General features: G+C 33.9%; 112 protein-coding genes, 1 tRNA gene, 5 pseudogenes and 2 riboswitches. Of the genes and pseudogenes, 74 read left to right on the plus strand and 44 right to left on the minus strand.

Going from position 1 to position 115343, the window contains the following annotated elements; all coding sequences use genetic code 11:
• Positions 1-368 precede the first annotated feature (368 nt).
• The 11 genes from L987_RS12610 (at position 369) to add (ending at position 11508) form a co-directional block, all read left to right on the plus strand.
• The gene (locus L987_RS12610) at positions 369-1097 is read left to right on the plus strand and encodes a phosphoadenylyl-sulfate reductase (protein WP_002484343.1); all 729 of its coding nucleotides are present in this window, start codon (positions 369-371) and stop codon (positions 1095-1097) included.
• Between the two features lie 178 nt (positions 1098-1275).
• Complete coding sequence (locus L987_RS12615; RefSeq protein ID WP_047505159.1) at positions 1276-3105, plus strand: assimilatory sulfite reductase (NADPH) flavoprotein subunit; 1830 nt, start codon at positions 1276-1278, stop codon at positions 3103-3105.
• A gap of 15 nt (positions 3106-3120) precedes the next feature.
• Positions 3121-4830: an NADPH-dependent assimilatory sulfite reductase hemoprotein subunit gene (locus L987_RS12620; RefSeq protein WP_047505162.1), complete on the plus strand. Its 1710-nt coding sequence runs from the start codon at positions 3121-3123 to the stop codon at positions 4828-4830.
• A 22-nt stretch (positions 4831-4852) separates the two neighbouring features.
• Positions 4853-5626: a uroporphyrinogen-III C-methyltransferase gene (cobA, locus tag L987_RS12625; protein WP_011303997.1), complete on the plus strand. Its 774-nt coding sequence runs from the start codon at positions 4853-4855 to the stop codon at positions 5624-5626.
• Positions 5627-5672: 46 nt separating this feature from the next.
• Entirely contained in the window at positions 5673-6413 is a 741-nt protein-coding gene (locus L987_RS12630; protein ID WP_047505165.1) for a sirohydrochlorin chelatase, read from the plus strand.
• Positions 6414-6456: 43 nt separating this feature from the next.
• The gene (locus L987_RS12635) at positions 6457-7050 is read left to right on the plus strand and encodes an NAD(P)-binding protein (RefSeq protein ID WP_231097708.1); all 594 of its coding nucleotides are present in this window, start codon (positions 6457-6459) and stop codon (positions 7048-7050) included.
• 20 nt (positions 7051-7070) lie between these two features.
• Complete coding sequence (locus L987_RS12640) at positions 7071-7982, plus strand: sulfite exporter TauE/SafE family protein (protein ID WP_047505171.1); 912 nt, start codon at positions 7071-7073, stop codon at positions 7980-7982.
• Positions 7983-7997: 15 nt separating this feature from the next.
• Complete coding sequence (gene sat, locus L987_RS12645) at positions 7998-9176, plus strand: sulfate adenylyltransferase (RefSeq protein ID WP_011303993.1); 1179 nt, start codon at positions 7998-8000, stop codon at positions 9174-9176.
• Positions 9177-9194: 18 nt separating this feature from the next.
• Positions 9195-9809 carry an adenylyl-sulfate kinase gene (gene cysC / locus L987_RS12650; protein ID WP_011303992.1) on the plus strand — a complete coding sequence of 205 codons (615 nt, stop codon included), beginning with the start codon at positions 9195-9197 and terminating at the stop codon, positions 9807-9809.
• A 50-nt stretch (positions 9810-9859) separates the two neighbouring features.
• Entirely contained in the window at positions 9860-10108 is a 249-nt protein-coding gene (locus L987_RS12655) for a hypothetical protein (protein ID WP_231097707.1), read from the plus strand.
• A gap of 425 nt (positions 10109-10533) precedes the next feature.
• On the plus strand, positions 10534-11508 hold the full coding sequence (gene add, locus L987_RS12660) for an adenosine deaminase (RefSeq protein ID WP_047505174.1): 975 nt from the start codon (positions 10534-10536) through the stop codon (positions 11506-11508).
• A gap of 3 nt (positions 11509-11511) precedes the next feature.
• Here add and L987_RS12665 read toward each other — a convergent pair whose 3' ends face one another.
• A complete protein-coding gene (locus L987_RS12665; protein ID WP_047505177.1) occupies positions 11512-12117 on the minus strand; it encodes a class I SAM-dependent methyltransferase in 606 nt (201 codons plus the stop codon).
• Between the two features lie 212 nt (positions 12118-12329).
• Between L987_RS12665 and L987_RS12670 the strand changes: the two genes are divergently transcribed.
• The 4 genes and pseudogenes from L987_RS12670 to L987_RS12685 all read left to right on the plus strand — a co-directional run bounded on the left by L987_RS12670 (position 12330) and on the right by L987_RS12685 (position 16222).
• A complete protein-coding gene (locus tag L987_RS12670; protein WP_047505180.1) occupies positions 12330-12950 on the plus strand; it encodes a phosphatase PAP2 family protein in 621 nt (206 codons plus the stop codon).
• Positions 12951-12988: 38 nt separating this feature from the next.
• A pseudogene (locus L987_RS13830) lies at positions 12989-13383 on the plus strand (DUF2294 domain-containing protein).
• Positions 13384-13551: 168 nt separating this feature from the next.
• Positions 13552-14576, plus strand: a pseudogene (locus L987_RS12680) (NAD-dependent formate dehydrogenase).
• A 290-nt stretch (positions 14577-14866) separates the two neighbouring features.
• Complete coding sequence (locus L987_RS12685; protein ID WP_047505182.1) at positions 14867-16222, plus strand: sugar porter family MFS transporter; 1356 nt, start codon at positions 14867-14869, stop codon at positions 16220-16222.
• A 123-nt stretch (positions 16223-16345) separates the two neighbouring features.
• On the opposite strand, the gene L987_RS12690 is transcribed toward L987_RS12685, so the two are convergent.
• Both L987_RS12690 and L987_RS12695 read right to left on the minus strand, forming a co-directional pair.
• Positions 16346-16705 carry a DUF1304 domain-containing protein gene (locus L987_RS12690; protein WP_047505185.1) on the minus strand — a complete coding sequence of 120 codons (360 nt, stop codon included), beginning with the start codon at positions 16703-16705 and terminating at the stop codon, positions 16346-16348.
• Between the two features lie 257 nt (positions 16706-16962).
• Positions 16963-17343 carry a winged helix-turn-helix transcriptional regulator gene (locus L987_RS12695; protein ID WP_002484325.1) on the minus strand — a complete coding sequence of 127 codons (381 nt, stop codon included), beginning with the start codon at positions 17341-17343 and terminating at the stop codon, positions 16963-16965.
• A gap of 120 nt (positions 17344-17463) precedes the next feature.
• On the opposite strand from L987_RS12695, the gene L987_RS12700 reads away from it, so the two are divergent.
• Both L987_RS12700 and L987_RS12705 read left to right on the plus strand, forming a co-directional pair.
• The gene (locus L987_RS12700; protein WP_047505188.1) at positions 17464-18645 is read left to right on the plus strand and encodes an MFS transporter; all 1182 of its coding nucleotides are present in this window, start codon (positions 17464-17466) and stop codon (positions 18643-18645) included.
• 152 nt (positions 18646-18797) lie between these two features.
• Positions 18798-19994: an amidohydrolase gene (locus L987_RS12705; RefSeq protein ID WP_047505191.1), complete on the plus strand. Its 1197-nt coding sequence runs from the start codon at positions 18798-18800 to the stop codon at positions 19992-19994.
• Between the two features lie 121 nt (positions 19995-20115).
• Here the strand turns inward: L987_RS12705 and L987_RS12710 are convergent, their stop codons facing one another.
• On the minus strand, positions 20116-21519 hold the full coding sequence (locus L987_RS12710; protein ID WP_047505194.1) for an MDR family MFS transporter: 1404 nt from the start codon (positions 21517-21519) through the stop codon (positions 20116-20118).
• Between the two features lie 508 nt (positions 21520-22027).
• On the opposite strand from L987_RS12710, the gene mbcS reads away from it, so the two are divergent.
• The gene (mbcS, locus tag L987_RS12715; protein ID WP_011303980.1) at positions 22028-23599 is read left to right on the plus strand and encodes an acyl-CoA synthetase MbcS; all 1572 of its coding nucleotides are present in this window, start codon (positions 22028-22030) and stop codon (positions 23597-23599) included.
• Between the two features lie 68 nt (positions 23600-23667).
• On the opposite strand, the gene L987_RS12720 is transcribed toward mbcS, so the two are convergent.
• Entirely contained in the window at positions 23668-24279 is a 612-nt protein-coding gene (locus tag L987_RS12720; RefSeq protein ID WP_047505197.1) for a YIP1 family protein, read from the minus strand.
• 280 nt (positions 24280-24559) lie between these two features.
• Between L987_RS12720 and L987_RS12725 the strand changes: the two genes are divergently transcribed.
• Positions 24560-25024 (plus strand): DUF805 domain-containing protein, encoded by a 465-nt coding sequence (locus tag L987_RS12725; protein ID WP_011303978.1) that lies wholly within the window; start codon positions 24560-24562, stop codon positions 25022-25024.
• A 180-nt stretch (positions 25025-25204) separates the two neighbouring features.
• Here the strand turns inward: L987_RS12725 and L987_RS12730 are convergent, their stop codons facing one another.
• Positions 25205-26305 (minus strand): helix-turn-helix domain-containing protein, encoded by a 1101-nt coding sequence (locus tag L987_RS12730; RefSeq protein ID WP_052191014.1) that lies wholly within the window; start codon positions 26303-26305, stop codon positions 25205-25207.
• 213 nt (positions 26306-26518) lie between these two features.
• Between L987_RS12730 and L987_RS12735 the strand changes: the two genes are divergently transcribed.
• Positions 26519-26833, plus strand: a complete 315-nt coding sequence (locus L987_RS12735) for an ArsR/SmtB family transcription factor (RefSeq protein WP_011303975.1) — start codon at positions 26519-26521, stop codon at positions 26831-26833.
• Positions 26833-28125, plus strand: coding sequence for an arsenite efflux transporter membrane subunit ArsB (arsB, locus tag L987_RS12740; protein WP_164971848.1), 1293 nt, complete (start codon positions 26833-26835; stop codon positions 28123-28125). The genes L987_RS12735 and arsB overlap by 1 nt, the downstream gene beginning before the upstream one ends.
• 191 nt (positions 28126-28316) lie before the next feature.
• On the opposite strand, the gene L987_RS12745 is transcribed toward arsB, so the two are convergent.
• A complete protein-coding gene (locus tag L987_RS12745) occupies positions 28317-28775 on the minus strand; it encodes a threonine/serine exporter family protein (RefSeq protein ID WP_047505200.1) in 459 nt (152 codons plus the stop codon).
• Between the two features lie 12 nt (positions 28776-28787).
• On the minus strand, positions 28788-29540 hold the full coding sequence (locus L987_RS12750) for a threonine/serine exporter family protein (RefSeq protein WP_047505203.1): 753 nt from the start codon (positions 29538-29540) through the stop codon (positions 28788-28790).
• A gap of 564 nt (positions 29541-30104) precedes the next feature.
• On the opposite strand from L987_RS12750, the gene L987_RS12755 reads away from it, so the two are divergent.
• The 6 genes from L987_RS12755 (at position 30105) to ychF (ending at position 38228) form a co-directional block, all read left to right on the plus strand.
• Entirely contained in the window at positions 30105-31634 is a 1530-nt protein-coding gene (locus tag L987_RS12755; protein ID WP_011303971.1) for an NADH dehydrogenase subunit 5, read from the plus strand.
• A 1-nt stretch (position 31635) separates the two neighbouring features.
• Positions 31636-34290, plus strand: a complete 2655-nt coding sequence (locus L987_RS12760; protein ID WP_047505205.1) for a DUF2309 domain-containing protein — start codon at positions 31636-31638, stop codon at positions 34288-34290.
• 162 nt (positions 34291-34452) lie between these two features.
• The gene (locus L987_RS12765) at positions 34453-34821 is read left to right on the plus strand and encodes a DUF2294 domain-containing protein (protein ID WP_002484313.1); all 369 of its coding nucleotides are present in this window, start codon (positions 34453-34455) and stop codon (positions 34819-34821) included.
• A 1187-nt stretch (positions 34822-36008) separates the two neighbouring features.
• Positions 36009-36887, plus strand: a complete 879-nt coding sequence (locus tag L987_RS12770) for a mechanosensitive ion channel family protein (protein WP_047505210.1) — start codon at positions 36009-36011, stop codon at positions 36885-36887.
• 28 nt (positions 36888-36915) lie between these two features.
• Complete coding sequence (locus L987_RS12775) at positions 36916-37131, plus strand: DUF951 domain-containing protein (protein WP_002484311.1); 216 nt, start codon at positions 36916-36918, stop codon at positions 37129-37131.
• Entirely contained in the window at positions 37131-38228 is a 1098-nt protein-coding gene (gene ychF, locus L987_RS12780) for a redox-regulated ATPase YchF (protein WP_047505213.1), read from the plus strand. The genes L987_RS12775 and ychF overlap by 1 nt, the downstream gene beginning before the upstream one ends.
• A gap of 162 nt (positions 38229-38390) precedes the next feature.
• Here the strand turns inward: ychF and L987_RS12785 are convergent, their stop codons facing one another.
• Entirely contained in the window at positions 38391-39197 is an 807-nt protein-coding gene (locus L987_RS12785; protein ID WP_047505216.1) for a GH25 family lysozyme, read from the minus strand.
• 421 nt (positions 39198-39618) lie between these two features.
• Between L987_RS12785 and rpsF the strand changes: the two genes are divergently transcribed.
• From rpsF to rpsR, 3 genes are read left to right on the plus strand one after another with little or no spacing between them, the layout of a single operon-like run.
• Entirely contained in the window at positions 39619-39924 is a 306-nt protein-coding gene (gene rpsF / locus L987_RS12790) for a 30S ribosomal protein S6 (protein WP_002484308.1), read from the plus strand.
• A gap of 18 nt (positions 39925-39942) precedes the next feature.
• A complete protein-coding gene (ssb, locus tag L987_RS12795; protein ID WP_002484307.1) occupies positions 39943-40455 on the plus strand; it encodes a single-stranded DNA-binding protein in 513 nt (170 codons plus the stop codon).
• Positions 40456-40504: 49 nt separating this feature from the next.
• The gene (gene rpsR / locus L987_RS12800; RefSeq protein WP_002484306.1) at positions 40505-40747 is read left to right on the plus strand and encodes a 30S ribosomal protein S18; all 243 of its coding nucleotides are present in this window, start codon (positions 40505-40507) and stop codon (positions 40745-40747) included.
• Between the two features lie 121 nt (positions 40748-40868).
• Here the strand turns inward: rpsR and L987_RS13990 are convergent, their stop codons facing one another.
• The 3 genes from L987_RS13990 to L987_RS12810 are packed head-to-tail and all read right to left on the minus strand — an operon-like array spanning position 40869 to position 41476.
• A complete protein-coding gene (locus L987_RS13990) occupies positions 40869-41009 on the minus strand; it encodes a hypothetical protein (protein WP_162835602.1) in 141 nt (46 codons plus the stop codon).
• Positions 41006-41245, minus strand: coding sequence for a hypothetical protein (locus tag L987_RS12805; protein WP_047505220.1), 240 nt, complete (start codon positions 41243-41245; stop codon positions 41006-41008). Before L987_RS12805 ends, L987_RS13990 begins: the two co-directional genes overlap by 4 nt.
• A 24-nt stretch (positions 41246-41269) precedes the next feature.
• Positions 41270-41476 (minus strand): hypothetical protein, encoded by a 207-nt coding sequence (locus L987_RS12810; RefSeq protein WP_047505223.1) that lies wholly within the window; start codon positions 41474-41476, stop codon positions 41270-41272.
• Positions 41477-42295: 819 nt separating this feature from the next.
• On the opposite strand from L987_RS12810, the gene L987_RS12815 reads away from it, so the two are divergent.
• Positions 42296-42568, plus strand: coding sequence for a hypothetical protein (locus L987_RS12815; protein WP_047505225.1), 273 nt, complete (start codon positions 42296-42298; stop codon positions 42566-42568).
• A 241-nt stretch (positions 42569-42809) separates the two neighbouring features.
• On the opposite strand, the gene L987_RS12820 is transcribed toward L987_RS12815, so the two are convergent.
• Positions 42810-43124, minus strand: a complete 315-nt coding sequence (locus L987_RS12820) for a DUF1093 domain-containing protein (RefSeq protein WP_225791762.1) — start codon at positions 43122-43124, stop codon at positions 42810-42812.
• Between the two features lie 593 nt (positions 43125-43717).
• Between L987_RS12820 and L987_RS12825 the strand changes: the two genes are divergently transcribed.
• The 5 genes from L987_RS12825 (at position 43718) to L987_RS12845 (ending at position 47043) form a co-directional block, all read left to right on the plus strand.
• Entirely contained in the window at positions 43718-44062 is a 345-nt protein-coding gene (locus tag L987_RS12825; RefSeq protein WP_047505227.1) for a DUF4260 domain-containing protein, read from the plus strand.
• Positions 44063-44103: 41 nt separating this feature from the next.
• Positions 44104-44502, plus strand: a complete 399-nt coding sequence (locus L987_RS12830) for a nuclear transport factor 2 family protein (RefSeq protein WP_172969224.1) — start codon at positions 44104-44106, stop codon at positions 44500-44502.
• A gap of 41 nt (positions 44503-44543) precedes the next feature.
• The gene (locus tag L987_RS12835; RefSeq protein WP_047505232.1) at positions 44544-45158 is read left to right on the plus strand and encodes an FMN-binding negative transcriptional regulator; all 615 of its coding nucleotides are present in this window, start codon (positions 44544-44546) and stop codon (positions 45156-45158) included.
• A 200-nt stretch (positions 45159-45358) separates the two neighbouring features.
• Complete coding sequence (locus tag L987_RS12840; protein WP_037539147.1) at positions 45359-45547, plus strand: hypothetical protein; 189 nt, start codon at positions 45359-45361, stop codon at positions 45545-45547.
• A gap of 197 nt (positions 45548-45744) precedes the next feature.
• On the plus strand, positions 45745-47043 hold the full coding sequence (locus tag L987_RS12845) for a peptidoglycan recognition protein family protein (protein ID WP_047505235.1): 1299 nt from the start codon (positions 45745-45747) through the stop codon (positions 47041-47043).
• 71 nt (positions 47044-47114) lie between these two features.
• Here L987_RS12845 and L987_RS14265 read toward each other — a convergent pair whose 3' ends face one another.
• Both L987_RS14265 and L987_RS12850 read right to left on the minus strand, forming a co-directional pair.
• The gene (locus L987_RS14265) at positions 47115-47258 is read right to left on the minus strand and encodes a hypothetical protein (protein ID WP_155722999.1); all 144 of its coding nucleotides are present in this window, start codon (positions 47256-47258) and stop codon (positions 47115-47117) included.
• Between the two features lie 30 nt (positions 47259-47288).
• Positions 47289-47699 (minus strand): Lrp/AsnC family transcriptional regulator, encoded by a 411-nt coding sequence (locus L987_RS12850; RefSeq protein WP_041079834.1) that lies wholly within the window; start codon positions 47697-47699, stop codon positions 47289-47291.
• Positions 47700-47809: 110 nt separating this feature from the next.
• Here L987_RS12850 and L987_RS12855 point away from each other — a divergent pair, with 110 nt between their 5' ends.
• Positions 47810-48217: an alkylhydroperoxidase gene (locus tag L987_RS12855; RefSeq protein ID WP_047505238.1), complete on the plus strand. Its 408-nt coding sequence runs from the start codon at positions 47810-47812 to the stop codon at positions 48215-48217.
• Between the two features lie 43 nt (positions 48218-48260).
• On the opposite strand, the gene L987_RS12860 is transcribed toward L987_RS12855, so the two are convergent.
• The 3 genes from L987_RS12860 to L987_RS12870 all read right to left on the minus strand — a co-directional run bounded on the left by L987_RS12860 (position 48261) and on the right by L987_RS12870 (position 51192).
• Complete coding sequence (locus L987_RS12860) at positions 48261-49565, minus strand: TrkH family potassium uptake protein (RefSeq protein ID WP_047505241.1); 1305 nt, start codon at positions 49563-49565, stop codon at positions 48261-48263.
• A 139-nt stretch (positions 49566-49704) separates the two neighbouring features.
• Positions 49705-50451, minus strand: coding sequence for a poly-gamma-glutamate hydrolase family protein (locus tag L987_RS12865; protein ID WP_011303947.1), 747 nt, complete (start codon positions 50449-50451; stop codon positions 49705-49707).
• A 366-nt stretch (positions 50452-50817) separates the two neighbouring features.
• Positions 50818-51192: a VOC family protein gene (locus L987_RS12870; RefSeq protein WP_047505244.1), complete on the minus strand. Its 375-nt coding sequence runs from the start codon at positions 51190-51192 to the stop codon at positions 50818-50820.
• Between the two features lie 186 nt (positions 51193-51378).
• Here L987_RS12870 and L987_RS12875 point away from each other — a divergent pair, with 186 nt between their 5' ends.
• The 3 genes from L987_RS12875 (at position 51379) to merA (ending at position 53698) form a co-directional block, all read left to right on the plus strand.
• Positions 51379-51783: an SRPBCC domain-containing protein gene (locus L987_RS12875; RefSeq protein ID WP_047505246.1), complete on the plus strand. Its 405-nt coding sequence runs from the start codon at positions 51379-51381 to the stop codon at positions 51781-51783.
• A 171-nt stretch (positions 51784-51954) separates the two neighbouring features.
• A complete protein-coding gene (gene hypR / locus L987_RS12880) occupies positions 51955-52389 on the plus strand; it encodes a redox-sensitive transcriptional regulator HypR (protein ID WP_047505249.1) in 435 nt (144 codons plus the stop codon).
• Positions 52376-53698, plus strand: a complete 1323-nt coding sequence (gene merA, locus L987_RS12885; RefSeq protein ID WP_047505252.1) for a hypothiocyanous acid reductase MerA — start codon at positions 52376-52378, stop codon at positions 53696-53698. Before hypR ends, merA begins: the two co-directional genes overlap by 14 nt.
• Before the next feature lie 78 nt (positions 53699-53776).
• On the opposite strand, the gene L987_RS12890 is transcribed toward merA, so the two are convergent.
• Positions 53777-53956, minus strand: coding sequence for a hypothetical protein (locus L987_RS12890; protein WP_002484285.1), 180 nt, complete (start codon positions 53954-53956; stop codon positions 53777-53779).
• Positions 53957-54264: 308 nt separating this feature from the next.
• Between L987_RS12890 and L987_RS12895 the strand changes: the two genes are divergently transcribed.
• Positions 54265-54684, plus strand: coding sequence for a GNAT family N-acetyltransferase (locus tag L987_RS12895; RefSeq protein WP_047505255.1), 420 nt, complete (start codon positions 54265-54267; stop codon positions 54682-54684).
• 41 nt (positions 54685-54725) lie between these two features.
• Here the strand turns inward: L987_RS12895 and L987_RS12900 are convergent, their stop codons facing one another.
• On the minus strand, positions 54726-54950 hold the full coding sequence (locus L987_RS12900) for a hypothetical protein (RefSeq protein ID WP_011303942.1): 225 nt from the start codon (positions 54948-54950) through the stop codon (positions 54726-54728).
• Between the two features lie 293 nt (positions 54951-55243).
• Positions 55244-55343, plus strand: a riboswitch (guanidine-I (ykkC/yxkD leader).
• Positions 55344-55395: 52 nt separating this feature from the next.
• On the opposite strand from L987_RS12900, the gene L987_RS12905 reads away from it, so the two are divergent.
• The 4 genes and pseudogenes from L987_RS12905 (at position 55396) to L987_RS12920 (ending at position 58583) form a co-directional block, all read left to right on the plus strand.
• Positions 55396-55722 (plus strand): DMT family transporter, encoded by a 327-nt coding sequence (locus L987_RS12905; RefSeq protein ID WP_047505258.1) that lies wholly within the window; start codon positions 55396-55398, stop codon positions 55720-55722.
• Entirely contained in the window at positions 55722-56036 is a 315-nt protein-coding gene (locus L987_RS12910) for a DMT family transporter (protein ID WP_047505262.1), read from the plus strand. The genes L987_RS12905 and L987_RS12910 overlap by 1 nt, the downstream gene beginning before the upstream one ends.
• A gap of 377 nt (positions 56037-56413) precedes the next feature.
• Positions 56414-57039 (plus strand): annotated as a pseudogene (locus L987_RS12915) (LysE family translocator).
• A gap of 212 nt (positions 57040-57251) precedes the next feature.
• Complete coding sequence (locus tag L987_RS12920) at positions 57252-58583, plus strand: PepSY-associated TM helix domain-containing protein (protein ID WP_047505265.1); 1332 nt, start codon at positions 57252-57254, stop codon at positions 58581-58583.
• 367 nt (positions 58584-58950) lie between these two features.
• Here the strand turns inward: L987_RS12920 and L987_RS12925 are convergent, their stop codons facing one another.
• Positions 58951-59283 (minus strand): DUF4889 domain-containing protein, encoded by a 333-nt coding sequence (locus L987_RS12925; protein ID WP_041079841.1) that lies wholly within the window; start codon positions 59281-59283, stop codon positions 58951-58953.
• Positions 59284-59386: 103 nt separating this feature from the next.
• Positions 59387-59752, minus strand: coding sequence for a DUF4870 domain-containing protein (locus L987_RS12930; RefSeq protein WP_047505269.1), 366 nt, complete (start codon positions 59750-59752; stop codon positions 59387-59389).
• Positions 59753-59891: 139 nt separating this feature from the next.
• Here L987_RS12930 and L987_RS12935 point away from each other — a divergent pair, with 139 nt between their 5' ends.
• Complete coding sequence (locus tag L987_RS12935; RefSeq protein ID WP_047505272.1) at positions 59892-60470, plus strand: histidine phosphatase family protein; 579 nt, start codon at positions 59892-59894, stop codon at positions 60468-60470.
• 43 nt (positions 60471-60513) lie between these two features.
• Here the strand turns inward: L987_RS12935 and L987_RS12940 are convergent, their stop codons facing one another.
• From L987_RS12940 to L987_RS12960, 5 genes are all read right to left on the minus strand, one after another.
• A complete protein-coding gene (locus L987_RS12940) occupies positions 60514-60729 on the minus strand; it encodes a hypothetical protein (protein WP_011303933.1) in 216 nt (71 codons plus the stop codon).
• 310 nt (positions 60730-61039) lie between these two features.
• Positions 61040-61660 carry an NDxxF motif lipoprotein gene (locus tag L987_RS12945; RefSeq protein WP_041079844.1) on the minus strand — a complete coding sequence of 207 codons (621 nt, stop codon included), beginning with the start codon at positions 61658-61660 and terminating at the stop codon, positions 61040-61042.
• A 604-nt stretch (positions 61661-62264) separates the two neighbouring features.
• Positions 62265-63788, minus strand: a complete 1524-nt coding sequence (gene ahpF, locus L987_RS12950; protein ID WP_047505275.1) for an alkyl hydroperoxide reductase subunit F — start codon at positions 63786-63788, stop codon at positions 62265-62267.
• A 16-nt stretch (positions 63789-63804) separates the two neighbouring features.
• Positions 63805-64374, minus strand: coding sequence for an alkyl hydroperoxide reductase subunit C (gene ahpC, locus L987_RS12955; protein WP_047505279.1), 570 nt, complete (start codon positions 64372-64374; stop codon positions 63805-63807).
• A gap of 460 nt (positions 64375-64834) precedes the next feature.
• Entirely contained in the window at positions 64835-65188 is a 354-nt protein-coding gene (locus L987_RS12960) for a helix-turn-helix domain-containing protein (RefSeq protein ID WP_047505283.1), read from the minus strand.
• A 403-nt stretch (positions 65189-65591) separates the two neighbouring features.
• Between L987_RS12960 and nfsA the strand changes: the two genes are divergently transcribed.
• Complete coding sequence (nfsA, locus tag L987_RS12965; protein WP_047505286.1) at positions 65592-66347, plus strand: oxygen-insensitive NADPH nitroreductase; 756 nt, start codon at positions 65592-65594, stop codon at positions 66345-66347.
• Between the two features lie 85 nt (positions 66348-66432).
• Complete coding sequence (locus L987_RS12970; protein WP_047505396.1) at positions 66433-67008, plus strand: hypothetical protein; 576 nt, start codon at positions 66433-66435, stop codon at positions 67006-67008.
• Positions 67009-67183: 175 nt separating this feature from the next.
• On the opposite strand, the gene L987_RS12975 is transcribed toward L987_RS12970, so the two are convergent.
• The 4 genes from L987_RS12975 to L987_RS12990 all read right to left on the minus strand — a co-directional run bounded on the left by L987_RS12975 (position 67184) and on the right by L987_RS12990 (position 71376).
• Positions 67184-68563, minus strand: coding sequence for an L-cystine transporter (locus L987_RS12975; RefSeq protein WP_011303927.1), 1380 nt, complete (start codon positions 68561-68563; stop codon positions 67184-67186).
• A gap of 263 nt (positions 68564-68826) precedes the next feature.
• Positions 68827-69864 carry a hypothetical protein gene (locus L987_RS12980; RefSeq protein ID WP_011303926.1) on the minus strand — a complete coding sequence of 346 codons (1038 nt, stop codon included), beginning with the start codon at positions 69862-69864 and terminating at the stop codon, positions 68827-68829.
• Between the two features lie 121 nt (positions 69865-69985).
• The gene (locus L987_RS12985) at positions 69986-70651 is read right to left on the minus strand and encodes a hypothetical protein (RefSeq protein WP_047505289.1); all 666 of its coding nucleotides are present in this window, start codon (positions 70649-70651) and stop codon (positions 69986-69988) included.
• A 308-nt stretch (positions 70652-70959) separates the two neighbouring features.
• Positions 70960-71376, minus strand: a complete 417-nt coding sequence (locus tag L987_RS12990; RefSeq protein ID WP_011303924.1) for a general stress protein — start codon at positions 71374-71376, stop codon at positions 70960-70962.
• A 226-nt stretch (positions 71377-71602) separates the two neighbouring features.
• Positions 71603-71705, plus strand: a riboswitch (purine riboswitch).
• Positions 71706-71961: 256 nt separating this feature from the next.
• Between L987_RS12990 and xpt the strand changes: the two genes are divergently transcribed.
• From xpt to guaA, 4 genes are read left to right on the plus strand one after another with little or no spacing between them, the layout of a single operon-like run.
• On the plus strand, positions 71962-72543 hold the full coding sequence (xpt, locus tag L987_RS12995) for a xanthine phosphoribosyltransferase (protein WP_002484266.1): 582 nt from the start codon (positions 71962-71964) through the stop codon (positions 72541-72543).
• Complete coding sequence (gene pbuX / locus L987_RS13000; RefSeq protein ID WP_047505293.1) at positions 72540-73808, plus strand: xanthine permease PbuX; 1269 nt, start codon at positions 72540-72542, stop codon at positions 73806-73808. The genes xpt and pbuX overlap by 4 nt, the downstream gene beginning before the upstream one ends.
• Before the next feature lie 37 nt (positions 73809-73845).
• Positions 73846-75312 carry an IMP dehydrogenase gene (gene guaB, locus L987_RS13005; RefSeq protein WP_002484264.1) on the plus strand — a complete coding sequence of 489 codons (1467 nt, stop codon included), beginning with the start codon at positions 73846-73848 and terminating at the stop codon, positions 75310-75312.
• A 22-nt stretch (positions 75313-75334) separates the two neighbouring features.
• Entirely contained in the window at positions 75335-76876 is a 1542-nt protein-coding gene (gene guaA / locus L987_RS13010) for a glutamine-hydrolyzing GMP synthase (RefSeq protein WP_047505399.1), read from the plus strand.
• Positions 76877-76994: 118 nt separating this feature from the next.
• Here the strand turns inward: guaA and L987_RS13015 are convergent, their stop codons facing one another.
• Positions 76995-77216: a hypothetical protein gene (locus tag L987_RS13015; RefSeq protein ID WP_047505296.1), complete on the minus strand. Its 222-nt coding sequence runs from the start codon at positions 77214-77216 to the stop codon at positions 76995-76997.
• A 227-nt stretch (positions 77217-77443) separates the two neighbouring features.
• Between L987_RS13015 and L987_RS13020 the strand changes: the two genes are divergently transcribed.
• Both L987_RS13020 and L987_RS13025 read left to right on the plus strand, forming a co-directional pair.
• The gene (locus L987_RS13020) at positions 77444-78121 is read left to right on the plus strand and encodes a hypothetical protein (RefSeq protein WP_047505299.1); all 678 of its coding nucleotides are present in this window, start codon (positions 77444-77446) and stop codon (positions 78119-78121) included.
• Positions 78122-78256: 135 nt separating this feature from the next.
• On the plus strand, positions 78257-78475 hold the full coding sequence (locus L987_RS13025) for a hypothetical protein (RefSeq protein WP_011303920.1): 219 nt from the start codon (positions 78257-78259) through the stop codon (positions 78473-78475).
• A gap of 82 nt (positions 78476-78557) precedes the next feature.
• Here the strand turns inward: L987_RS13025 and L987_RS13840 are convergent, their stop codons facing one another.
• Both L987_RS13840 and L987_RS13030 read right to left on the minus strand, forming a co-directional pair.
• Positions 78558-78896: a hypothetical protein gene (locus L987_RS13840; RefSeq protein ID WP_011303919.1), complete on the minus strand. Its 339-nt coding sequence runs from the start codon at positions 78894-78896 to the stop codon at positions 78558-78560.
• A 96-nt stretch (positions 78897-78992) separates the two neighbouring features.
• Positions 78993-79367 carry a hypothetical protein gene (locus L987_RS13030; RefSeq protein ID WP_047505302.1) on the minus strand — a complete coding sequence of 125 codons (375 nt, stop codon included), beginning with the start codon at positions 79365-79367 and terminating at the stop codon, positions 78993-78995.
• Positions 79368-79830: 463 nt separating this feature from the next.
• Between L987_RS13030 and L987_RS13035 the strand changes: the two genes are divergently transcribed.
• The 5 genes from L987_RS13035 to cspD all read left to right on the plus strand — a co-directional run bounded on the left by L987_RS13035 (position 79831) and on the right by cspD (position 83588).
• Entirely contained in the window at positions 79831-81105 is a 1275-nt protein-coding gene (locus L987_RS13035) for a dicarboxylate/amino acid:cation symporter (protein WP_047505305.1), read from the plus strand.
• 144 nt (positions 81106-81249) lie between these two features.
• The gene (locus tag L987_RS13040) at positions 81250-81765 is read left to right on the plus strand and encodes a VOC family protein (protein WP_011303916.1); all 516 of its coding nucleotides are present in this window, start codon (positions 81250-81252) and stop codon (positions 81763-81765) included.
• Positions 81766-82294: 529 nt separating this feature from the next.
• Positions 82295-82429, plus strand: coding sequence for a hypothetical protein (locus L987_RS14320; protein WP_011303915.1), 135 nt, complete (start codon positions 82295-82297; stop codon positions 82427-82429).
• A gap of 154 nt (positions 82430-82583) precedes the next feature.
• Positions 82584-83027: a VOC family protein gene (locus tag L987_RS13050; RefSeq protein ID WP_011303914.1), complete on the plus strand. Its 444-nt coding sequence runs from the start codon at positions 82584-82586 to the stop codon at positions 83025-83027.
• A gap of 360 nt (positions 83028-83387) precedes the next feature.
• Entirely contained in the window at positions 83388-83588 is a 201-nt protein-coding gene (gene cspD / locus L987_RS13055; RefSeq protein ID WP_011303913.1) for a cold-shock protein CspD, read from the plus strand.
• Between the two features lie 108 nt (positions 83589-83696).
• Here cspD and L987_RS13060 read toward each other — a convergent pair whose 3' ends face one another.
• Entirely contained in the window at positions 83697-84860 is a 1164-nt protein-coding gene (locus tag L987_RS13060; RefSeq protein ID WP_047505308.1) for an MFS transporter, read from the minus strand.
• Between the two features lie 116 nt (positions 84861-84976).
• Here L987_RS13060 and L987_RS13065 point away from each other — a divergent pair, with 116 nt between their 5' ends.
• Positions 84977-85867, plus strand: coding sequence for a LysR family transcriptional regulator (locus tag L987_RS13065; protein WP_047505311.1), 891 nt, complete (start codon positions 84977-84979; stop codon positions 85865-85867).
• 62 nt (positions 85868-85929) lie between these two features.
• Here L987_RS13065 and L987_RS13070 read toward each other — a convergent pair whose 3' ends face one another.
• Positions 85930-87369 (minus strand): MDR family MFS transporter, encoded by a 1440-nt coding sequence (locus L987_RS13070; protein ID WP_011303909.1) that lies wholly within the window; start codon positions 87367-87369, stop codon positions 85930-85932.
• Positions 87370-87614: 245 nt separating this feature from the next.
• On the opposite strand from L987_RS13070, the gene L987_RS13075 reads away from it, so the two are divergent.
• The gene (locus L987_RS13075; protein ID WP_047505314.1) at positions 87615-88127 is read left to right on the plus strand and encodes a GrpB family protein; all 513 of its coding nucleotides are present in this window, start codon (positions 87615-87617) and stop codon (positions 88125-88127) included.
• A gap of 225 nt (positions 88128-88352) precedes the next feature.
• Complete coding sequence (locus L987_RS13080) at positions 88353-89567, plus strand: CynX/NimT family MFS transporter (RefSeq protein WP_047505317.1); 1215 nt, start codon at positions 88353-88355, stop codon at positions 89565-89567.
• Positions 89568-89632: 65 nt separating this feature from the next.
• On the opposite strand, the gene L987_RS13085 is transcribed toward L987_RS13080, so the two are convergent.
• Positions 89633-90289 carry a poly-gamma-glutamate hydrolase family protein gene (locus L987_RS13085; RefSeq protein WP_156105221.1) on the minus strand — a complete coding sequence of 219 codons (657 nt, stop codon included), beginning with the start codon at positions 90287-90289 and terminating at the stop codon, positions 89633-89635.
• Positions 90290-90412: 123 nt separating this feature from the next.
• Between L987_RS13085 and L987_RS13090 the strand changes: the two are divergent.
• Both L987_RS13090 and L987_RS13095 read left to right on the plus strand, forming a co-directional pair.
• Positions 90413-90739 (plus strand): annotated as a pseudogene (locus tag L987_RS13090) (hypothetical protein); the annotation flags it as partial.
• A 162-nt stretch (positions 90740-90901) separates the two neighbouring features.
• Complete coding sequence (locus L987_RS13095) at positions 90902-91639, plus strand: alpha/beta hydrolase (protein WP_047505325.1); 738 nt, start codon at positions 90902-90904, stop codon at positions 91637-91639.
• 504 nt (positions 91640-92143) lie between these two features.
• Here the strand turns inward: L987_RS13095 and L987_RS13105 are convergent.
• Together L987_RS13105 and brnQ are read right to left on the minus strand one after the other, a co-directional pair.
• Positions 92144-92515: an iron chaperone gene (locus L987_RS13105; protein WP_047505332.1), complete on the minus strand. Its 372-nt coding sequence runs from the start codon at positions 92513-92515 to the stop codon at positions 92144-92146.
• A gap of 193 nt (positions 92516-92708) precedes the next feature.
• On the minus strand, positions 92709-94013 hold the full coding sequence (gene brnQ, locus L987_RS13110) for a branched-chain amino acid transport system II carrier protein (protein ID WP_011303900.1): 1305 nt from the start codon (positions 94011-94013) through the stop codon (positions 92709-92711).
• A gap of 298 nt (positions 94014-94311) precedes the next feature.
• On the opposite strand from brnQ, the gene L987_RS13115 reads away from it, so the two are divergent.
• The 3 genes and pseudogenes from L987_RS13115 to L987_RS13125 all read left to right on the plus strand — a co-directional run bounded on the left by L987_RS13115 (position 94312) and on the right by L987_RS13125 (position 98531).
• On the plus strand, positions 94312-95643 hold the full coding sequence (locus L987_RS13115) for a sodium-dependent transporter (RefSeq protein WP_173020189.1): 1332 nt from the start codon (positions 94312-94314) through the stop codon (positions 95641-95643).
• Between the two features lie 337 nt (positions 95644-95980).
• Positions 95981-97642: pseudogene (gene lip, locus L987_RS13120) on the plus strand (YSIRK-targeted triacylglycerol lipase).
• Positions 97643-97979: 337 nt separating this feature from the next.
• On the plus strand, positions 97980-98531 hold the full coding sequence (locus L987_RS13125) for a GNAT family N-acetyltransferase (RefSeq protein ID WP_047505337.1): 552 nt from the start codon (positions 97980-97982) through the stop codon (positions 98529-98531).
• A 555-nt stretch (positions 98532-99086) separates the two neighbouring features.
• On the opposite strand, the gene ilvD is transcribed toward L987_RS13125, so the two are convergent.
• Positions 99087-100781 carry a dihydroxy-acid dehydratase gene (gene ilvD, locus L987_RS13130; protein ID WP_011303894.1) on the minus strand — a complete coding sequence of 565 codons (1695 nt, stop codon included), beginning with the start codon at positions 100779-100781 and terminating at the stop codon, positions 99087-99089.
• Positions 100782-101091: 310 nt separating this feature from the next.
• Between ilvD and L987_RS13135 the strand changes: the two genes are divergently transcribed.
• Together L987_RS13135 and L987_RS13140 are read left to right on the plus strand one after the other, a co-directional pair.
• Positions 101092-101871 carry an arylamine N-acetyltransferase family protein gene (locus L987_RS13135; protein WP_047505340.1) on the plus strand — a complete coding sequence of 260 codons (780 nt, stop codon included), beginning with the start codon at positions 101092-101094 and terminating at the stop codon, positions 101869-101871.
• 163 nt (positions 101872-102034) lie between these two features.
• On the plus strand, positions 102035-103018 hold the full coding sequence (locus L987_RS13140; protein WP_011303892.1) for a LysM peptidoglycan-binding domain-containing protein: 984 nt from the start codon (positions 102035-102037) through the stop codon (positions 103016-103018).
• A gap of 93 nt (positions 103019-103111) precedes the next feature.
• Here L987_RS13140 and L987_RS13145 read toward each other — a convergent pair whose 3' ends face one another.
• Positions 103112-103390 carry a hypothetical protein gene (locus tag L987_RS13145; protein ID WP_002484239.1) on the minus strand — a complete coding sequence of 93 codons (279 nt, stop codon included), beginning with the start codon at positions 103388-103390 and terminating at the stop codon, positions 103112-103114.
• Between the two features lie 201 nt (positions 103391-103591).
• Here L987_RS13145 and L987_RS13150 point away from each other — a divergent pair, with 201 nt between their 5' ends.
• Both L987_RS13150 and L987_RS13155 read left to right on the plus strand, forming a co-directional pair.
• Complete coding sequence (locus L987_RS13150; protein ID WP_047505343.1) at positions 103592-104473, plus strand: GNAT family N-acetyltransferase; 882 nt, start codon at positions 103592-103594, stop codon at positions 104471-104473.
• Positions 104474-104583: 110 nt separating this feature from the next.
• A complete protein-coding gene (locus L987_RS13155; RefSeq protein WP_011303890.1) occupies positions 104584-105828 on the plus strand; it encodes an ammonium transporter in 1245 nt (414 codons plus the stop codon).
• 184 nt (positions 105829-106012) lie between these two features.
• On the opposite strand, the gene L987_RS13160 is transcribed toward L987_RS13155, so the two are convergent.
• From L987_RS13160 to gltC, 3 genes are all read right to left on the minus strand, one after another.
• Entirely contained in the window at positions 106013-106783 is a 771-nt protein-coding gene (locus L987_RS13160) for a YibE/F family protein (protein WP_002484235.1), read from the minus strand.
• On the minus strand, positions 106780-107895 hold the full coding sequence (locus L987_RS13165) for a YibE/F family protein (RefSeq protein ID WP_047505346.1): 1116 nt from the start codon (positions 107893-107895) through the stop codon (positions 106780-106782). The genes L987_RS13160 and L987_RS13165 overlap by 4 nt, the downstream gene beginning before the upstream one ends.
• A gap of 78 nt (positions 107896-107973) precedes the next feature.
• Positions 107974-108861, minus strand: a complete 888-nt coding sequence (gltC, locus tag L987_RS13170) for a glutamate biosynthesis transcriptional regulator GltC (RefSeq protein ID WP_011303888.1) — start codon at positions 108859-108861, stop codon at positions 107974-107976.
• A gap of 137 nt (positions 108862-108998) precedes the next feature.
• Here gltC and gltB point away from each other — a divergent pair, with 137 nt between their 5' ends.
• The 3 genes from gltB to L987_RS13185 all read left to right on the plus strand — a co-directional run bounded on the left by gltB (position 108999) and on the right by L987_RS13185 (position 115134).
• Positions 108999-113501 (plus strand): glutamate synthase large subunit, encoded by a 4503-nt coding sequence (gene gltB, locus L987_RS13175; RefSeq protein WP_047505349.1) that lies wholly within the window; start codon positions 108999-109001, stop codon positions 113499-113501.
• A 20-nt stretch (positions 113502-113521) separates the two neighbouring features.
• Positions 113522-114985: a glutamate synthase subunit beta gene (locus tag L987_RS13180; RefSeq protein ID WP_002484230.1), complete on the plus strand. Its 1464-nt coding sequence runs from the start codon at positions 113522-113524 to the stop codon at positions 114983-114985.
• A gap of 56 nt (positions 114986-115041) precedes the next feature.
• A tRNA-Ser gene (locus L987_RS13185) sits at positions 115042-115134 on the plus strand.
• The last annotated feature ends 209 nt before the right edge of the window (positions 115135-115343 follow it).

Genomic DNA, 115343 nt, shown 5'->3' on the forward strand with positions numbered 1-115343 from the left:
TAAATATTTGATGTTATATACCTGCGCTTTTTGTTTCTAGATTAGAATTATTATTAAAATTTAAAAAATTTTTAAAAAAATTTAAAACATGATAACCATAGGCTTTAGGGCGATTTGAAAGTAACTAGATTATTATGACTATTGTGTGAAAATAATTATTATAAAACGTTTTAACTTCGCTTTTTAAAGCGGTTTCAATGGTGTATTTTGTCAAAAAATTAATATAATTATTTTAATAAACACAAACTTGACATAAAAAATTTCAATGAGTAAAGTGTGTAGCATAATTATTTTCAAATAATTCAAAAAACGAAGTATAACTTGAATTTAAGTAAGCGTACATTAGAAGAAAAGGGGTGGACCCGTTAATGTCAGAAACAAAAATTACGTATGATGATTTCAATCCACACGCTTTTGAAACACTGGATATCACTGATGAAACTAAAGGTGCACGTGAAGTGATTAGATGGGCTTACGATGTATATGGTGATTCTATTATTTATTCATGTAGTTTCGGTGCAGAAGGCATGATTTTAATTGATTTAATTTCTAGTGTGAAGAAAGATGCGGAAATTGTATTTTTAGATACGAATCTCCACTTTCAAGAGACATACGATTTGATAGACCGTGTTAAAGCACGTTATCCGGAATTAAACATTAAGCTTAAACAACCGAGTCTTACTTTAGAAGAACAAGCGGATCAAGTTGCGCCAGCTTTATGGAAACAAGATCCAAATCAATGTTGTTATATTCGTAAAATTAAACCGCTTGAAGAAGTGCTATCTGGGGCGACAGCTTGGGTTTCAGGTTTAAGAAGAGAACAATCACCGAGTCGACAGGCAACTAATTTTATTAATAAAGATGAACGATTCAAATCAGTAAAAGTGTGTCCTCTGATTCATTGGACTTGGGATGATGTGTGGGATTATATTAAAGCGCATGATTTACATTATAACGAACTACATGATTTCAATTTTCCAAGTATTGGTTGTATTCCATGTACTGAGGCCGTTTCTGGTAATGGTGATTCAAGAGCAGGTAGATGGACGAATTCTACTAAGACGGAATGTGGTCTACATACGACGAATAAACCATAAATTAAGTAGATTCTTTTTTTTACACTAATAACCTAGTATTCGTATCGGAAATATAATGAATGTTGTAGAAGATATAAAATTCGATTGCTATATCGTTGATATGGCAAGAAATGAAATTGATTAAACCTATTTAGACAATAATTATAATTTATCAAATAAATATCGGGGTGAATGCATTGTGAATTTATCAGTATCAAATAGTCCTTTTGACCAAGAACAAGCAGCACAGTTAAATCAAATTTTTCAGACGTTAACTGCTGAACAGCAAATATGGTTAACCGGTTACCTTACAGCGCAACAAGGGGCTGTAGCACAAACAACTGAGGCGCCACAACAGGTGGCAGAATATGTTTTAAATAATGAATCCGAAAGCCAAACAAACAACGATCGTCACATTACCGTAGTTTATGGTTCAGAAACAGGTAATGCACAAAGTTTAGCTGAAATATTTGCAGATCGACTGGTCGAACATAATTACACTGTTAAGTTAACGGCAATGGATGAAATTAAACAAAAGGAATTTAAAAAAGTGGAGGATTTATTTGTCATTACTGCCACGCACGGTGAAGGTGATCCGCCAGACAATGCACTTACATTTCATGAATTTATACATAGTCGTAAGGCACCAAAATTAGAAAATGTAAGGTTCTCCGTGCTTGCATTAGGAGACGAGTCATACGAGTATTTCTGCCAAACAGGTAAAGACTTCGATGCAAAATTATTAGAATTAGGTGCTGAACGCCTTACGGATAGACAAGATTGTGATTTAGATTTTGATGATTTAGCTGAAAAGTGGATGAATAAGAATATTGAAATTCTAAATCAATCTACAGGTCATGGTTCAACGGTGACTTCTACTGAAACAGTACAATCTGCCAAAGAAAAACGTTACTCAAAATCGAATCCTTACAAAGCTGAAGTGTTAGAGAATATCAATCTGAATGGTCGAGGTTCTAACAAAGAAGTTAGACATGTTGAATTGCTATTAGATAATTACGGTGAATCATTTGAACCTGGAGACTGCGTGGTAGTCTTACCTCAAAATGAACCAGAAATTGTGACACTACTGATTGAGACACTGGGTTGGGATAAAGATATTGAAATTCCAATCAATGATGATGGCGATACATTGCCATTGGAAAAAGCGTTAACTGAACACTTTGAGATTACTAAGCTGACGAAACCATTACTTCAAAAAGCAGCGGAGTTATTTGGCAATACGGAGTTACTTAGTCAAATAGACAATGCAGAATGGATACAACAATATGTTGATGGTCGCGATGTCATAGATTTATTAATAGAATTTCCAACTTCAGAACTGAAGCCAGAAACATTTTATAAATTACTAAGGAAATTGCCAGCAAGAGAATATTCTATCGCTAGTAGTTATGAGGCCACACCAGATGAAGTGAATATAACCGTTGGCGCCGTTCGATATGAAGCGCACGAACGCACGCGTAAAGGTGTGTGCTCTGTCCAACTAGCAGAACGGATTCAACCTGGAGACACATTACCGATTTACCTTAAAAAAAATCCAAACTTTAAGTTTCCATTTGATGAAGAAACGCCAGTCATTATGATAGGGCCAGGCACAGGCGTAGCACCATTTAGAGCTTATATGCAAGAACGTGAAGAGCTTGGGTTATCTGGCAATACGTGGTTGTTTTTCGGAGAACAATATTTTACTACAGACTTTTTATATCAAACAGAATGGCAGGCATGGCTGAAAGATGAAACATTAGCTAAACTGGATCTCGCTTTTTCACGAGATACAGAAGAAAAAATTTATGTTCAGCATCGTATTGCCCAACAAAGTGAGCTATTTTATCAATGGCTACAAGATGGTGCAGCAATATATGTTTGCGGTGATGAAAAACACATGGCAAAAGATGTACATGACACCATTCGTAGTGTTATAGAGCAAGAAGGTGACATGTCAGAAGCAGATGCAGAAGCCTATCTTACTCAAATGAAACAAGAAAAACGTTACCAAAGAGATGTTTACTAAGAAAGGAATGATTACATGGCTGAAACAAAAGTCAATTTTTCAGACAAACTGGATGAAATGGAACGTATCAAAGCACATAGTGATTATCTTCGAGGATCGATTGTTCAAGGTTTGGCAGATAGAGTAACAGGCGCTATCGCAGAAGAAGATACGAAACTTTTAAAATTCCATGGTAGTTACATGCAAGATGATAGAGATATACGTGATGAACGTAGAAGACAAAAGCTAGAACCTGCGTATAGCTTCATGATTAGAGTGCGTGCGCCAGGAGGTGCATCAACAGCAGAGCAATGGATAGCGATGGACGATATTGCTAATACATATGCGAACGGCACAATCAAACTAACTACAAGACAGGCATTTCAATTTCACGGTATTTTAAAACGCAATTTAAAACAAACGATGAAAGATATTAACCAGTCCTTATTAGATACACTTGCGGCTTGTGGTGATGTGAATCGTAACGTTATGTGTAACCCTAATCCATATCAATCGGATGTGCACAGTGAAATTAATCAAATTGCCAGTGATATTAGTAGACATTTATCGCCGAAAACACAAGCCTATCATGAGATTTGGTTAGACGGAGAAAAAGTCTTAGATACTAGCGATGAAGAACCAGAGCCAATTTATGGCAAAACATATCTTCCTCGTAAATTTAAGATTGGTATCGCAGTACCCCCATCTAATGATATAGATGTTTATTCTCAAGATATTGGATTAATCGCTATTTTAGAAAATGAACAACTTGTTGGCTTTAATGTCGCTGTAGGTGGCGGTATGGGTATGAAACATGGTAATACAGCAACCTATCCACAAGTTGGCAGATTGATTGGTTACATTCCTAAGGAAGAAGTCGTCGATGTATGTGAAAAGATTTTAACGGTTCAAAGAGATTATGGTAATCGTGAAGAACGTACGAATGCACGCTTTAAATATACAGTAGATAGACTTGGCGTTGATTGGATTAGAAATGAAATCAACAATCGCTTAGGTTGGCAATTAGAAAACAAGCGTCCTTATCATTTTGAACATAATGGTGATCGCTATGGGTGGACTGAAGGTAGTGGTAAATGGCACTATACACTCTTTGTTCAAAACGGACGTGTAAAAGATACGGAAGATTATAAATTAAAAACGGCATTAAGAACGATTGCAGAAGTTCACACAGGTGATTTTAGGTTAACACCGAATCAAAACCTTGTGATTGCGAATGTAGCTGCACATAAAAAGAATGAAATTGAAAAAATTATCACAGATTTTGGTATTACAGATGGTCAACATTATACAGGTTTAAGACGTAATTCTATGGCTTGTGTTGCTTTCCCAACATGTGGACTGGCGATGGCAGAGTCAGAGAGATATTTACCATCGTTGATTACGAAGATTGAAGATTTACTTGATGAAGCAGGTCTAAAAGAAGAAGAAATTACGATTAGAATGACAGGTTGTCCAAATGGCTGTGCAAGACCAGCGTTAGCAGAAGTTGCATTTATTGGAAAAGGTCCAGGTAAATACAATATGTATTTAGGCGGTGGCTTTATAGGTGATAGATTAAACAAAATCTACAAAGAAAATATCGGTGAAGCAGAAATTTTAGAAAGTTTAAGACCTATTTTATTACAGTATGCAAAAGAAAGAACAGAAGGCGAACATTTTGGTGATTTCGTTGTACGTGCTGGCATCGTTGAAGAAGTAAGAGATGGGCAAACATTCCATAGTTAAAAATTGAGAAAGTGGTGACAGGATGGGGAAAGTATTTTTAGTAGGCGCAGGGCCTGGAGACCCTGATCTAATTACAGTTAAAGGGTTAAAAGCAATTGAACAAGCAGATGTCATCTTGTATGACCGATTGGTGAACAAGGCGTTGTTAAATCATGCATCGCCTTCAGCGAAATTTATGTATTGTGGGAAAGATCCGAATCGTCATTCATTACCACAAGAAGATACGAATAAATTACTCGTCAATCTAGCAAAGAAAGGACAAACCATCACAAGATTAAAGGGTGGAGATCCATTTATCTTTGGTAGAGGTGGAGAAGAAGCAGAGATATTAGCCGAACATCATATACCATTCGAAATCGTTCCTGGCATCACTTCAGGTGTTGCAGCACCAGCATATGCAGGTATTCCAGTAACACATCGTGACTATAGTTCATCTGTTGCATTTGTAACAGGTGTGATTAATAAAAATATAGATAAAGAAAGTTACTGGAAACATCTTGCACTTGGGCCGGAAACGCTATGTATTTATATGGGTGTTAAAAAATTACCTGAAATTAGTGAATTATTGATGAAACATGGTCGTTCATCTGAGACACCTGTCGCTTTAGTTCATCTGGGAACATCTGAATTTCAAAAAACTGTGGTAGGTACATTATCAAATATTGTCGAAGTAGCAAAGGATATTGAAAATCCAGCGATGATTGTTGTCGGAGAAGTAGTCAAACTAAGAGAACGTATTAGTTGGTTTGAAGAAATGCCTGTTGAATCAGCAGTAGCGAAATTAACATATCAATAGAAAGTAAAATAGGTGAGTTTATCGCTATAAATAAGGAGGGGTAACTATGCGAGGTGTCTTATATGTGAGTCATGGTAGTAGGGTTCCAGATGCAGTGAACGAAGCGACAGACTTTATTGATTTAGTCAAAGCGCAGGTCAATGTGCCATTACAGGAAACATGTTTTTTAGAATTAACCAGTCCGAATTTGGCACAAGGATTTCAGCGTCTAGTAGATAAAGGTGCGACAGAGATTTCAGTTGTGCCAGTGTTGTTATTAAGTGCAGGGCATTACTACAAAGATATTCCAGCAGAAATTGAACATAGTCAGCAAAGATACCCTAATGTACATGTGTCCTATGGCAGACCGTTAGGCGTACAACCGAGACTGACTGAGATATTAAAGCAGAGAATTGAAGAATCTGGCGTGACGCCTAATTCGGATGCAAAAGTGCTCATTATCGGTAGAGGCAGCTATAATCCCCAAACACAAATAGACATTTCTACGATCAAGACACAGTTGTATGAACAAACTGAAATTGAAGATATCGAGACTTGCTACTTAGCAGCTTGTAAGCCTGCATTCAAAGATGCACTAAACAGCGCAGTACAAACGGAATGTTCCCAAATATATATTGTGCCTTATTTATGGTTTACAGGTATTTTAGATCAACAAATCATTGATACGGTTACAGAATATCAAAATGATAAAGAGATTATATTGTGTAAACGATTGGGTAAACATCAACATTTACAAGATGCATTGAAAGCACGTGTTGAAGAGACTTTTGAATATGTGACACAGTAATTCATTTTAACAAGGAAGTGATGGTATGCCATTCATACCACTTATGATAGATATTTCTAATAAACGCGTCGTGATTGTGGGCGGTGGACAGGTTGCTGAACGCCGTATTGCCACATTAGTTAACTATACAACCCATATTAAAGTTATTAGTCCTTCACTTACAGTTGCACTATATCACCGCTACGAACAGGGTGAGATGAGTTGGTGTGCTAAAGCATTTGAAGTAAATGATATCGCGGAAGCAGATTTAATCATTGCTGCCACGAATGATAACCGCGTAAATCAACAAATCGCTGCTTCTAAACCGCAACACGCATTACTAAACATGACGTCTAAAGCACATACTGGTGATGTTGTATTTCCAAGCATATTAAGAAGAGGGCGATTAACGCTGAGTATTTCTACGAATGGTGCAAGCCCAACGCTCACTGCACAAATTTTAGAAGAGTTTAAAGCACGTTTCGATCTCAGTTATGAAGCGTATGTGGATTTTTTATATGAATGCAGACAGCATATCAAACGAAGTAATTTAACGACGCAAGAAAAACAAGATTTTTTGAAACATGTGTTAGATCCATCCTATAGAGATAAAAATAAACAAATCAAAATGATAAAGAAACTTGAATCACTAAACTAAAGTCGGAAGGGGCACGACAAATGCATAAATTATTTATCTTTGCACTTGCAGGATTCCTCGCTCAACTCATTGATGGATCACTAGGCATGGGCTTTGGTGCTTCATCATCATCAATATTACTCACATTTGGTATCGCACCAGCAATTGCATCCGCGACAATACATTTTTCAGAAATTGCAACAACGGCTGCTTCTGGTACCTCACATCTGAAATTTGAAAATGTACATAAACCTACCATGATTAAGTTAGCAATACCAGGTGCGATTACATCATTTATTGGCGCAGCGTTTTTAAGTCATATACATAGTGACTTGATTAAACCTTTTATAGCAATATTTCTATTAACAATGGGCATATATATTTTATATCAATTTTTATATAAACGTCATCAAACAGTTGTTAAAGATCCTTCGACGATCGGACGTTATGCCATGATTCCGCAAGGCGCAGTTGCAGGATTTTTAGATGCCATTGGTGGTGGCGGCTGGGGCCCAGTCAACACACCTTTATTATTAGCACAGAAAAAGCTAGAACCGAGATATGCCATAGGTACAGTATCTGCAAGTGAATTTTTTGTCACTATTTCAGCATCCATCAGTTTCATTATCTTCTTGGGATGGAGCCAGATTAACTGGGGGTTAGTGATTGCGCTAAGTATTGGTGGTTTGATTGCTGCACCTTTTGCAGCATGGTTAGTTAAAATTTTGCCGATGAATATATTAGCAGTCTGTGTCGGTGGGATGATTATTTTTACAAATAGCAGTTCACTAATTAGTGTTTTTCAATTAAATGCAACAACTTCCATAGTGATAAAAATTGCAGTCATACTGCTTTGGATAGGCTTAATTATTTTCGCTTTATATCAAAATAAAAAGCTACCCATAGATTTTTCTAAAAAGAAAGTGAATGTTAACGCAAATGAGATAGATTAAAAGGAGTGAATCAATATGGCATTAACAAAAGAGATTATTGAAAATACGATTCAACCACATGGTGGTACATTAATTAATAGAGAAGTTAACGCTGAGCTGAAGGAAACAATGTTGGAAGTATCGCATTCCATGCCAGCCATTACACTGAACCCTTGGAGTTTATCAGATTTAGAACTGATTGGCATTGGTGGTTTTAGTCCCCTTACAGGTTTTATGAATGAAGCGGATTATAATGAAGTCGTTGAAAATCTCCATTTGAAAAACGGTCTAGTGTGGAGTATACCGATTACGTTGCCGGTTACGGAAGATAAAGCAAATGAGCTTGAAATCGGTGAAAGCATTGCGTTATATGGTGAAGATAATCATTTATATGGTGTGCTTGAACTTGAGGAAAAATATACCTATGACAAGGAGAAAGAAGCAGCATTCGTTTATGGTACTACGGATATTGAACATCCAGGTGTATTGAAGGTATATGAAAAAGGCAGTGTCTATCTTGCTGGACCCATTCACCTAGTAGATCGACCGAAACATGATGAATTTGTCGATTATCATTTGGACCCATCTGAGACGAGACAATTGTTTTATGACTTAAATTGGAAAACGGTTGTTGGGTTTCAAACGCGTAATCCTGTACACCGTGCACATGAATATATTCAAAAAGCAGCTTTAGAATCTGTAGATGGTTTATTACTGAATCCTTTAGTAGGTGAAACAAAATCAGATGATATTCCTGCAGCCGTTCGCATGGAAAGTTATGAAGTGATATTAAAAAATTATTACCCGGAAAATAGAACGAGATTAGTTATTTATCCAGCTGCGATGCGTTATGCAGGTCCACGTGAAGCGATATTACATGCCACAGTACGAAAAAATTATGGTTGCACGCATTTTATTGTAGGACGTGATCACGCGGGTGTCGGTGATTATTATGGAACTTACGATGCGCAAACACTCATCGCACAATATGAAGATGAATTGGGCATACAAATTTTGAAATTTGAACATGCTTTTTACTGCAATGTTTGTGAAAATATGGCAACAGCCAAAACATGTCCACACGATGCTTCAGAACATTTACATTTGAGTGGCACGAAAGTTCGTGAAAAATTAAAAAACGGAGAGTCCTTGCCGAAAGCTTTTTCAAGACCAGAGGTAGCGGATGTACTTATCAAAGGATTACAAGAAAAATAAGATCAAAGGAGTTTGAACATGGCCACTTCAAATCATATTACATGGCATGAATCAGCAGTTACGAAAGTAGAAAGACAACAACGTAATCAACATCGCAGTGTTGTCATCTGGTTTACGGGTTTATCAGGTTCTGGTAAATCTACGATATCAGTAGCATTAGAAAAAGCATTATATCAACAACAAGTACATACGTACCGACTAGATGGAGATAATGTCAGACATGGCTTAAATAACAATCTTGGCTTTAGTCCGGAAGATCGAAAAGAGAATATACGTCGTATTGGCGAAGTAAGTAAACTCATGGTCGATGCAGGATTAATTACGATTACAGCGTTTATATCGCCCTATCAAGCTGACCGAGATGAAGTACGAAACTTATTAGACGACAAAGAATTTATCGAAATATACACGTCTTGTAGTATAGAAACGTGTGAATCTAGAGATCCTAAAGGATTGTATCAAAAAGCAAGAAACGGAGAAATTAAAGGATTTACTGGAATCAATGCGCCTTATGAAGAGCCCAATAATCCAGAAATTATTATAGATACAGAGCAAGACAGTATTGAAACAGCTGTTAATCAAATTATTGACTATTTAAAAGTACATGACTATCTTGATGTGAAACCAGTATAGGTTAAGCATTGATGTTTGGGAGAACGTGATAGAGATGTGCGAAATAACTGATGCATACAGAAGGTCAACATGTGAATCGTACGCAAAGGGGCATTGATATGGGCATTTTAAATATAATTGCATATTGTTTGATTATAATTTTTGTACTCGTCGTGGTTTTAGGTGTTTGGCTTGTAAATAAAGGACAAGATAGAAAATATTTTTTGACTGAATTGAAAATTGTTGTCACGCTACTCATTATGAGTTTTGTTGGTTTAGGTATTTCACTAGTCATATTAGGTTACTTAGGTGAAATATGATGTCTATTTTTAATCAATGTTATCAAGCTATGTAGATAATGTTTATTGTATAATAATGGGGAAGTGATACATCAACCCCAGAAAAAGAAGCGCTCAGGTGATTTAATTCAATGGATCTGAGCGCTTCTTCTTTATTTAATTTTTCGTATGGTTGGCTCACTTTCTAAGGATCCAGCTTCAGTCTGAGGTCTTTAGCTTGTCCTGTTCCTTCAAGCGTCTCGCCCAAAATACATTGTATTTATATGACTATACATCATCAGACACTGCTTTTTGGTTATACTTAATTTAAAATGAGTTGATTAAAAATGATGGCTCAACGTTATGTCGACATGTAATTTGAGTCGTAGCAAAGTTAAATGCATCATGATATAGTAAATAGATAAATTTTAAACATAATCAAATGTAGGTAGAGGTAGGTTCTAAGCATGAATAAGTCCATAGAAGAAATTGCCAAGGTTGAATTACATTGTCACCTAGACGGTTCAACAAGTGTAGAATTGATTAGACAACTTGCAGATGAACAAGGTGTTAACTTAGATGAATCAAAATTATTTGTCAGTAGTCAGTGTGATAGTTTAGATGACTATTTACAGTGTTTTGATGAAATATTAAAAGTACTTCAGACAAAAGATAGTTTGAAACGTGCGGTTGTAGATGTTGCCAAGCAAGCATATAACGATAATGTGAAATATATTGAAATTCGTTTCGCACCATTATTTCATATGGATCAAGGGTTAACGATGACAGAGGTGTTGGAAGCAGTAGAGTTAGGTGTTAATGAAGCGGTTAATACATTAGGGATAGGCGTTAATTTGTTAGTATGTGCGATGCGACAACATCATACTGAACAAAACCAAGCACTTTTTGATTTTATTCATCAACATCATCATGAAGCAATTTGTGGCATTGACTTTGCAGGTCCTGAAGTAGGATTTCCTACTGAAGCGATTGAAGATACAATAAAATATGGCTTAGATAAAGGTTTCAATCTTACGTTACACGCTGGAGAGTGCGGTTGTATGCATAATGTGATAGAAGGTATTAAATTAGGCTCGAAACGTATTGGACATGGTGTTGCTATAAATCAAGATAAACAATCATTGCAGTTTGTTAAAGAAAATGACGTACTCTTAGAGATGTGTCCAAAAAGTAATATTCAAACCAAGGCCATTACAGGGTTAGAAGCATTAAATTTACCTTATTTGCTAGAACAAGATATACCTTTTTTAATTAATACAGATAATAGAACCGTTACACAGACATCATTAAATGAAGAATATACTTTACTTATAGAAAATGAAATGATGACATTAGAACAAGTCAAATATATTAATGAAAGAGCAGTAGACTATGCATTTTTAAGTGACGAAGAGAGAAAGCAGTTACACTTAAAAATGTAAAAATTATTTAAAACCCGAAGCAATAAATATACTAGCATGTTGATTCATAAAAAGATGATCACCAGCATAAAATGTATGAGCCTGTGTTTGTGATAACCCTATTTGAGCAAAGGTTTCTAGAATATCAGATTGCTTAAAGCCATTGTAAACTTTTGGATGCTGAACATTTTCATTTTTATCAAAATCAACTAAAATCAGCATGCCTCCTGGATTGAGGTGCGTGTAAAGTTTATCCAATAAAGCTTTATAGTCACCACTATGAAGTAAGACTAAAGATAAGAAAATGACATCATAGGTTGATTGGTTTAATGGATGATCATCAGCCAAAATATCGCCGACAAGTGTTTGAATAGAAGTCTTTTCTAATGCTGATATTTTTTCATCAAAAATATTTACCATTTGAGTTGAGGCATCCATAAGTGTGACTTGTTCAAAGTGATGATCTATATTTAATGTTACGAGTCCAGTGCCACCACCATAATCTAATAACGAATGGTAAGTTGTATGATTGAGCAATTGATTTGTTGCTTGGGCAATGATTTGTGCTAGGTGAATTCTGTCAGGGTGGTCATACTTGTGGGCCATTTGTTCAAACTGGTCTTTATTCAAGGTAAAACTCCTTTAGTATTATAATAGTTATTGTAGATACTTTAAGTCTTTAATTGATTTTAGCATAAGACCATGCAAGGATACAAATCGTTTTATTCAAAATCATATACATTATAAATATTATGATTTTATCATATTAATATTTATAAGCCTAAAGTAGGATTGAGTAAATTGAAAATACTTGGTTTACTTATTATATAGAAGAATGCGTTATGGAAGGAATAGTCAACGTGAATAATTATTTAAAAATGACGGTAGGCAGTCTGTGTCTCATTATGCTAATTATATGCATTGCGTTTAACTTAACGGAAAATATGGATGCTAGCATATATCAATTACTACATCGTACGATGTCTTCAGAGATAATCGTTCAATATTTAACAATGATTTCAACAGTATTTTCACCTATTGCCTGTTTATGTATGGTGTTAATCATATTACTAGGTTTACTGATTTATGATAGATTTAAATGTGTTTGGTATGGATTTTGGTGTTTTAGTGTCTTTGCTATTGGAACATTTTTAAAATATGCTATCCAACGTCCAAGACCGAGTGCGATCATCGACGGTTATAGTTTTCCTAGTATGCATGTTTTAAGTGTATGTATCTTAGTTAGTTTGATTGTATTATTAGCGAAACATAAGGCTGTCATCTTTATAGGCGCGATATTAATCTTATCGATTATGATATCTAGAATTTATTTACAAGCACATTATTTCACAGATACGATAGCTAGTTTATGTGTATTGTATATATTAATACAAACACTATATATTGAATTTGAAACTAAAGGTATTTTTAGTGTGATTTTTAAAAAAAGTAATAACACTTGAATTTTAAATTGCTTGATATATAATAGAAATATAAGTAAATGAAAGCTATAACTCATTACTTTGTGAAGAAGGTGAGTCAAATAGAATCACATAAAAAAGAACAACAATTTTCAAATTTAATTCGTTCTTATCGTAAACAACATGTAGGTAAAGGGCCTGAGAAAGTACAAGTTTCGTTTAAAGGGAAACTGGGCTATTGCCTATATGACGGACGCGTTAAGTAAAGTTGAACAGTTTTATTTAGGCGATAAACAAAATGAAGTCATGCTTCACTATAACCGCACTGAAAAGATAAAACAGTTATACAGCGATATTAAATTAGATGAAATTGGAAACGCTCGTTGGAGCTAAATTTGTTAAATTATTTACAGATATTGATTTAGCCGATGATGAGGTTGTATCAATATTTGTATTCGATAAATCAATTGAATAAATACGGAATGGTGTAAGGTACTCGGTGCTATTTGCTAACTACGTTTTGAATGATTCATTCAAGGAGGTGGTATGTGCAAATCGTATCGAGTATTTTTTTGCTTCGAAGATGCACATAAGTTCAGTAACATTGCACAGTTTTAAAAATAAATTATTAGGAGAGATAAGCATGAAAATCGTAGCATTATTCCCAGAATCCGTAGCAGGCGAAGATAATCAATTATTAAATACTGAAAGAGCAATTGTTTGAAACCATTTTTAGAAGAAAAAGGGCACGAATTCGTTATATTAACAGACAATGAAGCTGATTTAGATAAACATTTAGCAGATATGGATATCGTTATTAGTGCGCCATTTTATTCAGCATATATGACGAAAGAACGTATTGAAAAAGCACCTAATTTAAAATTAGTAATCACTGCTGGGGTAGGTTCAGACCACGTCGATTTACAAGCGGCAAGTGAACACAATATTGGTGTTGTAGAAGTCACTGGTAGTAATACGATCAGTGTTGCAGAACACGCAGTTATGGATTTACTCATCTTATTGAGAAATTACGAAGAAGGTCATAGACAAGCTAAAGATGGCGAATGGAACTTATCAAAAGTTGGTAACCATGTGCATGAATTACAAAATAAAACAATTGGTATCTTTGGTTTCGGTAGAATTGGCCAACTTGTAGCCGAAAGATTGGCACCATTTAATGTAACAATCCAACACTATGACCCAATCAATCAAAAAGATAATGAGCATTCTACTTTTGTTAATTTTGATGAATTAGTATCAACAAGTGATGCGGTTACAATCCATGCGCCTTTAACACCTGAAACAGATAACTTATTTGATTATGATGTGTTAAGCCGTATGAAAGTTGGCAGCTATTTAATAAATACTGCACGTGGTAAAATTGTAAATACAAACGATTTAGTGGAACTCTTAAATGCGAAACATATTCAAGGTTACGCAGGTGATGTTTGGTATCCACAACCAGCACCAGCAGATCACCCATGGAGAACGATGCCTAGAAATGGTATGACAGTACATTATTCAGGTATGACCTTAGAAGCACAAGCGCGTATTGAAGAAGGCGTCAAAGATATCTTAACGCGTTTTTTCAATAACGAACCTTTCCAAAACAAAGATATTATTGTGGACGCTGGTAAAATTTCAAGTAAAAGCTATACAGCAAAATAAAAATAAAAATAAAACAAAACTGCTAAGATAATATCTAGTGAATCCTTAAAGTTGAATTTCAAACTTCAATTTCAAGGGTTTTTTAAATGGTGTGAAAGAAGTTGTAGAGTTTAAGCGTGTTAGAAAAGTTAATTTATATAACTTAGACAGTAAAATTACTTATCAAATAATAATATAACGTAGATTTAAAATATATTTATTTCAAAAAATTTTAAGAGAAATTAATTTAATATTTGAAACGCTTACATAATAGGAATATACTGTAATTAATTTTAAAGGGGATGTTAAATTTGAAAGTAAATAAGAGTTTGATTTTCATATTAGGGGCACTTGGTGGTTTGTTATATGGTTATGATAATGGGGTTATTTCAGGGGCATTGCTTTTTATCAATGATGATATTCCATTGAATAGTTTTACAGAAGGCTTAGTTGTAGCATCCATGCTTGTTGGTGCTATTATTGGTTCAGGTGGGAGTGGACCGCTGTCTGATAGGATTGGTAGAAGACGTTTAGTATTAATTATAGCCATTGTTTATATTGTCGGTTCATTAATATTGGCCGTTGCACAAAATATGCCGATGCTTGTAGTCGGTAGATTGGTTATAGGTTTAGCAGTCGGTGGCTCCATGGCAACTGTTCCGGTTTACTTATCCGAAATGGCACCTACGGCTTATCGTGGCTCGCTAGGGTCATTGAACCAATTAATGATTACAATAGGTATTTTAGCAGCATATTTAGTGAATTATGCTTTTGCAGATATGGAAGGATGGCGTTGGATGCTCGGATTAGCTGTCGTACCATCCGTTATTCTATTAATTGGTATTGCATTTATGCCTGAGAGTCCTAGATGGTTGCTAGAGCATAAAAGTGAAAAAGCTGCGCGTGACGTTATGAAAATTACGTTTAATGACGACAAAGAAATAAATACAGAAATTAAAGAAATGAAAGAAATTGCAGCCATTTCAGAATCAACGTGGTCTATCTTAAAATCACCTTGGTTAAGACCTACGTTAGTGATTGGTTGTGTATTTGCACTGTTCCAACAAATCATCGGCATTAATGCGATTATATTTTATGCGCCAACTATTTTTAGTAAAGCGGGTCTAGGTGAAGCGACATCTATTCTAGGTACTGTGGGTATAGGTACGATTAATGTACTTGTGACGATTGTCGCAGTATTTATTGCAGATAAAATTGATCGTAAAAAGCTACTTATCACAGGAAACATCGGTATGGTCATGTCACTCCTTGTAATGGCTATCCTGATTTGGACGATAGGTATTGAATCTTCGGCCGTTATTATTATCGTATGTTTATCACTATTTATTGTGTTCTTTGGCTTAACATGGGGACCTATTCTTTGGGTTATGTTACCAGAAATGTTCCCAATGCGTGCACGTGGTGCTGCTACTGGTTTAGCAACACTCGTATTGAATTTTGGAACGCTGATTGTGGCACAATTATTCCCAGTATTGAATAGTGCCCTAAGTACAGAATGGGTATTCTTAATATTTGCATTTATCGGCATCTTGGCAATGTATTTTGTAATTAAATACTTACCAGAAACACGAGGTCGTAGTTTAGAAGAGATTGAATATGACTTAAGAGAAAGAACCACGGGTGTGGATCTAGCAAAAATTAAATAAGTATCATGAAACAAGCCCAACAACACGCAATCGTTGCTGGGCTTATTTGTTGGAACATTATTTGTCTATAGATTAGATATGGCTCAAGACAACTAGCTAATAGCTACGGTATAAGAAATAAATTTAAAAAATAAACGAGATAAGTGCTAGTATAGGGAGACCGCCTTGCTTAAGCAGGATGGTTTTTTGACTTGTGATTGCACCATATAATGCTACAAGGATCATATAAATCAATATGCTAATAATAAGCTCTCTGGGGTGGTCAGAAAAAAATAAACCATATAACAATAATATTCCTAAAAGACCATTATAAACACCTTGGTTTTTCATAAGCGTTTTTAATTTGTCTTGTTGAAACACTTGCTGTTCGATTTTGAAAAGTTGACTCGTTTTTTTCGAAGTTGTTAAAAAGGTTTGCAAAACGAGAATGTATAAAAATTCTATAGCAACGAATAAAGTTAATATGAAAGACAAGGTACTCATATGGATAACTCCTTTGTGTATTAAATTGAAAATGCACTGTCTTCATGATTATATAGAAAGCGTTAAATAAAAGAAACACAGAAAAGAATAAAGTTATACTAAATAAAAGCAATGCTCCCGTTTAAAGTAAACATTTAAAAATGACAACTTGAACGGGAGTATTTTTATAGCTTTTAATAACTAAAAATTAGACGGATAATAATGTAATTTAAATAATTAATAAAAGTTTTCGATTTTTACCATAGCTTAATAAATCATTAGCTAGGACGAGGAATATCTACAAAGTCTTGTTGATTTAAAGTAACGGATTCGCCTTGCTTATACATTTTTTCTACATGAAATTCTCCCCAATAGCAAAGTGATGAAAGAATTTTACCCAGTGTTTGACCGTATTCTGAAAGTTCGTATTCAACTTTTGGAGGCACTTGATCGTAAACGATGCGATTAATAATGCCATCTTTTTCTAGTTCTCGTAATTGTTGTGTGAGCATCTTTTGAGTGATTGTTGGTATGGCACGTTTTAATGCAGACGTACGCATGCGGCCATTATTTTGTAAATGGCAGAGCATGACCGGTTTCCATTTGCCTCCAATAACATCTATTGTCGCTTCGACACCAATATTATATGTTTTACTCATTTCATTAGCTCCTTTATAGACACTAAAAAGTACCTATAGTACTTTAAAGTGCGTACTTCCTATTTTTATATGTGTGAATTATAGTAACACAATCAACAAAAAATAAGGAGCGAAAAAATTATGAGAAAAAATAAATTTGCAATCTTAGCATTAGCCATGTCTGCATTTGCTATAGGCATGACTGAATTTATAAGTGTAGGTTTATTACCATTAATCAAAGATTCATTTAATACGACGATTTCACTAGCAGGATTAACGGTTTCACTTTATGCCGTTGGTGTAACGATTGGTGCGCCATTGTTAACGCCAATGACAAATAAAATAAAACGTAAGCATTTGCTGATAGGGATCATGCTGATTTTTATTATCGCTAATACATTAGCAGCATTTTCAACGACATTCAGTATGTTACTTGCTATGCGCGTCCTTTCGGCATTAATGCATGGTGTCTTCATGTCTATCGCTACAGCCATTGCTAGTGATCTAGTGTCACCTGATAAACGTTCAAGTGCCATTGCCATGATGTTTACAGGTTTAACGGTTGCGACAATCACAGGTGTGCCACTTGGAACTTGGATAGGTCAACAATTTGGTTGGGAAGCTTCATTTATAACAATTGTGATTATTGGCTTTTTAAGTTTAGTAATTAATATCATATCTGTACCGAACGATTTAAATGAATACGAACAAGCATCTATGTTAGAACAGTTAACCGTTTTTAAAAATAAATCATTGATGATGGTATATTTAATCACTGCACTTGGTTATGGTGGCACTTTTGTTGTGTACACTTACTTAACAACACTACTGACTGATACTTTACATTATAGTGATGATGCAGTTGTTATATTGTTAGTGATTTATGGTGTGATGGTAGCCATTGGTAATACGCTTGGTGGTAAATTAACGAATAACCGTCCAATGCAAGTGTTAATCGGTATATTTTTAATTCAAGCCATTGTATTGTTAATTGTTGGTGTGACGGTATCACATCAAATTTTAGGTACAATCGCTATTTTAATTATGGGACTGTTTGCTTTTATGAATGTACCAGGTCTGCAGTTAATCGTTGTACTTTTTGCAGAACGTAAAAATAAAGCGACTACGAATTTTGCGTCTAGTTTAAATATTGCATCATTTAATATAGGTATTACTTTGGGTTCTGTCATTGGTGGTTACGTACTTAATCATTTTTCAATTACTATGACGCCTTATTTTGGTTTCGCGATGGTATTGATTGCGAGTGCAATGATGTATATGGTTTATAAAAATGAAAAATCAACAGAATTGAATATAGCGTAATGCTAAGATGCATTGATAATTCATTTTGAAAAATATTCATAAAAAATGTAAAGTTTTTAAAATTTAAATTTATATTTGAATTAATTTACTATTAAATTTAAAATTGTTGTAGAGTGATATGTTTTAAATTTAATTGAGAGAAGTGAATGTTTATGAATGTAAAAGAAAGTTTATTTGAAAAATTAGAAGCAAAAAAAGAGGAAATGGTGCAGCATCGTCGTTATTTACATCAACATCCAGAATTATCTTTTCAAGAAACGGAAACCGCTGCTTATATTCAAGATTTTTACAAAAATAAAGATGTCACAATAACACAACCCGTTGAGGGTAGTAATGCAATTATTGTTGAGATAACAGGCCAATATCCGGGTAAGACAATTGGGTTGCGTGCTGATTTTGATGCGTTACCAATTGAAGAAGAAGCGGACGTCCCATTCAAATCGTTAAACCAAGGCGTGATGCACGCATGTGGACATGACGCACATACTGCCTATTTATTAGGATTAGCGGATGCGCTGATTGACATCAAAGACCAACTTTCAGGCACAATCAAAATCATTCACCAACATGCAGAGGAAATGCCTCCAGGAGGGGCGCAACAAATCATGGCATCTGGTGCACTCAATGATGTGGATGAAATTTATGGTATTCATGTTGTGCCCGTGGCAGGACCAGAAGTGATTGGTTTCAATAAAGGCAATGCATTTGCGGGTAGTTCCACTTTCACACTAACAATCAAAGGATTGGGTGGTCATGCTGCTAGCCCGCACAAGACACATGATGCATTAGTTGCGGGAACAAACTTTGTAAATACGCTTCAAACAATCGTATCAAGACGTATTGATCCATCAGAAATGGGAGTCATAACGGTAGGAGCTTTTGAAGCGCCAGGTGGTGCGAATGTCATTCAAGATAAAGTTACAATTAAAGGGACTGCACGTTATCAAAATGATGATTTAGAACAATTTATGTATGAAGAAATTGAGAAAGTTGCTCAAAGTGTCGCTGTCGGATTTGATATCACATATGATTTGGATTACCAATTTGGATATCCTGTACTTTATAATCATCCAACACAAACCAATCATGTTGTTGATATATTATCTGCAAGTAAAGGTGATTATTTTGAACAGCTTGTAGAAATTCCTGCTGTATCGGGATCAGAGGACTTTGCATATTATTTAAAAGAGATTCCGGGTACCTTCTATATAGTTGGTTGTAAACCAGAACAGGTGACGTCACCATATATGAATCATCATCCGAAATTTGAAGTAAATGAGGATGCATTAATTGTAACAGCCAAATCGCTTGGGGAAATAGCAATTAATAGACTGACAGCTACTGATTGATTTTAATAAATAATCAGTGATTAAGAATTGTGATAAATAAAAAAGCACTTACGAAATGCATGACTGAATGCATCGTAAGTGCTTTTTTAATTATTTAATAACCATTAACCTAACACATAGACTACATTGTTCTGCGTGAAGGTTTGCTATCATCGGATAATTTGGCTGATAATATCAATGCTACAAATGAAATTGCTGCTGCAACCATAAATGTAACGTTAACACCATGGATGATACCTTCAATACCATCACTAGGGTTTGATGAAACAGACATTAATGTAATAAATAATGCTGTACCAATTGCCCCAGCCATTTGTCTAAATGTATTGTTCATTGCAGTACCATGTGCGATAAGGTGATTTGGCAATTGATTGATTGCTAAAGTTGTCATCGGCATCATTACCATAGCGAGCGACACCATACGAACGGCATTCGATGTAGCAAGATAAGTAAACGACGTGTGCGCCGTTAATACTGTAAATGGTAATGTGGATAGAACTAAAATGAGTAGTCCAATACGTGCAAGCCATTTACCTCCGAACTTATCGAATAAATAACCTGTAATTGGGTTCATGATACCCATAATAATAGCGCCAGGCAATAATACGAGACCAGACTCTAAAGCAGAGAACTGTAACATATTCTGCATATATAACGGCAAGATAATGTTAGATGCGATTAATACACCAAAGACAAACATACTTAATGCTGTACCTAAAGTGTAAATATTATAACTAAAGACTCTAAACTCAAGCATAGGTTCTTTTAGTTTCAATTGACGACGAATGAAAACAACTAATGAAACAATGCCAATGATGAGTGGTGCAATGAATTGAACACTGCCCCATCCAGCTTCGCCGACTGAACTAAAGCTGTAAAGGAGTCCACCGAAACCTAATGTAGATAGAATTACAGATGTGATATCCAGTTTTGGATGTGATGTTTCGGTAACGTTTTTCAATAGGAAAATTGAAGCAATAATTATAATTATTGCGATAGGGAACACAACGTAGAAGACACTTCTCCAAGTAAGATGTTCAACTAAAACACCTGATAATGTTGGTCCAATTGCTGGCGCAAATGCGATGACGAGTCCGAAGAGACCCATAGCAGTCCCACGTTTTTCTTTAGGGAAAGTTAGGAATAAGATTGTTTGCATAAGTGGCATCATAATACCAGCACCTGCTGCTTGTAGGACACGACCAATCAGAAGCATTGAAAAATCTACGCCCACTGCACAAAGCAATGTACCTAAAGCAAAAATACTCATTGCAGTTAAGAATAACTGCCTCGATGTATAACGTTCAATTAAAAATGCTGTAATAGGAATCATTATTCCGTTTACTAACATAAATATGGATTGTAACCATTGTACGGTACTTTCAGATACTTGAAGATCTTTCATAATTGGCGGTAAAGCCGTACCAAGTAACGTTTGGTTTAAAATAGTAATAAAGGCCCCTGATAGTAGTACGATAAATAAGGGGATTCTTTTTTCGACATGGAAAGTATCGCTTGCACTCAATTAACTCACTTCTTTCATAAAAATTAAACAGTATTATATTATAGCACTATACAAAATTTAAAACTAAAAGTTGAACTGGAAAAATTAAATTTGTAGTCAAACAGAACGAGACAGGAATGAAATAGTTTTTAAAAAGGCGGTTTAAAAGGTAGTTCTTTAGGTAAGTAATGATTGATATTTGTGTGAATAATGATTAGAAAATGCACAATAACATTTTACAACTGTATGTTAAAAATACTACATGAGATGTGAGGCAAATGTCAAAGTTATCATTCAGAGATTTTAGTTGGCACATCAGGCATGACATTACTTTTAAAATTCAGAATATTTTCAAAATTAGTTGTAGTTGTATTATAATAGGAAAGTATTCATTACTGAGTAGCCGTAATCATATTTTTTTACATGCAAAGATAATAAAATTATGATGACAATGGACTAGAATATTTAAATGAAATATTAGGAGTTTTTAATCAATATAGATATAGAACCGAAGGAGAGTTAATAGACAATGGATAAAAAAGATTTAATCGCCCCTGAGCAATATAATATTGTCAGCGAAATTGAAAAATTTGCGACTGATGCAATGAAGAAAGCAGTGATTTTTGAAGACGCGGGTGGCGAAACAAAAGAAATCACATATAAACAATTAATTAAGCACGCTAATAAAGTCGGAAATATGTTTTTAAAACATGGACTACAAAAAGGTGACAAAGTCTTGGTGATGATGCCGCGTTGCATTGAAACATATGAAATTTATCTCGCAGCATTGAAATTAGGCCTCGTTATTATTCCTAGTTCAGAAATGTTACGTACTAAAGACTTACAATATAGAATTACGCATGGCGAAGTGAAGGCCATCGTCGTAACTTCAGATAGTATAGATGAATTTAAAGCGGTAAAAGAATACGCATCGCTTACGAAATTTATTGTCGGCGGTCAAGAAGCGGATTGGTATGCTGTTGAAGATGAAAAAACAACAGTTTCAGATCAATTAAACACTGTTGAGACGTCTAGAGATGATATCGCCTTACTGTCATATACTTCTGGAACTACAGGTAATCCTAAAGCGGTTGTTCATTCACACGGTTGGGGCTATGCACATATGCAAATGGCGCCGAAACATTGGTTAAGTATTAAAGAAGATGATGTTGTTTGGGCAACTGCTGCACCAGGCTGGCAAAAATGGGTATGGAGTCCTTTCTTATCTATTATGGGTTCAGGTGCAACGGCTTTTGTTTATAACGGCAAGTTTAATGCAGAAAAATATTTAGAATTACTGCAAAATTATCAAATTAATGTACTTTGCTGTACACCAACAGAATATCGCTTGATGGCGAAGTTACCTAATCTGACTGATTATAATTTAGAACATTTGCATAGCGCAGTGTCAGCAGGAGAACCACTTAATAGAGAAGTCGTTGAAAAATTCCAAAATCGTTTCAACCTTACAGTGAGAGATGGTTATGGACAAACAGAAAGTACATTATTAATTGGGTTCTTAAAAGATACAGAAAGTCGTCCTGGTTCTATGGGCAAAGCAATTCCTGGCAGTCATGTTACAGTAATCAATGATGAAGGTGAACTTGCCGAAGTAGGTGAAGTAGGTAATATTGCAGTGCCGTTAGACTTACCTGCACTGTTCAAAGGTTACTATAAAGATCCGGAACGTACAGCGGAACCTAGAAAAGGTGAATATTATATTACAGGTGACTTAGCTAAATTAGATGCAGATGGTTACTTCTGGTTTGAGGGACGTAAAGATGATATTATCATCAGTTCTGGTTATACGATTGGGCCATTCGAAGTGGAAGATTCTCTGACAAAACACGAATATGTGAAAGAATGCGCAGTCGTTGCGAGTCCACATGAAATCAGAGGTAATATCGTCAAAGCATTCGTGATTTTACAAGATGATGTGCCAGCAACGGATGAAACGGTTAAGACATTACAAAATTATGTGAAACAAGATGTAGCACCTTATAAATATCCACGTGCTATCGAATTTGTTGAAGACTTACCTAAGACAAACTCAGGTAAAATTAGACGTATTGAATTAAGAGAAGCAGAACAAAATAAATAATCTATGATACTAAAAAATCCCTTCACTACAATTGTAGTGAGGGGATTTGATGTTTCTATGGTTAAAAATTATTGGAAGGCAGCGCCTAAGAGTGAGAAACCGATAACTACGACAAGATAAACAATAGACCAAATAATGGACGATTTCTTAGAGAAACGACTTGTTGCAAAAAACAAGATTCCTAAAACATAAGCACTGATAAGCGTTTGTAAGTCAAACACGCGAAGTATAGGATTACCCTTATCAAAGATATTTAGGCTGGTAATTGAATAATCTGTGACTGATAGTCCTGCAATCCATTGTATAAGAACAACAATGAGTGCGATGGTACTGGTAATAATCGTATAACTTAAAGTTGCAGAAAAAATAGATTTAGCACTAGCATCTGATTTCATGATTTTAGAGATAATTAAAATGATTACAAAAGTAACACCAATCGTAAGGATAGAGCCAATCACACCACTAACAACACCGATAATTTTTGCGAATTCAAGTGATTGGTCAAGCTGTTGTCCACTTAATCCAGCATCTTCGAAATTTTGTTTGAAGTCCGTAGTTAATGCAACAATCGTAGCTGATAACGCGACGATAACGATTGCAATAATAAGTTTTAAACCCCAAGTGGGTTTTTCACGTAAACTAGAAAAATGTTGCGCTAAAGGTAAATTAGATGATTCCATATGTATAGTGCCTCCTATTTATAGCGTTTTCAAAAGCATAACATGTGTCACAATATTTTAAAATACTATAATAAGTATTTTTGAATAATTAATATATAATAATAAAGATGAAAAAGAAAATATAGGACTATAGTAAAAGTGGCTTGTTATATGTGATTATAATAAATTAATTAATAAAAACATGAGATTAATTATGTTTTTTATTGTGTTATCGTGTTATGGTTTAAGTGAAGCAAGTAGTCAGTTTATTTATTCAAATCATAATTAAGGGAGCAATGGGTTGATACATTATTACAAATTATTTTGGATCAATGCACTTAATATCAAAGGTAGAGCGAGGCGTAAGGAATTTTGGTATCCTTTTTTAATGAATATCCTAATTAATATAATGCTTGAAATCATTTTTTTCTTATTACCAATTCCAGCAATAATAGAAGATACTGTTGGTTGGATTGTGTATATATTAATCCTAGTCGCTATGTTCACTGTTACAGTTAGAAGGTTTCACGATGTTGGTATGACGATGCTAATACCCATTATCATTTTTCTAATTGCGGTTATTAATGATTTTAGTGAATTTATAAATTCAGATATTCCAACACTCGATAATTCTGCATTAACAGTTATTGCTGTTATTTTTGGAGTCGTGTACATTGTGATTTTAATTGTTTCATTAGCAGTTTGTTGTACAAGCGGTCAAAAAGAAACAAATCAATATGGTGTAAACCCTAAAGCAGTTGAATAACATTTTATGATGTCGTTTGTTTCACGTAAGCATTGAAAGTGATACGAAGCATGAAACGTTAGTATCACAAAATTCAATTACTGAAAGAGGTTTTTATGATGTTCAACAACAAGAAAAAGCGTAAATGGGATAAAGAAAGTAAAGAGAGCATATTTTCTATAGACCTTTTTTGTGTATCAATTATCCTTCATCCTTTTTGTTATAAATTCTAAGTAGTTTCTTTTTTATATATCCAAAATTATCTAAAGTAACAAAATTTTCGTTTTCCAAGATTCTTGCACAGATAATATTCAATGTGTTTTCATAATTGGCAGGTAGTCGTCCTTCTAGGGGTAATGTATTTAGCCATTCATCAATGCCTTCAAAAAATTCATCTTTTTGATATACAAAATCAACAACTAAGTAATCAAAGCATTGGCAATATTTTTCCAAATAATTAATAGCTATATCAGTATCTTTTTTTATATAATATAAAGCTAATTTATGATAGCAATTAATACTTAGATGGGGATATAAATAATCTACATTAAATGCTTGATTTAAATGATAAAGTTTTGATTCTAATGATTCTATTGGAACAGTATGTAAATCATAGATAAGCATTAAAGCGAAATCATGCATATAAATCATTAAAGACTGATACATATCTGTTTGAATTACATTTTTAGCTTTTGTTTGGTTTCCATTTTGTACATAAGCTAATGTTAATGTTGCATTTTCACCAATTTTTAAATCAAAATCTGGCGTATTTTCTATAACTGCTGAGTAATCACCTTCAAACATATACATTAAAGTTTGATATCCTTGTGCATGTCTTTTTAAGTAAATAGAGTTTGAATTATCTTCTGTAATTTTGATTATTTCATGCGCTAAGGCGGTAGTTTCTTTTATTTGTGTTTCATTCTCACAATATAAAATATTATTTGCTAAAATGCCTAACAATGAATTAAGAAATTTAAATTCATCACAATAATTAAGATAATAGTCTCTAACAGAAAATAGGTATTCAGAATAACTCGTGTGATTAACCATTTTAGAAAGAGATATAGAGATCTTTTTAATTTCTTCATCTGTCATAGTGATACTATAATTAAGTAAATCATCTACTGAAATATTAAATAATTTTGCTAATTTGGGAAGTATCGTAATATCGGGATAAAGTATTTCGCTTTCCCACTTAGAAATAGTAGTTTTGGTTGTATTAAGATATTCAGACAATGCTTCTTGGGTCATACCAAGTCTTAAGCGTTCTTTTTTTATTGTTTTAGATATTTGAATCATTATTAACACCTCTCGTATTTAATGTTACTAGAAATTTTTAATAAGGTATATTGCTTATATATCAACATAAAGAAACAAAGTTTCTGCATAAGAAACTAATTTTTTATATGATAGTTAAGATAAGCAAATAAGTGATTTTTATAGAGATAATCAACACAATATAGACACCAATCTATATAGATGTTAGTCTATGTATTGTCTAGGAGGTATATAATGTCTTATAAAGTATTGTCATCTATGTTAAAAATCTTGTCAGATCCAAGTAGATTAGAAATATTAGATTTACTTTCTTGTGGTGAACTATGTGCGTGTGATTTATTAGAACACTTTCAATTTTCTCAGCCTACATTAAGTCACCATATGAAATTATTGGTAGCGAATGACTTAGTTACGACACGTAAAGTGGGCAATAAACATATGTACCAACTTAACCACACATTATTAGAATCAATTCAGCAAAATTTAAACGTGATTCACACGTCTAATCAAGAATGTGTATGTAAAAATATGAAATCAGGTGAATGTTAATGATGACTATTTTGGCAATTGTCATTTTTTTATTAACGTTAACGTTTGTTATCTGGCAACCTAAAGGATTAGATATCGGTATTACAGCACTAGTCGGTGCTATCCTTGCATTAATTACAGGGGTTGTTCGTTTTTCAGATGTGTTAGAAGTAACAGGTATTGTATGGAATGCCACATTAACATTTGTGGCGGTTATCCTTATTTCATTAATATTAGATGAAATTGGATTTTTTGAATGGTCAGCGATACATATGGTGAGGGCTTCTAAAGGTAATGGGTTGAAAATGTTTGTGTTTATTATGTTACTTGGTGCAGTGGTTGCAGCATTTTTTGCTAATGATGGCGCAGCATTAATCTTAACGCCAATTGTACTCGCTATGGTGCGAAATCTAGGTTTTAATAAAAAAGTGATATTTCCATTTATTATTGCAAGTGGATTCATCGCAGATACAACGTCATTGCCATTCATTGTAAGTAATTTAGTTAATATTGTTTCGGCAGATTATTTTGATATTGGCTTTGTTGAATACTTAAGTCGAATGATGATTCCTAATCTATTCGCGCTCGTCGCGAGTATTGTAGTGCTTTGGATATATTTCAGAAAATCAATACCTAAAACGTTTCATACAGAAAATCTCCAAACACCTAAAAATGCGATTAAAGATGAAAAATTATTTAAAATATCGTGGATTGTATTAGCAATTTTACTCGTAGGTTATCTTATAAGTGAATTTGTTCAAATACCTGTATCGATTGTCGCAGGTATGGTTGCTTTAATCTTTGTATTGTTGGCTCGCAAATCACATGCTGTACATACGAAGCAAGTTATTAAAGGCGCACCATGGAATATCGTGTTATTTTCTATTGGTATGTATTTAGTAGTATTTGGATTGAAGAATGTGGGTATTACAACCATTTTAGCTGATACTTTATCTAATATTTCAAACTATGGCCTGTTTAGTAGCGTTCTAGGCATGGGCTTTATAGCCGCATTTCTATCATCAGTCATGAATAATTTACCGACCGTACTTATTGATGCTATTGCGATTGGCCAGTCCAATGTAACAGGGATAATTAAAGAAGGTATGATCTACGCCAATGTGATTGGGTCAGATTTAGGTCCTAAAATCACACCAATCGGTTCGTTGGCAACATTGCTTTGGTTGCATGTATTGACTCAAAAAGGGGTCAAAATTTCATGGGGAACGTATTTTAAAACAGGTATTATAATTACGATTCCAGTATTATTTGTAACACTTGTCGGTTTATACCTTACGCTCATATTATTTTAAACTTTATTGCGATCTGCATTGATAGCCAGGTTTAGAATAATCAGGATTTAAAAAGACATATGATAGTCAGAACGAATAGTATAACTTGAATTTTTAACTAAATATAGAAAAATTACAATGCAACATTATCAATTATACCGTCATACGTTTTGCCCCTTGCTATTTCAAATAGCAAGGGGATTTTTCACGTATTATAAACGATTACGTTTTACTTTCCAGTATTTTTTAATATTCAATGTTTTTGATAATTGATCAGACAGCAGTAAGCCTAAGGCGATGGATCCCGCGATAAGGATAGTTCTAATAAACGTATTGTTAGCTTCAGTAAAGTTTAATGTTACCAATTGTTGCATCGCTTTATAGGCTAAACTACCAGGCACTAAAGGGATGATACCGGGAATCATAAAAATGACTACAGGAGATTTAAGGATTCGACTCATGATATGACTCATCACACCTAAAGTTAAACTGCCAAGCAAACTAGAATAGATACTATCAATTTGTAATAGGTCATTTAATATAAAACTAATAAGATATCCTGATGCACCTGCTAATCCAGCAGCAAAGAATAAATTTTTAGGCGCATCATATATTACTGCGAAAAAGTAAGAGGCAGTAAAGCTAAACAAGAATGCATAGATTAAGGTCATGATATACGCCTCCTAAAATAGTAAATAAGCAATAGAAATGCCAGATCCTATAGCGAATGCGATAACGAGCGCTTCTAAAAATTTGGCTGTAAATATTAACATGTGTCTGCTAAATAAGTCTTGAATGGCTGTGGTAATTAAGACACCTGGCACAATCGGCATAATAGAAGCAATCAAGGATGGTCCTATCGTTTGATGAATGTTGAATAGTTGACTACCTAGCAGGACAATGACGCCAATAACGAAAGATGCAACGAATTCTGGTATGAACATGGTCGTAGATTTACTTTGCATACATTCAACGATTAGAAAACCAAGTAACCCAGCAATAAATGTAATCACAATATTTTGAAAATTCCCGCCCTGTAAATATAAAAAACTGAGTGATATCACACCTGCAGCTAAACACTTCTTCCACAATTTAATACTAAGTGTCGCTTGTTCAATATGATTTAGGCGATCGAAGGCCTGGGTAATTGAAATTTGATTACTGGCTAACTGACGTGAAATAGAATTGACTTGAAATATTTTTAACAAGTTTGTGGTATTTTTGTTGATCCTGATAATGCGTGTATCATGATTTTCACTTAGGGAAAAATTGATGAAAATATTAATCACATAACCCTGACTATTATGGTAGCCCATACATTGTGCGATTCGTTTCATTGTATCTTCTATACGAGAAATCTCCGCGCCTGAAGATAATAATATTTTCCCTGCAAGTAAAATCACACGCATAGTGATTTTATCTTGAGCATGCTCCATGTTTACACCTCCAAATGCGTCATAGGTAAAGTTATCATTCGTAATACAAGAATAGTCGATAATAATAATCGGATAAATATATATTGATTATATTAAAAAAAGTTATTTGTTTCTATTATTTTATGTATTTTCCACTTATTATCAGTATGAATGAATATAGCTATTCTTGACAATGACGAATAATGATTATATATTAGTAATATTAAATAAAAATAAATATAGTCGTTGAAGGACGCGCTTTAATTGATATTACGGCTTTAGCAAGATGTTAATAGAAATATTGGCAAATTGAAAAAGTGGACGAATAAGAGTTAAAAGTTCAAATCATACGACATATTGCGTGAAGTAAAACTTTTATTGTTAAATTTAAAAACATGAAATTATATATTAGGTAGCAAAGCAAAACACTTTAGATTTAAAAAAGTGCGTTGTTATGAAGCCGGCAATGGTAATGAATCGTTCAGGGTTTATTATATATTGTCGGCTTTTTTGTGGTGTGCTACGCAACCTATCATGTAATTAAGTAGTCTGCACTACATTATATCTTACAAAGGAGAATCTGAAATGCTTACATCGTTTAATGCATCTATACTGTTAACTATCTTTTTCATCACCATTATTATTGCTGCACTGAGCGGAATTATATTTTTAAATAAACGTATTCCAGTTGCTTATGTGCGCATACATATTTGTATCGTTGCTTTACCACCGTTGCTAGCATTTATCGGACTCCTATTTACTTCAAATCAGGTTGAAGCTGGTTTGTGGTATTTAGATATTTTAGCTTGGTTAATGGCATTTTTTGTTTTATTTATTGGATTAATTATTCAACGCTATTGTATACGATATTTAGCAGGAGATAGAAGCTATCGAAAATATTTCATGTTATTTACATTGACGACAAGTTTTGCGGCAATGGCATGGTTAACTGGTGACATCCGCATAATGGTTATAAGCTGGGGTTGTACTTTAATAGGGCTAACACTTTTAATTAGTTTGACGAGTGCTTGGAGAGTTACTAGAGCCGCAGCAATTGTGACAGGTAAGTTGTTCTTCTTAGGTTGGATAGCTTTAGCAATCGCTGTTGTTTGGATCGGCTTAATAACAGGAGAATGGCATTACACTGCTATATTTACAGAGAGTAATTTAGCGCAGATCAATGCTTGGTCAAAATTTGGAATCAATATATTAATTATATTAGCGGTTATGGTACCAGCTGCACAGTGGCCATTCCAAAGATGGTTGATTGAATCTGTAGCAGCACCTACACCGGTATCAGCAATCATGCACGCGGGAATTGTTAATGCGGGTGGTATTATGCTGACACGTTTTTCACCACTATTTAATGGTGACATCGCAACGATGGTCTTACTTGTGTTTGCAAGTGTATCTGTTTTAATTGGTGCGGGTATCAGTTTAGTGCATGTTGATTATAAACGATTACTTGTTGGATCAACGATTGGTCAAATGGGCTTTATGTTAATTCAGTGTGCATTAGGTGCCTACATTCCTGCAATCATTCACTTAATATTGCACGGTTTGTTTAAAGCGACGTTATTCTTACGTTCTGGTTCAGCGGTGCGTCATTTTAACGTTCCAAGCCGAGTTAATGAACGCATGTCTTATCTATGGATTCTAATTGGTCGAGGTCTTGCAATCGCAATCGGGTTAGGCTTTTGGTTATCAGCGCCAGAACAGGGTTATCGACTAGTAAGTGGTTTGATTTTAGCATGGTCGTTATCAGTATCATGGACACAACTTGTTGCGTTTGGAGAAGGTCGATTTGGTCGCATGATGGGCTTGTTTGTACTCATTGTGGTTGGTGCAGTCTATTATATTGTACATCACTTTTTCAGTGGTGCTTTACATACAATCACATTCCATAGCGCACAACCACCAATGTTTGCAGTAGTGATAGTTGCAGTATTATTGCTATTTGGTAGTTTGATGAGTACTTGGGTAGCACGTAATCGTTCGTCAAAAGCATTCTCGATATTATACATGTGGATTGTACGCTTAGGTGATGCGAAACTTGAATCAGTAGAACGACACCCTAATTATTTGAAATCATATTTATCTAAAGGAGGGCATTAAAATGGGCGTATCAAAGATAGAATCAACGCAAGCGTCGACATATATTGATGATATACATGATAAAGTTACACGTGCGAGTAACGTAATCGTACCATTGTCACCTATTTCAGTGTTCGCTGCTAGAAGTCCGTGGGCAAGGCTAGAACATAAATCATTTGATGAAATTGCCCATTGGCTAAAAGAAACGCGCAAAGTAGATATGTATCCTGCACGAATGACCATTTTGGAAGCCAATCAAAAAGGCGAAATTGATGATGCGTATGTAGAACAATTTTTTCAACAATGGTTAAATGATACAGCATTAAAGATTCCAAGAGAAAATGCAGCGCAATATGGCCGTAACGCATTGAAATTGGAGACGTTGGAAACACCTACGGATATTAAATCGCAGCTAGAAGCGTTAGCTAGTGATTTAAATGAACAGGTCAAATTTGAATCTGAAAATACTGTACCGTTAAAGAGTACCTACATTTTAGATGAAAAAAATGAACGACTGATTGATACGGTGGATTACCATACGATTAAGTGGTGTAAATTATATATTGATGATGCACAATCTGGATGGACAATGCCAAATCGTGACAAGGGATTATTCTATGCTTGGCGTAGATTAGTAGCGTATGATCCTGCGTTAACCAAAGATCAACGCGCACGTTTAAAATCATTACCTAATGAGGCAGAGGATTTAATGCAACAAGCATTAAGCTATTTAAATATCTCAGAGGCAGACGCGCAAACATATTTAGAAAATCACTTACTATCTTTACCTGGTTGGGCTGGCATGATGCTATGGCAAGATGAACATAATCACAAAGTGCATGACTTACTTTTTTCTTATCTTGCTATCCGTATTGCTATGGAATGGGCAATTGTTGAGCCATATTTGCCTGTATCACAGCCTGAAGATTTAAATGATATGAATAAAGAAGAGCTGATTGCATCATGGATCCAGTGGGGCAATTTTTCAATTCAATCTTGGAAAGCTCTATCTATCGAAGCACAACAAGCACATATTCAATTTGCGTATCGATTCAATGAACAATTTTGTAGAAAATTATGGTTAGACGCTTGGGAAGCTACTTATAATCAACAATTGAAAGCAATGATCGGACCGAAATCAAGCGTTGAGGATGAACAACAATCACAAACATTAGTACAAATGGCATTTTGTATTGATGTGCGTTCTGAACCGTTTAGGAAGCACATTGAAGCTAATGGTCCATTTGAAACTATTGGTATAGCTGGATTTTTCGGTTTACCAATCGAAAAAGCGGAACTGGGTAAAAAGTATAGTCATCCATCATTACCTGTAATGAACCAGCCACAGCATAAAATTAAAGAATATACTCATGAGCACGAGCCTAATGCATTCCAACAACGTAAACATGCATTAGAATCAGTGACGTATACATTTAAAAAAATGAAACAAAATGTCTTGCCTAGCTTACTATTACCAGAATTAAGTGGTCCGTGGTTATCGCTACAAATGTTTACACGTAGTTTTATACCGAAAAGTGTTGGCAGTGTTATTCGAAAATTTTATACAAGTTGGTTAAAGAAACCCAATGATACTGCATTGACTTTAAATTATGAACCACAACATCAGCACAATCATCGCCACATACATTTGGAAGATGATTTGCCGGTTGGTTTTACAGATGAAGAAAAAGTGAACTACGCTCTACAAGCACTTAAACTAATGGACTTAACAGACGATTTCGCACCGTTAGTTGTCATGTGTGGACATGGAAGTCAGAGTGCCAATAATCCCTATGCAGCGTCATTAGATTGTGGTGCATGTGGTGGTGCGGCGAGTGGTTTTAATGCAAAAGTATTGGCGCAGTTATGTAATTTGCCAGAAGTGAGACAAGGTTTGTTGCAAGAAGGTGTAGCTATTCCTGAGACGACAATCTTCGCTGCTGCAGAACATCAAACTTCTATTGATACATTGACATGGATTTACGTACCTGAACTTACAGAAGCGGCACGTAATGCATATGAAAATATTGAAGCGGCCATGCCAAAAATTAGTTATCAAGCAAATAAAAAACGCCTCTCTCAATTGCCGAATAATAATTTAACTAATCGCAATCCGAATCATGAAGTGTATCGATTAACGAATGATTGGAGTGAAATTAGACCAGAATGGGGTCTAGCTAAAAATGCAGCGTTTATCATTGGTCAGCGTGAATTAACTAAACAGAGTGATTTAGCAGGAAGAGCATTTTTGCATAATTATAATTGGAAAAACGATGAAAATGGCACTATTTTAGAAAATATTATTGCGGGTCCAGCACTTGTAGCGCAATGGATTAACTTACAATATTACGCATCTACAGTTGCGCCGCACTATTACGGAAGTGGTAGTAAAACAACACAATCAGTGACTGCAGGTATCGGCGTGATGCAAGGTAATGCAAGTGATTTATTGACCGGTTTACCATGGCAATCCGTGATGTCAGCAGATAATAAGATGTATCATTCACCGATTAGATTAGTTGTTGTAATCCAAGCACCACAAGCCTTTATTAGTCGGTTATTAGAAAATGATGAAACATTTAAGCAGAAAGTCATGCATGGTTGGGTTCGTTTAGCAAGTGTTGACGAAGACAATCACTGGCATGAATGGTCAAACGAAGTTAAAAAATTTAGTTAATGCGAACTGAGCATGATGGATCATAGCATTTGTTAACGTATGACAACCAATGTTATTTCCTAGGGAATATGACAGAACTATGGAGAAAGTGATTAAAAAATGGTACTGTTATCTTTGTTAAAATGAATTTCTAATTTTAGTTCTACAGGAGATGCATATTTTATGAAAATGACCAAAGGTCGCTATGAGTCTGAAATCAGCAAAGCAATTACCCAATGGGAAAAAGACTTCCTTGGCCGCGGCTCTCTGTCAGTTAAAACGGATATATTACGTGACATGATTATTGTGAGTTTACATGGCGTATTGACTCAAGCAGAGTACAAAGTGTGTGAAACGAATGAAGGTTTGTTAACTATAAAAAAAACACGTTCTAAACTGGTTGAATCTGGTATTGAAGCGCTTGATGAAATCGTGCTGTCTATAACAGGCGAAAAAGTGAAAAGTTTTCATACAGATTTAAGTTCTAGAACAGGTGAAAGAATTATCATTTTTAAATTGCATAATGATTTAGAAAAACAAATTATTGAATAATGGAAACAAACATGAAACCGAAAATACACATGTCATTTATTGAAATATGAGGATAAATGATGTGTGTTTTTTACATGGAATGCGCATGGCGTCGGGTAATCAGCAAAGGCATTTGTATTATCAGTATTTTCAATTTTAAAGGGCTGCAGAGACAGTATAAGTAATATAAGATAAAAAACACGCACATACCGTTGTAAGGGACAGTATGTGCGCTTGGTTCATTACTCATAAATGTTAGAAAGTGCAATACATTAAAGTAATTACTTATCATATAAATTTGGGTGTTAAAGCATCATAATCTTTAATTAAGATTCTTTTATTAAGATATAACAATCGTGCTCAAATCGTGCTCAAAATCAATTATTAGGTTGTAAACTAAATACAGTTTGAGTTTGTGTTCTTAACATGCGTAAAGGACGCTCATCATGTATGTAGTTTAGGTTTGGTGCACAACAACGACAACGAAAGGATTCATGTAAAGCAGTGCTCAAATTATTTTAAAAGCGACTTGAAAATGAGTTCAATAATGTTTTCAATCATTAAAACCCCTCCTTCATAAATTGTACGTGACAACTTGTGCGTTATTCAATTTGGTCTAGGATTAAAGAAAGAGTTTGTTCTACTAAGTTAGCTAGCATACGACACACCTCCTTTATTTGAATATTATAACAATTTAATATTTTTTTGTAACAAAATTCCTAGATGTATAAAAATAATGCTAGAATATTAATATTATATATTTATTAAAATTCAATTATATTTAATTTGATTATTTCAGTTCATGAGTGCGGGTCATTAAATATAATAAAATTAATGTAGTCCTCAGGATATTTGAATGAATGCGTTTAAATCTTATAGGAGTTATAAATTAATTAAAAAGACTTGAATTATATAGGTTTAATATAGTAATATCACTAATTGGGTGTTAAAGAATCATAATTTTTAATTATGGTTCTTTTTCTTTTGTCTTTTTTTAAGTATAAAAATTAAAAAATGTATCTAGCATTGCTAAAATACTTTGCTAAAGCCTATATTTTTAATAAACTAGAAAAGGTTAAACTTTATATAAGCATAAGCAATGCGTCCACTTGTTCATTTTTGTATACTAAAGCGCAAGTTGGATTTGTTTCATTGCTAAAATGAGTATAATACAGTGATAAAGAGACTTATATTAGGAGGGAATATGGTTGGGTCAAATTAAAAGTATCCTATATTCAATTATAGAACCTTTAACAAAGCCGGAAACGTATCAAGCTTTACTATCTAATCTGATTATGATTATTGTATACGTTGTCGCGGCATGGATTATTTTGCGCTTTGTGAATAAAGCGATTGCGCAGTTCTTTAAATTTCAAAATAAAGGCAAAAGTGGGAATAAAAAGCGTTCGAAAACTTTGATATCATTAGTTCAAAATGTAGTATCCTATGTGGTATGGTTTATAGTACTGACGACCATTTTAAGTAAATTCGGTATAAGCGTAGGTGGCATTATTGCCAGTGCGGGTGTCGTTGGTCTTGCAGTAGGTTTTGGTGCTCAAACTGTTGTTAAAGATATTATTACAGGTTTCTTCATTATTTTCGAAAATCAGTTTGATGTTGGGGATTATGTTAAAATTAGTAATAGTGGTTCTTCCGTGGCAGAAGGCACAGTGAAATCGATTGGTTTAAGATCAATGCGCATTAATACCATTACAGGTGAATTAACAACGCTACCGAATGGGAGTGTTGGGGAAATTACCAATTATTCAGTTATAAATGGTGAGGCAATTGTTGAAATTCCAGTATCTATTTCAGAAGACATTGATCATGTGGAAGAAGTACTGACGACATATTTTGAATCTATTAGATCTAAATATTACTTATTTATCTCGACACCAGAAGTAGTAGGTGTTAATTCGATTACAAATAACGAAATCGTATTGAGTGTGTCTGCAGAGACAATTCCAGGCGAAGGTGCGTCAGGTGGGCGTATTTTAAGAAAAGAAATCTTGAAATTATTTAAACTTAAAGAAATTAAAACACCACAGCCAACGATGGTACAGTACGATGCGAACCAGCAAAAATAATGATTAAGACGGTCGGAGGTGTTACAGAATGACATCCAATTACGGTTTAAATGATATTGTAGAAATGAAAAAACAACACGCATGTGGCACGAATCGTTTTAAAATCATTCGTGTAGGTGCTGACATCCGAATAAAATGTGAAAATTGTCAAAGAAGTATCATGATTCCAAGACAAACTTTTAATAAAAAAATTAAAAAAATACTAGTATCCCAACAAGATACTGATAATAAGGAGAATGAATAATGGCTTTAACAGCAGGTATTGTTGGATTGCCCAACGTAGGTAAATCGACACTTTTCAATGCAATTACAAAAGCAGGTGCTTTAGCAGCAAACTATCCGTTCGCTACGATAGATCCGAACGTAGGGATTGTCGAAGTGCCAGATAGCAGATTAGATGTTTTAACGAAGATGGTACAACCTAAAAAGACAATTCCAACAACATTTGAATTTACGGATATTGCAGGTATTGTTAAAGGCGCTTCAAAAGGTGAAGGGCTAGGTAACAAATTCCTATCTCACATTCGTGAAGTAGATGCGATTTGCCAAGTCGTTCGTGCATTTGACGATGATAATGTAACGCATGTTTCAGGTCGTGTAGATCCAATTGATGACATTGAAGTCATTAACATGGAATTGGTGTTAGCGGATTTAGAATCTGTTGACAAACGTTTACCAAAAGTGGAAAAAATGGCTCGCCAAAAAGATAAAGATGCGGTTAATGAAACACGTATTTTATCAAGAATTAAAGAAGCTTTAGAAGAAGGCAATCCAGTAAGAAGTCTGGAATTCACAGAAGAAGATCAAAAATTCATCGACCAAGCGCAGTTGTTAACATCTAAAAAAATGCTTTATATTGCTAACGTCGGTGAAGATGAAATCGGCGATGACGATAATGAAAAAGTAAAACTGATTCGTGAATATGCAGCAAAAGAAGATTCAGAAGTGATTGTCATTAGCGCAAAAATTGAAGAAGAGATTGCTGTCTTAGAAGATGAAGATCGCGAAATGTTCTTAGAGGACTTAGGCATTGAAGAGCCAGGTTTAGATCGTTTAATCCGTACAACTTATGACTTGCTAGGTTTGGCAACATACTTTACAGCCGGTGTACAAGAAGTGCGCGCTTGGACGTTTATTAAAGGCATGACAGCACCACAATGTGCGGGTATCATTCATACAGACTTTGAGCGAGGTTTTATTCGTGCCGAAGTAACGAGCTATGACGATTACGTGGCATTCGATGGTGAGAATGGCGCTAAAGAAGCAGGAAAACAACGCCTAGAAGGTAAAGAATATATTATGAAAGACGGAGACGTTGTACACTTTAGATTTAATGTATAAGATACAAAGCAACCCCTCATTACAACGAGTAATGAGGGGTTTTTTCTAATCTATATATTAATGTTAGTGACATGCGGTGTGCTTCAATTTGAGATGTTAAAAATAGAAGTACAGCGTTGATAAAGAAAACGCACTTTTAAAATAACATCAAGGTTAAAATTTTTACGAAGTGAACCAAGATGTTTCAACACCAGGTCCTACATAATTTGCATCAACATCTTGATTTAATTCAGGAGATGCATAGCTATCTGTATATTGCCAGAGGACGTGTTCACGTGTAGGTTGACCTGGATTATAATTTGCCAACCAGTAACCATCATATTGACCTACAGAATTAGAAGCATTTTCTACCATGAAATTTTCATAAGAATAAAATAATACTTTTTTATCGCCAGCTAATCCTTTCATTTCATCATACCAAGCGTCTGTGCTTTCTTCAGGCGTACCAGAAGTTACAGTATTTTCTTCAAAATCGTTGATATAGAAACTCGCTTTTGGAGCACGATTGTAAAGTGTCTGCGCCTCGTATCTTGCGTCGTCAGGATTTTCATACATACTATAGGAATATACACCAAAGTCTAAACCGTTTTTATCTAATAAAGCAGAATTGTGCTCTAATGCAGCATCCACTTTTTCTGAGCCATATTGAGCTCTTATAATAATGAAATCATAATTCTCTTTTAAGTCTTTGACTTCTTGTGTCGTTAACTCACCTTGCCATTCAGAAATATCCAACACACGTTCACCAGATTGCGTTGTTCCAGATTCGGCTTGCATGGATTTAGAGCCACTTTCTTGTTTTTGTTGAGAGGCTTTATCTGGATGCTTTTCTAAATATTGTTGATAGCCATAACCCATTGTACCTTTTTGGTTAGAAGGGTTATCGGAGGCGTAAGTTGTATTGATAATGACTGTTGATGCAAAAAATATACTTCCTGCAAGTAAGCCTTTTTTGAATTTTGAAAACATAAGCATCCCCTTTATCTATGTAGATTATTGAAATTTATTTTGAAAAATAGTAAATATGACATCAAAAAATAATATAGATGATATGCTATTAGAATTAAATATACTTTTCAACCTTAACTTAAAATATATTTAAATTTTATTGATATTAATTAGTATTTGAATAATGATTTAATTTGAAAATATAATCGTAGAAGATGTCATGTTTATTTAACTTGAATGCTTTGGTAGATATCATGAATGGCTATATGTCATAATGTTTCATATGAAACAACTATGAAATTTAACGTGCTATAACGTGGTAAACCCATTGTAAAATGTAAAGGCATGTGCTATAATTCTTGATTGTGAGTAATGAAAATTATTCCTTGCTTATCACATTTGATGATGAGCCGCATAGACCACAAGGAGGTGCAATTATACAATGAGAACATATGAAGTTATGTACATCGTTCGTCCGAATATCGAAGAAGATGCTAAAAAAGCAGTCGTTGAACGTTTCAACGGAATTTTAGCTTCTCACGGTTCAGAAGTTTTAGAAGCTAAAGACTGGGGTAAACGCCGTTTAGCTTATGAAATTAACGATTTCAGTGAAGGTTACTACAATATCGTACGTATCCAAACAGCTGATAACGAAGCTACTGACGAATTCCAACGTTTAGCTAAAATTTCTGACGATGTAATCCGTTATATCGTAATTCGTGAAGACGAAGATAAAACTAGAAAATAATAGATGGGGGTCGCTTAAATGATAAATAGAGTTGTTTTAGTCGGTCGTTTAACTAAAGATCCAGAATATAGAACAACACCCTCAGGCGTGAGTGTTGCGACTTTTACTCTAGCAGTAAATCGTACGTTTACAAATGCGCAAGGGGAACGCGAAGCGGATTTCATTAACTGTGTCGTTTTTAGAAAACAAGCAGAGAATGTTAACAACTACTTATTTAAAGGTAGTTTAGCTGGCGTTGACGGTCGCATTCAATCACGTAGCTATGAAAACCAAGAAGGTCGTCGTATATTTGTGACTGAAGTAGTTTGTGATAGTGTTCAATTCCTTGAACCTAAAAATCAAAACCAACGTCATGGTCAAGAAGGAAATAACAATAATTTCCAAAACTTTGGCGGACAACAATCAGGACAAAATACGTCATCTTATCAAAGTAATAACAACAATAATTCATCAAACAATAATCAATCTGATAACCCATTTGCAAATGCAAACGGACCAATTGATATTAGTGATGATGACTTACCATTCTAATTATATAGAACATATAAAAATGAAAATTTCTTAAAAGGAGGCAGTTACCATGGCAGGTGGACCAAGAAGAGGCGGACGTCGTCGTAAAAAAGTTTGTTATTTCACAGCAAACGGAATTACACACATCGACTATAAAGATACAGAATTATTAAAACGTTTTATCTCAGAACGTGGTAAAATTTTACCACGTCGTGTAACAGGTACTTCAGCTAAATATCAACGTATGTTGACATTAGCTATTAAACGTTCTCGTCATATGGCATTATTACCATATGTTAAAGAAGAACAATAATAGATATTGTATCTGAAAACCCCGTAGGCATATACCTACGGGGTTATTTTTTTGGTTTGAGAATTGGGAAAGGTATGAAAAATATGATGCAAAGAATTTAAATGAAAACAATTTTTAACTATTAATCTTCTTCTTTCTCTAACCCAATAATAACCATTATGACTACTGAAATTAGCATGAATGGTACAAAAATAGGAGTTACTAAAAATCCACCAATCATGATTAGATAAAACTCATCAATTTTGTAACTACCAACCTTCATGTGATTTCTCCAATCCAATTATTTTGTCTTTTGTAGTTTATATATGCATTAATTGTAAGTGTTAACATAGAAGTGAAAATGATTAAACTAAATATAGAGAGCGATATAGCGATTGTACTATCTTTAATGAATATATTATAAATCGATAGAACAATGAAGAATAAATGTAATAAAACGGTAATTGGGAATGTAGTTGTCATCAATTTAGAATTCGGCATAGTACTTTTATGTTTCATGATATCTCTCCAATCTAAGTTATATTATTTTTTCTTATAGTCATCTATAGTAACGCCATCATTTTCAATTTTCTTTCTGTTTGCTCTGATTAATAAAGCGGCATTAATTGTAATTGAAATGGCTAGTATAATTGAAACTGGTAAGCTTAAAACATTAAAATGATTTACTATTATTAGAATGATCATTAATACAATATTAAGCGTGTGATGGGCAATTATTGCTTTATTCATTTTAAACCCTCCTTAAATTTTACCCCTTTGTCTTATCTTTACTTTTAGACAATTTACTCAATAGCTTTGATGTTTTTCGTTCGAAAATGCTAACTATGCTCACAATAATATCTATTGTTTTAATAAGTAATCCGATGAGTATATCCAAATTAAAACTCCTTTTTATGTATGTCATTTTAATTTAACTAAAATAACTTATATAAATTGCAGAAATCACCATAAGAATAGCGGATACTGCATGAACTAACAAAAGAACATAGAATGATTTCTTAGTCATTGGTTCGAAATTGTTACGTTTAACTCTTCTGTTATTTTCCCATCGGAATATAAACACCCAAAAAAAGCGTAGATAGGTACAAACATGATACCTAAGACAATAGCGACTGGTAAACTCATAGCAAAGCTTCTTTTTTGTAAGCGTAGCATAAAAACTATTTATTGTGAACGAGATGAAAAGTAATACTTTTTATCTATATAGCAATATCTCAAAGAATATAATTATGTTTTTAAAATCTATTATGTAAATATGATTATATTGTGGATAATATGGTATTTATATAGTAAGGGAGCGTGCTATATGGATATCATTGGAAAAATAATAACCTTTATTATGAGCGTCATATCTAATTTAATCGGTAGCAGATCATTGATTGAGGATATTAAAAAAACTTTTGTAGAAAATTTCAAAAAAGATAAATAGTATAAATATGACCCATTAACTCTAAGTGTTGATGGGTGTTTTTATACACAATACATGTTCAATAGAATTTATGTTAACATATAATTAAGTTGCGAACTATGTTTTTAAGGGGAGATAGTATGACTAAAGATAATGAACAGGAACGATATAAAACATTAGCATCTATTGCCAATACAGCAGGGATAGTAGCTTTAGTCTTAACATTAGGTTCATTAGTACTAGCTATCATATTTGATTGGCAGTTCTTAGACTATATCGTTAAATTTTCTGGCGTACTCATTGTACTGAGCTTGATAATAGATTCAGTACCACATTTCGAAGAAAAAAATATTAAGAAAATCATATATAACATTCTTTTTATCATAGTACTGGTATACATCATTTTTGGATAATTTTTTAATTCAATAATGGATGGGTTAATTTGAATAATAAATTCAAGCAAAGAGGATTTCACATGAGAATTATTAGAAAAATATTTGCGACGATTACATCAATTATATAAAAACCAAGCAGGATTGATAACCTCATTTTATTATTACTGTTGCATTTCTAGTTTTTTTAATGGCTTATGAGGAACTTTATCTTTAGAGATTTCATTGTATGATTTCGCTTCTCCTAAGAATAAAGAGACCTTTAAATAAGCTCTTTTTTTAGTTTTTTCATTCCGTTAAAAGTAACTGTATGACCTACTCCATCTTTATCGAAACCATCGGTCATATAAGTATATGCTCCGACTTGATTTTTACCATTTTTCTTAAGTGGATTACTTACTTGTACATAATAGTCAGTTTCTCTAATCAAAGGATTGAATTGAGCAGCCTCTCGTATATTAGTGTTATTATAATTGCGTTCAGCATAAATTTTCCAAGCAAATAAAGCAAGGAAGATGAATGCAATGATAACAATGACTGTAGTGATCATAATGATGAATTTTTTAGAACGGGTCATAATAGGAACTCCTATGAAATTTATTTTTGATATATTTATTTGGATGCTTAGTAATTATTTTGATAAAAGCTTGATACCTCGAATTAAATTAAAGATAAATAGCATAACGACGATAACTGCAAAAAGTAAACCTAGCGCGATAGAGGTATAGGAAATCGTCATGGGGTTATCAAAGGGTTTCTCATAGACTTCTTTAGAAAATATAAAGTCGATACTACTTAAAAAATAAAAAATTGCCACACCTATATGGTTTAATAGTGCCTTTTTGACATGTGTGGTTACTGGTTTTTGAGTGAATATCCAAACAATTATAGGAAATAAGATTGGCGCAAAAAATACACTAAAATAATTTAATGATGAAAGTACGTTTTGATTGTTATCATGATCTAAGATATTTCACCTCCGATAAAACAAGTAAAACACAAAAAAATAATGTAATAAACAATGCATTACTCAAGTGATAACATTGTAAGTCATATATAAATTTTATGTAAATTTATTAAAGATTATACATAGTTGTATATCTTTAGTTGTTGCCATAAACTATAATTATAAATCGATACGCTTCAGTTTTTATGATTAGGAGATGTTACATGCGCAATTTAATAAAAGTGGAAAATGCCTTTGTTTTAATTCTAGTCATTAGTTTATATTTTATGTTTGATTTTTCTTTTTGGCTCTTTTTAATATTTTTATTAGCGCCAGATTTAACTGCCATTGGCTATGTATTTAATAAACGGATAGGTAGCATGGTCTATAATATGGGATATACGTACGTGTTGCCAACCTTAGTAACAATATTATACTTATGGGTTAAAGAGCCTGTTTTAATGCAAATTGCACTTATTTGGTTCACGCATATAAGTATGGATCGAACGCTTGGTTATGGATTAAAGTACGCTTCAGATTTTAAAATAACGACCATACAAAAACTTTGAAAAATTCCTTTTCAATAATAAAAGATGGAGGCATGAGACATATGTTGGATAAGCAATTATTAAAAACACAAATTGAAAATTTATACCAAGATATCCTGATTAATTTGGATACTGAAAAAATAGATCATTATTTTGCAGCTGAGTATATACAAGAAACAGATCATGATACGTTAAATTTAACGGAATTTAAGTTGCATCTTCAAAAATTAAAAGAAGTGGTAAAGACTTTAACAATAGAGCAATTTAAAGATATGTTGATAGACGAACAACAACAAACTATATTTTTAAGATATGATGTTAGGGTAGAGAAAAAAGATAGTTCGAAAGGCAATATTGAAGTCTATGCGATATTTAAATTTAATGAGTCTGGTAAAGTCACTTCATGTCGTGAGTTGACTAAAGCATATCACCATGATGTACAAGGCTTAGCCAATATATAAATTTTGCATTATTGTATTTACTGATTAAAGGGGTGGGAATGATGTATATTCCTAAATATTATGAAATGAAAGATTATGAGGAAATCAAACGTTTTATCAACGCACATAATTTTGCGACAGTCGTTTCGATTGATGGGGAACAACCTGTTGCCACACATGTGCCAGTGAATATTTATGAGGATGATAAGCAGCTGTATGTTTCTGGACATCTGGCAAAAGGTAATCAGCAATGGCGAACATTGAATAACAATAAGTCAATTTTAGTCATTTACCAAGGACCACATGGCTATGTCTCATCTACATGGTATGAAAATGAAGATGTCCCAACTTGGGATTATCAAAGTGTTCATATTTATGGGGAAGGACAGTTATTAACGCATGAAGCGCTTGAGGCAGATTTAGCAAAACTATTAGATCGATACGAGGCACATCGAGAAGATGGTGCAACTTGGAATAATTTGTCGGATAATACCAAACAACAAATCAAGGGTATTGTTGGTTTCAAAATTAAAGTGAATGACATACAAGCTGCATATAAATTAAGTCAGAATAAATCTGAAAAAGATTACACAACGATTGTGGAACATTTAGCTGAAAGTGATGACGAATCTGAGCAACAACTGGCAGATGTTATAAAAGACCATAGACAATCTTAAGAGAAAGATGATCTAATGCTAAGTGAATTCTAGAATTTCGTTTCTGATTGTTATGAAAGGGGTATTTTAATACAAAGACTACGCGCAGACTAACCTTTATACGATGAAATTCATTATGCTTTTAAGTTAATAAGTTCATGAATGCTTAATTATAAACACTTGCGTTTGAATTTATATTGATCATATTAGGGGTGATGAACATGGCTACGTTTGTATTAATCTTCCACTTGATTTGTTTAGTGCTTGTAATAGTAGCAGGTATTGTGGCATTAAAAGAATTTAGGAAACCGCCTAAAAGTCGTAATCAAAAAAGAATTGATGCATTGCTCGTATTTGTATTAGTCATTGCATTAATCGCAATATTATCTAGTGTGTTCACTGATATATAATGAAGCCACCATCTTTGAAGATGGTGGTTTTTAATTTTCAAAATAAATTTATAGTGAAATCACCAAAAATAATAAGTAGTATAAAATAATAAAAATTTTTGTGAATGTTTGGATAATATTATAAACTAAAAATATAGGTGTTTGAATATACAGTGGCACTTCTAATATGGCTATGGTCAAAACAAAGGAGATATTTTATGAAATATAGGTTGAGTTTGTCAGTAGTATTGGCAACGAGTTTAATTTTAAGTACAACAGTCGCACAAGCGCAAGAAGGCAATCATAAGCAAACAACAGAAAAAAATGAAAAAGAGAATACAAGTAAGCCGATTAATTTTGAAAAAGCTCAAAAGATGAGCCCACAAGCGCTGAAGGACCAATTAACACCAGAAGATTTAAAATTACATAATAAAGTAGCAGAACATAATACTGTTGAAGCACGTACGTTTGCGAATAGAGCATACCAAGACGTCAATACATATATTGCAAATAATAATATAAAGCCAGCCCAAATCGTCCAAGATGCTAGAATGAATAATTTACCTAAATATAATTATAAGTCTGGAAAATTTATAGGCGTAGTTATTCATGAAACGGCCAATCCAAGCAGTACGATTGATGGTGAAGTGAACTACATGTACAACAATTACAATAGTGCGTTCGTGCATGCCTATGCAAGCAGTGATAAAATTATTCAAACTGCGCCGAGTAACTATTTAGCATGGGGTGCTGGTGCAAATGCCAATCCGTATTTTTATCAAATTGAATTAACACGATCTAATACGTTTGATGATTTTGCTAAATCTGTTAATAATCAGGCATACTTAGCTGCAAAAATGTTAAAAGAAAATGGTTTAACACCGTCACTTGCAGATAATAATCAGGGAACAGGCACAATTATTAGTCACAATGCCATCAGCCAATATTGGGGCGGCACAGATCACTCTGATCCAGTTGGTTATTTTAGTCAATGGGGATACAATATGAATCAGTTTTACAGTTTAGTTCAAAAACATTATAAAGCACTCTCTGGTGGGAACAATGGCGCTATTACAGGTGCGACTTATAAAGTGGTTAAAGGCGATACATTGTATAGTATTTCTAAAAGAAGTGGTGTAACGATTGATAATATTAAAAATTGGAATAACTTGAAGAGTAATTCCTTATCAGTTGGTCAGACATTAAAGTTGAAAGCACCAAGTAATAATAGCGACATATCCGGCGATACTCATACAGTTGTCACTGGTGACACGTTATATAATATTTCAAAGAGAAGTGGCGTCAGTGTAGATAATATTAAAAAGTGGAATAATCTTAAATCTGATAGCATTAGTAAAGGTCAAACACTGTATTTAGTTAAAACATATACCGTAAAAAAAGGTGATACATTATACAGTATTGCTAAAAATCAAAAGACTACTGTAGATAAAATTAAAGCAGATAACAAATTGAATTCCAATAGTATTAAAGTCGGTCAAATACTGAAAATGAAATAGATTAATAAAGACACTTCATTTAATTGTTAAATTACAATAGTGAAGTGTCTCTTTTAATTTATATAAAGATCTTAAAGCGTATGTCTAAATAGCATAAATGCAACAGTATGATATTTATCATTTGAAAATAAACCGTATTTTTCATAAAAATATCTTGTTTTATCAGTGTTATCCGTTAAAAGAACGACTTGCATCACATTTTGATATTTATTCAAAGTAGTAATTGAAAGAAGGAACGTTTGATATCAAACCGTTTCTGAAAATATAAAATGTGTTTTTGTATGGCCATATTTTTGCAAAATATCTATAAACGTTTCTACATCTTGCATGGTTTTAAATCTTGCTTTAAATAAAAAGCAGCTATCTCCTGATATACGATAACAAAATGCGACGTGGCTCTGTTCTGCAATAAAGGTTTTGAAATCTTTATATAAATTGTTTTTAATAACGATTTCAATGATGATATCTATATCATAGCCTAAAGCACTGTAATCAATATCAATGGTATAGTTCTTTATAATTCCTGAATCCTTCAATTTATTAATGCGTTCACGAACAGCGGGGATGGAAAGATTTGTAATTTCACTAATATCGCTTAATGATCTGCTACTATCTTCATTTAAACTTTGTAAAATTTTTCTATTTGTTAAGTCCATTTATAAAAACTCCTTAAATAATAAAGCATTTAACTATTTTTACTTAAAAAATAGCATTTCAATATAGTTAATAATGCCATAAAATAATGGATAATCAAGGAGTGATTATAATGGCATTAATTCAATTATCGGAAAATGGTACTACGCCTTTTCAAAAGTTGCTTGGATATAACAAAGATATCATGTTAAGTTGGAGTAATTTAAGTGAATCTCTAGAAACAGATAACCAACTGTCTAGCGATTTAAAAGAAGAAATAAGAAGCATGCTTGCTCAAAATCACGGATGCGCGTATTGTAAAGCAAAAGGGAAACCATCGGGAAAATTTACTGATGAAAAATCTATGATATGTCTTGGTTTTGTTGATGTTTATATGAAACTAGGAACGGAGATTCCTGATTATATTTTACAGACTTTAAACGACCATTTGACTGAAGCAGAAATGAGTGAACTTATTGCTTTTATAACGTTTACAACATGTCAGCAATATTTCGGAGCAATAATGAAATTAGAGGTATAAATTAGAACAAGCACATGTCCAATTGAATTGGATATGTGCTTGTTTATAACTGTACATTGTCTTTTGCATAATGGAATAATTGTTTCTTTTCACTAATAAATAATTGCACAAAAGTGAGGATGCCAATTTTACCAATAAGCATCGTTACAATAATAATGATTTTAGTTACAGTACCATAGTCAGTTGTGAAATTCATGCTTAAACCTACAGTGCCGAACGCTGAAATAACTTCAAATAATACGGTCGTATAGGATGTATGTGGATTTAGCACACTCACAATAAACGATATACTTAATACAAAGATAGTTGCTAAAAGCGTGATGGTAACAGCAATTTTAAGTGTACGTTCAGGTATAGATTTTTTAAATATAGCTGAATGGCTCTCGTTTCTTAATGTACTTTTTATAAATAATAGCGTCAGAACTAAGCTGGTTACTTTGATACCACCAGCAGAACTGATGGGTGCACCACCGATAAACATAAATAACATCATCATCATTGATGTAGGTGTGGAAATTTGTCCGATATCAACGGTATTAAATCCAGCAGTACGTGTTGTGACGGATTGAAAAAATGAAGCTCCAATTTTTTCAATCAAAGATAAATGATTTAATGTGGATGGATATTCTAAAATGAAAAACGAAATGCTACCGACGATGATTAATATGAAAGTTGTACTCAAAACGATTTTGGAATGTAATTTAAGTTTAGTTAATTTTTGTGTTGTTACTAAATCAAGAAATACAAGTGGACCTATGCCACCCATAATAATTAATAAGGGCACGGTTATAGTGATAATAGGGTCGTTAACCGCACTGATTAGGTTATCTTTGAAAAGTGCAAAACCAGCATTATTAAAAGCAGACACAGAAGTGAATATACTTAAAAACACCCCTTGTCCTAAGCCATACTTTGGAATAAAGGATAACGCAATACATAACGCACCTACAAGTTCAGTTACCAAACTATACAAAACAAATTGTAAGATTAAGCGGATTATGCCCCCAGGCGTATCAATGTTCCACATTGCCATGACGAGGTAGCGACTTTTATTACTAATTCGCTTATTGATTAATATAAAGGTTAAAAGTGTCACAGTGACGATCCCTAATCCACCGATTTGTATGAGTGACATGATAATCGTATCGCGCAACCAATTGAATTGGGTAGAGACATCTATAGTAGCTAACCCAGTTACCGTAAATGCACTAGCAGCTATAAAAAAGGCGTCCACAAAATCAATAGGATGTTTACCTGTGATTGGCAAATATAATAGTAACGCGCCAATCAGTGTTGTTGTAATAAAAAGTAATAGGTAAAAGTATAAAGGCTTAGTTAATTGTTTCATGATTCATTTCCTTTACTATTTTAATCAATTGTATTTTATACCTATACTTTAAAAAAGAAAGTAAATTTTTTAGAAAACTTTTTGAATTTAAAAAACCAGAATCGTCATATAGTTTTAACGATTCTGGTTAAGTTGCCTATTAATTTTTATTTGTTTGTTCCTTAATACCTTTTGTTACAGCTTCAGCAAAATCGTATATTGATTGTTTATAATCATTGGGATTTTCACGTGTTTTTCTATCGAGACGCCCATGATCAAAAAAAGATTTACGATACTGAGTTGAGATTTCTAATTGAACGCCCGAGCCCGTATCATTCTTATTGATGATATTTTTACTGGAATCTCCATTAACATAGTTGGGGCTCTTTTCAACATTAAATCCTTCTTTTTCGAGTTCTTTAGTAATTGATTTGGCCATAGCTTTATCTTTACCACCGATATAGACAACTTTCTTCTGTTCTTGTATACCGTGTATCGAAATCGATTCATTTGATTGATTCGTTAATTTAATTAGTTTGGGATCATCAAAACGGGTTGAGGTAATATGCAATTTTTGATTATTCGATTTCATTAAACCTTCAAAACTATATAAATTATAATCACCTTTTTTAGAAATAAGTTTAGCTAATTCTGAAGTGCCAGGCTCAATGCCTCCTCCATGAATCGCTGTAACGAGTATATCTTTGTTATTTGTTGTTTTGGCATTTGTTTGCCAATCACGATGTTCTTTAGTATCTGATTTAAGTTCAGTGAAATTTTTATAATGATCTTGATTTTGTGGTTGATCATTTTTCCAAACATATAAAAAATAAAGTGTAGCCAGAATAATTCCCACAATAATCAACATAATTAAATAATATAAATAAGAATGGAATGCGTTTTTCATAATACTCCCTTGTTAAGCATGAGCCTAAGACAGAAATAGATGTCACAGGCTCTTTTTCATTTAGGTAGTAGATGACTGAATTGAAAATGTAAAGTCTCACTGATTAATTCATTAAGTTAGTGAGACTTATGCATGAGCTTTAGCTCAGGTAAACATTTCAATCCTAGTCATCCTTGCCGGGGTGGGACTACGAAATCTCTATTAGAAAATTTGATTTCTGTCCCACTCCCAGAAATCAAACATTAATCGTGTCATATATTTATTACAATCTTGTTACTTTGGTAATAAAGTGATGAATGATAGACAGTTAGCCCATTATCAATATCAATGACAAATAAAATAGAACGGCTCAAACTATGTTGGAATCTAAACTTCTTTTACTGCAAAATAGTTGTTTTCTTCATCAGCAAAATTAAAAACGCGTCCCATAGATAATGTCATAATATCGCCAACAGTTACTTGGCTATCTTTTAGACGATTAAATAGTTCATCGAATTGTGTAGTAGCAAAAATCAAAGAGGGTGTATCAGTGCTAACGCCCATATCCATTTCATCTACTTTAGCTTTGTCTTGTAGAACAATGGCAGTTTGCGCATCGTCATTGGGTGCCAATTTAACCACACGCATTTGCAATTCTTCAGTATCTTCTACTACTTTGAAATCTAAATTTTTAGTCCAAAAAGTAATTGCTTTATCATGATTATAAACATAAATCATTACCTCATCTAATCTTTGAATCATTATATCGCCTCCATAATTTTGTAGTACTTAACTTTAAGTATATAAAATAAAACAAGTAATACAAAATAATTAACTGTTCAAACTATGTGAAGTCAAATCGTCATAAAATATCATGCTAAGTGCAAATCATGTCAAACATATGTAAAATTCATATTATATTATACAAATAGGAAGGACGTGGTTGGGATGGATATCATAACAAAAATGCAAGTTGATGTACCAAGAGAAACTGTTTTTGAAGCATTTGTAGATCCAGAGAAAATTGGAGGATTCTGGTTCTCTTCTAGTTCTGAAAGATGGGAACAAGGTAAGACCATTACACTCCGTTATGAAGAATATGATGCTGAGTTAAATATCAACATTGAGCGGGTGGAGGATAACCAGTTAATAGCGTTTACTTGGGGTGCACATCCTGTAACCATTCAATTTGAAGAGAGTGAAGCGGGCACTGTTGTAACAACAACTGAAAAAGACTTCGACACGCAATATGTGAAGCAATTATTAGGTCAAAAAGAAGGCTGGGTTTATATGCTCAGTTGTTTGAAAGTCTACTTAGAGCATGGCGTTACCATTAGAGCAGCCATTTTATAGTGAAAGTGATTGAGCGAGAAATAGAAATCTAAATTAATTAGATGCAATCTCGCTCTTTTTTTTATAAAAGTTAAAAAAGAGGGAATACAAAAATATAAGCAAAATACTTTTCAAAGTAAACGCTATGCGTTTTAATGTAATTATAAAAGTTACAATTAAAAGGTGATGTTCATGAATTTAGAGTTTAATATTGCTGTGCATCTTCTGACGTTTTTAGTGAAACATCCGGATGAACGGTATAGCAGTAGTGAATTAGCAGAACGAATTTGTGTTAATCCTGTACAGTTAAGAAGAGTCACAAGAAAATTGAACGATCAACAGTACTTGGATGCAAGCCGTGGTAAATACGGTGGCTATCAAGCGAATGATCAAACAATGAAGGTGAATCTCGCTGAATTATTTGTTGCATTTAGTGAAGAAAGATCGGATGGACGATTGTTTACAGGTGATGAAGGTAGTGACTGTGAAATTTCCAGGGAAATAGGTCATACAATGTCTAATTTTCATAAAAGAGAGCAAGCCTTACTAATTGATTATTATAAAAGTGTAACTATCCATGACGTATTAAATGAAGTATTAAAGGAGGATTCTCATGAAACAGTATGATTTAGTGATTATAGGATTTGGTAAAGGTGGTAAAACACTAGCGAAATTTGCTTCAGCACAAGGTAAAAAAGTAGCTGTCGTTGAAAAATCTCAAGAGATGTATGGTGGTACTTGTATTAATATCGGTTGTATTCCTTCTAAAACACTTGTACATGAAGGCTTAGACCATGGTTCGTTTGACCAAGCATTTTCAAGAAAAACAGATGTTGTCAATGCATTAAATAGCAAGAACTATCATAATTTAGCAGATGAAGACAATATTGATGTATTAGATTACACAGCTAAATTTAAATCGAATCGCGAAGTCAATTTATTAAATGATCAAGGTGATGTGGTAGAAACATTATCTGCAGAGCATGTAGTCATTAATACAGGTGCAAAATCAGTTATTCCACCGATTAATGGTGTAGAAAGTTCAAAAAATTTATATGATTCTACAGGTATTATGAATCTAGATTTCCAACCTAAAAAATTAGTTATTGTTGGTGGTGGCTATATTGCATTAGAATTTGCATCTATATTTGCCAATTTTGGTACACAAGTCACTGTCCTAGAACGTGGCGATGATATCATGCCGAGAGAAGACGAAGATATCGTTAAAGAAGTTAAAAAAGACTTAGCAGATAAACAAGTCGATATCGTCTTAAACGCGAATACAGAAAGATTTGAAGATGTTGAAGCAGGTACACTTGTTCATACGACAGATGGCACATACGAAGCGGATGCTGTACTATTAGCTACTGGTCGTAAACCCAATACAGATTTAAATCTTGAAAATACAGATATTGAATTGGGTGAACATGGTGAAATTAAAGTAAATGAACACCTCCAAACAACTGCAGCAAACGTTTATGCATTAGGCGACGTTAAAGGTGGTATGCAGTTCACATATATTTCATTAGATGACTTTAGAATCGTGAAAGATCAATTATTTGGAAATGGTGAACGTTCTACTGAAAATCGTGGCGCGGTGCCTTATACTGTATTTATCGATCCACCATTAGCACGTGTTGGTTTAACTAGTAAAGAAGCAAAAGCACAGGGATATCATATTATGGAAAATACGGTTCCAGTTAATACAATCCCTAGACATAAAGTAAACAACGACCCAAGAGGCTTATTTAAAGCAGTCGTTGATAAAGACAGCGAAACCATCTTAGGTGTGACGTTATATGGTAAAGAATCTGAAGAAATTATCAATTTAGTGAAATTAGCCATTGATCAAAAATTATCATATAAAGTATTGAATACAAATATTTATACACATCCAACGATGGTAGAGTCATTTAATGATTTATTTAATATGTAAATAAATCTAAATTTCACGTTCGATATAAGTATGCAAAAGCTCGGGTCTCATAATAGACCCGAGCTTTTTTATATGACTTTAACTAACCAAGGCTTTAATAATCTGTCCGATAAGGTAAAAAGCACCAATAATGATACAAACAATGCCGATACTAATATAACTTTGTTTTTTGCTTACGCCTTCCTTTTTAGAAGTCTGCTGATTTATGATGAGTAACACAATACCGACAATGATGAGTATGATTGAACCAATCCACATGATAAGTCGCCTCCTAATAAATATTCAGTATTGATTGCGTTGCGTGACAATGTTATCGCCCCGTTTAATATATATTTACCCGTCAGTCGCTAATAATTAACGTGTACAATGTATATTTCTATTTATACATCATGATCAGCGTTATACGTAATAATGAAATTAGTTAATATGTATTAAAATCAATAGATTGCTATGACATCCATTAATTTTTAAAGATTCATGTTAAAATATATATATTATTTAATAATTCATATATAAAGAACGATGTGGTTTATAAATATTGAAAATTATTTTGGAAGGTGTGCTAAATGGATATAAAATATGAGTATCAATTTGATATGAATGATATAGATGAAATAGTGCGCATTTATCATGGGAACCATTGGAATGGCCATAATCAAGAAGAAGTGATTACACTATTTAATACTGCGACACATGTCGTGATTGCAAAAAGAGAGGGCCAAGTGATTGGTTTCGCCAGAGCGATGTCAGATGGTGTGTTTAATGCCGCGATTTATGATGTTGTAGTAGATACCGCTTATCAATCTAAAGGCGTTGGCAATAAAATTGTTCAAGAAATGGTGAATTATTTGGGGGAACTTTCTTGTATTCATCTTATCGCAACAACTGGGAATGAATCATTTTACGAAGCGATTGGATTTCGAAAATTAAAAACTGGAATGGCTATTTATAATAATGCAAAATTAAAAGATGAGTATACTGTTTAATTCATAACAGATATACTCATCTTTTTGTTGTGTAAAGAAGATTATAAAAGATTGTGACTCACGTCCTCGTAGGCATAATTTTTAAGTAAAGAACAACCAAGTGGGTGTTGTCCATTGTCTACATAGTGATTTATTTCTTCAAGGACATCTAATATTTCATATTCTGGCGTCGTAACATCAAAAGTATATTTAAATAATTGCTTTTTGTCGGAAAGTACAGTAGCGATTAGTTCATCATTGTGCATTTTATAATTTAGTAATTGCATCGTTATCCCTCGCTTATATTATATTTCAATGCATTTGAAGCATTGATTGATGTAAATGAGAATAAATTTCAGCTCATCTTTATCTATATTATAATAATTATAATCTATAACTGATTATACATTAAAATTTATAAAATGTAGAGGGTTTTGACTTAAAAAATCTTAGAAATTTGTAAAATTTCACATGTAAACGCATGCTTAAGCCTTTTCTTAATAATAATTATTTTAAACTGGGTGAAATGAATGAGCATGCTTGTAATCGTTAGTGTAATTTGCTACGATACAATTAATCGAATAAAGCTTTCTAGGGTTCCGCAAGGTGATTACTTTGGTCTGGTCCGAGAGAAAGCCACATATTTTTATGTGACACGGAAGGATAAAAGCCTGGGAGATAGTAATTAACACTATCTCCCAGGCTTTTTTTATTTTAAAGGAGGACATAGGAATGAATTGGATCAAAATTATTATCGCAACATTTTTTGAAGTAGGATGGGTGATTGGTTTAACCCATGCGTCATCTTGGTGGGAATGGCTGTTTACGATGATTGCTATATTTGTAAGCTTTTATTTATTAGTAGATGCTTCAAAGGTTCTGCCTGTAGGCTCAGCGTATGCCGTGTTTGTAGGTCTCGGAACAACATGGGTTACGTTGTTTGATTTCTTGTTTTTTGGCGAACCGTTTAATGTTATGAAAATAATGTTAATTGTCATTTTACTTGCAGGCGTCATTAGCCTGAAATTAGTAACTACAAATAAAGGAGGAGAAGCATAATGGCATGGATCTTATTAGTTTTTGCAGGTGTCTTTGAAATGTTAGGTATAAATTTTTTAAATGCATATGTGCATCATCGTCAAAAACGAGATGCAATGGGACTCATTTTCTTTTTTGCTGTGAGTTTCATGGCATTATCTACCGCAATGATGTACCTTCCGATGAGCACAGCGTACGCAATCTGGACAGGTATTGGTGCAGTAGGTGGCGCAATTCTTGGGATGATCTTTTATAATGAATCTAAGGATATTAAAAGAGTAGTATGTATTTTAGTGATATTGGGAAGTACGATTGGTTTAAAATTAGTGAGTTAAAGTGAAGGACAATTTGGTAAATATTATACGGTCAAAAATGTGATGCGGTATTATTCAATTTTCAAGTTTATATAGGACGTGAAGGATCTCGAAACACAGTATTGCAGTGTAGACAATGTACGTTTATATAAAAAAAGACGACACATCCGTGCCGCCTTAAGAGTAATATGTTCATGAATATAAAAGACTAGTAGTCGGTTTCCAACTACACCTTTAATATATCATATCTAGTAATCAGGCTTCAATAAAAATGTAATATTGTCACATAAGCATTCATTTTTCCTCAAATCATATGAGTTAAAATAAAAACTGTTAATTACGATATTGCGGGGATATTTGGTAACTGATGCCTGAAGTACAAAGGTGGGATGTAGTCTATGGAAGGTTTGGCAGCATTTATTATCATAACATTAATGATTATTATTGTTCCGGGGCCGGATTTCTTTGTCGTAATGAAAAATTCAATTACCTCAGGAAAAGGTAATGGCGCTATGGCAGCCTTAGGTATTGCGTCAGGGCATATAGTGTATTCATTGTTAGCTGTGTTCGGTATTATTTTTATACTGGCTAATATGTATTATGTCTTTGTGACAATTAAGATTTTAGGTGCTATATATCTTATATATTTAGGAATTAGAAGTATCATCAGTGCAAGACAAAGTATGAACTTTTCAACATCTCAGATGAAAGCACAGCGTATTACTTATTTAAGTTCATATAGACAAGGTTTTTTTAGTACGATTTTAAATCCCAAAGCATTACTTTATTATATCAGTATATTGCCGCAATTTTTAAGTACTGGTGAAGCTGTTACATCTAAAATTGCTATATTAACTGCAATTGTGACCACAGTTATTTTGCTCTGGTTTATTTTCTGTGTTTATATTTTCAATATATTAAGATATTGTTTACTAATAGAAAAATAAAAGCAATTTTTGATTATACGGTTGGCGCAATATTGATTGGCTTATCACTTAATCTGCTATTGAGTAAAAGTAGTTAAATACCATGTATGAACGTCTGAGACATTACTTGATGTGTTGGACGTTTTATTTTATCCCATTTTAAATTACAAGTTACCATAGTCATAAATAAACAAAATAATTTAAATTGTAGATAATTGTTTTTAAAACTCTTTTGAAATATTCACAATTTATCTACACAATAATCTTGTTAGTTATTTATAATATTAAAAGAGAGAGGGGAAATAAACTTTTGAAAAATATATTTAATCCATTACAGAGGCTTCATTTCTATGCAGCGTTATTTATTACGCCGCTACTGATTACGTTAACAATTTCGGGCATTGGGTTTCTGTTTTTCCAAGAAGTAGAAAATAATATTTATAAGACAGAATTTTTCGGTGATAGTCCTGTAAAAGAACATCAATCACTTAATCAGGCAGTCGATCAAGTAGAAGATAAATTTGATGGTTTTTACATAAGTAAAGTTAGTATTTTAGAAGAGCCTTATAATAGTAGAATTACATTAGATGATATGGCAGGGAACCAACGTTATGTTTTTCTAGATCAAAATAATCAAATTGTTGCTGATCAAAATGCAAAACATACGTATGCGAACGTTGTACGAAATATACATAGCTCATTATTTACTGAAAATACTTTTATTAATTACTTGGTAGAACTGACAGCGTGTTGGACTATTTTCATGATATTGTCTGGAACGTATATGTTAATTAAGAAAAAATTAATTACAAATAAAAGTAAGCGATTAAGATTCCAAAAATGGCATGCTACACTTGGGATTATCATTGCCATACCGGTGTTTGTGCTTGTATTGACTGGCTTGCCATGGTCTGGATTTATGGGGGCTAAAATTGCGAGTGTTATGGATAATTCTGGAGAGTTGGGACAGTCAGAATTGGCAGTTAATCCACCTAAATCAGATGTGAATGAAATACCTTGGGCAACACGTAAAAATAAGCAACCAGAGTCTGAGAGCGGATCTGCGCATCATGGTAGTGGTGAAATGCCAAGAACAGATATTGAAAAACAAATTTCGATTGATAAAGTTGTTGCAGAAGCACAAAAAGATGGCATTACGAAGCCATTTTCAATTGTTTATCCAACGAGTGAAGAAGCGGCATTTACAGTTTCGAAAGGTAGTAATACAGGTGTGACAGGCTTAGACGTGTCACCTTACGATGAACAGACGTTATATATAGATCAATATAATGGTAAAGATTTAGGTAAGGTGAAATATCAAGAGTACGGCATAATTGGTAAATGGTTTACATGGGGTATTCCTCTGCATGAAGGTCATTTGTTCGGTATTGCCAATAAAGTGATTAACTTGCTTGTATGTATCGCATTACTTGCTGCGGTAGGACTGGGTCTAACGTCTTGGATTAAGAAAATGAAAGCAACGCAAATTAAAATACCAAAAAGAGTTAAAAAGCCAATGTCTATTCCATTGGTTATCATACTGGTTATATTAGGGATATTGATGCCATTATTTGGTTTTTCTCTTATTATCGTTTTCTTAATAGAGCTATTGCTTTATTTTAAGGATAAAAAGAATCGATAGTGCACGAACGGAATTTTACTGCTTTCAGACTGTCGACAAAGTCTCCGACTTTGTTGGCAGTTTTTTTATGCACACTTTCCGCGGCACTGCCTTAGCCTGTAGTCTTTGGCTAGTGCTATTCCCACAGGAGTCGACATAAATCACTGTCAATAAAATATTGACTTGATTGCATAGGTGAGCCTACGAGAACTCTATTAGAAAATTTGATTTCTGCCCCCACTCTCATTCTGTATTAAAAATAAGACTAATAATTAAAATAGATAAACTCCGCGCATATACTTGCGCAGAATTTGTCTACATTCAAAAAGCAGGAAGGTCTCTATGAGCCTCCCTGCTTTTTGTGTAGTAATCACATTAAATGTATAGATTACATTTCCATTTCATGTATTTTCATCATTAAACCATGTGGAATATCGTCGTGTTTTACAACTTCTTGTTTATAGAATGTTTTGCCGTCATCTTTAGAAACTAATTTAACAAAGTCACCTTTTTTAGGTTTGAAATCGTCATTTTTATTGTCTATTTTAACGTTTTTAGTCACGAGACCATCTTTTTCACTGACTACTTTTTCAGCAGTTGTACTATCTGACATATAGCCATAATATGTGCTCTTTTGACTCGATGTAATCATAAAGATGGTGAAGACGACACCAATAATGACTAAAATACTAATGATAGAAATTGTTAATTTTTTATTCATATACTCTGTCTCCTTTTATGTTAAGCATAAAGGATTAAAGTAAATTCGTATATAACCTTTTAAAATGTTGCTAATTTTGTCAAAAAATAAATTGCTATTCAGTTTAGGGATGGAAATAAGCGTGTTCAGAGATCAATACTCTGACACCACGATAAATATTTTTGATCGTATACCAAACGGTTATGACGAATAAAATAATTGCCACTGTAATCATTATCACACTGGTAATGGTAGAACTATTATTGATTAAGACGCCACCAAATCCAATGCTGAGAATTAAAAGTATCGGTCCAATATACGTTATAATATGATAAGCTAACGATTTAGCTGCGTGGTTAGAAGTAGGTCTATCAGCAAAAATCCATATAAAAATAGGTAATATGATTGGTGCAAAAAAGATACTAAAATAACTCAGTGCTGCGAGAACACGTTCTCCTTGTGTACTGTTTTGTATAACTCTGTCATTCATTTGTATCACCTCAGTTAGTATACTAACAAGGTAGTTTCAAAAAATATAGAGTAAAAGCTTAACATGACAGTATTGTTAGTTAATCCAATTGATTATGGTAATCATGCGCATATGCATACGAAAAGAGAGGATGGTTAATATGAAAATATATTTGGTAAGACATGGTGAGTCACAATCAAATTATGATAAGAAACAAGGGAAAAATTATTTCTGTGGACAATTAGATGTACCACTTACTGAGAGAGGCACATGGTCAGCTCAATTATTACAGAGCTATTTTGACAAAAAAGCAATAGATCATATTTATATTTCGGATTTATTACGGACACGTCAAACTTATAATGCGATATTTGATAAATCGATTCCGGTAAGCGTGACCCCTTTGTTAAGAGAGCGTTCGCTTGGTGTTTTTGAAGGTAAAATTGTTGAAGCAGTGGAACAAAATTCATCTTATACACGCTATTTTGAAGATCAAAATTATCTTGAATTTCGTCACAGTTTTACGCAAAAGGCGCCAGAGGGAGAAAGTTATGCGGATGTTATGGAACGTGTTAAACAATTTTTTGAAAATGAAATTGATGATTCACTCGATTCCATTGCTATCGTAGCACATCAAGTTGTTATACGTTGTTGCTTCGTATATTTAGGATATGATTCGGAAGCTACAGTGATTGATAGAAAAATTGAAAACTGTTTACCTTATGAACTAGAAAAATAGCCATTAACATAAAAAGCCTGAACTACGACATCGTCGGTTCAGGTTAATATCTTTTAGCTGCTGTTAAGCTATCATGAAATCCTTGGAATAGCGTGTTGAAATTGTCTAAAAAACTTCCGACAATTACGGCAAGTATGACGTAAGTTACACTAAGTGCGATTGTTTTATAAGAAACAACGCCATATTTTTCTTTCTTCTCAAAGAGATTAAAAGCTATGAAGATAGCAGCCATGGCACCTATTAAAATTGTTAATATCATAAAGGTGTTCCTCCTTAAAATTATTACTTGATTGGCTGAGCTTCGATGCATTTGTTCTTTAACTTATAAATAAGCATAACAAATGTTACTTTGTGAAAAAAAGGGATATCATATTAAAAAACCTTACAATTAAGTAAGGTTTTTTACAGAAATAAGTCATAGACCATGGTTAATATGGATATAAATAGGCTTGAGCCCTTTATAAATTTGAAAAGGTGTCATGTAATCTCTTTGTAACTTAACCGAATATTTTGTAAATACTTAGGTAGCGACAGAGTTGGAAAACATATCTAAACTATAAGTTTGTCACTTATTTGTCGACGGCGTCAGATTTAATACCTTTATCTTTTAAGAATTTTTTGATTTTATCTTGTTGTTTCCCGTTAACATCTCCAGCATATTTTGTTGGTACATCTGCAACATTAAGTTTGTTTTGTGGCTGGTAATCTAATTGCTCAATGTCTTCGTCAGCATTTTTGATTGTGCTATTTAAGGCTGTAAAGTAATTAACGATTCGATCGAGGTTTTCTTCATACCCATCTGGGAATTTGTTGTTTTTTACGAACTTTTTGAAACGCACATCATTTTTAACTGAGTTATGTGATAGTTCGGATAAACGTTTTGCTTGTTTATCGGTAATCTTTGTATCTGTACCTGTTTGCTTATCTAATTGGTATTGGATTAGATACTTATTGTCTATAATATCTGAGTTCACATCTAGATATTTTTTAATTGCTTTATTAGCTTCTGCTTCGCTTAGTGTTTCGCCACTTTTGTCTGAATTAAAGATGTCTTGTTCAGTAATTGTTTTAACATTTTTAGGTGCGTTTTTTCCACTATAACCTTTGTCATCATCGGATTCATCATTTGAACATGCTGCGAGTATCACAGTTAGCACTAAGACCAATGAGAGTAATATACTTTTTTTCATAAATAAAAACTGCTCCTTTAAAAATAATCATACGTATATAACAAACTAATGAATGTATAAACACGTTCTTAAAAATTATAACTTAAGCGTATCATGTAGTGCTATTTATTTGAATGATGTATTAAATAATAAAATGCACAATCTTTTGAACAAAATATAAAAGAAAAGAGATGAACTTAGTAATTTTAAAAATATTCATTAGATTTTCATAATAAAATGTTACTTAGATATGTGCTGTATTTCAATTAATCATCAAATAAGCTATATGATGTGAAAAAGCATATGGGAGATGAATACCTCTAGTTGACACGGTGATTCGTTTTACAATGAGATGTCAGTCATTTCCTTATGTGAAAAAGTCTTAATTTTTGGGCATTCATATATTGTAGTGATTTTGTAATTTGCTGACGCCGTGGGGAAATAGTATGAGTGAGAGACTATAGATTTGAACCAGATTTTAGGCAAACATGGACGGTCTAAATAGTGAGATTTTAAATATAAAGAGGAGCCTAAAACATCTATTTATGTCTCAGACTCCTCTTATTTGAGAATGGGGGGATTTATATCTCAAATTTTTAATTTTCAGTGACGATAATGGGTATTACTAATGTCTGATAATATAATCAAAAGCATTTAATGCTGCATTAGCACCTGCGCCCATTGAAATAATAATTTGTTTATTGCGATCATCAGTGACATCGCCTGCCGCAAATATACCTGGGATACTTGTCGCATTCGTGCGGTCTACTTTAATTTCTTTGGCATCATTTAGTTCTACATAATTGTTTAACCACTCTGTATTAGGTAGTAATCCAATTTGTACAAAGATACCTTCTAAATCTAGCGTATGTTCCTCACCTTGTGCCTTATCCTGATATTTAATACCAGTCACTGCATCGTCTCCAAGTACTTCGGTTGTTTGAGCATTTTTAATAACTGTTACATTAGGTAAGCTGTTTAAACGTTCCTGTAAAACATTGTCTGCTTTAAGGTTAGCGTTACGTTCAAGTAATGTAACATGTTCAACGATGCCAGCTAAGTCGATTGCAGCTTCGACGCCTGAATTTCCGCCACCTATAACAGCGATATTTTTATTTTCAAATAATGGGCCGTCACAGTGTGGACAGAATGCAACACCTTTATTGATTAATGCTTCTTCACCTGGGACTTCTAGTTTACGCCAACGCGCACCTGTTGAAATAATAACCGTCTTACTCGTCAATTGAGCACCATTATCTAATGTTACGACAATACCGTCATCCGTTTTTTCAATATCACTGGCACGAATACCTGTCATGACATCGACATCATATTGTTTAATATGATCTTCTAATGCAGATGAGAATTTAGGCCCATCTGTTTCTTTAACAGTGACAAAGTTCTCAATGGTAGCTGTATCGTTGACTTGACCACCGATACGGTCTGCGACGATACCAGTACGTAAACCTTTACGTGCAGTGTAGACTGCAGCGCTACCACTTGCAGGACCACCACCGACAATTAATACGTCGTATGGTGCTTTATCGTTAAATTCAGCTGGGTCTGCTTGACTACCAAGATTTGCTAAAATATCTTGGATCGTCATGCGTCCATTTCCAAATTCTTCGCCATCTAAGAAAATAGCGGGTACTGCCATAATATTTTCAGATTCTTCTCTGAAAATAGAGCCATCTATCATTGTATGAGAAATATTTGGATTTAATAAACTCATCAAGTTTAATGCTTGAACTACGTCGGGACATTTTTGACACGTTAAGCTAATATACGTTTCAAAATGTAGTGGACGATCGATTGCTTTAATTTGATCTATAATGGCTTGTTCTTCTTTTGGTGGACGACCACTTACTTGTAACAAAGCAAGAACTAGAGAATTAAATTCATGACCCATTGGTAAACCAGCAAAAGTAATACCTGATGTTTCATTAGGTTTATCTACTGAAAAGCTTGGTGTACGTTTCAAGTCAGATGCTTCTATAGTAATGTAATCGGACGCGGCAGATACTTCATCTAAAAGTTCTTTCAGTTCTTTAGATTTATCATCTGAACCAAGGCTCGCTTTTAGAACTACGTCGCCTTCCATCAATTGAAGTAATTGTTGCAATTGTGATTTAAGCTGATCATTTAGCATTTAAATCAATGCCTCCTTAGATTTTACCTACTAAGTCAAGACCAGGTTGTAATGTTTCTGAACCTTCTTCCCATTTTGCTGGGCAAACTTCGCCTGGGTGTTGACGTACATATTGTGCTGCTTTGATTTTGTGTACTAATGTGCTAGCATCACGGCCGATACCGTCAGCGTTAACTTCTGCTGCTTGTACAACGCCATCTGGATCTACGATAAACGTACCACGTTGTGCAAGTCCTAGATCTTCATCTAATACATCAAAATTGCGTGTGATTGTTTGAGAAGGGTCACCAATCATAGTGTATTGAATTTTACTAATTGCATCTGAATGATCATGCCAAGCTTTGTGTACGAAGTGTGTATCTGTTGATACAGAATATACGTTGACACCTAATTCTTGTAATTTATCATATTGACCTTGTAAGTCTTCTAATTCAGTAGGGCATACGAATGAAAAGTCTGCTGGGTAGAAGCAAACAACACTCCATGAACCTTTTAAGTTTTCATCTGAAACTTCGAAGAATTCATCCTTTTGTGGATCGTATGCGTTAGCTGTAAATGGTAAAATTTCTTTATTTATTAATGACATAAAAATATCCTCCTATTTAATAACATATTTTCAATTAGAATTAAGTAAGGGTAGATTTTTCTGTTTCTTAATTATAATAATTCTAATCTTCGTATTCTATTATTGCATTTCCCTCATTATTCGTCAACACAGAAGAATTTTGAGAAAACGCTTAAAAAAACCACTTTGACTCTGTGTTTCAGCATACAATAAAAATGTATTTTTACATTAAAATCGAGCGTTATACTTTGTAAAATAACGCTGTATAAATAATAAATAGCCTTTAAATTCTCAACTAAAACATGAAAATGAGAAGAAAGGCTATTTAAAAAAAGTATATTATTATTGGGTGCTGATTAAATTCATATAGATGAATATTTACGTGCTTATGGTCTGTTCATCTTTTATAAGCTATATAGCAATCAATGATTTCATTGTTTAGACGGATAGCAGACTGTCCTGAGCGGCGTTATTCAATTTGTTAAATAAAAGAACGCAACATCCACCAAATCATGCCCGCAATCGGGAAGAATAGCCACCAGTGTCCAGCTAAAAATTCCCAACCATTCATGCCTCTTTTTTGATGATGATACGATACAGGATCTTGGTATGTTTCAATGATTGTTTTTTTAAACTGTTTGTCGCCCTTGATTAGTTCATCTAAAGAGATATCAAACAGATCACTCATTTTAATGAGCATATCAATACTTGGATAAACTTTGTTTAATTCCCATTTTGAAATACTTTGTCTTGAAATATTCAATATCTCTGCAAGTTCGTCTTGAGACCAGTGTTTTTGTTCGCGTTTTTCTTTTATTTTTGATCCGATTTCCATAATAATCACTCCCTTTACGAATAATTTAATATAGAGCCTTTAATGCGTCACGCACCAAATCATATATTTTAAAGCAACCTAAAGGCGCATCTGTGATTTGAAAGTATTTCATAAAAAAATATAGAAAAATTATGTATAACATATCGCAATTATTGATTGAATGATTTTAATTATATTATACCCATTAATTGGATTTGTACCGTGATATAAAATAATTTAACTATTAATAAACCATGCATGGTGCGATTTTTTTATAATGATACGATTAATCTGTATTGCAATAAGTAAGTTATTTACCTCTAAGTCTTTTAATAGTAATGAAAACGGGTAAACATAATGTAAACAAAGCAGTCGCTGTTTTGTTATGCTATGAGTAACTTTATGTAAAGAGGAGCGGTTAACATTGTCTGAGCATGTATACAACTTATTGAAGAATCATCATTCAGTTAGAAAATTTAAAAAGGAACCAATATCAGAAGCGCATATAAAACAACTGGTAGAAGCTGGTCAAAGTGCATCAACTTCAAGTTATTTACAAGCCTATTCAATTATTGGTATCAATGATCCAGAAATTAAGGAAGAATTGAAAGAAGTATCTGGGCAACCTTATGTTGTTGAAAATGGCTATTTATTTGTTTTTGTAATGGATTATTATAGACATTCCATTATCAATGAGGAATCTAAACATGATATGCAAACATCATTTGAATCTGCTGAAGGATTACTTGTAGGCACTATTGATGCGACATTAGTAGCTCAAAATATTGCAGCGACAGCTGAAGATATGGGCTATGGCATGGTGTATTTAGGTTCATTGAGAAACGATGTGGAAAGAGTAAGAGAAATTTTAGAATTACCTAAACATACTTTCCCACTTTTTGGTATGGCATTAGGTATTCCAGAAGATGATGAAAATGGTAGCCCTAAACCAAGATTGCCATTTGAACATGTATTTCATGCTAATAAATATGATAGTGATAAAGATAGCCAACGTGAAACATTAAAAGCATATGATCAAACAGTGAGTGACTATTATAGTTCACGTACAAATGGCGAACGTACTGAATCATGGTCTAATCAAGTTGCTAACTTTATGAGCGCGAAGCAACGACTAGATATGTTAGAACAACTGAATAAATCAGGATTTATTAAAAAATAATTCATTGAAAAACTGAGATTTACTTATAATAATTTCAATATTTTTAATATCCTGAGATAACTCGAAAGGGGGGATTAAGTTGAATATGTTTGATAAGATTTTTAGAAAAAAATCAGATGCTTCGGAGCTTCAGAATAAAAATGAAAACTATATTTATTCATCAAATAGTAAACTCACGCCCGATGAAGCCCAACACTATTGGGAAAAGATGGCTCAAAAATTAATTGTCGGTGTTATTAATTCAGTAGATTATACGGCAGAACGCATCTTCATCTTGATCTCCTTTGATGAAAAAGACCCTACGATTGATATATTCTTCCAAATGAATGGACAGTTAAGAATGTGGAATGATTTAGATAATGAAGCGCACAAAAAGGTCATTTCAAATAGTATCGTTACTCAGGCGCCTAATATGGTTAAACAAATAAACTGTATATATAATAGTGTAGGTATGACGAGACTCGCGTATTCTCAAGTTCAATATGAATTTGAAAGTAAAGCGTGGTATCTTCACGACATTACCGAAGACAGTATAGAAGCACAATTAGAGAAAACACCTGCATTTCTAAAGTGGTTTGATGATGTGTCAAAATTAATCGATACACTGTCGCTCGATGGAAAACATAAAATCACGTGGGGACCTTTTAAACCAGAGTATTAGACGCAATTAGTGATATTAAATAAGAAGTTGATAAAAACTATAAAAAAGGTTGGAACACAACGTTCAACTATCTCTTGTGAGACAGTGAAACGAGCAGTATGTGTTCCAACCTTTTTCCATTTACTTGAATTATGACTAAACTTGCTACTCGGATTTAGTGATTAATTCAAGTATATTAGTTTGTAATCTCGGCATATTCATTGTCGTTATAAGTGTCTTTGTCTAGGTTGTTTGTTAATTTTGCTGTACCTGTACCTGCAAGCATAGAGTCATTAACATTCAATGCTGTACGACCCATATCAATTAATGGTTCAACAGAGATTAAGACACCTGCAAGTGCGACTGGTAAGTTTAATGTAGATAATACAATAATGGATGCAAATGTTGCACCGCCACCTACGCCAGCGACACCAAATGAACTGATAATAACGACACCGATGACAGATAATATAAATTGTAAGTTAACTTCTACACCAGCTGCTGGCGCTACCATAACAGCAAGCATTGCTGGGTAAATACCCGCACAACCATTTTGCCCGATTGATAAACCGAATGAAGCAGAGAAGTTAGCGATACCATCAGGTACACCTAAACGGTTCTTCTGAGTTTGCACATTCAGTGGTAATGATCCTGCGCTTGAACGAGAAGTGAAGGCGAACATAAGTACTTCGCCAGTTTTCTTAACAAATGTGACAGGGTTGAGACCTAAACCTGAAACAATGATTAGGTGAATGATATACATAACAATGAGTGCTGCGTAAGATGCAATCACGAACTTACCTAATGTCCAAATAGCACCAAAATCACTTGTCGCAATGGTAGATGTCATAATTGCTAAAATACCATAAGGTGTTAAACGTAAAACAAATGTCACGATTGCCATTACTAAATTATATAATGCATCGATACCACGTTTAAGTAAGTGTCCACTTTCAGGTTGTTTACGCATAACACGTAAAAATGCAAAACCGATAAACGCTGCGAAAATAACGACCGCAATTGTTGACGTTGTACGTTGACCAGTGAAATCTAAGAATGGATTACTTGGTAATAATTCTAAGATTTGTTGTGGTAATGTATTAGCAGCCATATCTTTAGCTTGGCTTGCGATTTCACTACCTCTTGAACTTTCGGCACTGCCTAAGTCAATAGATGAAGCATCTAGTCCGAATACGAGTGCTGAAATAATACCAATGATTGCTGCAATAGCAACGGTACCAATTAAGAAAATAAAAATATAAATTCCAATCTTAGCGAATTTGTCCCCAATTTTAATTTTAGTAAATGCTGAAACGATTGAAATGAAAATAAGTGGCATTACAATCATTTGTAGTAATGCAATGTAGCCATCACCAACGATGCTAAACCAATCCATGGACTGTTTAGTTACTTGTGAATCCACGCCGTAAATTAAATGAATAACGACACCAAAAACAATTCCTACCCCTAAGGCAGAGAATACACGTTTAGGAAATGATACATGTCTTTTAGCCATTACATATAATCCAACGAGGAAGGCCACAAAAATAATAATGTTAAGAATAGTTAATAACATAAAAAAAGACCTACACTTTCTTAATAATAATTTTTTGAAATCCGATACGTATACTAAGGATATTAGCAATTTCAATAATATTCAAGTCTATGACTCAAGAAATTCATGAATTTTAAATGACTTTATTTTCTGATAATTTAAAGGTAGCAAAACGATGATTTCACCGTTTAGAGAATGAAATAAAAAAACGAATTCTAAATCACATTTCTGTGATTTAGAATTCGTTTAGTTTGATAGTTAATTAGCACCATTTATTAAATAGTTTATAGATTGAATAGGCGTGCGAAGAAACCTTTACGTTCTTCTTTTGGTGTGTCATTTGCAACTGATGAAGACTGCGCATGTGTATCTTCAGTTGGCTGCGTTTGTGTGTTCGGTTTCGTTATTTCTTCATTAATAGATGAATTATCAGTAGATGATGTAGAAGTTTCATCTGTTTTGTCATCTGCTTTGACTTGTTCAGCAGAAGCCATTTCTCTTTTTGTAGCTGATGTTGAAGCATCTGTATCAGCTGTTGTCGTTTCAGTTGGTTGTTCGCTGATTTGAGTGATTTCAGATTCTTCAGTCGCAACTTGCGCAGATGATTTATCAGTTGGGTTAGAAGCAGTTGCATCAGTTGTATCAGCTACAGTTTCAGAAGTTGTAGAAGTAACTTTATCATCAGATTTTTCGTCATTGCTCGCACTCTCAGTTGAATGTTCTGTTAGCGCGTCGCTGTTATTCGTTGTTGTATTAGCAGTGCTAACATGTTCAGTTTCAACATTTGATTTAGCTAACTCAGATTGTTCTTTTTGAGAATCTTGGATAACGCTCTGTGTCGTTTTGATTTCATCTGTTGACGTTTGAATCGCTTTTAGAGATTCTGTATTTGCGTCTAATTTTGTAGTGATTTGGTTCTGCATTTCGTGTAATTCCTGTTGTTGTTGATGTACTTGGTTAATCATTTGACCAAGCATATGACGTTCATCACGCATTTTTTGAATTTCCGAACGTAAATCTTCAACAAGTTTAGAAACATTTTGATCTGTAGGTAAATGATTACCGTCATCTTTGACTAATACTTGTAAGAAGTCTTTTTCTTTTTCTAATTCTTCAAAAGCTAAATCATAACTATTTGTTTGTTTAACTTTATCGGCGATATCTTGGAATAGTTCGATATCCTCTTCTTGGAAATCTGTAGCTTCACGGCCACGGTATTCTGTTTTACTAAGTTGGTAACCGCGTTCTTCTAAATGCTGAACGATTTTACGGACTTGTTTTTCACTTAGCTCCACGCGTTGTGCAAATTCTTTGGTTAACATAGAAATAAGTCCTTTCATTAATTAATTTATGTATACCGACGTTTGTCTTCGGTCAGTGAAACGTCAGTCTTACCTCTATGTTAGTTTAAACTGTTTTAACAGTGATTTCAAGTGGTGATAACTATCGTTTGCGTAATTCCATTTGTTCAAGCAACGGATAAATAACACTTCGAGAAATTCTGTTTGCAAAAACATACTTGAGAATATAATTTGATTTCACGCTTGGTCCATAGATATCTTTTGTTAATTCAATATTTGACTTTATAAATAAATCCATAGGTTCGCCGCTCGCATAATCTTGGATATTAGGGGCTAAATAATCAATTTCATATTGTTTTTCAAAACCATGTTCATATAAAAATTGGCGTCTGTTATCCATGATTTGAACGACATCTTCAGAAATGTCTTCGGGTTCTTTAGGCACTTCCAACATAATGAAATTGACATCATGTGCATGCAGTTGATTCGACAGAATGTTTATTTCTTTTTGAATACGTTCAAGCGTTTTTGTGATAATTTCATCATGCTCGTGTTTATCTTTAGCAATTAAATAAATTAAAAAAGATGAATTTGTCGTAGCTTCATAATGCGCTGTGGCTAAACTCACTACTTCATCTGATTCAATGCCTACTAAAAAGATGTAATCATCTTTTGTACGTTCGTTTCTTAAGGACTGTTTAAAAATTTGTTCGTCTTCAGATAGACCGATATCAAATTTAGCATCATATAACTTCAATGCAGATTTAAATAACGGATCATCGATTGATGTTATTGTCTTAAACTCCATAGGTACACCCCCAAATTATTGCGTTCATTATAACATAATAGAGAAAATATGAATCGAATTGCAATTTAATTTAATTTGCAGTTAAACATAAAAAGGGTCGAGACATCAATATGTGTGTCTCGACCGACTAAATTATAAGGGCGTTATATGTTTACGTTAGTACTGCTTATACAAATGTTGTAGTATTAATCAAACAGTATCTCAGTACTTAATCTAACTTCGCAAATGCGTCTCAAAATGGTTTTGGTGAAATGAGAGTTTAAACTGACGCCTCCAGTACCATCTTTGATTTACGTATAACGTTTGGATTATGATTTTGGTCCGTTTGTTTCTTCGGAGTAATGGCTATTACTTTTAGTTTGGTTCGTTTCGAAAGCAACGTTGGCTTTGTCGGCTTCTACGTGTGAAGTCGTATCCTTTGTAGCAACAACGAGATAATTATCGTTTAATATTTCTTTCTTATAGCGTTCTAATTCTTCTTCAGGTAGCTTGTAGTGAGCCAATACGGCTTCTTCACCGTCTTCGCCAGTTAAAATTTTAGCCATCTTATCACTGAACGAACCACTTGTAGCAGTTAGATTGACTTCAGAATCATGTAACGCATCAATGTGTAATTTTGTTTTACTAATTACGGTCATTTCCGATTCTTTATAACCCTCTGATAGTTTAGATTTTATTGCATCGATAAGATCTTCTTTGTTTTGTACAATAGTGAATTCTGACATTTAGTGTTCCTCCGTTCATTATTATATGAATTATTTTGTGTTTACCCTTAAGTTATTATATAAAACGAATACAATTACATTGTATAATGAACTTACACAACTGACAAACGATATTTTCATGCATATGTGAATGTTTTCTGAAAAAATATGAAAAAGAAGTAAAAGCTTTTGTGAAGCGTTTACAATCAATAAGTGTATTGAAAATATTGCCAAAATTTGCTATCATCAGTTAATAATTTATCTAACTCATATAATCTGAAGGATACGGCTTTAGAAGTTTCTACCATGTTGCCATTAACAACATGACTATGAGTAACCAATACAATACACTAGCGATTCAAATTGAGAAGTTATGAAAAGTTGTGAAAGAAACTAGACTTTTTAAAGCGCTCATACATATAAGCTTTGTTCATTAAGAATACTTTTTTTACATAGTTAAAGGGAAATGAATGTAAAAAAATTAATTTTAAGGACATATATTGTAATTGAAACGATGCTGCTTTGGTATTGCACGTTCACTCATAGATCCTGAAACTAAGTTAGTTTAGGATTTTTTTGTACACAAAATGAGGAGGTTTTTTTCGAGTGGATTTGTTGAAGCAGAAAGTTGAAGCAGATGGTGTTGTGATTGATGAAAAGATATTGAAAGTTGATGGTTTTTTAAATCATCAAATAGACGCAAGGTTAATGCACGATGTGGGACAAACATTTTATGAGCAATTTAAAGATGAAGGTATTACGAAGATATTAACGATAGAAGCTTCAGGTATTGCACCAGCAATTATGGCCGCGATGCACTTCGACGTACCTTGTCTTTTTGCTAAAAAAGCGAAGCCGAGTACATTGAAAAAAGGTGTTTATCAAGCAGAGATTCATTCTTTCACAAAAAATACGACAAGTACCGTTGTCGTGTCTGATGAGTTTTTAGGTGAAAATGATCGCGTATTAATCATCGATGATTTCTTAGCCAATGGTGATGCTTCACTTGGGCTAAATGAAATTGTGAAACAAGCTAAGGCTACAACGGTAGGTATAGGTATTGTCGTAGAGAAAAGCTTTCAACCAGGCAGAGAACGTTTAGAAGAAGCTGGTTTAACCGTTTCATCTTTATGTAAAGTGGCATCATTAAGTGGTAATAAAGTGACGTTTGTAGGAGACGAAGCATGAAAACGTTCATCTTAAGCTTACAACATTTATTAGCGATGTATGCAGGTGCGATACTGGTTCCTATTATTGTAGGTACTAGCTTAGATTTCACGCCAGAACAAATCGCTTTTTTAGTAACAGTTGATATTTTCATGTGTGGTGTAGCAACCTTCTTACAAGTATGGAAAGGCACAGGAACAGGACTACCAATCGTATTAGGCTGTACATTTACAGCTGTGGCACCGATGATTTTAATTGGACAAACAAAAGGTATTGGTGACTTATATGGTTCATTATTCTTATCGGGTATACTAGTAGTTCTTATCGCACCATTCTTTTCTTATTTAGTTAGGTTCTTTCCACCCGTAGTTACAGGAAGTGTCGTTACGATTATTGGTATCAATTTGATGCCAGTTGCGATGAACTACTTAGCAGGCGGTGAAGGTGATAAACATTACGGTGATCCTAAAAATATCATCTTAGGTGTCGTTACGCTGATCATCATTTTAATTGTACAGCGTTTTACTGCTGGATTCCTAAAATCTATTGCCATACTTATTGGACTGATTGTTGGCACAGTATTAGCTGCACTCTTTGGTATCGTGGATGTTAATCAAGTTGGCACAGCACATTGGTTCTCTTTACCACAACCATTTAGGTTCTCAACGTTTAGCTTTGACTTAGGTGCAACGCTCGTATTCTTTATTGTCGCATTAGTCAGCTTAATAGAATCAACTGGTGTATATCACGCATTGAGTGAAATTACAGGTGAAAAATTGGAACGTAAAGATTTCCGAAAAGGTTATACAGCAGAAGGTATTGCTATCATTTTAGGGTCAATCTTTAATGCGTTTCCGTATACCGCTTATTCACAGAATGTTGGGTTAGTGTCATTATCTGGTGCGAAAAAGAATAAAGTTATCTATGGCATGGTTATCTTGTTAATCATTTGTGGTTGTATTCCTAAATTGGGTGCACTTGCTAATATGATTCCTCTACCAGTATTAGGTGGAGCGATGATAGCAATGTTTGGCATGGTCATGGCATATGGTGTTAGTATATTAGGTAATATTAATTTTAAGAATCAAAATAATTTATTGATTATTGCTGTATCAGTTGGACTAGGAACGGGTATAAGTGCAGTACCGCAAGCGTTCAAAGCTTTGGGTGAGCAATTTGCATGGTTAACACAAAACGGTATTGTTCTTGGCGCAATTTCAGCAATTATTTTGAATTTCTTTTTTAATGGTATAAAACAGCAACAAGATACGGAAGTTATGAAATAATGATGTTATCAAACAAATATTAGGAGGCTGTAAGCGTATGTGGGAAAATAAATTTGAAAAAGAGTCTTTAACTTTTGACGATGTGTTATTGTTACCAGCAGAATCAGATGTGTTACCGAAAGAAGTGGATTTAAGTGTGCAATTATCAGAAGGTATTAAATTAAACATCCCTGTTATTTCAGCAGGTATGGACACAGTAACTGAATCAAAAATGGCAATCTCAATGGCACGACAAGGTGGACTTGGTGTTATTCATAAAAATATGAATATTGAAGATCAAGCTGATGAAGTACAAAAAGTAAAACGTTCAGAAAATGGCGTTATTTCAAATCCATTCTTTTTAACTCCAGAAGAAAGTGTTTTTGAAGCAGAAGCATTAATGGGTAAATATCGTATTTCAGGTGTGCCAATTGTGAATAATAAAGAAGACAGACAATTTGTCGGTATTATTACTAACCGTGATTTACGCTTTATTGAAGACTTCTCAATTAAAATTTCTGATGTGATGACAAAAGAGCAACTCGTTACAGCTCCAGTTGGTACGACATTAGATGAAGCAGAAAAGTTATTACAACAACATAAAATAGAAAAACTTCCATTAGTTAAAGAAGGCCGTTTAGAAGGTCTGATTACAATTAAAGATATTGAAAAAGTACTAGAATTCCCTAATTCTGCAAAAGATGAACACGGCCGCTTATTAGTTGGTGCTGCTATCGGTATTGCTAAAGATACAGACATCCGTGCTCAAAAATTAGTAGAAGCTGGTGTAGATGCATTAGTTATTGATACAGCTCATGGTCACTCTAAAGGTGTATTAGAGCAAGTTAAACATATTAAAGAAACATTCCCACAAGTTACATTAATCGCAGGTAACGTAGCTACAGCCGAAGGTACAAAAGCGTTATATGAAGCGGGTGCTGATGTAGTGAAAGTTGGTATTGGTCCTGGTTCTATTTGTACAACACGTGTCGTTGCTGGTGTTGGTGTACCGCAAATTACAGCAGTTTATGACTGTGCAACAGAAGCGCGCAAACATGGTAAAGCAATTATTGCTGATGGCGGGATTAAATTCTCTGGAGACATCATCAAAGCATTAGCGGCTGGTGGCCATGCAGTTATGTTAGGTAGTCTACTTGCTGGTACTGAAGAAAGCCCAGGGGCTACAGAAGTATTCCAAGGCAGACAGTACAAAGTATATAGAGGTATGGGCTCATTAGGCGCAATGGAAAGCGGCTCAAACGACCGTTATTTCCAAGAAGATAAAGCACCTAAAAAATTCGTGCCAGAAGGTATCGAAGGTCGTATTGCATATAAAGGTTCATTACAAGATACAATTTATCAACTTATGGGCGGCGTAAGATCTGGTATGGGTTATACAGGTTCTAGAAACTTAGAAGCATTAAGAGAAGAAGCACAATTTACGCGCATGGGACCTGCTGGACTAGCAGAAAGTCATCCACATGACGTTCAAATTACAAAAGAATCACCAAATTATTCATTCTAAGTTAAAAGGAGATAAAAAAGATATGGAAATGGCGAAAGAGCAAGAGCTCATACTTGTTTTAGACTTTGGTAGCCAATACAACCAATTAATTACACGACGCATTCGTGAAATGGGTGTATATAGTGAATTACATGACCACGAGATTAGCATGGAAGAAATTAAACGTTTAAATCCTAAAGGGATTATCCTTTCTGGTGGTCCTAACTCAGTTTATGAAGAAGATTCATTCACAATTGACCCAGAAATTTATAACTTGGGAGTACCTATTTTAGGTATTTGTTATGGTATGCAACTAACTACAAAACTTTTAGGTGGAAAAGTAGAGCGTGCCAATGAACGTGAATATGGTAAAGCCATTATTAATGCGAAGACTGATGAGTTATTCTTTGGTTTACCAGAAGAACAAAATGTTTGGATGAGCCACTCAGATAAAGTGATCGAAATTCCAGAAGGTTTCGAAGTGATTGCTGATAGCCCAAGTACCAACTATGCAGCAATTGAAGATAAATCTCGTCGCATCTATGGTGTGCAATTCCACCCAGAAGTACGTCACACAGAATACGGAAACGATTTACTTCGTAACTTTGTACGTCGTGTATGTGACTGTATAGGTGAATGGTCAATGGAAAACTTCATTGAGATTGAAATTGAAAAAATTCGTAATCAAGTTGGCGACCGTAAAGTCCTATGTGCGATGAGTGGTGGCGTAGACTCATCTGTAGTAGCTGTATTGTTACACAAAGCGATTGGCGACCAACTGACGTGTATCTTTGTAGACCATGGTTTATTACGTAAAGGCGAAGGCGACATGGTTATGGAACAATTTGGTGAAGGTTTCAACATGAATATTATTCGTGTCGATGCACAAGAACGATTCATGAGCAAATTACAAGGTGTTTCTGATCCAGAACAAAAACGTAAAATCATTGGTAATGAATTCATCTATGTATTTGATGATGAAGCATCTAAATTAAAAGGTGTGGATTTCTTAGCACAAGGCACATTATATACAGACGTTATCGAATCTGGTACGAAGACAGCACAAACAATCAAATCACACCACAATGTGGGTGGTTTACCAGAAGACATGGAGTTCCAATTAATCGAACCCATCAATACACTGTTTAAAGATGAAGTGCGTGAATTAGGTATCGAGTTAGGTATTCCTGAACATTTAGTATGGAGACAGCCGTTCCCAGGTCCTGGATTAGGTATCCGTGTACTTGGTGAAATCACAGAAGACAAACTTGAAATTGTACGTGAATCAGACGCCATTTTAAGAGAGGTCATCCGTGAGGAAGGTCTTGAACGTGAGATTTGGCAGTATTTCACAGTGTTACCTGGCATCCAATCTGTAGGTGTTATGGGAGACTACCGTACATACGATCACACGGTAGGCATCCGCGCTGTTACATCGATTGATGGTATGACAAGTGACTTTGCACGTATCGACTGGGAAGTCTTACAGAAGATTTCTAGTCGTATTGTAAATGAAGTGGACCACGTTAACCGCGTTGTCTATGACATTACATCTAAGCCACCAAGCACAATTGAGTGGGAATAATCGTATAGAATGAAGTAACCCCTTAGGCATAGGCTTAAGGGGTTGTTTTTTTATGTTTTGAAATTACAAAAACCAAATTAAAATTTTCTGACCACGTATATATTACAAAAGTCGCTATCTAGCTAAAATATCCTATGTAAATAAGTAGTGACACAAATGATATGCCAGCTAATACAAAGAAGAATGCTTCGACGTAGATGCGTAGTTTAGACATCGATTCTACATTATAATGTTTTCTTTTATGATTATGGTGTTTGAGTGTTAATTTCATACCGATATAAGTATAAAGAATAACAAAAATAATTCCCAAGACAATCGCAATTGGTATTGGTAAATGCATGAATAGCCACCTTTTTTATCTAAGCGTAGCATAAAGATAATATGTTGTTAACAATACAATAAACATCTGTTTAAAAAGTGATTAAGTAAAATTGGTGAAAAATAACTATTAAAATAGCCGTTTTCAAAAAACTATTATGGATAGTTTTAATGTTGAATACAATGTAAATGGATTAGAAATATGTTATTGTAAACTTAATAATTTGATAAGAGGGGTTGGCTGCTGTTATGAAAAAGACTATTATTGCTACATTTGCCGTGAGTCTATCAGTTCTATTAGCAAGTTGTAATAACGAAGCTTCAGAAAATAACGAACCTAAAGAAAAAAGTGAAAATACAGATAACACGAGCAACTCAGATAAAGACAAATCGGAAAAGAACAAAGACAACAGCAAACAAAATGAACAAAAAACAGAGCAACAAAATACCAATACAAACAATGATGGACGTAATCAGTCTGCTCAAGACAAGAATGAAACAACTGATGAAGACGAAGGTGCTTTAAATCAATACAATAATGAAGAAATTGAGTATGCTCGCGTGTGGAATCAACTAGGACCACTGAAAAATAATATGGATGGTATGGATTCATTAAATGTAGAAAAATTGCCAAAAGGTTCTAAAGTAAATCCACAAGCTGAGGACAGTGCTGTCTTTAAAGAAGACGTTGTAAAATTAAAAGCTCCTATGCGTGTAGGTGGTTCAGTGACATATAGTAGCAATGGTGATGGGTCAATCAATGTATATAAAAATGTTCCATATGATTGGCGTGATTCAAGGACTGATGCAAATATGAAAGAAGCAACAACAAAAGCGATTGAAGAGAATGTTGAAACGGTCACGATTAATCAAGGGGATGACCAGACAATCGCAGATTTAGCTGGAAAAATTAAGTACAGCAATTAATTTAAAATCGCTTTAGATGGGGTATACAGTTTTGTTTGGAAAAGTATAAATTTTAATGAGGTATGGCAAGAAAGCTTAACCATTAAGGTTATTAATTCAAGGCGAGTGATTAATTAATAGTAAGTGGGTGTTTATATGAGTATATTAAAAATGATATTATACGTGGCATTGCTCGTTTCATTTTGTATTTTAATGTTCCAATCCATCTATTTTGTACTTGTATTTTGGAAATTGAAAAATAAGAAAATTAGCGAATATGATTATGAGCAATATAAACAAAAATATGAAAAACCAACGTTTATCAACTTAGGAGTTTTAATGGCTGTAACAGCGTTATTTAACTTATTAGAATGATGTACTTGGTGATTTCATTGAATGAGTAAAAAGCGTCTTTTCGAAATTAAAAAGGCGCTTTTTGATTCATAGATTACAAGTTTTAATCAGTAGTCTTGTATTTTTTCTTAACAAACAAATAGTTCAAAACCCCAAGTATAATCAAGGGAATTAAGACCGTGATTAGGGGGTACTTAGATATTAAATCAAAGTTTGTGTTTGACGGCCCTAAATACCTTGTGAGAATTGAAATGACTAAAAAATAAATGAACCAAGTGCAAGTTCTAGACAATGTTTCTAAAATGATTAAACGCTGTTTTTCACTGTAACGTGTCTTATCACGTTTATTAGCAGTTGCTGCATCCGGTAAATAGTTAATGATAATCATTGACCAAATCATTGAAAATACAAAAATTGTGACGAAGAATAATGCTGTTTTCAATATAAATACTCCTAAATATTTTATAAATGAAATTTAACGTATTTATATATAAAGTGTCAAACTGTGCAAAGGCATCATAATGAAGTGCGTCAAGAATCATTCAAGATCTATTTCTTTATTCACTTGATTATAGATAGCAAATTTTATATCATCTGCAATTGGTTTGAGTTCTGGTAAATAATTATTAGCAAAGCCAATGATAATTTTATGTTTGATATGAAGTGATAAGTCTCGTGGCATCTTGTCTTCTATTAAAGCTAGTAAATTCTTATATGAGATAGATTCTCCTTTATGCCTGCTCACATATTGTATGAATGATAGAAATAGTTTGTCAAAGTATTCATGTTCGATGTCTAGATCTAAAAATATGAGACTAATAGATTTAGTTTCAAACTGATTATCTCCCATTTCTGCTGCAAGTTCACTAATAGCTTGATAGAGTAATCTAAAACTTTCTTTGTTTTCTATCAAGATACCCCTCCTTAAATATTTCTACACTATATTTTAAAAATAACATATATTCAAAAGTAATTTAAATAACATCAAACCAACCATGTATATCATGAAATGAGGTAGCATGATTTTACAAAATCACGTTTATATTTATTCAATATTAGGCATTTAAATAAACAAATAAGCCTGAATTTTGATGATTATTTTATTATTGTTCACAAATTTGTTCACAATTAAAAAATGACCTTTAAAATACTTATATATGCGTAAATAACCTTTGGTGACAGGGTTTATCAGTTTATAACCCCTTTCAAAATAATTTATAAATTCTTAATTGAATGTCTGCATAAAATTAAAAATCATAAATATTTTTAAAAGCATGTAAATTTAATATATGAGTGGAATTTTGTTTATGATAAAATATATTTTGTAGAAAACTAGCATTTGGACAATGTTAGGTTGAAAAAGGGGATGAACAAGAGTGAAAGTTATCAAAAAAATAAACTTACCGACCCAAATTATCATAGCATTAGTGCTAGGGGTAATTTTAGGGAGTATATTACATGGAAATAAAGATATAATTAATTATATACAACCTTTTGGCGATGTATTTATAAATTTAATTAAAATGTTAGTCGTACCTATCGTATTCTGTTCTTTAGCGTTATCGATCTCAAATGTAGGGGATACAAAAACGATTGGACGTTACGGTGGTAAGACATTATTATACTTTGTTATTATGACAAGTTTCGCGATATTTATGGGCTTGATTTTTGGTAATTTATTCAAACCAGGTGTTGGACTAAATCCTGATTTGCTTCCAAAAGGTGATATTTCTAAATATGAATCAACTGCAAAAGCTGCAGAACAATCTACATATGACAATCACTTGATCGATACAATTGTAAATATTATACCAACGAATATCTTCGAGGCATTTGCTTCTGGAGAATTATTACCAGTTATATTCTTCTCAGTATTTTTTGGTTTAGCATTAGCGGCAATTGGACAAAAAGCACAACCGGTTAAAGACTTTTTAGGCGGTGCACTAGAAGCAGTATTCTGGATGATTGGAAAAGTATTATTATTAGCACCAATTGCAGTATTTGCATTTATTACTACAACGATTATTACTTTCGGATTATCTGCATTAATTCCATTGTTCAAATTGTGTTTAACTGTGGTAATTGCAATGCTATTCTTTATTTTCATTGTATTAGGCATTGTTTCAAGAGTTTGTGGTGTAAGAATTACACAAGTTATCAAACTATTAAAGAACGATTTAATGTTGGCATTCTCGACTGCAAGTTCAGAAGCAGTATTACCTACAGTAATGAAAAAAATGGAGCGTTTTGGTGTGCCGAGAGATATTGCATCTTTCGTACTACCAACCGGCTATTCATTTAACCTTGATGGTGCGGCCATGTACCAATCTATTGCGGCGCTATTTGTTGCTCAATTATATGGTGTTGATTTAAGTATTGGTGAACAGATCTTATTAATGATTACATTAATGTTAACGTCTAAAGGTATGGCGGGTGTACCAGGAGCCTCAATCGTAGTATTACTAACTACATTAGGATCTGTAGGATTAAATCCACAAGGTTTAGCATTGATTATCGGTGTAGATAGAATACTTGAAATGCTTAGAACATGTGTAAACGTATTAGGAAACTCAGTAGCTACAATCTTTATCGCTAAAACAGAAGGTGTTTATGATAAAAAACAAGGCGAAGAGTATCTGAAAACAATTTAACAAAATAATAAATCTACAAGCACGCCTTATAAATAAAAATAAGGTGTGCTTTTTTCTGAAAAAAATGGATGATATACTGCAATTATTAAACTCATTTTAAATAGGGTATACAATTAAAACGTTTATAAATTGGAGGAAGATAAAATGAGTAATATAAGAGGTATTAACCATATTGGCATGACAGTGCCTAATATTGAAGCAGCATTTAAATTTTTGAAAGATGCCTTTGATGCGAAATATGCATATGATGGCTTAACTTACGATGATGAACCTAGAAAAGGTCCAGAAGTAGAGCGCATGTTAGGCCTATCTAAGGGGTCTGCTATTGTTAAACAACGTATGATTGTGATTGGCAATGGTCCGAATATTGAGATGTTTGAGATAGAAAGTGACGATAAAAGGGAACCACTTGATTTGGAAGATAATGGGTATCATCATATTTCGTTATTTGTCGACGATATGGATCGTGCAATTCAACAAGCTGTTGATGCAGGAGCGAGCCCTTTATCTGAGAAACATGATAACTCTAGATATGAAGACAGTGAAGGTAGCAGTAGTGTATATTTAAAATCGCCATGGCATAGTCTGATAGAGTTACAATCAATTCCAAATGGTTATTATTATCCTGAGGATAGTGAAAGTAATGTATTTATTCCATAATTTCGAGTTATTGTATGTACTTAAGCACTGAATTTTATACTTTTAATTAAAAAAGGTATGAACCAAAAGTAAATAAAAACCAGTAGACATCGTCACATTTAGAAAAAACATGAAACGAAACTGTTCCCCTGTCATTGGTTCAGTGCGATGTTTTTCAGCTTTTTTATTAACCTTCTGTCGTGTAGAAATGGTGTTGTTCCAAGAACTGATACTGACGAAAAGTATACCTAAAAGGATTTTTAATAGGAAGTTGATTTTCGACACACCTTCCAACATTTAATAACTTAAATAATATATGTTATTAAAAGTTATATTATGTTACTTTGTAAATAAGATAACATGCTGTTTTAAAATTGAAAAATGTTAAAATGAATGTCCTTGTACTGTAATAAGTGCGAGGATATTTTTAAATTAAGAAAACTAAAAGTATTAAATTAAGCACATAATTAAAATGATTTGGTATTGAGAAACATAATGTAACAACAATGAAAATGGAGTGGACTGAAATAATTATAGGGAGAGCAAATTAGTGAAACAAAAACTTAAGCATAACTTAAATAAATATGTAGAAAACGGTAAGTTAGAACAAGGCTTGTATAAAGTAAGCCATAAAATTAGAGACAAAAAGGAAAAGATTATTCTAAGTATGTTAGCAAGATCATGAATTTTATAAGAAAAAAGTGTGATGATATAGGTTCTGGTTGTATCATTACAAATTAAACGAAAAAATTGTGTGATTCGGAGTTAAAAGTACCGCTATTTTATAGCTTATGTAATAATATGCAAAGCAAGTATAAATTAAACAATGGGGTGTCAGGATGACAACAATTTTTCCTTATTTGAATTTTGAAAATACAAAAGAAGCATTAGCATATTATGAAGAAGTATTTGGTGCTACAAATATTACAAGATTACCAGTTGGTAAAGATCAAGCAGCTCATTTTAATATGAGTGAAGCAGAAGCAGCTAATGCGACAATGCATGCGCAATTTGATATTGCTGGTACTACAGTGCTTGCATCTGATTCATTTGGTAGAGCAGAAAGAATTAACAATGGTATTTCATTATTAATAGACTATGATATTAATAATGAAGATGACACAAGAGAAGTTGAAGCGTTATATCATCGTGTTAAAGAAGCGGTAGATGTTGAAATGCCTTTAGAAGAACAATTCTGGGGTGGTAAAATGGGCGCATTTACGGATAAGTACAATGTACGTTGGATGTTACACGGTCAAGATTATACAAAAATCAACAAATAGCGCTCAGGCGGTTACGGATTAAACTTAAGAAAGTGTGGACTTATAGATTAAGTTGCCTTTCTTTTTATATTGTGAACTCATAAATCATAAAAATTGTCTTGATCTTTAAATTAACTGAGAACAATGCATGAATCGTGTGAAAATTAAGTCGGTCAATACAATATAATGACGAGAATGATTAAATAATAAAAGTTATTTTCAATTAGGGGTGTACAAACTCAGAAGTAAACGCTATAATAGGTATTAAGTAATTTAGTTCGTGAAATTGATTTGTAGTTTTATTCTTTTGAATTTACTCCTTTTGATTTTTTAAGACAGATTACAAATATTCGTGCAAAAGCACATATGGAGGAATTTAATATGAATAACGGTACAGTTAAATGGTTTAATGCAGAAAAAGGTTTTGGTTTCATCGAAGTTGAAGGTGGAAACGACGTATTCGTACACTTCTCAGCAATCGCTCAAGAAGGCTACAAATCATTAGAAGAAGGACAAGCTGTTGAATTCGAAATCGTTGAAGGCGACCGCGGTCCTCAAGCAGCTAACGTTGTTAAACTATAATAACGGCTAAAAGACGAGTATAACTCGTCTTTTTTTTATGCCCAAAATACAAATATTGAATAATTAACCCCTTCATGTAGTGAAAACATATGAAGGGGTTTTTGCTTTTTATGAAGTTATTTCAAACTGCTTAAGCTCCCTGTTTCTTAAGTAGATAAATAAAATATTTATCATACAGGCCAGTATGCCAATAAAGATAACAAAATTCGATCCTAAACTTGCAATAAATATGCCGCCCAAAAATGTACCTATGGTTGTACCAGAATTCACAGCAGATAGAAAAATACCATTTGATAAATCAGGTGCATCGGGCGCAACTGAGATAATGACATATTGTGTAATATTTGCTGAAATACCTGCGAGTATACCCCAAAGTACTGAAATCATCATCATTGGAATTAAAAATGAGCCAATACCAAACATGGCCACATAAATAATTATCAATGAAAAAGGTAAAAGAAAAATTGCTTTTTTGGGAATCGTTGTTAATAGCTTACCTGCAATGACATTGCCTAAAATATTAGAGGCACCATATAAAAAGAGAATAATAGATACTGCATGACTTGGCGCGTTAGTTACAATATTTAAAAAATCGGTCAAATAACTATAGACACCAAAAACTGCAGCATTAAACAATATAGATACAATAATGGATAGCCAAGTTAAAGGGCGTTTAAGTACACGTAACTGTGTTCCATATGTTACTGCTTTTTTAGCGGGCATTTTAGGTATAAAGATTATAGTGAGAATCAATACAATCATATTAATTAATGCGAAAAATGCTAACGCAGCATATAAATTGAATTGATTTGCCAAGAAATTAACGATAGGCACACCCACGACCATGCCAGCAGAGACACCAATAAATACTCTAGCTACTGCTTTTGGAGCATCTTTTGAATTAACGGAATCAGAAGCAACAGAAAATGCTAACGCAATGTATACAGGATGAAATATGGCCGGTATGATTCTTGCAATGAGTAATATGCTGAAGCTTGTTGTGAATAATGAGACAATGTTACTGATAATAAAGATAACAAGTACAGCAATCATTACTTTTTTACGTTCTATTTTTGAAAGTAATAAAGGCATAATAGGTCCAGATATCGCAATGCCTATAGCAAAAACGGAAACTAACCAACCAGCAGTAGATGTACTTACATTAAAATGTTCAGCAATCTGAGGGATTAATCCAATAAACCCCATTTCAGTATTTAATATACCGAAGACGCCAATAGTTAAGATGAATATGATTAATTTATTATTTTTCATCATTTGTCCCTCCCAAACTTTAATAATTTTAGTTTAGGCGGTAGAATAAGATATGACAAATACTTATTTTAAAGTTTTAGTTATGCTTATTTTGAATAACTCAAAGGAGATGCCTTATGGAACTAAAGACACTTCAATATTTTGTGAGAATAGCGAGGGAAGAAAGTATTACGCGTGCTGCGAATGCGTTACATATCACGCAACCAACATTATCTAGACAAATAAAAGAATTAGAGAAAGAGCTAAATGTGAAACTTTTTAAAAGAAGTAATCATAATATTCAACTAACGGATGAAGGACAACTATTAAAAAATAGAGCTGAAGAATTACTTGAAATGTCTAATAAAATACAAGAAGAATTCAAAGTAATTGATAGGAGTATTGAAGGTAATGTGTATATAGGATGTGGTGAAACAAAAGGTATGGAAGTTATCGCAAATATTTTTAAGGATATTCACAATGAACACCCTAATATTCAATTTCATATTTATAGTGGTAATGCGGACGATATCGCAAATAGGCTTGATAAGGGATTATTAGATTTTGGAATTCTGATTCAACCAGTAAGTTTAAATAAATATAAGACATTGTATTTACCTACTTCAGATCATTGGGGTGTTGTGGTTAAAAAAGGTGATCCATTGTCACAAAATAAATATATTAATAATAAGTATCTAGTAGATAAACCATTAATATGTTCAAGACAAGTATTAGATACAACATTGGATAAAAATGATTTTGCAGAATGGTTTGGTACACAATTTGACGATTTAAATATCGTTAGTACTTTTAATTTGGCTTACAATGCTGGGTGGATGGTAAAGGCAGGATTGGGTTATGCGATTACATTGGACAGTATTATTGATACGTCTACAGAAAGTGAACTTACTTTCATTCCATTGAAACCAAAATTAGTTTCGAAACATAATTTAGTATGGCGTAAGGATCATACATTTTCAAAAGCGGCACAATTATTTTTAGACAAAACCAAAGCAACATGTCAGTAAATACATCATAGACCAAATCAAATGAATCCCCTCACATTACTGATGTGAGGGGATTTTTTATATTAAATTTCACGGCTATTGATTGTTTCTTTTTTAGTGCGAATCATTAAGGTTAAGACGAAACCGATGATCATTAAAATTGCCGTGAAGGCAAATGCAGCATTGATACCAAGCACTGTAGCATGTTGCATGATTTCTGTTTTACTTTGCGAACCACTAACATGTTCAGTGTAATTAGATCTAACAATCGTTAATATTGTAATCATAACTGCTGTACCAATAGCGCCTGCAATGATTCTTAAAGAATTAATAATGGCAGTGCCGTGGGAAATATTTTTTGCTTCTAATGCGTTAATACCAATCGTATTTAACGGCATAATAATGAGTGCTACTGCAAACATTCTGATAGCGTAAATAATGACAACATACCAATAAGGTGTGTCTGTAGTTAAGAAACAATGTAAAATTGTCATAATAATTAATATGATGAATCCAGGTACGGCTAATATTTTCAAACCATATTTATCATAAATTTTGCCGGTATAAACGGACATAAATGCATTGACAATGGCTCCGGGCAAGATGACGAGTCCGGATAAGATAGCCGACAGTCCTAGACCAGTTTGAATATACATGGGTATTAATAAAGCCGGACCTACGATACCGATAAATAGTACCATAGATGCGAATGCAGATAGTGAAAAGGTTCTATTTGCAAATACACGCATATTTAATAATGGGTTATCGATTCTAATTTGTCTCATGACAAAGATACCTACGATGATAATACCAAGTATTAATGAAATGATAACAATGGGTGAAGAGAAACCAAGATTACCGGCACTACTAAAGCCGTAAAGCATTAGTCCAAAACCAAACGTGGAATACATAACAGACGTTTTATCTAGTTCTGTACGTTTTGTTTCGTTATTACTTTCGACAAATATAATACCAATAATAAAGGCAATGATAGCAATTGCTGCAACTACGATAAAAGGAGCTCTCCAACTAAAGGTGTCTATGAGAAATCCAGTTAATGTAGGGCCAATTGCAGGTGCTGATTGCGCAACAATTCCTGTAAGCCCCATGGCAAATCCTCGTTTTTCAGAAGGAAAGAGGGTGAAGACAGTGAATTGCATTAATGGTAGTAAAATACCTGCCCCAATAGCTTGAATCACTCGAGCAAACATAAGTAAACCAAATGATGGTGAAAAAGCAGCTATAATGGAACCGATTAAGAATGCACTCATTGAAAAAATATAAAGTGATCTTGTATGAAACCGATCCATAAGGAATGCAGTCATAGGAATCATAATTCCGTTAACAAGCATGAATCCTGTAATGAGCCATTGAGCAGTTGTTTCAGTGATTTCAAGACCTGAAATAATGGCAGGAAGTGCAGTGTTGAGCAATGTTTGGTTGAGCATCGCGACAAAAGCACTGCTGAGCATAACTAAAATAATAGTATTTCGTTTCTTATTTGATATTGTAATTTCCGACATTACGATTACCTCTCCTTTTATAACATCCCAACGATAAATTTTATGCCTTTTAAGTTAGCAAAGCAAACCATTAAGGTTAAAAATCTAATATTTTTTGCAATTATTTTTTAAAAAATAAGGATGGTATCAAGTTGTTCGGAATATATTTAATAGCATATAAAATATAACGGATTGGTAATCGAAGCATGATAGGACAATGGTTGTTCATGTATACTATAAAAAAATAGGTGAGGAAGTGTGCAATTATGAAAATAGATGTTCAATCACATCAAAAGCAATGGATAATGCAATTTGAAAATGAAAAGCAAAAAATCCTTTCAATATTGGGTGATGAAGTTATTGAAATACATCATATTGGTAGTACGTCAGTTCCTGGCTTAAAGGCAAAGCCTATTATAGATATATTGCCTGTTGTACAAGATATAAATAAAATAGATCATTTTAATGAAGCAATGGCAAATATAGGTTATAAGGCATTAGGAGAAAATGAGATAACAGGGAGACGCTTTTTTAAAAAAGGAGAAAATCCTCGAACACATCATGTGCATGTATTTCAACAAGAATATCATTATGAAATTAATCGTCATTTGGCAGTTAGAGACTATTTAAGAACAAATGTGGCAGTTGCACATGCATATGGAGAATTAAAAGTAGCGTTAGCACACCAGTTTCCATATGATATAGAAGGATATTGTGACGGAAAAGATGCATTTGTAAAACGGATGGAAAGCCAAGCACTTGAATGGTATCTTAAATAAAAGTGTCTGTGATTCAAATTAATAGTAGTAAGTGTGTGTATAAAGCACATGAACCCTCTTAAGTGTTATCTGGACTAATGAGAGTGGTTAGAAATCTGTTCAGAGAATAGAATAATCGTCATTTTATTAAGTCGTATGCGATTAACGACGTCAAAAATTTGTTGTATACTTACATCAGTATATAAGTATCAGTTTATTAAATGAAAATGAGAAAGTTGGTGGAGAATGGCTGAATTAACTCAGAACCATAAAGTTCAAAAAAATTGGATTGTTGTTATAGCAATCATTCTTATTGCATCAACTTTAAGAGCGCCATTAACTTCTGTAGGACCTGTGATTCATGAAATTAAAGAAGCGATGTCAATCAACGATAGTATCGCAGGTTTTCTAACAACGATTCCACTCATTATATTTGCAATCGTTTCACCCTTAGTATCTAAAGTTACAACACGTTTGACCATGTCTTATACATTACTTTACTCGACGTTATTGTTAATTGTAGCTTTAATATTACGTATTATGGGTGACTTTAATGTGTTTATTATCGGTACTATTTTATTAGGGGTTGCCATTGCATTTGGAAATGTTGTCCTACCGAGTTATGTAAAGTGGTACTTCCCAATGCAGATAGGACTTATGACTGGCATTTATAGTGGGACAATGAATTTTACTGCAGGATTGGGCGGAGGGTTGAGTCATCCTTTATCTGAAATGACGCTATTAGGATTCAGATTGTCGTTAGTGTTTTGGGTCATATTAGGGCTGGCTGCAATAACGCTTTGGCTATTAACCGTGCGCAGTGGATCGAATCTCGAAGCAAGAACGATTGAAAATGCTGAATTAAACAAAAATAAAAAATTAAATATGATAAAATCTAAAATCGCATGGATGGTTGCATTAACGATGGGATTTCAGTCAATGATTTTTTATACGATGGTCGCATGGGTGCCCTCTATTTTGATGGACAGAGGTATAGATCCTAATACTGCAGGTTATTTATTGATGTTGAATCAATTTGCGCAAGTACCAATGACATTTATATTTCCAGTAATAGCTGCGAAATTAAAAAATCAACGTATTTTAGTGATTATTGTCACATTGCTCTTTTTAATAGGATTTGGATTATTTTTTGCACAATCCTTACCAATACTTATTATGGGTATGGTTATTGTAGGTTTAGCAATGGGGGCATGTTTTAGCTTATGTATGACTTTCTTTTCAATACGTGCTCGTACTAGCAATGGTAGTATTTCGTTGTCTGGCTTTGGACAGTCTGTTGGTTATTTCATAGCTGCATTTGGTCCATTTTTGATTGGATTGCTTCATGACCTTACAAACAGCTGGGACATTGTCATTATTGCATTTATTATGATGTCTGTTTTAGTTTTCATTTTTGGGTTCGCAGCCGCTAAAAATAGAGTGGTGGAAGAAGAAACTTAATACTTTTAAAAAGATATGAATCGAACACAGTGATGATATGAACAGTGACTGTGATTGATTCATATTTATTTTGCTTCAATCGTGTCCTTAAGGGCATGAGCAAAATCATATAGGGTCATACTCCAATTACTTTGATCAGAACGTGAATTAAATGATAAATCTTGGTTATTAAAGAAAGATTGACGTAAACCTGTAGTCAATTCTAACTGTACACCTGCATTTTCAGCGTTCTTATTAGCAATGTTTTGGCTGGATTCACCTTCTAGATGACTAGGAGATACCTCTACATTAAAGCCATTTTCAGTTAGTTCATTTTCAATTGAATCTTTAAGTGTTTCATCTTTGCCCCCAATGTATATTGTGGCATCATTACCATCTGCCCCGTGAATCATTACAGAACTGGAAACCTTTTGTTGCATTGATTCAATGATAGGTTCATCAAAATTTGTGGAAGTTACATGGAGATCAGAATTGTCTGATGGTCGAATACCTTCAAACGCATAGTAGCGATATGCGCCTTTATTCGCAGTTAATTTTTCGACTTCAGAAGTTCCAGCTTCAATGTTACCACCGTGAATAGCACCGATAAGTGTGTCACTATTATTATCGTTATAACTGAGTTCCCAATCTGTACCTTCGTTTGTATTATCCATTAAGTCAGTCATAGACTGATAAGTATCTTCAGCTCTTAAATCTGGAGAGAAAATAATTAAAAGCAACATTAACAAGATAGTTATAACAGAGAGACGGAAATTGTAAATTTTGATGAATAAGCGTAATTTATTATTTGAAAAGACATATATTGCTCCTATATAATTTAAGAGGAGAATGTATAGATGTTTTAGTTGAAATTATATAACCTAGGTGGCGGAGCAGCTAAAAATATAAAAATTGAAATTTATATTGGCGAACAAGATGTATTACAAAAGAAATATGTGAATATACTACCTAGTAATGAAGGTTATTTATTGCCAATTAATCGTGATGTTTTTAGTGAAATTGAAAAGACAATCAAAAATAATGGCTATGAATCAGATTTAAATGTAAAAATATCATATCAACATAATGTAAGTCAAAAAACACAAGTACTGTATTTAAATGGTATTATTGATAGCTTTAATGTTTATAATGATGAATCTATTTATGAATTACAGGTTTTCAGTAAGAATTAAGCATAGGAAATTGAATTTGTAGTACTTCCTTTTAAAGTGATATGTTGTGTCTATCATTTTGAAAGGAAGTTTTTTAATTGTATGATTAAAATGAAAGATTTTGTTGGACAAGTTCTTTTCAATTACAATACATAAAGAAACTAAAATTTGGAGTGACAAATAATGATAAATGTGAAGGCACCGAATCCAATATTTTTGGAACATGAAGCGTCTGAAAAGGCGATATTATTGCTTCATTCTTTTACAGGAACCGTACGAGATGTAAAACTATTAGCAACAAAATTACATGAAGCGGGATTTACCTGTTATGTACCAGCATACAAAGGACATGGTTTAATGCTTGATGAATTAATGGCATTTGATGTTGATGATTGGTTAGCAGATGCAACGGCCGGTTACCAATTTTTAAAAGATAAAGGATATTCAGAAATTAGTGTGTGCGGTATTTCGCTAGGTGGTATCTTGTCATTGAAATTGGCAGAAAGCAAAGAGATAAGTTCAATAGCGATTATGTCTACACCTTATAGAAAAAGTGATGCGGGTCTTTCCGGTAGACTTGAAGTTTATGGACAGCGTATGGGGAGTTTAGTTGGTCTTGAACAAGCAGATATTGACCAACAGTTGGCTGAAATTGAAAATTATAGTCCTCAGCTATATAAGTTTCAATTATTGGTAGAAAATGTCATAGCGCATTTAAAAGATATTACTGCACCGATTGCAATTAAATATGGCGAGCAAGATGATGATGCTTATGAAACGAGTGCACATTATATTTATGATCGCATCCAACATGAAGACAAAGAAATGAAAGGCTATGGCCCGTCTAAACATTTGATGACTTATGGTGAGGGTCATCTCGAAGTAGAACAAGACATCATCGCATTTTTTGAAGATTATTAGATAAAATATTCAAAAGGGTGGTATGTGTCAATGAAACAAGTAGAGAGAAGACTTGATAAGTTCGATAAAATTGCACTTGTGATATCGGTAATACTTTTTATCGTGAACGGGGTGTTCATGTTTAATATCATATCTGTTCATAGAGGCGTCTCGTCACTTGTTTTAGCACTATCCATGATAGTACTTTATTATGTCATAGTTAAGAAACAATCGAAAAAACTAGGACACTTGTATCTAATCTGCGCTATTTTATTTTTAATATCTGGAATTATGGCTTTTATATAAAAATAGAACCTATAAACATTTGCTTTAGCCATTTAAAAAATATTTCCAATTTATTATTAAAATGATAGTGAAATATTTAAATAACTCATATTAAGTGATTTTACTGAATAAATAGAATCATGAACAGAACCCCCTCACTGGAAAACTAGGTGAGGGGGTTTTGTATGTGGTTTTCGTCTTTAGTGAATCAGCACAAAAAAGAAAGATATATTTTTCAAGTTATGGTCTCCAGAATGTATCACAATGGGATTTATCATCTATATTGTATTGAATTATAGCTTTTAATAACGTGTAATTTACGTCTTGACTCCATTTTATTCGAAAAAGGTTGCTGGTCTGCGAGTAACCAGCTGCCTCAATTTGTTGTGTATATTCCTTTAAAGCTTTAGCTTCGGGAGCGATTGAAAAATGTTGTTTCGCAACGCTAAATCCAATGATAAATGTGCCGTGATCCGTAAACATAGGTTGATTCCATTTTATTGTTGTTTTTAAGTTAGGAAACGTATCTGCAATCCAGTTCAAAACTTCAGACAATGTTGCTTTGTGTTTGTCGTTATCAATTGTTTCTAAAAATGTATTGAATGTATCCATGATAATGCTCCATTCTATATGTTTTATTAATCAAATGACAATTGCATATATTTGTTTATACTGATTATAACAAATGACAATAATATATATATCCTTGTAGCTAAAAAAGAGTATTCGTCTACCTCATTTAATCTAGGTAACGAATACTCAATGAATTTCAAATCATATATTTAAGTATGGCATGTCAGACTATTTAAGATGTACTGACGGTTTTATTTTTTAAGAAATAATCAATGATTAATCCAATAAATAATAAAATAATGAATGGAAGTAACCAGCTTAATTGTATATCTGATAATGGTAGCACTTTATATAATGAAATTAATGGTTGGAACAGGTTAAAATCATTAAATATTTGTAACAACGAAATGAATAGTGTCATAAGTGTTGGTAATATAAATGCATATTTCATCTCAAATGGGATGAAAATACTTACCAATGATATAAGGACTAATACAATCGATGTTGGATAAATAAATGTTAAGAGTGGCACAGCGATTTGTAAAATCAATTCTAAGCCTAATGTTGAAACTAAAAAGCCTAATAAAGAAAAGATTAAAACAAACATCTTGTAGGATATTTTTGGTAATTTCTTCATAGCAAAAGCTGCGCAAGCATTAACTAAACCAATACATGTTGTTAAACATGCCAAGATAACGATAACGCCAAACAATAAGTTTCCGATTGAACCAAATACGCGTAACGAATTGAATGTTAATATACCAGTTCCATCTTTAAAGCCTTCATGACTTGTAGTCGCACCCACATACGCCAGTGCAAAATAGATAATTAATAATAATATGGCTGAAATCAGGCCGGATTTAATTACATTTTTTACAAGCGTCTTATGATCGTTTACACCGCTCATTTTAAACATTTGAACGATGACTACGGAAAAGGCTAATGCCGCTACTAAATCCATGGTGAAGTAACCTTCTAAAATACCTGACACGATAGGTGTTTGAGCATATTCGCCACTCGCTTGTCCGATTGAACCTTCAGGATTAATGATTACTAATATACATAAGACTGCAATAATAATAATTAATATCGGCGTTAAATATTTTCCAAGGTTATCAATAATACGATTTGGATAAAGCGCAATTAGATAAACAACTAGGAAAAAGATAAGCGAGAATATAATTAAAGTGAAATGATTATGTACCGGTAAAACATGGTTGGTTCCGATTTCATAGGCAACGTTAGCCGCCCTTGGAATACCATAAAGTGCTCCAATAGATAAATAAATACAGATAGCAAAAACAGTACCAAAGATTGGGTGTACTTTATTCCCAATACTTTCAACGCCACCGTTCATATATGCCACAACGATTACAGTTATGTAAGGAAGTAAAATACCTGTAATAGCGAATCCAGTCATAGAAACCCACATATTTTCTTGAGCTGTATAACCTAACATAGGTGGAAATATTAAATTTCCGGCCCCGAAGAAAAATGAAAATAACATAAGACCAGAAATTAGTATGAGTTTATTCATTCTTAATACCTCGATTTCAAGGAGATTGTCTTGTACAAAACACATGCTACTTTATCATAAATTGAATATATATTCAATGAAATGTCAGATAATTTATAATATTTAAAGTATTTTTCATATGAAAGTTCATGAAACATTCATATGTTATTATAGTTTGCTATGACTGGTGTCATGGTTTTAATAAGGAAATCATGTGTAAAAATATATTGAGTCAGTCATAAAAAAATGTTATAGTAGATGCTATGTCACGCGAACGCTTTAACGCAATAAAGCTTTGTAAAATATAAAGGATGTAAAAATAATGAATAAACAATCACAATGGAAATCCTCGACAGGATTTATTTTAGCAAGTGCTGGCTCTGCTATCGGACTAGGAGCTATGTGGAAATTCCCATATATGGCTGGCATATATGGTGGTGGTGCGTTTTTACTAATGTTTCTAGTATTTACGATATTTGTAGGATTGCCACTACTTATAATGGAATTTACTGTAGGTAAAATGGGGAGAACCTACACAACTAAAATATATGAAAAATTAACGAAAAAGCGTTGGCTTAATGTCATTGGCTGGAACGGTAATTTAGCAGTATTTATATTATTTGGTTTTTATAGTGTCATTGGTGGCTGGATCGTTATATATATCATCAATGTAGCGTTTCAAATATTAACTTTTAGTAATGATCAATTAGGAAGTATAGCATTTGAGACGATTATAGGAAATCCTTGGTTAACCATTACAGGTCAAGGTATCTTCATTTTATTAACAATGATTATTGTTATGATGGGTGTCGAAAAAGGCTTAGAGAAAGCGTCTAAATTTATGATGCCATTACTGTTTATCTTTTTAATTGTGATTGTGATTAAATCACTTTCTTTAGAGGGTTCAATGGAAGGCTTGAAGTTTATCTTAGAACCACGTTTAGAAGATATATCCATGGAAGGTGTCTTATTTGCACTTGGACAATCATTCTTCACTTTATCTTTAGGAACAACGGGCATGATTACTTATGCCAGTTATGCTTCGAAAGAAATGACTATTAAGACTTCTGCAGTTTCAATTGTTGCTATGAACATTTTGGTGTCGGTATTAGCAGGAATGGCGATATTCCCAGCAATCGCTGCATTTGGTTACAGTCCAACTGAAGGTCCTGGCTTATTATTCAAAGTATTACCCAAAGTATTTGATCAGATGGCTTTTGGACAAGGATTCTATTTAATTTTTCTAATTTTATTCTTGTTTGCAGCACTGACTTCTTCTATATCATTACTTGAATTAAACGTCTCAAACTTTACTAAAAATGATAATTCAAAACGTAAACCTGTTGCTTTTTATGCTAGTTTATTAGTGTTTATGATTAGTATACCTGCTACATTGTCATTTAGTAGTTTAAGTGGTATTCAATTTGGCGCAGGTTCAATATTTGATAATATGGATTTTTTAGTTATTAACATATTAATGCCTTTAGGTGCATTAGGGACAACGTTAGTGGTAGGACAAGTGCTAAACAAAGATGATTTAAAAGCCCATTTTGGAAAAGATAAATTTAAATTATTTATGCCGTGGTATTATCTAGTGAAATTTATTTTACCGGTCATCATCGTACTAATATTTATTGCTCAATTTATCTAAAATGTACTCGTCGTTATTTGGCGAGTGCTTTTTTGATTGCGCAAAATTAAATTGCACTCTATCGTTGGCTTGATAGCAGTTATTTAGTAAAATCTAATTAAATTATTTATTAAAAGTTTTAATTTTTTAGATACGATGTATGGACTTAATGTCTTAAATTATTCTTTTGATAAATAAAAATTTTCGGAAATGATGTAAGCGTTTTCTTTTAAAGGAGTTGAGTCGTATGAAAGCTTTAATTGGTAAGTTTTTTGAACTGATACCACGTTTTATCGTTAATCTTTTCATATAGTTTTATTTGAATGTGTATAAAATCATTAACCAAGAGGTGTTGAATATGGATAAAAGACAAAACAAGTACAGTATACGTAAATTTACTTTCGGCGCTTCTTCAATTTTAATAGGTTCATTACTATTTTTAGGTGTAGGGACAGCTCAGGCTGCTGAAGAAGACCATCATACTGAAACAAAGGTACAACAATTGAATGGGAATCAATTGGGGAATGATAAACAAGAAAAATTAGTGAATGAAACATCAGCAATACCGGTTGAAAATGATCATACACAAGCGAATGATGAAAAAAATACGAATAATGCAAGCTTACATACTGAACAACAATCCGATCAAACAAAAACAATTGATAATAAAAATACAGTAGATCCGGAATACAACGCAAAAGATAAAGTGCAACAAGAGCATGCAGATGAAGTAGATCCAGAATACAACGCAAAAGATAAAGCGCAACAAGAACAAGCAGACTAAGTAGATCCGGAATACAATGCAAAAGATAAAGCGCAACAAGAGCAAGCTGTTAACAAAACAGCTGAACAACCAAATAAAACTGCTAAACAAGGACAGTATAAAAAACAAGACCCAATCATTTTGGTTCATGGCTTTAATGGTTTCACAGATGTTATTAATCCATCTGTTTTATCGCATTACTGGGGTGGCGACAAATTGGATATTCGCCAAGACTTAGAAAGTAATGGATATGAAACATATGAAGCAAGTATAGGTGTATTAAGCAGTAACTATGACCGTGCTGTTGAACTTTATTAATACATAAAAGGTGGTACTGTGGACTATGGTGCAGCACATGCTGAAAAATATGGACATGACCGTTACGGAAAAACATATGAAGGTGTGTATAAAGATTGGCAGCCAGGACAAAAAGTACATCTAGTAGCGCATAGTATGGGTGGACAAACGGTAAGACAATTAGAAGAACTGTTGCGTAACGGCAACAAAGAAGAAATAGAATATCAAAAAGCGCATGGTGGTGAAATTTCACCATTATATCAAGGTACGAATGACAATATGATTAATTCTATTACGACTTTAGGTACGCCACATAATGGTACAATTGCCGCAGATAAATTGGGTAATGATGCCTTTGTAAGACAGTTGGCCCTTGATTATGCGAAATTCAAAGGTAATAAAAACTCTAAAGTAGATTTTAGATTTGGACAATGGGGACTTAAACAAAGAGAAGGCGAATCATATGTTAAATATGTACAACGTGTACAAAATAGTGCACTTTGGACAACGCAAGATAATGGTTTCTATGATTTAACACGTGAAGGCGCAGAAAAGTTAAATAAAAAAACGTCCCTAAATCCTAATATTGTATATAAAACCTATACTGGTGAATCTACAAGACCGACATTATTAGGTAAGCAAAAATCTGATATCGGCATGTTTTTCCCGTTCACTGTTACAGGTAATGTGATTGGGAAAGCAGCAGAAAAAGAATGGCGTGAAAATGATGGTCTGATTTCTACAATTTCAGCACAACATCCATTTAATCAGGCATATACAGAAGCAACAGATCAAATTCAAAAAGGTATATGGCAAGTAACACCTATCAAACATGGTTGGGATCATGTAGATTTCGTTGGCCAAGATGCAACGGATTATAGCCATCCAACAGAAGAACTACAACAGTTTTGGCATGGTTTAGCCGATGATTTAGTACGTAACGAACAATTTGATGCATAATTTGTGCGATAAATTTTGCGAAGGAGGTTATGATGATGTCAGGTGACTTATTCGATTTATTAGGTTCTTTCTTCAGAGTAATAAAATCTTTATTCTTTTAATAAAATAGTAAAATATGATATCAGTTCGCTAAGATGATTTGAACATCTAAACGTAAGTTAGCTATTCACGTAAAGCTTATTAAGTAAAATCGTATTTAAGCTATATATCACAAGCTCTTTCTTAAAGTAGGCACGCAATATGTGTAAACTTTTTAGGAAGAGCTTTTTTATGGATGAAAGTATATTTATTAAATGATCATGCGTATAATATGTACTAATAGTTGGGAGGCGTTTCAATGATTCCATTTTCAAAAGGTGAATTAGCAGTCATAAACGATGCTATAATTGATGAAATTTATTATTGGAAGTATGAAGAAAAGCTACAAGCAGCTAAAAAATGGAATGGACCGTATATTAATGAACCCAAAATAGATAAATCTACATTTTTTGAGCGAACGAAACAAGGGCGTTACATTTATCCAAGTGTAGAAAGTACGTTAGCTATTATGGCTGATGGTCAATTTATAGGTACAGTTGGATCGTACTGGGTGGATAAAAATACAAATTGGTTAGAAATAGGTATTGTCATCTATGATACAAAGTTTTGGGAAAGTGGTATTGGTTCTGAAGTATTTAAATTGTGGGTAGATTATTTATTTGAACAGAACTTTGTACATCGACTTGGTATTTCCACTTGGTCTGGTAATAAACGGATGATAAAACTTGCAATGAGGGTAGGTATGAAAGAAGAAGCTTGTATTCGCCAAGCAAGAATTGTAGAAGGCCAATTATATGATGCGATTAAAATGGGCATACTGTGTGAAGAATGGGCAAACGTAAATGATTAACATGGAAAAGGTTAAAAAGGAGTCAGCGCTTGCACCTATGCTCTAATAAAAAAGGGGCTTGAGACAACTATTTATGTCCCAAACCCATCAAATAATTTTTAAAAATTATTTACCTGTGAATAAACCAACGATTTTTTTGATGATATCAATGATAAAGCTCATGTAACTCACCTCGCTTTGTTTTGTTACCCTTACTTTAATATAATTGCGCTCAATTGTGTTGAGTGATACCTAAGTGGTAAAAAAGCATTCGCAAATGGTATAGCGAGGAAAAATAAAAACAATTGCGCATGCTAAAGTGTCTTGAATGGAATTGTTTTATTTTTGAGCAAAATGAATAGGCCGAAACTTCATTAGAAGTTTCGGCCTATTCATTCATATACACAGCAGTTAGCTGTTTTTTTAAATGTAAAACACAAGTTCATGAAATAGATTGCTAGTATAACTAGAACATGATATTAAAATCGTTTAGTCATGTTTCAAATGTGGTTCTAGTGCTAGAAATAACTATTAATAACAAGCGACATTACGCTGCTACTTGCCTATAAAGAAAATTTAGTCTGTGATAGCTCCTTTTGAAGCGGATGACACAAGCTTAGCATACTTAGCTAGCGTACCTCGATTGGCTTTTAAAGGTGGTGCTTGCCATTGTTTGTTACGACGCTCAAGTTCTTCGTCTGATACATCAAAACTAATTTCAAGTTTTTCTGCGTCAATGGTAATCGTGTCGTTTTCTTCTAATAATGCCATCGGACCGCCAACTTGTGATTCTGGCGCTGCGTGTCCGATAACAAGACCATGAGAACCGCCAGAGAAACGGCCATCTGTGAGTAACGCTACAGATTCACCTAATCCCTTACCAACAAGAATGGATGATGCAGATAGCATTTCAGGCATGCCAGGTGCACCTTTAGGGCCAGCATATCGAATAACGACCACGTCACCTGGTTTGATTTCGTCATTTAAGATGGCTTTGGTAGCCTTAGATTCGGAATCAAATACGCGTGCGGGTCCTTTGATATAAGTTACGCTCAGACCTGAGATTTTTGCAACGGCGCCTTCTGGGGCAAGATTTCCTTTCAAGATAACAAGCGGTCCAGTAGCATGTTTTGGATTGTCAAAATCAATGATAGATTTATTATCGGTTAGGTCAGGTTGTTGTTCAAGGTTTTCAGCAACAGTCTTGCCAGTTACGGTCAAGCAATCTCCATGGATTAAGCCTTTGTCATGTAATAATTTCATAACTGCTGGAATACCACCGACTTCATCAAGATGTGCCATGACATATTTACCACTTGGTCTCAAGTCAGCGATATGTGGGACACGCTTACGAATTTTTTCGAAATCATCAAGTGTTAAATCGACTTCGATTGTATGTGCAATAGCAAGTAAATGTAAAATTGCATTGGTAGATCCTCCAAGTGCCATGACTACAGTAATTGCATTTTCAAATGCTTCTTTAGTCATAATATCTTTTGGATAGATGCCTTTTTCTAATAGTTTATAAACGGCTTTACCTGCTGCTCTGCTGTCTTTGGATTTATTTGTAGAAACTGCTGGATGCGAAGCACTTCCTGGTAAACTCATGCCCATGGCCTCAATAGCAGATGACATCGTATTGGCAGTGAACATACCACCACAAGCACCGGCCCCTGGACAAGCGGCACATTCTACTTTGTGAAGTGCCTCTTTATCTATTTCGCCATTATTATACTGTCCGACGCCTTCAAAGGCAGAAACAGCATCTAAATCTTTACCATCCAATTTCCCAGGCAATATTGTGCCGCCATAAACAAAGACAGCTGGTAAATTAAGACGAGCGATACCAATCATACATCCCGGCATGTTTTTGTCACAACCACCAATAGCGACAAGTGCATCTAAATTTTCAGCACTGACAACTGATTCTATAGAATCCGCGATAATTTCACGACTTGGTAAAGAGAAGCGCATACCGTCTGTTCCCATTGAAATACCATCTGATACTGTAATGGTATTGAAAATAAGTGGCGAAGCACCTGCCTCACTAATGCCTTGTTTTGAAGCACGAGCTAAACCATCAATATGCATATTACATGGCGTGACTTCACTCCAAGTACTTGCAACACCAATCATTGGTTTTTGAAAATCTTCATCTTCAAAGCCGAGCGCCCGTAAATAAGCTCGATTGGGTGTACGACTGACACCTTCACTAATTACTTTGCTGCGAATACGTAAATCTTTTTGTTGTTCGCTGTGTTCTTTAGTCAAATAATTACCCCCATTAAAATAGTTTGATAGATATTGAAATATGAATTTAAAAGTTTGAAAAATCAGAAAAATTGAATTGTTAAGCTATAACAACTTTAAAAACATCGAATATACACCGTATCTATTTATTAGTCTAGTGTCAAATCTATCAATACATATATGTATTGTCTTACCCGTTTTTGTTATTTGCAAATAATAAAAATTGAAAAAATCGATAAATGTGTAATGTAGATAAATTGTATTAGTCTAGCAAAATTTATTAAAATGAATTGTATTAGGGAGTATTTTAAATTTAAAAAGGGTGAAGACAATGACCGATTTTAAACCATTAGAAGATTACTTAAATATTAATACAGAAAATTATCGTGACAATGATTTAACAACACTAAATCATTATATATATCAATATGTTATTAATGTACCTTTTGAAAATATCAATGTGCAAAATAAACAACCGATTGCTTTAGACGATGAGGCGATGATTTATAAAATTGTTTCAGAGCACAGAGGTGGTTATTGTTACGAACAGAATCGTTTGTTCCATAGTTGGATAACGTCCAAAGGGTTTGATGCTTATATGATATCAGCAACAATCAATACGGGTAATGGGTGGGCCATGGCCGGTTCTCATATGGCATTAATTGTACAAATAAATCAAGAAAAATATTTAGTAGATGTGGGTTATGCCGATGTACCTAAACAAGCGATGCCATTAAAAAATGAACCGGAAGTGATTGAGGATGTGAATGGATATTTTCAAGCGTCGTGGATTGATACGCAAACGATTGATATGAGCAAATATAAAGATGAGGCTTGGGAAATTCAATATCGCGCGATTGACAAAGCGCAAGCAATCATGGATTTCGATGAAGCGATTCATTTTAATCAGTATGATGCGCATTCTATATTTGTAAAAAAATTAATTGTTAGTAAAGCAAAGTTGTATGGACGCGTAACATTATCTAATAATCATTTAACGATTACGGATCATGGTGAAAAAGAAAAAATTCCTGTAACACAAAGTAATTATCAGACACTATTAAAAGCATATTTTGGTATAGAAAATATAAAATTACGACCTTTTGAATAAATCTTTGTTGTTTGCGGTTTAATTTGAACGCAACCGAGTTGTTCTCTTTTGTAATGATAATGTCATATAATTAATATACTCATTTACAGGTCGAGGGTGTATAATAAACAGGTGAGTATAGAGATGAAGCGAAAAAAGAGAATATTTGGGAGGTTTACATAAATTGCGTAAAAAAATTATTGCAACTGTAATCGGGACAAGCGCATTAGCTGCAGTTACTTGGACAAACGCAGATGCTGCAACAACTTATAAAGTTAAGAGCGGCGATTCATTATGGTCAATAGCGAATAAATATAATATGTCAGTGGCTAAGTTAAAGTCGCTTAATAATTTAACGTCAAACGTTATTTTTCCGAATCAATCGTTGAAAGTATCTGGTTCAACAAGTTCTAGTACATCGTCAAATACATCTACGGGATCAACATACACGGTTAAATCGGGTGACACTTTATCAGGGATTGCTGCAAAATATGGCACAACGTATCAAAAAATTATGAGCCTAAATGGTTTATCAAATTTTAATATTTATCCGGGACAAAAATTAAAAGTATCAGGTGCAGCGTCTTCAAGTAGCTCAAATACTTCAGGGAACACAAGTAGTGGCAGCACAACAACCTATACAGTTAAATCGGGTGACTCATTATCAGCGATTGCTGCAAAATATGGCACAACGTATCAAAAAATCATGAGTTTAAATGGTTTAACTAACTTTAATATTTATCCAGGTCAAAAATTAAAAGTATCAGGTAAAGCATCTACAGGTGGTTCAGGATCAAGTTCTACTGGATCTGCTGGGTATAAGACACCTGTCTTTAATCATTCAAATTTATATGACTGGGGTCAATGTACGTGGCATGTATTCAATAAACGTGCCCAAATTGGTAAAGGAATTAGTACATATTGGTGGAATGCCAATAACTGGGATACAGCTGCTGCAGCGGATGGTTATACAATAGACCGCAAAGCGACTGTTGGTTCTATCTTACAATCTGATATGGGCTATTATGGTCATGTAGCGTTTGTAGAATCTGTAAATGCTAACGGTAGTATAACGATTTCTGAAATGAACTATAGTGCATCACCAGGTATTGTGACTTATAGAACAATTCCTGCTTCACAAGTAAGTTCTTATGTATATATTCATTAATAATAAATTAAAAAAAAGACTCGAAGCATAGTATGGATGTCCATATTGTGATTCGAGTTTTTTTAAATAGAACTTGGGTTGGTTTGTTGGTGACTAGATACTTACTTCACCTTTACGAACAGATTTTAAGCGTTTTACTGTTGAAAATAGTGTGCTCGCAAGTGTGAAAGTTGAAAATACTTTTGCGAATTTACGTGGTGATTTTAAAGCTGTATAAAAGTCTAATACAGCCCCAACACTAGTGATGGCAATGCTTGCGTAAATTAATTTTTTATTTCTTGATTGATAGGCATACCAATTAAAGCCTTCTACAGCAATGCCTACAAAATTAAGTGTGTTAGAAATGCGATTTATTTTAGTTTTTTTAGCCATTTATCGTAAAGCCTCCATTTTTGAAAATAGTTATCTTGTTTCGTATTATACCATTAATATACATTCAATTAAGATTGTCTGAAATTTAATGTGTATGGATAATAAAATATGATAACATAAGCGTTGATAGTATAAAACCAGTTTGATTCATTAATATAAAGTTAGTATGGAACGGAAATTGATGCTGTGGGGTGTTGAGTAATGATTAAATGTGTGTGTTTAGTAATTGAAGAACAAGAGAAATTATTGCTTGTTCAGTCAAGGAATAGAGAAAAGTATTATTTTCCAGGCGGCAAGATTGATATAGGAGAGACGTATAAACAAGCGTTACAAAGAGAATTAAATGAAGAACTACAATTAGATATACCTGAGTCATCTTTAATTTATATGCATACCGTTGTTGGCGAAGCCTACCCACAAAAAAATATGAAAACAGAACTCAATTGTTTTTATACGACGGCAGATATAGATTGGTCTACCTTGGTACCAAGTCAAGAAATCACTGATTTACAATGGATAGATAAAAAGGATGAACATAAAATTGCGCCTGCCGTTATTACATGGATAGAAGAACAGCAACATTTTAAAAATATAGAACGAGAGATATCTTTCGTTGAGCTTGTTCCCTATACTGAGAAATTAATAAGTGATGTGAAGCATATAGCGTTAGATATTTCCGATCGTCAATTCACTAAGACACCTGTTGAAAATATCAAACTCGCAGCGCATGATAGTGAAAGGCATCCTACGCTAATTTATAATCATAAGCACCAATGTGTTGGCTTTTTTACTTTACATGAGGGGCAAGGCGTGGCGCCATATACTACAAATAAAGTCGCAATATTTTTTAGGTCATTTAGCATTGATAAAAACCAACGTGGGAAAGGTTACGCTAAAAAAGTAATGGATGCACTGCCAGGCTACTTGAGTAAACAATTTCCAGATATAGATGAAATTTATCTCACTGTTAATAATGACAATATCGTAGCACAAGCATTGTATAAACAGGCCAATTATGAAAATGCGGGAACATCTACTTTAGAAGGTCGATCTGTTTATATTTTAAGGCGGACAATTAAATAGTTATGATATGGAATGCGTTAGAAAAGGTAACATAAAGTGTTATTTTTCCTGACGCATTTTTGCTATTCATATGGAATGGGTTTATGCTCCGGTATAAAGGAGTGAGTGCTATGAATATGAATGATACATTATTTTTGTTTCTTTGTACGTTACTAGTGTGGTTAATGACACCGGGGTTAAGTTTGTTTTATGGGGGATTGGTTCAATCTAAAAACGTATTGAATACAGTCATGCAAAGTATGTCGGCAATTGTTATAGTAACGTTTGCATGGATGTTATTTGGATTTAGCTTTAGTTTTGGATCTGGGAATTCATTTTTTGGAGATTTTACATATATAGGTTTAGCTCATGTTGGTTTTAGTACACAATCAGCAATTTCACCGCATATACCTTTAGCGCTGTTTATGCTATTTCAGTTGATGTTCTGTACCATTGCAGTTTCAATTTTATCAGGATCAATAGCTGAAAAAATGAAGTTTATACCTTATTTAATTTTTGTGTTTTTATGGGTTATCTGTGTATACAGTCCTGTTGCACATTGGGTATGGGGTGGAGGTTGGATTGATCAATTAGGTGCGATTGATTATGCAGGTGGAACAGTTGTGCATATAACGTCTGGTATATCTGGTTTGGTCTTAGCAATTATGATTGGTGCAGGGAAAAACTTTGATAAAAGACCGCCACATAACCTTATTATTACACTTATTGGCGCAATTTTCGTTTGGATTGGGTGGTATGGATTTAATGTAGGGAGCGCATTGTCGTTTAATAAAATAGCGATGATTTCATTTGTGAATACAGTGCTCGCAGCGAGTGCAGGTGCCTTAGGTTGGTCAATGATAGAGTATTGCATGAAGAAAACGACGAGTTTGATAGGTATGTTGTCGGGCATGCTTGCAGGATTAGTTGCTATTACACCAGCTGCCGGTTTCGTAGGATATATGAGTGCTGTGGTGATTGCGCTTATAGGCGGTGTGTGTTGTTACTTCGTCATTAATTACATTAAAGGGAAATTACATTATAATGATGCCTTAGATGCATTTGGCATACACGGTGTAGGGGGGGTGGTCGGTGCACTTTTAACTGGTGTATTTCAGTCACATCATATTAATGGCGATGTGGTAAATGGGCTTTTATTAGGCGGAGGTATGATGCCCGTAATCAATCAGTTGATAGCTGTAGCTATTACCATTGTATTTAGTGGGATCATGACTTTTATTATTGCGAAAGTGATTGCCCAATTTAGTGAACTAGGGACAGATACAGAAGAAGAGGCACAAGGCTTGGATTATGTTGTACATGGGGAGCGCGCTTATTTTAGTGGCGAATTAAATAAATTAAATAGACGTAAATAAATATAAAAAACCAGTCTGAAACAATCGTTGATGTTTCAGACTGGTTTTTAGTTAGTTATGAGATGGCAGCACTGAACATACAATTTATGACATCTATGATTACATCCACAGCGCAACATAATATGAGGTAGGATGATGCTTTGAAACAATACAAAGAAGAACTGTGGATACGCTGTCCTTAAAATTAACGATGGGTGTCTGGTGCTTTTTGATTTTTGATTAATAATGCTGTTAACCATGCAGTAATTGGGATGCTTATAGCAACTGCGATACCGCCAAGAATAATAGAAATGAATTCTTGTGCGAAAATTTTAGAATTTATAATGTGCCCAAAGGAATAGTTAAGCTTGAAAAACCAGAAAAACAATGTCAATTGACCACCGAAATAAGCGAGATATATCGTATTGGCTGATGTTGCTAATATTTCACGACCGACCCGCATACCTGAATGAAATAATTCTTTTTGTGTTAAATTAGGATTTGTTTCGCTTAATTCATACATTGGAGAACTGATTGTAATAGCTAAATCAATAACAGCGGCGATCACGGCAAGTACGATGGTAAATACCATAAATTTCACCATATCTATACCGATATTCATAGAAAAGATATAAGTTTCGTCCTGTTGTTCGGTTGTAAACCCTTGTAAATGTCCGATTGAAACGGATAAATATATAGCTGCGATTAATATGACTGTCGTAACGATTGTAGCGTAAAATGCAGCTTTTGTTTTTGTATTATAGCTATTTAGTACAAACAAATTACAGGCTGCAATAACAATGCAGAATATAAGTGTAACTAGATAAATAGGCACACCGAATATGATGAGTATAATTGAAATAAATAAAATGACAAAATTTAAAAACAGTGTCAGATAAGAAATCAATCCCTTTTTCCCACCAAAGATCAACATTAATATAAATAATATGAGACCTAATAATGTTATCGCACTCATGATTTAACACCTCGCAATTTAAACCAAACTTGCATCAATAGAATGGTGATGGGAATTGTTAAGACAATGCCAATACCACCCGTGATTGCCCGGGAAATTTCCAATGACCAATTCATAGAAATTGTATACGTAATGGTGTTTGCATTTTTTAAGTAAATTAGGAGCATAGGCAAACTTCCGGATAAATATGAAAATAGTAATATATTTGTCATTGTTCCCATAATGTCTTGTCCGATGTTACATCCTGCAAGTGCCCAACGTCTCATACTGATATCAGGTGTACGACGTAGAATTTCAGCCATACCACTGGCAATTGTAATAGCAACATCCATGACAGCGCCTAGTGAACCAATCATGACAGAAGCTAAGAATACTTCCTTTGGTGGCAAGGTTAGAAAACTCATAGTTTCGAATTTTAAACCAGAGCCATCAGTTATTTGAATGATGCATTGCGTAATACCTACGCATAAGAATGTGCCAAGTAAAGTGCTGATAATGGTGATGAGTGTCCGCCATTGCCAGCCTGTGACGAGGACTAGCGTTAATGTCGTAGAAATGAAGATGGCGATGCTCATTAGGCCGAACAGACTGATATTTGGCGATTGATTATGAATATAAATCGCTAATAATACAATACATGTATTGAGCGCAAGAGATAGAATCGATTGTAAACCTATTTTTTTACCTACTAGTAACACGGTTAATAAAAATATACCAGTTATCGCAACGACTAAACTATCGCGTTTCTTTTCCGTTATATAGGCGGTGCTGAGATTTTTGTCAACGTGCAATAAGACTTTATCATTTTTTGAAAATGCTTCACTGTCTGCTTGTGACTCGGTATATTCATGTGTGATTGTAGTTGTTTTACCTTCGAATTTACCATTTAAAATATGAATATGTAATGTTTCTTTATGCTTAGTATCTTTGTTGTGATGTTCATCTGACACTTGTGTTGATTGAGTATTGTTTATTTGTGTAATTTGCCCAATCGGTGTGTCATAAAACTTAGCATTAAAAAAAGTGAATATGAATAATCCAACAAAAATAATGCAAAAGGTAAGTACAACCCAATTGAAGGGGCGTGTTAATAATGTTTTAACAGACTTCAAATAAATTCAGTCCTCTCTTTATAGACAATGCGATTATACGCGCATCGAGAACTGAATTCAAAGATTTATGAAAAGTATTTAATGATATGTGGCGCTACGACTTAATAACTGGTCAATCGTAGATAACATGAGTTGAATATCATTTTTTCTATTATCACGACGAATGATGCTACATATGGTCCGTTTTAACTCTGTGTGTTCTAATGAGATATCTATCCATTTTTGGGGATTTTTATCTAAGAGTTGATAAGATGGTGCGATGATATAGCCTCGACCTTTATTTAATAAGTATTGAGCTAACTGTGTACTAGTTACAGTGCGAATAGGCGTTTCTACGACATTAGCTAATGTTTGTTTGATGTGCGGTGGCAAAGCATAGAGTTCATAAATCGATTTGTTTGAAAATTGTATTAAAGGTGGATTCGTTGCCATAGTAATTGGATCATCTTTAGGGACGTAGATATGAAAATTTTCTTCAAATAACGGATTTATTTTTAATGATGTATTTTGTTTGATTTTTTGTGTTAAATCCATAAAGGCGATATCGATTTGGTTTGTAATCAGAGCGTTCAATATTTCGCTTTCTTTCATTAGAATAGGTTCAATAATAGAATCACTGTTGTTTTCAAATGCTTGTATCAATAAAGTGAGTACTTGAGAAATATAACATTCAACATAGCCGATTCTTATAATGAAGTGATTTGACTCTGATTGATTGTGGAACAGACGGATTGTTTCATCAAGTTGGTCGATAATTTTGGTTGCTTCAGAGAAAAACTGTTTTCCTTCATCTGTTAAATAAATATTTCGACCTTCTCTTTTGAATAGGGTAACTTGGAGTTCATTTTCAAGATGAGCAATTTGGCGACTGATTGCTGATTGTGCAATATTTAATTCTAATGCTGCTTCTGATAAATGTTCTCTTTTTGCAACTTCTATAAAATATTTCAATTGTTTAATTTCCATGTATAACCCTCTTTTCAACAATCGTTCTAATAATTAGAATGATATCATCTATTTTATATATTGAACAGATTAATCAACTGCTATATAGTTTACTTACTTATTTAATTTTCAGAATTTTCGTAAAAGAGGTGAAGATCATGGTCGAGTATAAAGAGAAATTGGGGTTATATGATAGTCGCGAGGAACATGACGCTTGTGGTATAGGATTTTACGCCAATATGGATAATAAAAGAAGTCATGATATCGTGGAAAAATCATTAGAAATGTTACGTAGATTAGATCATCGTGGTGGTATAGGTGCTGATGGTGTCACAGGTGATGGTGCAGGCATCATGACCGAAGTACCATATGCATATTTTTCACGACACCTTGATTTTGATATACCTGAAGAAGGTCAATATGCAGTAGGTATGTTTTTTACAAACGAAAAAATTAAAGGTTCTCAACATGAAGCGCAGTTTAACGCGCATTTTGAAGCGGAAGGTCTAACTGTGCTTGGCTATAGAGAAGTGCCTGTAGATATTAACGCGATTGCAGCACATGTAGCAGAAACAATGCCGTATATTCAGCAAGTATTTGTTGCGTTAAATGATACTTCACATATAGAGCGCACATTATTTTTAGCGAGAAAACAAATTGAAAATTACGCAAATCAACAACAATTGGATTTGTATTTCACGAGTTTATCGCATAGAACAATTGTATATAAAGGTTGGTTGCGTTCAGATCAAATTAACGCATTATATGAAGATTTGAATCATGAAGATTTCGTGTCAAAACTAGGTCTGGTTCATTCTCGTTTTAGTACAAATACTTTCCCGAGTTGGAAACGTGCACATCCTAATCGATTGTTAATGCATAACGGTGAAATTAATACAATTAAAGGTAATGTAAACTGGATGCGTGCAAGACAGAATGAGCTTATAGCTACCATTTTTGGTGAAGATAAGGATAAAGTCAAAGATATTGTAGATGAAGATGGTAGTGATTCTGCAATTGTTGATAATGCATTAGAATTTTTATCTTTAGCTATGGAACCAGAGCGAGCGGCAATGCTGATGATTCCAGAACCTTGGTTATACAATAAAGCAAACAACGCTAATGTACGTGCGTTTTATGAATTCTATAGTTATTTGATGGAACCATGGGATGGACCGACGATGATTTCATTCTGTAACGGCGATAAGATTGGTGCGCTAACAGATAGAAATGGTTTGAGACCAGGTCGCTATACCATTACTAAAGATAATTATATTGTCTTTTCATCAGAAGTAGGTGTAGTAGATGTACCAGAAGACAATGTTGCATTTAAAGGCCAATTAAACCCAGGAAAATTACTATTAGTTGATTTTAATGCACATAAAGTGGTTGAAAATAATGAATTAAAAGCACGTATTGCAGATGAACATCCATATGAGAGTTGGTTGAGTCAATTTAAAGTTGATTTGAATTTAGAGCATGTGTCTTATCAACCATCTTCTTGGAATGAAGCAACATTAACACGTATGCAAAAACAATTTGTCTATACCAAAGAAGAAATAGATAAATATCTTACAGAATTGGTTGAAAGTAAGAAAGATCCTATTGGTGCGATGGGTTATGATGTGCCGATAGCAGCATTAAATGAACAGGATGAATCACTCTTTAATTATTTCAAACAATTATTTGCACAAGTTACTAATCCTCCTATTGATGCTTATCGTGAAAAGATTGTAACGAGTGAGTTGTCTTATTTAGGTAGCGAGGGGAATTTGTTACAACCGAGTGAAGATGCGTTAAATCGTATTCAATTAAAACGCCCTGTCATGACGGAAGCGCAGTTAAATGTCATTGAAGAAAGCCGATTTAATGTCGCGCGTTTATCAACGGTATATCATGATGATTTAGAAGACGCGCTAGATGTACTTGGTAATAAAGCTATTCAAGCAGTAAAACGTGGAGAAGAAATTTTAGTTCTCGATGATAGTGTTTTAGTTTCAGAAAAAGGTTACGCGATGCCGATATTATTAGCTGTGAGCCATGTTCACCAATTGTTGATCAAAGAAGGATTGCGTATGCGAACAAGTATTGTTGCTTTGTCGGGCGAAGCAAGAGAGGTTCATCACATTGCTTGTTTGCTAGGTTATGGTGCTAATGCGGTTGTGCCATATTTAGCGCAACGAACAATTGAAGAATTAGTGCAAAATGAACGTTTAGAAGGGGATATTTCTGAAAATGTTCAAACTTATACAGATACATTGTCTGAAGGTGTAATTAAAGTAATGGCTAAAATGGGTATTTCAACAGTTCAAAGTTATCAAGGGGCACAAATCTTTGAAGCAGTTGGATTATCAGATGAGGTTGTTGAAAGATATTTCACTGGAACGCAAACAAAATTATCTGGCATATCACTTGAGATGATTGATAAAGAGAATAAATCTAGACAGACACCAAAAAGTGAGTACATTGAATCGGGGAGTACATTCCAATGGCGTAAGCAAGGTCAACGCCATGCTTTTAACCCTACATCTATTCATTTATTGCAACATGCGTGTCGATTGAATGATTATGAAAAATTCAAAGCATTTTCAAACGAAGTTAATCATAAGCGTACGGATCATATTCGTCACTTGATGACATTTAAATCATCGCAAACACCAATCGATATCAGTGAAGTAGAACCTGCAAGTGCAATTGTTCAACGTTTTAATACAGGTGCAATGAGCTATGGTTCTATTTCTGAAGAAGCCCACCAAACATTAGCAGAAGCAATGAATCAAATGGGTGGTAAAAGTAATAGCGGTGAAGGCGGAGAAAATCCAGAGCGCTTTATAGTTGATGAAGAAGGACGTAATCGTTCAAGTGCGATTAAACAAGTGGCATCCGGTCGTTTTGGTGTGACAAGTGACTACTTGCAACACGCAAAAGAAATACAAATTAAAGTTGCGCAAGGCGCTAAACCAGGGGAAGGCGGACAATTACCAGGAACCAAAGTATATCCATGGATAGCTGAAGTAAGGGGCTCAACACCAGGTATTGGCTTGATATCACCACCGCCGCATCATGATATTTATTCGATAGAAGACTTAGCACAGTTAATACACGATTTAAAAAATGCCAATAAAGATGCCAATATAACAGTTAAGCTCGTATCTAAAACAGGTGTTGGTACCATTGCAGCGGGCGTAGCAAAAGCCTATGCTGATAAAATTGTTATTAGTGGTTACGATGGTGGTACAGGGGCATCACCGAAGACGAGTATTCAACATGCAGGCGTGCCATGGGAGATTGGATTAGCTGAAACGCATCAAACATTGATGATGAATGACTTGAGATCACGTGTGAAGGTAGAAACAGATGGTAAGTTACTCACTGGCAAAGACGTAGCCTACGCTTGTGCGTTAGGCGCTGAAGAATTTGGCTTTGCGACTGCACCATTGGTTGTTTTAGGATGCATCATGATGCGTGTTTGTCATAAAGATACATGTCCGGTTGGTATTGCAACACAAAATAAAGACCTACGCGCACTATTTAATGGTAGAGCGGATCACGTTGTGAATTTTATGCATTTTGTTGCTGAAGAATTGAGAGAGATTCTTGCGGAACTAGGATTGAGAACAGTGGATGAATTAGTAGGTAGAACGGATTTGTTAACGCGTAAAACCAATCTTGCAACGCGTCAACCTAAAGCTGCATCTATGAATGTTGAAGCATTATTGTATCAACATGATGGAGATAGATATAAGAAGATTGAACAAAATCATCATTTAGATATAGGATTTGACTTAACTGAATTGTATCCTGATGCACAAACAGCGATAAGATCTGGCCAATCATTCGAAGGTCAATATCGCTTAAACAATGAACAGCGTGATGTGGGTGTTATTACTGGCAGTATGATTACAAGAGCGCATGGAGCAGAAGGATTGAGTGAAGACACGATATATGCACAAACGACGGGTCATGCAGGTCAAAGTTTAGCTGCGTATACACCAAGCGGACTGACAATTCATCATACAGGTGATGCTAATGACTATGTTGGAAAAGGCTTATCGGGCGGAAAAGTAATTGTTAAAGCACCTAATCAACAACGTGAAAATGAAATTATCGTAGGTAATGTTTGTTTTTATGGCGCATCTCACGGTAAAGCTTTTATTAATGGTAAAGCTGGCGAGCGTTTCTGTATTCGTAATAGTGGTGTCCAAGCCGTCGTGGAAGGTATCGGAGATCACGGTCTTGAATACATGACTGGAGGCAGAATCATTATATTAGGAGACGTAGGTAAAAACTTTGGTCAAGGTATGAGTGGTGGCGTTAGTTATGTTTTTCCATCTGATGTAGCGCAATTTAAAGCGCAGAATCAACTTGAGAGTTTAGACTTTGATGCGATAACAGTAGATGAAGAACGCAACGTCGTCAAAGATATGTTAGAAGCACACGTTAAATATACCGACAGTACTAAAGCGAAAGAGATATTAGCAGATTTTGATCATATTGCAGATAAGGTAGTAAAAGTGATACCAAAAGATTATAAATTAATGATGCAAAAGATAGATTTGCAAAAACAACAGACGGATGCTTTGGATGAAGCTTTATTAAATGCCTTTAATGATAAGCGTACGCACTTAATGTCAGAACAACAAAAAACAGCCGTATATTAAATCGTAAAGGAGGGATTGTCATGGGTGAATTTAAAGGATTTATGAATTATGACAAACAACAATTACACGAATTATCTTTAGTTGATCGTTTGAAAAATCATGACGCATTCCAGCAAAGGTTTACAAAAGACGAAGCTGCACAACAAGGTGCACGTTGTATGGATTGTGGTACGCCATTTTGTCAGACAGGTGAACCATTTGGCAGAGAAACGATTGGTTGTCCTATCGGTAACTATATACCTGAATGGAATGATTTAGTTTATAGACAAGATTTTAAGACGGCATATGAGCGATTAAGTGAAACGAATAATTTTCCAGAATTTACAGGTAGAGTATGCCCAGCGCCATGTGAACAATCATGTGTTATGAAAATAAATCGTGAATCAGTAGCTATTAAAGGTATTGAAAGAACGATTATTGATGAAGCATATGAAAACGGTTGGGTTAAACCAATTGTGCCAGAACAACGTAAAGATGAGTCTGTAGCCATCGTTGGTAGTGGCCCAGCAGGATTAACGGCAGCAGAAGAACTTAATAAATTAGGTTATCATGTAACGGTATATGAACGTGCGCATGAAGCGGGCGGTCTACTGATGTATGGCATACCTAATATGAAATTAGATAAAGATGTCGTGCGTCGTAGAATATCTATTATGGAAGCTTCGGGCATCCGATTTGAAACAGATACAGAGATTGGTGTCGACGTGAGTAGAGAAGCATTAGAAGAGAAACATGACGCAATCATCTTATGTACAGGATCTCAAAATGCGAGAGATTTACCATTAGAAGGGCGTATGGGATTCGGCATACATTTTGCGATGGATTATTTGACGGAGCAAGGTCAGTATTTGAATGGTGAAATCAAGGAACCAACGATTTCTGCAGAAGGTAAAAATGTGGTCGTTATTGGAGCGGGAGACACGGGAGCCGATTGTGTTGCAACAGCACTTCGTGAAAACTGTAAGTCTATCGTCCAATTTAATAAGTATACGAAACAACCTGAAGCGATTGAATTTGATGAAAATACCTATTGGCCATTAGCAATGCCAGTATTCAAAATGGATTACGCGCATAAAGAATATGAACAGCGCTTTGGATTTGAGCCGCGTGCTTATGGTGTGCAAACGATGCGTTATGATGTTGACCGTATTGGTAATGTGAAAGGTGTTTATACTCAAATTCTGGAAGAAACAGACGAAGGCATGGTGGTCGTAGATGGAACAGAACGCCATTGGCCTGCAGATCTAGTATTGTTATCGATTGGTTTCATAGGTACAGAAACAACAGTACCGCATGCTTTTAATATTCAAACAGAAAGAAACAAAATTGTAGCTGACAACAAAGATTTTAGAACCAATCAACCGAACATTTTTGCTGCTGGAGACGCTAGAAGAGGTCAAAGTCTTGTGGTATGGGCTATTCAAGAAGGAAGAGCTGTCGCAAATGCAGTGGATGAATATTTAAAAGAAAAAACATTAGTATAAGGTAATGATTTTAATTGACTTTTGTCATGGACTATAATATTATAAATATTGTGTTTGGAGGAATACCCAAGTCCGGCTGAAGGGATTGGTCTTGAAAACCAACAGGGGCTTAACGGCCCGCGGGGGTTCGAATCCCTCTTCCTCCGCCATTATATTTAAAATACCAAGACTAATGATATAGATAAAGCAAGTATTCAATGAAAAATTTGGATGCTTGCTTTTTTAATGCGCTTTTCTACATATTCGAAATTTAAGTTAGGCTAAGTACTTTTATATAGAAAAAAGATGTAAGGTCATTTCCGTAAATTTATCAAAGAAGTACATGATTATGATGTAACCATCTATAATTTGAGCCCCC

The organism is Staphylococcus sp. ZWU0021 (genome assembly GCF_000798895.1).
Classification (GTDB): Bacteria; Bacillota; Bacilli; order Staphylococcales; family Staphylococcaceae; genus Staphylococcus; species Staphylococcus saprophyticus.

Excerpts from the sequence above, each read along its gene's own strand:
- guaA (WP_047505399.1), top strand. The coding sequence starts at position 75,335 with ATGGAAATGGCGAAAGAGCAAGAGCTCATACTTGTTTTAGACTTTGGT.
- cspD (WP_011303913.1), top strand. The coding sequence starts at position 83,388 with ATGAATAACGGTACAGTTAAATGGTTTAATGCAGAAAAAGGTTTTGGT.
- L987_RS12970 (WP_047505396.1), top strand. The coding sequence starts at position 66,433 with ATGTTTGATAAGATTTTTAGAAAAAAATCAGATGCTTCGGAGCTTCAG.
- L987_RS13065 (WP_047505311.1), top strand. The coding sequence starts at position 84,977 with ATGGAACTAAAGACACTTCAATATTTTGTGAGAATAGCGAGGGAAGAA.
- L987_RS13060 (WP_047505308.1), bottom strand. The coding sequence starts at position 84,860 with ATGAAAAATAATAAATTAATCATATTCATCTTAACTATTGGCGTCTTC.
- L987_RS12875 (WP_047505246.1), top strand. The coding sequence starts at position 51,379 with ATGGATATCATAACAAAAATGCAAGTTGATGTACCAAGAGAAACTGTT.
- L987_RS12805 (WP_047505220.1), bottom strand. The coding sequence starts at position 41,245 with ATGAAACATAAAAGTACTATGCCGAATTCTAAATTGATGACAACTACA.
- L987_RS12620 (WP_047505162.1), top strand. The coding sequence starts at position 3,121 with ATGGCTGAAACAAAAGTCAATTTTTCAGACAAACTGGATGAAATGGAA.
- L987_RS12750 (WP_047505203.1), bottom strand. The coding sequence starts at position 29,540 with ATGGAGCATGCTCAAGATAAAATCACTATGCGTGTGATTTTACTTGCA.
- L987_RS12845 (WP_047505235.1), top strand. The coding sequence starts at position 45,745 with ATGAAATATAGGTTGAGTTTGTCAGTAGTATTGGCAACGAGTTTAATT.
- L987_RS13040 (WP_011303916.1), top strand. The coding sequence starts at position 81,250 with ATGAGTAATATAAGAGGTATTAACCATATTGGCATGACAGTGCCTAAT.
- L987_RS12825 (WP_047505227.1), top strand. The coding sequence starts at position 43,718 with ATGCGCAATTTAATAAAAGTGGAAAATGCCTTTGTTTTAATTCTAGTC.
- hypR (WP_047505249.1), top strand. The coding sequence starts at position 51,955 with ATGAATTTAGAGTTTAATATTGCTGTGCATCTTCTGACGTTTTTAGTG.
- rpsF (WP_002484308.1), top strand. The coding sequence starts at position 39,619 with ATGAGAACATATGAAGTTATGTACATCGTTCGTCCGAATATCGAAGAA.
- cobA (WP_011303997.1), top strand. The coding sequence starts at position 4,853 with ATGGGGAAAGTATTTTTAGTAGGCGCAGGGCCTGGAGACCCTGATCTA.
- mbcS (WP_011303980.1), top strand. The coding sequence starts at position 22,028 with ATGGATAAAAAAGATTTAATCGCCCCTGAGCAATATAATATTGTCAGC.
- L987_RS12745 (WP_047505200.1), bottom strand. The coding sequence starts at position 28,775 with ATGACCTTAATCTATGCATTCTTGTTTAGCTTTACTGCCTCTTACTTT.
- L987_RS12810 (WP_047505223.1), bottom strand. The coding sequence starts at position 41,476 with ATGAATAAAGCAATAATTGCCCATCACACGCTTAATATTGTATTAATG.
- L987_RS13015 (WP_047505296.1), bottom strand. The coding sequence starts at position 77,216 with ATGCATTTACCAATACCAATTGCGATTGTCTTGGGAATTATTTTTGTT.
- L987_RS13080 (WP_047505317.1), top strand. The coding sequence starts at position 88,353 with ATGGCTGAATTAACTCAGAACCATAAAGTTCAAAAAAATTGGATTGTT.
- L987_RS12765 (WP_002484313.1), top strand. The coding sequence starts at position 34,453 with ATGAAAATGACCAAAGGTCGCTATGAGTCTGAAATCAGCAAAGCAATT.
- L987_RS12830 (WP_172969224.1), top strand. The coding sequence starts at position 44,104 with ATGTTGGATAAGCAATTATTAAAAACACAAATTGAAAATTTATACCAA.
- L987_RS12730 (WP_052191014.1), bottom strand. The coding sequence starts at position 26,305 with ATGATTCAAATATCTAAAACAATAAAAAAAGAACGCTTAAGACTTGGT.
- L987_RS12695 (WP_002484325.1), bottom strand. The coding sequence starts at position 17,343 with ATGAGTAAAACATATAATATTGGTGTCGAAGCGACAATAGATGTTATT.
- cysC (WP_011303992.1), top strand. The coding sequence starts at position 9,195 with ATGGCCACTTCAAATCATATTACATGGCATGAATCAGCAGTTACGAAA.
- L987_RS13160 (WP_002484235.1), bottom strand. The coding sequence starts at position 106,783 with ATGAGTGCGATAACATTATTAGGTCTCATATTATTTATATTAATGTTG.
- L987_RS12925 (WP_041079841.1), bottom strand. The coding sequence starts at position 59,283 with ATGAATAAAAAATTAACAATTTCTATCATTAGTATTTTAGTCATTATT.
- L987_RS13135 (WP_047505340.1), top strand. The coding sequence starts at position 101,092 with ATGACCGATTTTAAACCATTAGAAGATTACTTAAATATTAATACAGAA.
- L987_RS13105 (WP_047505332.1), bottom strand. The coding sequence starts at position 92,515 with ATGGATACATTCAATACATTTTTAGAAACAATTGATAACGACAAACAC.
- pbuX (WP_047505293.1), top strand. The coding sequence starts at position 72,540 with ATGAAAACGTTCATCTTAAGCTTACAACATTTATTAGCGATGTATGCA.
- L987_RS13180 (WP_002484230.1), top strand. The coding sequence starts at position 113,522 with ATGGGTGAATTTAAAGGATTTATGAATTATGACAAACAACAATTACAC.
- L987_RS12700 (WP_047505188.1), top strand. The coding sequence starts at position 17,464 with ATGAGAAAAAATAAATTTGCAATCTTAGCATTAGCCATGTCTGCATTT.
- ahpC (WP_047505279.1), bottom strand. The coding sequence starts at position 64,374 with ATGTCATTAATAAATAAAGAAATTTTACCATTTACAGCTAACGCATAC.
- gltC (WP_011303888.1), bottom strand. The coding sequence starts at position 108,861 with ATGGAAATTAAACAATTGAAATATTTTATAGAAGTTGCAAAAAGAGAA.
- L987_RS12735 (WP_011303975.1), top strand. The coding sequence starts at position 26,519 with ATGTCTTATAAAGTATTGTCATCTATGTTAAAAATCTTGTCAGATCCA.
- L987_RS13085 (WP_156105221.1), bottom strand. The coding sequence starts at position 90,289 with ATGTTGCTTTTAATTATTTTCTCTCCAGATTTAAGAGCTGAAGATACT.
- L987_RS12980 (WP_011303926.1), bottom strand. The coding sequence starts at position 69,864 with ATGTTAACCAAAGAATTTGCACAACGCGTGGAGCTAAGTGAAAAACAA.
- L987_RS12990 (WP_011303924.1), bottom strand. The coding sequence starts at position 71,376 with ATGTCAGAATTCACTATTGTACAAAACAAAGAAGATCTTATCGATGCA.
- L987_RS12755 (WP_011303971.1), top strand. The coding sequence starts at position 30,105 with ATGCTTACATCGTTTAATGCATCTATACTGTTAACTATCTTTTTCATC.
- add (WP_047505174.1), top strand. The coding sequence starts at position 10,534 with ATGAATAAGTCCATAGAAGAAATTGCCAAGGTTGAATTACATTGTCAC.
- L987_RS12775 (WP_002484311.1), top strand. The coding sequence starts at position 36,916 with ATGACATCCAATTACGGTTTAAATGATATTGTAGAAATGAAAAAACAA.
- L987_RS12935 (WP_047505272.1), top strand. The coding sequence starts at position 59,892 with ATGAAAATATATTTGGTAAGACATGGTGAGTCACAATCAAATTATGAT.
- L987_RS12900 (WP_011303942.1), bottom strand. The coding sequence starts at position 54,950 with ATGCAATTACTAAATTATAAAATGCACAATGATGAACTAATCGCTACT.
- sat (WP_011303993.1), top strand. The coding sequence starts at position 7,998 with ATGGCATTAACAAAAGAGATTATTGAAAATACGATTCAACCACATGGT.
- L987_RS13125 (WP_047505337.1), top strand. The coding sequence starts at position 97,980 with ATGATTCCATTTTCAAAAGGTGAATTAGCAGTCATAAACGATGCTATA.
- L987_RS12975 (WP_011303927.1), bottom strand. The coding sequence starts at position 68,563 with ATGTTATTAACTATTCTTAACATTATTATTTTTGTGGCCTTCCTCGTT.
- L987_RS13155 (WP_011303890.1), top strand. The coding sequence starts at position 104,584 with ATGAATATGAATGATACATTATTTTTGTTTCTTTGTACGTTACTAGTG.
- L987_RS13070 (WP_011303909.1), bottom strand. The coding sequence starts at position 87,369 with ATGTCGGAAATTACAATATCAAATAAGAAACGAAATACTATTATTTTA.
- L987_RS12705 (WP_047505191.1), top strand. The coding sequence starts at position 18,798 with ATGAATGTAAAAGAAAGTTTATTTGAAAAATTAGAAGCAAAAAAAGAG.
- L987_RS12910 (WP_047505262.1), top strand. The coding sequence starts at position 55,722 with ATGGCATGGATCTTATTAGTTTTTGCAGGTGTCTTTGAAATGTTAGGT.
- L987_RS12940 (WP_011303933.1), bottom strand. The coding sequence starts at position 60,729 with ATGATATTAACAATTTTAATAGGTGCCATGGCTGCTATCTTCATAGCT.
- L987_RS12720 (WP_047505197.1), bottom strand. The coding sequence starts at position 24,279 with ATGGAATCATCTAATTTACCTTTAGCGCAACATTTTTCTAGTTTACGT.
- guaB (WP_002484264.1), top strand. The coding sequence starts at position 73,846 with ATGTGGGAAAATAAATTTGAAAAAGAGTCTTTAACTTTTGACGATGTG.
- L987_RS12630 (WP_047505165.1), top strand. The coding sequence starts at position 5,673 with ATGCGAGGTGTCTTATATGTGAGTCATGGTAGTAGGGTTCCAGATGCA.
- L987_RS12815 (WP_047505225.1), top strand. The coding sequence starts at position 42,296 with ATGACTAAAGATAATGAACAGGAACGATATAAAACATTAGCATCTATT.
- L987_RS12985 (WP_047505289.1), bottom strand. The coding sequence starts at position 70,651 with ATGGAGTTTAAGACAATAACATCAATCGATGATCCGTTATTTAAATCT.
- gltB (WP_047505349.1), top strand. The coding sequence starts at position 108,999 with ATGGTCGAGTATAAAGAGAAATTGGGGTTATATGATAGTCGCGAGGAA.
- L987_RS13025 (WP_011303920.1), top strand. The coding sequence starts at position 78,257 with ATGAGTATATTAAAAATGATATTATACGTGGCATTGCTCGTTTCATTT.
- L987_RS12850 (WP_041079834.1), bottom strand. The coding sequence starts at position 47,699 with ATGGACTTAACAAATAGAAAAATTTTACAAAGTTTAAATGAAGATAGT.
- ychF (WP_047505213.1), top strand. The coding sequence starts at position 37,131 with ATGGCTTTAACAGCAGGTATTGTTGGATTGCCCAACGTAGGTAAATCG.
- L987_RS12635 (WP_231097708.1), top strand. The coding sequence starts at position 6,457 with ATGATAGATATTTCTAATAAACGCGTCGTGATTGTGGGCGGTGGACAG.
- L987_RS12890 (WP_002484285.1), bottom strand. The coding sequence starts at position 53,956 with ATGTGGATTGGTTCAATCATACTCATCATTGTCGGTATTGTGTTACTC.
- L987_RS12670 (WP_047505180.1), top strand. The coding sequence starts at position 12,330 with ATGGAAGGAATAGTCAACGTGAATAATTATTTAAAAATGACGGTAGGC.
- L987_RS13990 (WP_162835602.1), bottom strand. The coding sequence starts at position 41,009 with ATGAAGGTTGGTAGTTACAAAATTGATGAGTTTTATCTAATCATGATT.
- L987_RS12905 (WP_047505258.1), top strand. The coding sequence starts at position 55,396 with ATGAATTGGATCAAAATTATTATCGCAACATTTTTTGAAGTAGGATGG.
- L987_RS12865 (WP_011303947.1), bottom strand. The coding sequence starts at position 50,451 with ATGAAAAACGCATTCCATTCTTATTTATATTATTTAATTATGTTGATT.
- rpsR (WP_002484306.1), top strand. The coding sequence starts at position 40,505 with ATGGCAGGTGGACCAAGAAGAGGCGGACGTCGTCGTAAAAAAGTTTGT.
- L987_RS12820 (WP_225791762.1), bottom strand. The coding sequence starts at position 43,124 with ATGACCCGTTCTAAAAAATTCATCATTATGATCACTACAGTCATTGTT.
- L987_RS12785 (WP_047505216.1), bottom strand. The coding sequence starts at position 39,197 with ATGTTTTCAAAATTCAAAAAAGGCTTACTTGCAGGAAGTATATTTTTT.
- L987_RS12960 (WP_047505283.1), bottom strand. The coding sequence starts at position 65,188 with ATGGAAATCGGATCAAAAATAAAAGAAAAACGCGAACAAAAACACTGG.
- L987_RS12895 (WP_047505255.1), top strand. The coding sequence starts at position 54,265 with ATGGATATAAAATATGAGTATCAATTTGATATGAATGATATAGATGAA.
- L987_RS12860 (WP_047505241.1), bottom strand. The coding sequence starts at position 49,565 with ATGAAACAATTAACTAAGCCTTTATACTTTTACCTATTACTTTTTATT.
- L987_RS12840 (WP_037539147.1), top strand. The coding sequence starts at position 45,359 with ATGGCTACGTTTGTATTAATCTTCCACTTGATTTGTTTAGTGCTTGTA.
- L987_RS12835 (WP_047505232.1), top strand. The coding sequence starts at position 44,544 with ATGTATATTCCTAAATATTATGAAATGAAAGATTATGAGGAAATCAAA.
- merA (WP_047505252.1), top strand. The coding sequence starts at position 52,376 with ATGAAACAGTATGATTTAGTGATTATAGGATTTGGTAAAGGTGGTAAA.
- L987_RS12690 (WP_047505185.1), bottom strand. The coding sequence starts at position 16,705 with ATGAGTACCTTGTCTTTCATATTAACTTTATTCGTTGCTATAGAATTT.
- L987_RS12945 (WP_041079844.1), bottom strand. The coding sequence starts at position 61,660 with ATGAAAAAAAGTATATTACTCTCATTGGTCTTAGTGCTAACTGTGATA.
- L987_RS13075 (WP_047505314.1), top strand. The coding sequence starts at position 87,615 with ATGAAAATAGATGTTCAATCACATCAAAAGCAATGGATAATGCAATTT.
- L987_RS13020 (WP_047505299.1), top strand. The coding sequence starts at position 77,444 with ATGAAAAAGACTATTATTGCTACATTTGCCGTGAGTCTATCAGTTCTA.
- L987_RS12760 (WP_047505205.1), top strand. The coding sequence starts at position 31,636 with ATGGGCGTATCAAAGATAGAATCAACGCAAGCGTCGACATATATTGAT.
- ssb (WP_002484307.1), top strand. The coding sequence starts at position 39,943 with ATGATAAATAGAGTTGTTTTAGTCGGTCGTTTAACTAAAGATCCAGAA.
- L987_RS12930 (WP_047505269.1), bottom strand. The coding sequence starts at position 59,752 with ATGAATGACAGAGTTATACAAAACAGTACACAAGGAGAACGTGTTCTC.
- L987_RS13050 (WP_011303914.1), top strand. The coding sequence starts at position 82,584 with ATGACAACAATTTTTCCTTATTTGAATTTTGAAAATACAAAAGAAGCA.
- L987_RS13145 (WP_002484239.1), bottom strand. The coding sequence starts at position 103,390 with ATGGCTAAAAAAACTAAAATAAATCGCATTTCTAACACACTTAATTTT.
- L987_RS12870 (WP_047505244.1), bottom strand. The coding sequence starts at position 51,192 with ATGATTCAAAGATTAGATGAGGTAATGATTTATGTTTATAATCATGAT.
- L987_RS12640 (WP_047505171.1), top strand. The coding sequence starts at position 7,071 with ATGCATAAATTATTTATCTTTGCACTTGCAGGATTCCTCGCTCAACTC.
- L987_RS12655 (WP_231097707.1), top strand. The coding sequence starts at position 9,860 with ATGCATACAGAAGGTCAACATGTGAATCGTACGCAAAGGGGCATTGAT.
- ahpF (WP_047505275.1), bottom strand. The coding sequence starts at position 63,788 with ATGCTAAATGATCAGCTTAAATCACAATTGCAACAATTACTTCAATTG.
- L987_RS12855 (WP_047505238.1), top strand. The coding sequence starts at position 47,810 with ATGGCATTAATTCAATTATCGGAAAATGGTACTACGCCTTTTCAAAAG.
- L987_RS12610 (WP_002484343.1), top strand. The coding sequence starts at position 369 with ATGTCAGAAACAAAAATTACGTATGATGATTTCAATCCACACGCTTTT.
- L987_RS13095 (WP_047505325.1), top strand. The coding sequence starts at position 90,902 with ATGATAAATGTGAAGGCACCGAATCCAATATTTTTGGAACATGAAGCG.
- brnQ (WP_011303900.1), bottom strand. The coding sequence starts at position 94,013 with ATGAATAAACTCATACTAATTTCTGGTCTTATGTTATTTTCATTTTTC.
- arsB (WP_164971848.1), top strand. The coding sequence starts at position 26,833 with ATGATGACTATTTTGGCAATTGTCATTTTTTTATTAACGTTAACGTTT.
- L987_RS13150 (WP_047505343.1), top strand. The coding sequence starts at position 103,592 with ATGATTAAATGTGTGTGTTTAGTAATTGAAGAACAAGAGAAATTATTG.